Source organism: Bradyrhizobium algeriense (assembly GCF_036924595.1).
Lineage (GTDB): Bacteria > Pseudomonadota > Alphaproteobacteria > Rhizobiales > Xanthobacteraceae > Bradyrhizobium > Bradyrhizobium algeriense.
The window spans coordinates 4,423,357-4,538,699 of the sequence record NZ_JAZHRV010000001.1 but is presented as its reverse complement, the minus strand read 5'-3'; the positions used below and the strand labels follow the sequence as shown (position 1 = coordinate 4,538,699).

Annotated in this window: 102 protein-coding genes (2 of these 102 only partly in view); 57 read left to right on the top strand and 45 right to left on the bottom strand. The window is 63.4% G+C overall.

Going from position 1 to position 115,343, the window contains the following annotated elements:
• Positions 1–685: the 3' portion of a MexW/MexI family multidrug efflux RND transporter permease subunit gene (locus V1286_RS22010; protein WP_334482546.1), read on the top strand. 2,411 nt of this gene lie to the left of the window's left edge; only the last 685 of its 3,096 coding nucleotides appear in the window; its start codon lies off the left edge, out of view; its stop codon occupies positions 683–685.
• 133 nt (positions 686–818) lie between these two features.
• Positions 819–1,562: a 2-amino-5-chloromuconate deaminase CnbZ gene (gene cnbZ / locus V1286_RS22005; RefSeq protein WP_334482543.1), complete on the top strand. Its 744-nt coding sequence runs from the start codon at positions 819–821 to the stop codon at positions 1,560–1,562.
• A gap of 128 nt (positions 1,563–1,690) precedes the next feature.
• Here cnbZ and V1286_RS22000 read toward each other — a convergent pair whose 3' ends face one another.
• The 13 genes from V1286_RS22000 to V1286_RS21940 all read right to left on the bottom strand — a co-directional run bounded on the left by V1286_RS22000 (position 1,691) and on the right by V1286_RS21940 (position 16,635).
• Positions 1,691–2,662, bottom strand: a complete 972-nt coding sequence (locus V1286_RS22000; protein WP_334482540.1) for a hypothetical protein — start codon at positions 2,660–2,662, stop codon at positions 1,691–1,693.
• A 98-nt stretch (positions 2,663–2,760) separates the two neighbouring features.
• On the bottom strand, positions 2,761–3,648 hold the full coding sequence (locus V1286_RS21995; RefSeq protein WP_334482538.1) for an ABC transporter permease: 888 nt from the start codon (positions 3,646–3,648) through the stop codon (positions 2,761–2,763).
• Between the two features lie 3 nt (positions 3,649–3,651).
• A complete protein-coding gene (locus tag V1286_RS21990) occupies positions 3,652–4,593 on the bottom strand; it encodes an ABC transporter permease (protein ID WP_334482536.1) in 942 nt (313 codons plus the stop codon).
• 25 nt (positions 4,594–4,618) lie between these two features.
• Entirely contained in the window at positions 4,619–6,130 is a 1,512-nt protein-coding gene (locus tag V1286_RS21985; protein WP_334482533.1) for an ABC transporter substrate-binding protein, read from the bottom strand.
• Between the two features lie 22 nt (positions 6,131–6,152).
• Entirely contained in the window at positions 6,153–7,259 is a 1,107-nt protein-coding gene (locus V1286_RS21980; RefSeq protein WP_334482531.1) for an ABC transporter ATP-binding protein, read from the bottom strand.
• A complete protein-coding gene (locus V1286_RS21975) occupies positions 7,256–8,245 on the bottom strand; it encodes an ABC transporter ATP-binding protein (protein WP_334482529.1) in 990 nt (329 codons plus the stop codon). Before V1286_RS21975 ends, V1286_RS21980 begins: the two co-directional genes overlap by 4 nt.
• A complete protein-coding gene (locus V1286_RS21970) occupies positions 8,242–8,952 on the bottom strand; it encodes a DUF1028 domain-containing protein (RefSeq protein WP_334482526.1) in 711 nt (236 codons plus the stop codon). The genes V1286_RS21975 and V1286_RS21970 overlap by 4 nt, the downstream gene beginning before the upstream one ends.
• A gap of 16 nt (positions 8,953–8,968) precedes the next feature.
• Complete coding sequence (locus V1286_RS21965; protein WP_334482523.1) at positions 8,969–10,774, bottom strand: gamma-glutamyltransferase family protein; 1,806 nt, start codon at positions 10,772–10,774, stop codon at positions 8,969–8,971.
• 103 nt (positions 10,775–10,877) lie between these two features.
• Positions 10,878–11,876, bottom strand: coding sequence for an ABC transporter ATP-binding protein (locus tag V1286_RS21960; RefSeq protein WP_334482521.1), 999 nt, complete (start codon positions 11,874–11,876; stop codon positions 10,878–10,880).
• Positions 11,873–12,871 (bottom strand): ABC transporter ATP-binding protein, encoded by a 999-nt coding sequence (locus V1286_RS21955; protein WP_334482519.1) that lies wholly within the window; start codon positions 12,869–12,871, stop codon positions 11,873–11,875. The genes V1286_RS21960 and V1286_RS21955 overlap by 4 nt, the downstream gene beginning before the upstream one ends.
• Complete coding sequence (locus tag V1286_RS21950) at positions 12,868–13,839, bottom strand: ABC transporter permease (protein ID WP_334482517.1); 972 nt, start codon at positions 13,837–13,839, stop codon at positions 12,868–12,870. The genes V1286_RS21955 and V1286_RS21950 overlap by 4 nt, the downstream gene beginning before the upstream one ends.
• Positions 13,840–13,852: 13 nt before the next feature.
• Positions 13,853–14,833 (bottom strand): ABC transporter permease, encoded by a 981-nt coding sequence (locus tag V1286_RS21945; protein WP_108521857.1) that lies wholly within the window; start codon positions 14,831–14,833, stop codon positions 13,853–13,855.
• 206 nt (positions 14,834–15,039) lie between these two features.
• Complete coding sequence (locus tag V1286_RS21940; RefSeq protein ID WP_334482513.1) at positions 15,040–16,635, bottom strand: ABC transporter substrate-binding protein; 1,596 nt, start codon at positions 16,633–16,635, stop codon at positions 15,040–15,042.
• A gap of 197 nt (positions 16,636–16,832) precedes the next feature.
• Between V1286_RS21940 and V1286_RS21935 the strand changes: the two genes are divergently transcribed.
• The 7 genes from V1286_RS21935 (at position 16,833) to V1286_RS21905 (ending at position 26,169) form a co-directional block, all read left to right on the top strand.
• The gene (locus V1286_RS21935; protein WP_334482511.1) at positions 16,833–18,086 is read left to right on the top strand and encodes an NAD(P)/FAD-dependent oxidoreductase; all 1,254 of its coding nucleotides are present in this window, start codon (positions 16,833–16,835) and stop codon (positions 18,084–18,086) included.
• A 98-nt stretch (positions 18,087–18,184) separates the two neighbouring features.
• Positions 18,185–18,436 (top strand): DUF6489 family protein, encoded by a 252-nt coding sequence (locus V1286_RS21930; protein ID WP_108521853.1) that lies wholly within the window; start codon positions 18,185–18,187, stop codon positions 18,434–18,436.
• A gap of 68 nt (positions 18,437–18,504) precedes the next feature.
• A complete protein-coding gene (locus tag V1286_RS21925; protein WP_334489822.1) occupies positions 18,505–19,239 on the top strand; it encodes an esterase/lipase family protein in 735 nt (244 codons plus the stop codon).
• Positions 19,240–19,394: 155 nt separating this feature from the next.
• Positions 19,395–20,942: a WS/DGAT/MGAT family O-acyltransferase gene (locus V1286_RS21920; RefSeq protein ID WP_334482507.1), complete on the top strand. Its 1,548-nt coding sequence runs from the start codon at positions 19,395–19,397 to the stop codon at positions 20,940–20,942.
• A 9-nt stretch (positions 20,943–20,951) separates the two neighbouring features.
• Complete coding sequence (locus V1286_RS21915) at positions 20,952–21,947, top strand: alpha/beta fold hydrolase (RefSeq protein WP_334482504.1); 996 nt, start codon at positions 20,952–20,954, stop codon at positions 21,945–21,947.
• Between the two features lie 169 nt (positions 21,948–22,116).
• Complete coding sequence (locus tag V1286_RS21910; RefSeq protein ID WP_334482501.1) at positions 22,117–25,353, top strand: bifunctional cytochrome P450/NADPH--P450 reductase; 3,237 nt, start codon at positions 22,117–22,119, stop codon at positions 25,351–25,353.
• 141 nt (positions 25,354–25,494) lie between these two features.
• Positions 25,495–26,169 (top strand): spermidine synthase, encoded by a 675-nt coding sequence (locus V1286_RS21905; RefSeq protein WP_334482498.1) that lies wholly within the window; start codon positions 25,495–25,497, stop codon positions 26,167–26,169.
• A 122-nt stretch (positions 26,170–26,291) separates the two neighbouring features.
• Here the strand turns inward: V1286_RS21905 and V1286_RS21900 are convergent, their stop codons facing one another.
• Positions 26,292–27,206 carry an alpha/beta fold hydrolase gene (locus V1286_RS21900; protein ID WP_334482496.1) on the bottom strand — a complete coding sequence of 305 codons (915 nt, stop codon included), beginning with the start codon at positions 27,204–27,206 and terminating at the stop codon, positions 26,292–26,294.
• 182 nt (positions 27,207–27,388) lie between these two features.
• On the opposite strand from V1286_RS21900, the gene V1286_RS21895 reads away from it, so the two are divergent.
• From V1286_RS21895 to V1286_RS21820, 16 genes are all read left to right on the top strand, one after another.
• Positions 27,389–27,769, top strand: coding sequence for a hypothetical protein (locus tag V1286_RS21895; RefSeq protein ID WP_334482493.1), 381 nt, complete (start codon positions 27,389–27,391; stop codon positions 27,767–27,769).
• On the top strand, positions 27,766–28,848 hold the full coding sequence (locus V1286_RS21890) for an alpha/beta fold hydrolase (protein ID WP_334482490.1): 1,083 nt from the start codon (positions 27,766–27,768) through the stop codon (positions 28,846–28,848). Before V1286_RS21895 ends, V1286_RS21890 begins: the two co-directional genes overlap by 4 nt.
• Complete coding sequence (locus V1286_RS21885; RefSeq protein WP_334482487.1) at positions 28,845–29,438, top strand: GNAT family N-acetyltransferase; 594 nt, start codon at positions 28,845–28,847, stop codon at positions 29,436–29,438. Before V1286_RS21890 ends, V1286_RS21885 begins: the two co-directional genes overlap by 4 nt.
• A 263-nt stretch (positions 29,439–29,701) precedes the next feature.
• Positions 29,702–30,178 (top strand): phasin, encoded by a 477-nt coding sequence (locus V1286_RS21880; protein ID WP_108521834.1) that lies wholly within the window; start codon positions 29,702–29,704, stop codon positions 30,176–30,178.
• A gap of 216 nt (positions 30,179–30,394) precedes the next feature.
• Positions 30,395–31,681, top strand: a complete 1,287-nt coding sequence (locus tag V1286_RS21875; RefSeq protein WP_334482482.1) for a DUF445 domain-containing protein — start codon at positions 30,395–30,397, stop codon at positions 31,679–31,681.
• A gap of 184 nt (positions 31,682–31,865) precedes the next feature.
• Positions 31,866–32,636 (top strand): esterase/lipase family protein, encoded by a 771-nt coding sequence (locus V1286_RS21870; RefSeq protein WP_334482480.1) that lies wholly within the window; start codon positions 31,866–31,868, stop codon positions 32,634–32,636.
• 212 nt (positions 32,637–32,848) lie between these two features.
• The gene (gene paaX / locus V1286_RS21865) at positions 32,849–33,718 is read left to right on the top strand and encodes a phenylacetic acid degradation operon negative regulatory protein PaaX (RefSeq protein ID WP_334482477.1); all 870 of its coding nucleotides are present in this window, start codon (positions 32,849–32,851) and stop codon (positions 33,716–33,718) included.
• A gap of 75 nt (positions 33,719–33,793) precedes the next feature.
• Entirely contained in the window at positions 33,794–34,786 is a 993-nt protein-coding gene (gene paaA, locus V1286_RS21860) for a 1,2-phenylacetyl-CoA epoxidase subunit PaaA (protein WP_334482475.1), read from the top strand.
• 11 nt (positions 34,787–34,797) lie between these two features.
• On the top strand, positions 34,798–35,085 hold the full coding sequence (gene paaB, locus V1286_RS21855; RefSeq protein ID WP_027539035.1) for a 1,2-phenylacetyl-CoA epoxidase subunit PaaB: 288 nt from the start codon (positions 34,798–34,800) through the stop codon (positions 35,083–35,085).
• 114 nt (positions 35,086–35,199) lie between these two features.
• Positions 35,200–35,976 carry a 1,2-phenylacetyl-CoA epoxidase subunit PaaC gene (gene paaC / locus V1286_RS21850; RefSeq protein ID WP_334482472.1) on the top strand — a complete coding sequence of 259 codons (777 nt, stop codon included), beginning with the start codon at positions 35,200–35,202 and terminating at the stop codon, positions 35,974–35,976.
• Positions 35,970–36,473, top strand: coding sequence for a 1,2-phenylacetyl-CoA epoxidase subunit PaaD (gene paaD / locus V1286_RS21845; protein ID WP_334482469.1), 504 nt, complete (start codon positions 35,970–35,972; stop codon positions 36,471–36,473). The genes paaC and paaD overlap by 7 nt, the downstream gene beginning before the upstream one ends.
• Before the next feature lie 2 nt (positions 36,474–36,475).
• Positions 36,476–37,555: a 1,2-phenylacetyl-CoA epoxidase subunit PaaE gene (gene paaE, locus V1286_RS21840; protein WP_334482466.1), complete on the top strand. Its 1,080-nt coding sequence runs from the start codon at positions 36,476–36,478 to the stop codon at positions 37,553–37,555.
• A 135-nt stretch (positions 37,556–37,690) separates the two neighbouring features.
• On the top strand, positions 37,691–38,149 hold the full coding sequence (gene paaI, locus V1286_RS21835) for a hydroxyphenylacetyl-CoA thioesterase PaaI (protein WP_334482464.1): 459 nt from the start codon (positions 37,691–37,693) through the stop codon (positions 38,147–38,149).
• A gap of 16 nt (positions 38,150–38,165) precedes the next feature.
• Complete coding sequence (gene paaK / locus V1286_RS21830; RefSeq protein ID WP_334482463.1) at positions 38,166–39,497, top strand: phenylacetate--CoA ligase PaaK; 1,332 nt, start codon at positions 38,166–38,168, stop codon at positions 39,495–39,497.
• A gap of 33 nt (positions 39,498–39,530) precedes the next feature.
• On the top strand, positions 39,531–40,550 hold the full coding sequence (locus V1286_RS21825; protein ID WP_334482461.1) for a quinone oxidoreductase family protein: 1,020 nt from the start codon (positions 39,531–39,533) through the stop codon (positions 40,548–40,550).
• Between the two features lie 207 nt (positions 40,551–40,757).
• Positions 40,758–41,816: a YeeE/YedE family protein gene (locus V1286_RS21820; RefSeq protein ID WP_417021171.1), complete on the top strand. Its 1,059-nt coding sequence runs from the start codon at positions 40,758–40,760 to the stop codon at positions 41,814–41,816.
• On the opposite strand, the gene V1286_RS21815 is transcribed toward V1286_RS21820, so the two are convergent.
• The 4 genes from V1286_RS21815 to V1286_RS21800 all read right to left on the bottom strand — a co-directional run bounded on the left by V1286_RS21815 (position 41,813) and on the right by V1286_RS21800 (position 46,643).
• A complete protein-coding gene (locus tag V1286_RS21815) occupies positions 41,813–43,033 on the bottom strand; it encodes a bifunctional alpha/beta hydrolase/OsmC family protein (RefSeq protein ID WP_334482457.1) in 1,221 nt (406 codons plus the stop codon). The two genes, V1286_RS21820 and V1286_RS21815, sit on opposite strands and share 4 nt — an antisense overlap.
• A 29-nt stretch (positions 43,034–43,062) precedes the next feature.
• Positions 43,063–43,728 carry a sulfite oxidase-like oxidoreductase gene (locus tag V1286_RS21810; protein WP_334489820.1) on the bottom strand — a complete coding sequence of 222 codons (666 nt, stop codon included), beginning with the start codon at positions 43,726–43,728 and terminating at the stop codon, positions 43,063–43,065.
• 11 nt (positions 43,729–43,739) lie between these two features.
• On the bottom strand, positions 43,740–45,062 hold the full coding sequence (locus V1286_RS21805; protein ID WP_334482456.1) for an MFS transporter: 1,323 nt from the start codon (positions 45,060–45,062) through the stop codon (positions 43,740–43,742).
• A gap of 159 nt (positions 45,063–45,221) precedes the next feature.
• Entirely contained in the window at positions 45,222–46,643 is a 1,422-nt protein-coding gene (locus V1286_RS21800) for an amidase (protein ID WP_334482454.1), read from the bottom strand.
• 106 nt (positions 46,644–46,749) lie between these two features.
• Between V1286_RS21800 and V1286_RS21795 the strand changes: the two genes are divergently transcribed.
• Positions 46,750–47,607, top strand: a complete 858-nt coding sequence (locus V1286_RS21795) for an alpha/beta hydrolase (protein ID WP_334482453.1) — start codon at positions 46,750–46,752, stop codon at positions 47,605–47,607.
• Between the two features lie 57 nt (positions 47,608–47,664).
• On the opposite strand, the gene V1286_RS21790 is transcribed toward V1286_RS21795, so the two are convergent.
• Together V1286_RS21790 and V1286_RS21785 are read right to left on the bottom strand one after the other, a co-directional pair.
• Positions 47,665–48,078, bottom strand: a complete 414-nt coding sequence (locus V1286_RS21790; protein WP_334482451.1) for a nuclear transport factor 2 family protein — start codon at positions 48,076–48,078, stop codon at positions 47,665–47,667.
• 149 nt (positions 48,079–48,227) lie between these two features.
• Positions 48,228–49,001: an SDR family oxidoreductase gene (locus V1286_RS21785; protein ID WP_334482449.1), complete on the bottom strand. Its 774-nt coding sequence runs from the start codon at positions 48,999–49,001 to the stop codon at positions 48,228–48,230.
• Positions 49,002–49,176: 175 nt separating this feature from the next.
• Between V1286_RS21785 and V1286_RS21780 the strand changes: the two genes are divergently transcribed.
• Complete coding sequence (locus V1286_RS21780; protein ID WP_334482448.1) at positions 49,177–50,253, top strand: tartrate dehydrogenase; 1,077 nt, start codon at positions 49,177–49,179, stop codon at positions 50,251–50,253.
• A gap of 217 nt (positions 50,254–50,470) precedes the next feature.
• Here V1286_RS21780 and V1286_RS21775 read toward each other — a convergent pair whose 3' ends face one another.
• The 4 genes from V1286_RS21775 to V1286_RS21760 form a co-directional block, all read right to left on the bottom strand.
• Positions 50,471–51,115, bottom strand: coding sequence for a suppressor of fused domain protein (locus V1286_RS21775; RefSeq protein ID WP_334482446.1), 645 nt, complete (start codon positions 51,113–51,115; stop codon positions 50,471–50,473).
• Positions 51,116–51,202: 87 nt separating this feature from the next.
• Positions 51,203–52,117, bottom strand: a complete 915-nt coding sequence (locus tag V1286_RS21770) for an NAD(P)-dependent oxidoreductase (RefSeq protein WP_334482444.1) — start codon at positions 52,115–52,117, stop codon at positions 51,203–51,205.
• Between the two features lie 37 nt (positions 52,118–52,154).
• Complete coding sequence (locus tag V1286_RS21765; protein WP_334482443.1) at positions 52,155–53,405, bottom strand: Zn-dependent hydrolase; 1,251 nt, start codon at positions 53,403–53,405, stop codon at positions 52,155–52,157.
• Between the two features lie 41 nt (positions 53,406–53,446).
• Positions 53,447–54,364 (bottom strand): LysR family transcriptional regulator, encoded by a 918-nt coding sequence (locus V1286_RS21760; RefSeq protein ID WP_334482441.1) that lies wholly within the window; start codon positions 54,362–54,364, stop codon positions 53,447–53,449.
• Between the two features lie 120 nt (positions 54,365–54,484).
• Here V1286_RS21760 and V1286_RS21755 point away from each other — a divergent pair, with 120 nt between their 5' ends.
• From V1286_RS21755 to V1286_RS21730, 6 genes are all read left to right on the top strand, one after another.
• Complete coding sequence (locus V1286_RS21755; protein ID WP_334482440.1) at positions 54,485–55,306, top strand: putative hydro-lyase; 822 nt, start codon at positions 54,485–54,487, stop codon at positions 55,304–55,306.
• Positions 55,307–55,388: 82 nt separating this feature from the next.
• Positions 55,389–56,633, top strand: coding sequence for an ABC transporter substrate-binding protein (locus tag V1286_RS21750; RefSeq protein WP_334482439.1), 1,245 nt, complete (start codon positions 55,389–55,391; stop codon positions 56,631–56,633).
• Between the two features lie 208 nt (positions 56,634–56,841).
• Complete coding sequence (locus V1286_RS21745; RefSeq protein ID WP_334482438.1) at positions 56,842–57,720, top strand: branched-chain amino acid ABC transporter permease; 879 nt, start codon at positions 56,842–56,844, stop codon at positions 57,718–57,720.
• Positions 57,720–58,700: a branched-chain amino acid ABC transporter permease gene (locus V1286_RS21740; protein WP_334482437.1), complete on the top strand. Its 981-nt coding sequence runs from the start codon at positions 57,720–57,722 to the stop codon at positions 58,698–58,700. The genes V1286_RS21745 and V1286_RS21740 overlap by 1 nt, the downstream gene beginning before the upstream one ends.
• Positions 58,697–59,431, top strand: coding sequence for an ABC transporter ATP-binding protein (locus V1286_RS21735; protein ID WP_334482435.1), 735 nt, complete (start codon positions 58,697–58,699; stop codon positions 59,429–59,431). Before V1286_RS21740 ends, V1286_RS21735 begins: the two co-directional genes overlap by 4 nt.
• On the top strand, positions 59,415–60,119 hold the full coding sequence (locus V1286_RS21730) for an ABC transporter ATP-binding protein (protein ID WP_334482433.1): 705 nt from the start codon (positions 59,415–59,417) through the stop codon (positions 60,117–60,119). Before V1286_RS21735 ends, V1286_RS21730 begins: the two co-directional genes overlap by 17 nt.
• A gap of 121 nt (positions 60,120–60,240) precedes the next feature.
• Here the strand turns inward: V1286_RS21730 and V1286_RS21725 are convergent, their stop codons facing one another.
• Both V1286_RS21725 and otnC read right to left on the bottom strand, forming a co-directional pair.
• Positions 60,241–60,528 carry a GIY-YIG nuclease family protein gene (locus tag V1286_RS21725; protein WP_334482432.1) on the bottom strand — a complete coding sequence of 96 codons (288 nt, stop codon included), beginning with the start codon at positions 60,526–60,528 and terminating at the stop codon, positions 60,241–60,243.
• A 117-nt stretch (positions 60,529–60,645) separates the two neighbouring features.
• On the bottom strand, positions 60,646–61,308 hold the full coding sequence (gene otnC, locus V1286_RS21720) for a 3-oxo-tetronate 4-phosphate decarboxylase (RefSeq protein WP_334482431.1): 663 nt from the start codon (positions 61,306–61,308) through the stop codon (positions 60,646–60,648).
• 118 nt (positions 61,309–61,426) lie between these two features.
• Between otnC and ltnD the strand changes: the two genes are divergently transcribed.
• The 8 genes from ltnD to V1286_RS21680 all read left to right on the top strand — a co-directional run bounded on the left by ltnD (position 61,427) and on the right by V1286_RS21680 (position 73,952).
• Positions 61,427–62,341 (top strand): L-threonate dehydrogenase, encoded by a 915-nt coding sequence (gene ltnD / locus V1286_RS21715; protein ID WP_334482430.1) that lies wholly within the window; start codon positions 61,427–61,429, stop codon positions 62,339–62,341.
• Positions 62,342–62,367: 26 nt separating this feature from the next.
• The gene (gene otnI / locus V1286_RS21710; RefSeq protein WP_334482428.1) at positions 62,368–63,150 is read left to right on the top strand and encodes a 2-oxo-tetronate isomerase; all 783 of its coding nucleotides are present in this window, start codon (positions 62,368–62,370) and stop codon (positions 63,148–63,150) included.
• Positions 63,147–64,424 (top strand): 3-oxo-tetronate kinase, encoded by a 1,278-nt coding sequence (gene otnK / locus V1286_RS21705; protein WP_334482426.1) that lies wholly within the window; start codon positions 63,147–63,149, stop codon positions 64,422–64,424. Before otnI ends, otnK begins: the two co-directional genes overlap by 4 nt.
• A gap of 188 nt (positions 64,425–64,612) precedes the next feature.
• Positions 64,613–66,304, top strand: coding sequence for a methyl-accepting chemotaxis protein (locus V1286_RS21700; protein ID WP_334482424.1), 1,692 nt, complete (start codon positions 64,613–64,615; stop codon positions 66,302–66,304).
• A 244-nt stretch (positions 66,305–66,548) separates the two neighbouring features.
• Entirely contained in the window at positions 66,549–68,576 is a 2,028-nt protein-coding gene (locus V1286_RS21695; RefSeq protein ID WP_417021272.1) for a methyl-accepting chemotaxis protein, read from the top strand.
• A gap of 261 nt (positions 68,577–68,837) precedes the next feature.
• Positions 68,838–70,538, top strand: a complete 1,701-nt coding sequence (locus V1286_RS21690; RefSeq protein ID WP_334482420.1) for a methyl-accepting chemotaxis protein — start codon at positions 68,838–68,840, stop codon at positions 70,536–70,538.
• 448 nt (positions 70,539–70,986) lie between these two features.
• Entirely contained in the window at positions 70,987–71,955 is a 969-nt protein-coding gene (locus V1286_RS21685) for a helix-turn-helix domain-containing protein (protein ID WP_334482418.1), read from the top strand.
• Between the two features lie 257 nt (positions 71,956–72,212).
• Positions 72,213–73,952 (top strand): methyl-accepting chemotaxis protein, encoded by a 1,740-nt coding sequence (locus V1286_RS21680; protein WP_334482417.1) that lies wholly within the window; start codon positions 72,213–72,215, stop codon positions 73,950–73,952.
• An 85-nt stretch (positions 73,953–74,037) separates the two neighbouring features.
• On the opposite strand, the gene V1286_RS21675 is transcribed toward V1286_RS21680, so the two are convergent.
• A complete protein-coding gene (locus V1286_RS21675; protein WP_334482416.1) occupies positions 74,038–75,552 on the bottom strand; it encodes an acetyl-CoA acetyltransferase in 1,515 nt (504 codons plus the stop codon).
• A gap of 136 nt (positions 75,553–75,688) precedes the next feature.
• A complete protein-coding gene (locus V1286_RS21670; RefSeq protein ID WP_334482415.1) occupies positions 75,689–76,822 on the bottom strand; it encodes a nitronate monooxygenase in 1,134 nt (377 codons plus the stop codon).
• Between the two features lie 232 nt (positions 76,823–77,054).
• On the opposite strand from V1286_RS21670, the gene V1286_RS21665 reads away from it, so the two are divergent.
• A complete protein-coding gene (locus V1286_RS21665) occupies positions 77,055–78,713 on the top strand; it encodes a flavin-containing monooxygenase (RefSeq protein WP_334482414.1) in 1,659 nt (552 codons plus the stop codon).
• A 199-nt stretch (positions 78,714–78,912) separates the two neighbouring features.
• On the opposite strand, the gene V1286_RS21660 is transcribed toward V1286_RS21665, so the two are convergent.
• Positions 78,913–80,064 carry an aminotransferase class V-fold PLP-dependent enzyme gene (locus tag V1286_RS21660; protein WP_334482412.1) on the bottom strand — a complete coding sequence of 384 codons (1,152 nt, stop codon included), beginning with the start codon at positions 80,062–80,064 and terminating at the stop codon, positions 78,913–78,915.
• A 251-nt stretch (positions 80,065–80,315) separates the two neighbouring features.
• Between V1286_RS21660 and yghU the strand changes: the two genes are divergently transcribed.
• A complete protein-coding gene (yghU, locus tag V1286_RS21655) occupies positions 80,316–81,209 on the top strand; it encodes a glutathione-dependent disulfide-bond oxidoreductase (protein WP_334482410.1) in 894 nt (297 codons plus the stop codon).
• 16 nt (positions 81,210–81,225) lie between these two features.
• A complete protein-coding gene (locus V1286_RS21650; protein ID WP_334482409.1) occupies positions 81,226–81,984 on the top strand; it encodes an alpha/beta fold hydrolase in 759 nt (252 codons plus the stop codon).
• Positions 81,985–82,100: 116 nt separating this feature from the next.
• On the opposite strand, the gene V1286_RS21645 is transcribed toward V1286_RS21650, so the two are convergent.
• The 4 genes from V1286_RS21645 to V1286_RS21630 all read right to left on the bottom strand — a co-directional run bounded on the left by V1286_RS21645 (position 82,101) and on the right by V1286_RS21630 (position 86,133).
• A complete protein-coding gene (locus tag V1286_RS21645) occupies positions 82,101–82,721 on the bottom strand; it encodes a flavin reductase family protein (RefSeq protein ID WP_334482407.1) in 621 nt (206 codons plus the stop codon).
• A gap of 197 nt (positions 82,722–82,918) precedes the next feature.
• A complete protein-coding gene (locus V1286_RS21640; protein ID WP_334482406.1) occupies positions 82,919–84,193 on the bottom strand; it encodes an acyl-CoA dehydrogenase family protein in 1,275 nt (424 codons plus the stop codon).
• A gap of 145 nt (positions 84,194–84,338) precedes the next feature.
• Positions 84,339–85,694: an amidohydrolase gene (locus tag V1286_RS21635; RefSeq protein ID WP_334482404.1), complete on the bottom strand. Its 1,356-nt coding sequence runs from the start codon at positions 85,692–85,694 to the stop codon at positions 84,339–84,341.
• A gap of 58 nt (positions 85,695–85,752) precedes the next feature.
• Positions 85,753–86,133 carry a VOC family protein gene (locus V1286_RS21630; RefSeq protein WP_334482403.1) on the bottom strand — a complete coding sequence of 127 codons (381 nt, stop codon included), beginning with the start codon at positions 86,131–86,133 and terminating at the stop codon, positions 85,753–85,755.
• Between the two features lie 322 nt (positions 86,134–86,455).
• On the opposite strand from V1286_RS21630, the gene htpX reads away from it, so the two are divergent.
• Complete coding sequence (htpX, locus tag V1286_RS21625) at positions 86,456–87,394, top strand: zinc metalloprotease HtpX (RefSeq protein ID WP_334482402.1); 939 nt, start codon at positions 86,456–86,458, stop codon at positions 87,392–87,394.
• 68 nt (positions 87,395–87,462) lie between these two features.
• On the opposite strand, the gene V1286_RS21620 is transcribed toward htpX, so the two are convergent.
• A complete protein-coding gene (locus V1286_RS21620; RefSeq protein WP_334482400.1) occupies positions 87,463–88,242 on the bottom strand; it encodes an SDR family NAD(P)-dependent oxidoreductase in 780 nt (259 codons plus the stop codon).
• A gap of 167 nt (positions 88,243–88,409) precedes the next feature.
• Between V1286_RS21620 and V1286_RS21615 the strand changes: the two genes are divergently transcribed.
• The 3 genes from V1286_RS21615 to V1286_RS21605 are packed head-to-tail and all read left to right on the top strand — an operon-like array spanning position 88,410 to position 90,555.
• Positions 88,410–89,195 carry an enoyl-CoA hydratase/isomerase gene (locus V1286_RS21615; protein ID WP_334482398.1) on the top strand — a complete coding sequence of 262 codons (786 nt, stop codon included), beginning with the start codon at positions 88,410–88,412 and terminating at the stop codon, positions 89,193–89,195.
• A complete protein-coding gene (locus V1286_RS21610) occupies positions 89,192–90,178 on the top strand; it encodes a phosphotransferase family protein (RefSeq protein WP_334482396.1) in 987 nt (328 codons plus the stop codon). The genes V1286_RS21615 and V1286_RS21610 overlap by 4 nt, the downstream gene beginning before the upstream one ends.
• Before the next feature lie 2 nt (positions 90,179–90,180).
• Positions 90,181–90,555, top strand: a complete 375-nt coding sequence (locus tag V1286_RS21605) for a DUF6285 domain-containing protein (RefSeq protein WP_334482394.1) — start codon at positions 90,181–90,183, stop codon at positions 90,553–90,555.
• 87 nt (positions 90,556–90,642) lie between these two features.
• Here the strand turns inward: V1286_RS21605 and V1286_RS21600 are convergent, their stop codons facing one another.
• Entirely contained in the window at positions 90,643–91,422 is a 780-nt protein-coding gene (locus V1286_RS21600) for an enoyl-CoA hydratase-related protein (protein ID WP_334482392.1), read from the bottom strand.
• Between the two features lie 224 nt (positions 91,423–91,646).
• Here V1286_RS21600 and V1286_RS21595 point away from each other — a divergent pair, with 224 nt between their 5' ends.
• Complete coding sequence (locus tag V1286_RS21595; RefSeq protein WP_334482391.1) at positions 91,647–92,921, top strand: acyl-CoA dehydrogenase family protein; 1,275 nt, start codon at positions 91,647–91,649, stop codon at positions 92,919–92,921.
• 121 nt (positions 92,922–93,042) lie between these two features.
• On the opposite strand, the gene V1286_RS21590 is transcribed toward V1286_RS21595, so the two are convergent.
• Entirely contained in the window at positions 93,043–94,623 is a 1,581-nt protein-coding gene (locus V1286_RS21590) for a fatty acid--CoA ligase (RefSeq protein ID WP_334482389.1), read from the bottom strand.
• A gap of 156 nt (positions 94,624–94,779) precedes the next feature.
• Entirely contained in the window at positions 94,780–95,652 is an 873-nt protein-coding gene (locus V1286_RS21585; RefSeq protein WP_334482387.1) for an SDR family oxidoreductase, read from the bottom strand.
• Between the two features lie 101 nt (positions 95,653–95,753).
• Here V1286_RS21585 and V1286_RS21580 point away from each other — a divergent pair, with 101 nt between their 5' ends.
• The 3 genes from V1286_RS21580 to ppc all read left to right on the top strand — a co-directional run bounded on the left by V1286_RS21580 (position 95,754) and on the right by ppc (position 101,285).
• Positions 95,754–96,569, top strand: a complete 816-nt coding sequence (locus V1286_RS21580) for a crotonase/enoyl-CoA hydratase family protein (RefSeq protein ID WP_334482385.1) — start codon at positions 95,754–95,756, stop codon at positions 96,567–96,569.
• Positions 96,570–96,741: 172 nt separating this feature from the next.
• On the top strand, positions 96,742–98,283 hold the full coding sequence (locus V1286_RS21575; protein ID WP_334482384.1) for an acyl-CoA synthetase: 1,542 nt from the start codon (positions 96,742–96,744) through the stop codon (positions 98,281–98,283).
• 209 nt (positions 98,284–98,492) lie between these two features.
• Positions 98,493–101,285 (top strand): phosphoenolpyruvate carboxylase, encoded by a 2,793-nt coding sequence (gene ppc, locus V1286_RS21570; protein WP_334489818.1) that lies wholly within the window; start codon positions 98,493–98,495, stop codon positions 101,283–101,285.
• A 126-nt stretch (positions 101,286–101,411) separates the two neighbouring features.
• Here the strand turns inward: ppc and V1286_RS21565 are convergent, their stop codons facing one another.
• The 4 genes from V1286_RS21565 to V1286_RS21550 all read right to left on the bottom strand — a co-directional run bounded on the left by V1286_RS21565 (position 101,412) and on the right by V1286_RS21550 (position 105,363).
• The gene (locus V1286_RS21565; protein WP_417021271.1) at positions 101,412–102,347 is read right to left on the bottom strand and encodes an SMP-30/gluconolactonase/LRE family protein; all 936 of its coding nucleotides are present in this window, start codon (positions 102,345–102,347) and stop codon (positions 101,412–101,414) included.
• Positions 102,348–102,708: 361 nt separating this feature from the next.
• Positions 102,709–103,623, bottom strand: a complete 915-nt coding sequence (locus tag V1286_RS21560; protein WP_334482380.1) for an SDR family oxidoreductase — start codon at positions 103,621–103,623, stop codon at positions 102,709–102,711.
• 181 nt (positions 103,624–103,804) lie between these two features.
• Positions 103,805–104,944, bottom strand: a complete 1,140-nt coding sequence (locus V1286_RS21555; RefSeq protein ID WP_334482379.1) for a thiolase C-terminal domain-containing protein — start codon at positions 104,942–104,944, stop codon at positions 103,805–103,807.
• Between the two features lie 5 nt (positions 104,945–104,949).
• The gene (locus V1286_RS21550; RefSeq protein ID WP_108519790.1) at positions 104,950–105,363 is read right to left on the bottom strand and encodes a Zn-ribbon domain-containing OB-fold protein; all 414 of its coding nucleotides are present in this window, start codon (positions 105,361–105,363) and stop codon (positions 104,950–104,952) included.
• 200 nt (positions 105,364–105,563) lie between these two features.
• Here V1286_RS21550 and V1286_RS21545 point away from each other — a divergent pair, with 200 nt between their 5' ends.
• The 5 genes from V1286_RS21545 to V1286_RS21525 all read left to right on the top strand — a co-directional run bounded on the left by V1286_RS21545 (position 105,564) and on the right by V1286_RS21525 (position 110,458).
• The gene (locus V1286_RS21545) at positions 105,564–106,913 is read left to right on the top strand and encodes an amidase (RefSeq protein ID WP_334482377.1); all 1,350 of its coding nucleotides are present in this window, start codon (positions 105,564–105,566) and stop codon (positions 106,911–106,913) included.
• On the top strand, positions 106,906–107,592 hold the full coding sequence (locus V1286_RS21540) for a DUF2848 domain-containing protein (protein WP_334482376.1): 687 nt from the start codon (positions 106,906–106,908) through the stop codon (positions 107,590–107,592). Before V1286_RS21545 ends, V1286_RS21540 begins: the two co-directional genes overlap by 8 nt.
• Before the next feature lie 134 nt (positions 107,593–107,726).
• Positions 107,727–108,467: a 2OG-Fe(II) oxygenase gene (locus tag V1286_RS21535; RefSeq protein ID WP_334482375.1), complete on the top strand. Its 741-nt coding sequence runs from the start codon at positions 107,727–107,729 to the stop codon at positions 108,465–108,467.
• 12 nt (positions 108,468–108,479) lie between these two features.
• A complete protein-coding gene (alkB, locus tag V1286_RS21530; RefSeq protein ID WP_334482374.1) occupies positions 108,480–109,133 on the top strand; it encodes a DNA oxidative demethylase AlkB in 654 nt (217 codons plus the stop codon).
• Between the two features lie 89 nt (positions 109,134–109,222).
• Complete coding sequence (locus tag V1286_RS21525; RefSeq protein ID WP_334482373.1) at positions 109,223–110,458, top strand: MFS transporter; 1,236 nt, start codon at positions 109,223–109,225, stop codon at positions 110,456–110,458.
• Here the strand turns inward: V1286_RS21525 and V1286_RS21520 are convergent.
• The 4 genes from V1286_RS21520 to hpaE all read right to left on the bottom strand — a co-directional run.
• Positions 110,455–112,083, bottom strand: coding sequence for a thiamine pyrophosphate-dependent enzyme (locus tag V1286_RS21520; protein WP_334482372.1), 1,629 nt, complete (start codon positions 112,081–112,083; stop codon positions 110,455–110,457). The two genes, V1286_RS21525 and V1286_RS21520, sit on opposite strands and share 4 nt — an antisense overlap.
• A gap of 29 nt (positions 112,084–112,112) precedes the next feature.
• A complete protein-coding gene (locus V1286_RS21515) occupies positions 112,113–112,982 on the bottom strand; it encodes a fumarylacetoacetate hydrolase family protein (RefSeq protein ID WP_334482371.1) in 870 nt (289 codons plus the stop codon).
• An 11-nt stretch (positions 112,983–112,993) separates the two neighbouring features.
• On the bottom strand, positions 112,994–113,977 hold the full coding sequence (gene hpaD / locus V1286_RS21510; RefSeq protein ID WP_334482370.1) for a 3,4-dihydroxyphenylacetate 2,3-dioxygenase: 984 nt from the start codon (positions 113,975–113,977) through the stop codon (positions 112,994–112,996).
• Between the two features lie 88 nt (positions 113,978–114,065).
• Positions 114,066–115,343: the 3' portion of a 5-carboxymethyl-2-hydroxymuconate semialdehyde dehydrogenase gene (gene hpaE, locus V1286_RS21505; RefSeq protein ID WP_334482369.1), read on the bottom strand. 258 nt of this gene lie beyond the right edge of the window; only the last 1,278 of its 1,536 coding nucleotides appear in the window; its start codon lies off the right edge, out of view; the stop codon is at positions 114,066–114,068.

Genomic DNA, 115,343 nt, shown 5'->3' with positions numbered 1-115,343 from the left:
GATGCCGGGCGTAACCGTCGGGCAGGCGGTAGACTTCCTGGAGAGTGAGGCGAAAAAGTTGCCCGCCGGTTTCGGCCACGATTATCTGGCCGATTCCCGCCAATATGTGCAGGAAGGCAACCAGCTAGCGATCACCTTCGGCTTCGCGCTGATCATCATCTTCCTGGTGCTGGCGGCGCAGTTCGAGAGCTTGTGGGATCCGCTGGTGATCATGATCAGCGTTCCCATGGCGATCGTCGGTGCGCTGATCCCGCTGTTCTTCGGCATGGCCACCATCAACATCTATACTCAGGTCGGGTTGTTGACGCTGGTCGGCCTCATCACCAAGCACGGCATCCTGATGGTCGAGTTCGCCAACGAGCTGCAGCTCAAGGAAGGCCTCGACAAGCGTTCGGCGATCGAGATGGCCGCCCGCATCCGGCTGCGTCCGATCCTGATGACGACGGCAGCGATGGTCACCGGTTTGATTCCGCTATTGACCGCGACCGGCGCAGGTGCGGCGAGCCGCTTCTCGATCGGTCTCGTCGTGGTCTCCGGCATGTCGATCGGTACGCTGTTCACGCTGTTCGTGCTTCCGGCGGTTTATGTCTGGCTCGCTACCGACCACCAGGCCAAGGCCGACTCGGAGCGGACCAAGGAGATTGCCGATTTCGATCTCGGGAAGACGGCGCTCAAGCCGACCTGAGCTCTCAGGCCCGCGAATAATCGCGAGCGGCGGCAGCGGAAATCGCTGCCGCCGCTTTTTTGTGCCGGCAGTCATGCGACCGGCGACGCCGCCGGCCCATGCATGCGAGGAAGAAAGAAACAGGGGAGCCAACATGACGAGCGACTTTGCAGCCGGCAACTACCGCTTCATTCCGGCCGTGTTTCAGTATTCCGGCGGGGTAGCGGCCAATCCCGGCTATGAAATCGAGCGGGTACGGTTCGACAAATGGGTGCCGCTGGCCGAGGGCTTTGCGCAGATCGCAAAATACATTCAGGCGGCGGGAAGGCCGCTGACATCGTTCTGTGCCTGCGAGCTGCGTTCACCGGCCGCCTTCACCGACGAAGGATTCCGCAATTTCAACCTGCACTACGTCAAGACGCTGGCGGAGTGGGGCGTCTATGACGGCAAGACCAATCCGGTAGCGCGCAGCAATGTCTGTCCGGAGATCGATCCGCCGGCCGAGCCGTCGTTTTATGCGTTTTCATTCACGCGGCCGAGCCAAAGCACGACGCCGAGCTTCGTCATCGCAGGCAGTGGCGAGTCGCAGGAAGGCAACGCGAGCTATGCGGAGCGCACGGTGCGTTACCGTGACATCAGCCCCGAGGGCATTGCGGAGAAGGTGCGTTACGTCGCCAGCGTGATGGAGCGGCGCATGGGCGAATTCGGGTTCGGCTGGAAAGATGCGACGGCGACGCAGACCTACACCATCCACGATTTTCACCATGTCTTTGCCGATGCGCTGGTTCGCCGTGGCGCCGCGCGTTCGGGGTTGACCTGGCACTTCGCACGGCCGCCGGTGATCGATCTTGAGTATGAGATGGATTGCCGAAGGGTGCTACGGGAAGTGGTGATCTAACCCCTCATTCTGAGGAGCACGTCTTCGCGCGTCTCGAAAGATGAGGCGACAGCAGGGCCGGATGGTTCGAGACGCGTTCAGCATGATGGGGGATTGGCGTCGGCTGTAGCAAGCGCGTCGGCCGACATTCAATCACGAACGAAAAGCTTCTGCTTTGTTGCATCAAAGGTCTTGCCCGCAAGCGCTGACGGGTTCTCGGCCGTGAACATGATCTCGACACCCCGAACCGTATCGATGACGTCGGGAGGGACCTCGGCTCTTCGATAGGCGCCAAGCATCCAGCCGGCGCCGCTGTTGGACCATTCCCTATCGCCGGGGCGCTTTGACTTCTGTTCCCGTGCCCAGCCTATCGTTGCGATGTGCTCGCCACCCGGCATACGACGGACATCCCGCATGAACGACTGCACCAGCGCCAAGGCAGCATCGCTCAGGCTGACCGAGCCCAGCGGCGGGGCAGCCTTGCGAAAATTCGCGTCGCGTTCGGCCGTGCGGGGTTGGTCCGGGACCGCCGCCAGCGCTTTCGCGAACAGGTCGGGATAGGCATCGAAGACGATCTTGCCCGCGAATGAGAGTTCGGCGGCTGCATCGATTGAGGGCTCCAGCGCTTTCATGGCGGCGCTCTTATCGGAAGATTGATCTGCCGCAACACTGCCAAGCTTGAATATGTTGTTCTGCAAGCGCGTGATCTCGTCGTCGAGCCGGTTGGCAGTTGTTCGTCCGATATCGCGCGGTGTTGCGTGGAGCACTTTTGGTGGGGACGACGACTGAGGCAAAGCGCCCGCGACGTCTGGATGAACTCGATAGATCGGGCGGATGATGTTTTCGTGGAGATAGCCGCGAATGGCGTCCGATCGCGAGCCGTCGTCGCCTGTATCGGCCAGGATTCGACAGGCCTTGTGAATGTGCTGGATGATATGGATCGCGCTGCGGCGGCTAACTCGAAGTGACGCGGCTCGTTTGCCGCCCGCCGTGGCGGTGGCTTCCACCCGGCACGGATCGCCGCGGACGATAGTCTTGCTGTTCGGAAGTTCTAGCTCGGCGGCATGGGCAAGTGTGACCGATCCCCCGATCAAGAAGATCGACGCAATGAAGAACCGCATGGAACGCCCCATAGAGACCGCAACCAGCCGATGCTGCGAACGTCGCTGCTTCACGTAAACAAACCGTGCATCCCAACGTTGCGATTTGACAGGTGCGCCTACCGCTCCCGCGGATCCAGCGCGTCGCGCAGGCCGTCGCCGACCAGGTTGAACGAGAGCACCACGAGGAAGATCGCAAGCCCCGGCCAGACCGCCATCCAGGGCGCGTTGGTGAGGAAGCGCTGCGCGGCGTTCAGCATGCTACCCCAGGACGGTGCCGGGGGCTGCTGGCCGAGGCCGAGGAAGGACAGCGCGGCCTCCGCAATGATGGCCGCGGCGATCGACAGTGTCGCCTGCACCAATAGCGCCGGCATGATGTTGGGAAGGATATGAAACAGCGCGATGCGCCACCGCGGATTACCCATGGCGCGCGCGGCCTCGACATAGTCCTCGACCTTGACGCTCATCACCTGCCCGCGCGTGAGCCGCACGAAGATCGGTGTCGCCGAGATGCCGATCGCGATCATGGCATTGCCGAGGCTCGGCCCCAGAAACGCCGCCAGCGCAATCGCGAGGATCAGGAACGGGCAGGCCAGCATCGCGTCCGTGATGCGGCTGATCAGGGCGTCGATGAAGCCGCCGCGATAACCCGACAACAGGCCGAGCGGCACGCCAATGGAAAGTGCGATCCCGACCGAGATTGCGCCGGCCAGCAGCGAAGCCCGCGCGCCGTAGATCACGCGCGCGAGAATGTCGCGGCCGAGTTCGTCGGTACCGAACCAGTGCAGCGCGGAGGGCGGCTTGCGCACCAGCGACCAGCTCGTCGCGATCGGCTCGTAAGGCGAGATCAGCGGCGCAAACAGCGCGAGCAGGACGAAGATTGCGATCACGACAAGGCCCGCCACCGCGCCCTTGCGCTTGAACAGGCGCCGCAGCGCGCGCCGCGCCGGGCTCTCCAGTTCGTCGGAAGCGGTCAGCTTGATCGCGCCGAGGGCAGCGTCGGTCATGGCCTAGGCCCTCAGCCGCGGATTGACGAGGACATAGGCGATGTCGGCTATGAGATTGAGCGTGATGTAGATCGTCGCCGTCGTCAACACGACGCCCTGCACGACCGCATAATCGCGGTTGAACACCGCGTCCACGATCAGCTTGCCAAAGCCCGGAATCGAGAAAATCTGCTCGGTCAGCACCGCGCCCGACAGCAGCGTGCCCAGTTCGAGCGCGCCCAGCGTAATGACGGGCGTCAGCGCGTTGCGCATGGCGTGCTTGAGAATGACCGAGCGTTCGGAAAGGCCCTTGGCGCGGGCGGTGCGGACGTAATCGCTTTCCAGCACCTGCAGCATGGCGCTGCGGGTATGCCGCATCAGGATGGCGGCGATCGCATTGCCCAGCACGAAGGCCGGCATGATGGTGGACGCGAGGCTGGCGCGCCAGTTCTCGGTCAGCGGCACATAGCCTGATGCCGGCAGCCAGCCGAGCTTGATGGAGAACAGGAAGATCAGCATGATGCCGAGCCAGAAGTTGGGCGTCGAGATTCCCCACAGCGCAAAGAAATTCGCGCCATAGTCCCAGGCCGTGCCCTTCTTGACGGCCGATATGATTCCCGCGGGGATGCCGACCAGGAAGGCAATGATGATCGCCATCGACGCCAGTTGCATCGTCACCGGCAGTTTCTGTGCGATCAGCTCGCGCACCGATACCTTGTTGCGCAGCGACTCGCCGAAATCGCCCGATAGCACGCCCTTGACCCAGTAGACATATTGCACCGGCACCGGCTGATCGAGCCGGTATTGCTGACGGATCTGCGCGATGACCTCAGGGTCGCGTTCCTCGCCCGCCATGACAAGCGCCGGATCGCCCGGCAGCAATTGCTGCAGCGAAAAAATCAGGATCGAGACGAAGAACAGCGTCGGGATCAGCTGGACAACGCGCCGTGCGAGAAAATTCAGCATGGCGCGTCCCCGGGCGCAGCAGCGTTCACTTCAGCTTCAGCCCGACCACACGCACCAGCCCGTCCGGCATCTGCTTGTAGCCCTCGAGCTTCGTCGTGTGCGCGATCAGGATGCGGCGGTGATAGATATAGAGCAGCGGCTTTTCCTCCAGCACCATCTTCGACAGTTTTTCATAGATCGCCTTGCGCTGCGCCTGGTCGGTGACAAGACGGCCGTCATCGAGCGCCTTGTCGGCCTCCTTGTTGGACCAGGCGCTGTAGTTCTGCGGCGCGTCGGTCTTCTGGAAGATGTAGGAGTTGCCGTCCGGATCGATCCGGCCGCTCCAGGCCAGCAGATAAGCCTGGTATTCTCCGGCTTCGGCCTGCTTCAACGAGGTGGCGAACTCAGTGACCCTGAGCTTCATGTCGAAACCGGCCTCCGCCGCCATCGACTGGATCACCTGCGATGCCGCTTCGGTTTCAGCGCCTTTCGACACCATGAAGTCGACGCTGACTGGCGGCGTGACGCCCGCTTCCTTCAACAGCGCCTTGGCCTTGGCGATGTCGCGCTTCGGCACCGGAAAGGCTTTCTGGTAATAGGGATGATCGGGGTTGACCCACTGGTTTCCGGGCTTGAACTCGCCGTTGGACACCACCTGGCTGATCGCGTCGCGGTCGAGCGACAGGTCGAGCGCCTGCCGCACCTTGGCGGACTGGCTGAGCGGTCCCTTGGCCTTGTCCTTGCCGACGTTTAACGTCACGCCCTGATAGCCGAGCTCGATCGCGGTGGACAATTTGAGTTTCGGATCGGTCTGCACCTCCTTGAGGTCCGTCGCGAGCACGCGTTCGATCAGGTCAAGGCCGCCGGATTTCAAATTGGCAAGCCGCACTGTCGCATCCACCAGCGGCAGGTAGACGATGCGGTCGATGTGGATACTGTCCTTGTTCCAGTAGTCTGCGAATTTCTCGAACACCATGCGGTCCTGCTGCACGCGCTCGACGAATTTGTAGGGACCGGCGCAAACCGGCCGCAGTCCGAACTTGTCGCCGGCCTCTTTTGCCGCCTTGGGCGATACCATCATTCCGGCGCGATCGGTGAGCTGTGCGACCAGCGGCGAGTAGGGGGCCTTCAATGTCAGCTTGATGGTGAGGGGATCGACGACATCGATACGATCGACGGCCGCCAGTTCCGGCTTTCGGAACGAGCCCGGAAATGTCAGATGCCGTTCCAGCGAAAACTTTGCGGCCTCCGCATTGAAGGCCTCGCCGTCGTGAAACTTGACGCCGGGCCTGAGCTTGATGGTGACTTCCTTGCCGTCGACCGAAGTCTCATGGCTCAGCGCGAGCTGAGGCACGATGTTGAGCTTCTCGTCGATGTCGAACAGCTTGTCGCAGAACGATGCGAACACGATGCGGCCGACATAGGTGCGGGCCATGGTCGGATCGAGGATATCAGGATCCTCGGCGAGCCCGATCCGCAACGTGGTCTGGGCCTGACCGATTGCCGGAAGCGACAGCAGCAGCGATGCCGCGGTGATTGCCAAACGAAAGATTTTCATGCTGCCATCCCCTTATCCACGATTACGCTGTTGGCCGTGTCCCTGATATACCAACCCCGGCGCGGCCTGTACCTTCCGTGCCGCCGCTGAAGGCGGCGACCAATTTTTCCAGCACCGGCGAAAAGCCGCCATCGGCGGGAACGATATTTTCGGGCGCCGGCAATTCTGTGGTGCGGTGACAGGCGGTGGCGTGTCCCGTGCCGTCGGCAAGCAGCGGCGGAATTTCAGTGCGGCAGCGCGCGATGACGTAGGGGCAGCGGGTATGGAAGCGGCAGCCGGCGGGCGGATTGAGCGCGCTCGGCATCTCGCCCTCCAGCACAATGCGGCTGCGTTTGGCCTGCGGCTTGGGCACTGGAATGGCTGACAACAGCGCGCGGCTATAAGGATGCCGGGGCGCTGCGAACAGCGCGTCGGCGGCCGCGGTCTCGACAATGCCGCCGAGATTCATCACGGCGACGCGGTCGGCGATGTGCTTCACGACCGCAAGATCATGTGAGACGAAGATGTAGGCGAGGCCGAGCCGGTCCTGCAGGTCGCGCAGCAAATTGAGGATCTGCGAACGGATCGAGACGTCGAGCGCGGATACCGGCTCGTCGCAGATGATGAGTTTCGGCTCCACCGCCAGCGCCCGCGCGATCGCGATACGCTGGCGCTGGCCGCCGGAAAACTCGTGCGGATAGCGGCGGGCGAAGCGCGGCTCCAGCCCGACCAGCCGCAGCAGCTCCTCGACCCGCTCGCGCCGGCGCGCAGCCGGCACCAGATCGTGCAGCGCCAGCGGCTCGGTGAGGATCTGGCTGACGGTCATGCGCGGGTTGAGCGACGCATAGGGGTCCTGGAAAATGATCTGCGCGTCGCGGCGGAAGGCGCGCAACGCGTTGGCGTCGAGCGCGCCGAGGTCGCGGCCTTCGAAGCGGACGGTTCCAGCATCCGGCTCGATCAGCCGCAGCACCAGCCGGCTCACGGTGGATTTGCCGCAACCGGATTCGCCGACCAGCGCCAGCGTTTTGCCGGCCTCGACGGTGAAGTTGACGCCGTCGACCGCTTTGACATAGGCGGTGGGTGTTCCGAACACAGAACGCGCGGCGACGAAATGCTTCACGAGGCCGTCGACTTCGAGAAGCGCGGTCATGACACCAGCCGCTCCAGCGGTGCACGGATGCAGCGCGAGGCGTGGCCCGTGCTCACGATGGCGAGCGGCGGCGGCGCGGTCACGCAGGTCTCGATAACAAAGGGGCAGCGTGCGGCGAAGCGGCAACCGGATGGCGGGTTCGCCATGTTCGGCACCATGCCCTCGATGGTCGCCAGATGCGCTGCGCGGCGGTCGAGCCGCGGGATCGAACCGAGCAGGCCGACGGTGTAGGGATGCTGGGGATTGGCAAAGAGTTCGTCGACCGGCGCGCGCTCGACGATTTCGCCGGCATACATTACCGCGACCTCGTCGCAGACCTCGGCGACCACGCCGAGATCATGGGTGATCAGGATGATCGCGGCGCCGCTGGCGGCTTTGAGTTCGCGCATCAGATCGAGGATTTGTGCCTGCAGGGTGACGTCGAGCGCGGTGGTCGGCTCGTCCGCGATCAAAAGGCGCGGGTCGCAGGCTAGCGCCATCGCGATCATCACGCGCTGGCGCATGCCGCCGGAGAGCTTGTGCGGATACTCGTCGATCCGCTTGTCGGGCGAGGGGATGTGAACGCGCCGCAGCAGCTCGATGGCGCGCTCGCGCGCCTGCCGCCGCGAGCCGCCACGGTGGCGCAGGATGGTTTCGATGATCTGGTCGCCGATGGTAAAACTCGGATTGAGCGAGGTCATCGGCTCCTGGAAGATCATCGCCAGCCGGTTGCCGCGCAGGTCGCGCAGGGTTTGGTCGGGCACTTCCAGCAGATCGAAGCCGTCGAAGCGGATCGAGCCGGAGACCTCGGCGGAATGCTTTGACAGCAGCCCCATGATGGCGAGCGAGGTTACGCTCTTGCCGCAGCCGGATTCACCGACCAGACCCAGCGTGGCGCCGTTGGCCACGCTGAGATCGACGCTGTCGACCGCGTGCGTGGTGCGGCCGTGGTCGCCGTGGAACACCACGCGCAGGCCCTCGATTTCGATCAGCGGACCTACCGTCATGTCTTGCCCGCCAACGCCGCTTCGATGGTGGCGTCAATCACGGCGCGGTCGGTGATCCCCGCAGGATTTCTCCGCGTCGGCAGGAACGGGCGGAAATGCACCCAGCGCTCGCGGCTGACCTGTTCCAGCCGCTCGAGTTCGGCAAGCGGATCGGTATGGTCGTCGACGCGCAGGTCGAGATCGGACCATTCCTCTTCGCCCTGGATCACCATCGCGGCCGATTGCTTGCCGCGCTTGTCGCCCCCGGCGGCTTCGCCGGCCTTCATGGCCACGATCAGCCGCTGCGCAAAGGGCAGGCTGGCATTGGCGATAAAGGCCTGCGCGGTATCGTCGAGCACGGCAGCGCCAGCCAGCATGTTGCCGGCAAGCGAAAAGCCGTCGCCCTGAATATGACCGCACCAGTCGACGCATTCGCTGCCGGTATGCGCGGCAATCCGGCCCTTGATATCCATGACATGAAGCTGCCGGGCCTCGCGGCCGTCGTCGCTGGCAATCAGCGTGTCCACCACCTCGCGGGGCTCGCGCCCTTCGCGCAGCAGTTTTACGCCGTCGATGCCGTAATAGGGGTTGACCAGCGCTTGCGTGGCGACGCCGCCGGTGCCGGGAGCGATATGCGGCACGCGCGCGCCTACCGCGAAAAATCTGGTCGCGACTGCAATGCCGATTTGGCCGGTGAGCGAATCGCGGGCGATGATCGACCAGGTCATCTTGTCTCTTCTCTAACTATCGTCCGGCCGCGTAGCCCTGCATGCCCCTGGGATTGGCGGCAGCGCGGCGGCGGCGGCCAACTTTGGAAGCTGCAGTGAGGCGACCTTCCGACCAGTCGGGGCCGATCTCGACGACGTGGCCGCGGCCCTTCAGCGTATCGACGGTCGCCTTCGGCACGCGGTTTTCGACCACGAGCACGCCGGGACGTGCGGTGCGCGGCCAGAACGAGATCGGGAAGTGTTCGGAGTGCCAGGCCGGCGCGTCGATCGCTTCCTGCAGGTTCAGTTTGGCGTGGACGTGCCGCAGGAAGAATTGCGTGGTCCATTGATCCTGCTGGTCGCCGCCCGGCGATCCCCAGGCCATGTACGGCTCGCCGTCGCGATAGCACATGGTCGGCGAGAGCGTGGTCCGTGGGCGCTTGCCGGGCGCGAGTGCGGCCGGGTGATCTTCCTCCAGCCAGAACATCTGAGCGCGGCTGCCGAGGCAGAAGCCAAGTTCCGGAATGATCGGCGAGGATTGCAGCCAGCCGCCGGACGGCGTTGCTGAAATCATGTTGCCGGCCTGGTCGATAATGTCGAAATGCACGGTATCGCCGCGCACCTCGCCGAAGCGGCCGACGGTCGGCTCGCCTGCGCCCATGGCGCCGACCGCTTCGCGGTCACCTTCGGCGCGGCGCAGCTTTACGACCGAGCCGAAACCTTCGACCGAGCCCGGGATGAAATCGAGCGAGGCCTTGTCCCTTGAGATCAGCTTGCGGCGTTCGTCGTTGTAGGCGTCCGACAGCAAGGTCGCGATCGGGATTTCGGTGAATTTCGGGTCGCCATAAAACTTCTCGCGGTCGGCGAAGGCGAGTTTTGCGCATTCGATCTGCAGATGAATGAACTCGGGGCCGGCGGGATCGAGCCCGTCGAGCTCAAAGCCCTTCAACAGCGCGAGCTGCTGCAGCATCACAGGGCCCTGGCTCCAGACGCCGGGCTTGCAGACGGTGTAGCGGCCATAGTCATACGTCAGCGGCGCCTCGACGGTCGGCTGCCAGCGCGCCATGTCGTCGGCCGAAAGCACGCCGCGATGCGGCGAGCCGCTGACATCCATCACTTCCTGGGTACGGCAGAACTTGTCGATCGCTTCCGCCACGAAGCCGTGCGACCAGGATTTTCGCGCGCGTTCGATCTGCGCAACGCGGTCGGAGCCGGCGCTTTCGGCCTCCTTCAGAATGCGGGCGTAGGTTTCCGAGAGTTTTTTGTTGGTGAATAGCGTGCCGGGCCGCGGCACCTCGTTGTTCGGCAGGTAGACGGCGGCCGACGTCGTCCAGTGATTGCGGAACAATTTCTCGACGACCTGGATAGTCGCGGATGCGCGCTCGACCAGCGGATAGCCGTCGCGCGCATAGGCGATCGCAGGCTCGAGCACGTCGCGCAGCCGCATCGTGCCGTAGTCGCGAAGCAGCAGCATCCAGGATTCGAACGTGCCGGGCACGCAGGCGGCGAGAAGCCCGGTGCCGGGCACCATCTCCAGGCCTTCGCTCTTGTAATGCGCAATTGTTGCCTTCGCAGGCGCGGGGCCCTGGCCGCAGATCACCTCGGTGCGGCCGCGCTTGGTGTCGTGCACGATGATCGGCACGTCGCCGCCGGGACCGTTCAGATGCGGCTCCACCACCTGCAGCGTGAAGGCGGTGGCCACACCGGCGTCGAAGGCGTTGCCGCCTTTTTCCAGGATGCCCATGCCGACCGCGGTCGCGATCCAGTGGGTCGAGGTGACCACGCCAAAAGTGCCTTCGATTTCCGGCCTTGTGGTGAACGGATCGGGATTGATGTTGCTCATGGAGGTCCGATGCGGTGCTGGTATCTTGATGCGGGCGCACTTGACCACAGGCGAGGCTGGATGCCAACCGCTGGGATGCCACGCATTGCACCCATCCCCGTGATCATACCAGGGCCGTGGTCTCAACCGGATGGTTGACGGCATGGCAGGCGACGCCGTCGATCAGGGCCGGCGCTTCCTTCCGGCAGAGATCGAACGCCAGCGGGCAGCGCGGGTTGAAAGCGCAGCCGGGCGGCGGATCGATCGGATTGGGGATTTCGCCCTTGACCGGGATCCGCTGGCGGCCGGACATCGCGAGATCCGGGACCGCCCCCAGCAGCATCTTGGTGTAGGGCATGCGGGGATTGGCGAACAGCTCGCGCCCTTCCGCAATCTCGACGATACGGCCGAGATACATCACGCCGATCCGGGTCGCCATATGGCGGACCACGGCGAGGTTGTGGCTGATGAAGAGATAGGTCAGGCCGAACTTGTCCTGCAGGTCGCGCATCAGGTTGAGGATCTGCGCCTGAACGGAAACATCCAGCGCCGAGGTCGGCTCGTCGCAGACGATGAATTCTGCCTCCGACGCCAGCGCGCGTGCGATCGCGATACGCTGGCGCTGGCCGCCGGAGAATTCATGCGGATATTTCAACCCGTCGTCGGGATGCAGGCCGACGACGCTCAACAATTCACCGACGCGCGTTCTGATATCGCGCTCGCCCTGGATCAGGTCGAAGGCGCGGATCGGTTCGGAGACGATGGCATCGACCCGAAAACGCGGATTGAGGCTCGCATAGGGGTCCTGGAAGATCATCTGGATGCGGCGGCGCAGCCGCTGACGCGCCTGTGCCTGCCGCGCATTTGTCATCGACACGCCGTCGATGATCACTTCACCCGAGCTCGGCGGCAGCAATCCCACCACCATCCGCGCCACAGTGGTCTTGCCCGAGCCGGACTCGCCGACGAGCGCAAAAGTTTCGCCCTTTTTGATATCGAAGGTCACGCCGTCGACGGCCTTCAAAAATTCCAGATGGCCGCCTTCCAGCACCCGGTTGAGCCACGGTTTTGAGACGTCGAACACGCGGCGTAAATTTCTGACATCGACAAAGGGCGGACTCATGCCGCGGTCTCCTTCGCGGTTTCGCCTGGCGCGGTATCGAAGAGATGGCAGGCCACCGCATGCGAGCCGTGCTTCAGCGGTTCCGGCCGTTCGACGCGGCAACGGTCGAACGCAAAGGCGCAGCGCGGATTGAACGAGCAGCCGGGCGGGATCGCCGACAGCCGCGGCATCGAGCCGGGAATTTGCACCAGTCGCTTGTCCTCGCCGGCCAGCGTCGGGATCGCGCCCATCAATCCCTTGGCGTAGGGGTGCAGCGGGTTCTGCACCACGTCCTGCACCGGGCCGATTTCGGCGATCCGCCCCGAATACATCACCGCGACGCGGTCAGAGGTCTCGGCGATCACGCCCATGTCGTGGGTCACCAGCATCACCGCCGTGCCGTGATCGCGCCCCAGCCGCTTGATTAGCGAAATGATCTGCGCCTGCACGGATACGTCGAGCGCGGTGGTCGGCTCGTCGGCGATGATCAGTTCGGGTTCGGCGCAGATCGCAAGCGCGATCACGACGCGCTGGCGCATGCCGCCAGAGAATTCGTGCGGATAGGCGTCGATGCGTTTCTCCGGCGCGGGGATACCGACTTCGGCCAACAGATCGATAGCGCGCTTGCGCGCCGCGGTCTCCGACAGATTCAGGTGGGTCCGGATCGTCTCGACGATCTGGTCGCCGATCCGGTACAGCGGATTGAGGCTGGTCAGCGGATCCTGGAAAATCATCCCGATCCGCTTGCCCCGGATGCGGCGGATTTCTTCCGGCGGCAGATGGTCGATCCGCATTCCCGACAGGTAGATCTCGCCGCCCGCGATGCGGCCGGGCGGATCGATCAGCCCGATCACGGCGAGGCCCGTGACCGATTTGCCGGCGCCGGACTCGCCGACCACGCCGAGCACTTCGCCCTTGGCGATGTCGAACGACACCCCGTTGATCGCGCGCAGTGTGCTGCGGCGGGTGAGGAATTCCACCTCGAGGTTACGCACGGAAAGGACAGGAACGGTCATCGGAGCTTTGGATTGAGCGCGTCGCGCAGCCAGTCGCCGAGCAGGTTGATGGAGAGGATCAGTCCCGCCAGCGCTATGCCGGGGAAGGCGACGATCCACCATTCGCCGGCGAACAGATAGTTGTTGCCGATCCGGATCAGGGTGCCGAGCGAGGGCATGGTGTCGGGCATGCCGGCGCCCAGGAACGACAGCGTCGCCTCGGTGATGACGGCGAGCGCGAGGTTGATGGTGGCGATGACAAGGATGGGGCCCATCGTGTTGGGCAGCACATGCCGCAGCATGATCTTGGGCGCGGGCAGGCCGATCAGTTGGGCTGCCGCGACGTAATCCTTGCTCTTCTCGACCATGACCGAGCCGCGCACGGTGCGGGCATACTGGACCCAGAAACTTAAGCCGATCGCGACCACCAGCACCGCCAGCGTACTCATGGCGTCCAGCCGGTTGCCGAATACGGACTTGGCGACGCCGTTGACGAGTAGCGCGATCAGGATCGCGGGGAAGGTGAGCTGCACGTCGGCGATGCGCATGATCAAGCCGTCGACCGCGCCGCCGACATAGCCCGCGATCAGGCCAAGCGTGATGCCGAGCGTCCCGGCAAAGATGACGCCGAGCACGCCGACCACGAGCGAGATCCGCAACCCGTAGAGAATGGCTGAAAATACGTCGCGGCCCTGTTCGTCGGTGCCGAGCAGGAACGGGCTCTGGCCATCGGCGGTCCACAGCGGCGAGATGCGCGAATTCATCAATTGAAGCTGGGCCGGATCGAAGGGGTTCTGCACCGCGAGCTGCGATGCGAAGAGCGCCAGCAGAAAGAACAGGACGGTGACGGCGGCCGCCACCATGGTCATTCGCGAGCGGCGGAACGAATAGAAAATATCGCTGTCGAGCGCGCGCTTGATCCAGCCCGTGCCGGCGCGCGTCCGCTGCGCGCTCGGCTCTACTCGGTGGGGCACTACGGCATCGGACATCTTATGTCTCGCTTTAGGCCGGACGGCTGATGGTCGAGCGCAGGCGCGGATCGACGATGGTGTAGAGGATGTCGACCACCAGATTGATAGTGACGAAGATCAGCGACACCATCAGCAGATAAGCGGCCATAATCGGGATATCGACGTTTTGCACGGCCTGCACGAACAACAATCCCATACCCGGCCACTGGAAGACGGTTTCGGTGATGATGGCAAATGCAATTACCGAGCCAAACTGCAGCCCTGCCACGGTGATGACGGGAACCAGCGTGTTCTTCAGCGCGTGGCCGAAATGGATGGCGCGTGTCGTCAGGCCGCGGGCGCGGGCGAAGCGGATGTAATCGGTGCGGAGCACCTCGAGCATTTCGGCGCGCACCAGCCGCATGATCAGGGTCATCTGGAACAGCCCCAGCGTAACCGATGGCATGATCAGCGCCTTGAGGCCGGAAAAGGTCAGCAGGCCTGTCGTCCACCAGCCGATCCGCACCACGTCGCCGCGCCCGAACGAGGGCAGCCAGCCCAGCGTCACCGAGAACAGATAGATCAGGAGAATGCCGATCAGGAAGGTCGGCAGCGAGATTCCGATCAGCGACACCGCCTGGAAAAATTTTGTGAGAATGGTGTCACGCCGCAGCGCCGAATAGACCCCCATCAGGATCCCGAACACCATGGCGAAAACGGTGGCGCAGGCGGCCAGTTCCAGCGTCGCCGGCATCCGCTCCATCAGCAGGTTCGAAACCGGCTGGCGGAATTGGTAGGAGACGCCGAACTTGAATTGCGCGGCATTGGCGAAGTAGCGGGCGAACTGCACCGGCACGGGATCGTCGAGGCCGAGCGACTTGCGCACCGCCTCGCGCTCAGCCGCCGGCGTATCCAATGAGACGATCTGGTTGACCGGGTCGCCGGCAAAGCGGAACATCGAGAACGCGATGACGCCGACCGCGATCATGACGCCGATGGCCTGGATAGCACGGCGAAGAGTGAAAGCGAGCATGGATTCCTTTCACTGCTCTCTAACGCATGCTTCAACTGAGTTGAATCATGCTCGTCGATCATCTTATTGTCTGAGCATGATCTTTTCGGAAAACCGGTACCCACTTTTCCGGATCATGCTCTAGATGCGGCGGCGGACGTCGCGGTCGCCTCGAAAAGAAAGTCCCGGAAGCCGCCAAGCCGCCGGGACCTGTTGTTGACGCCTGGCTAGTCCTGTTTGGTCGCCCAGTAGAGCAGGACCTGGTTGTCGGCGCGCTGGCTCAGCTTCACTTTCTTCGATACGCCCCACGCCAGCGCCTGCTGGTGCAGCGGGATATATCCAAAGTCCTTGGCGCCGATTTCGTACGCTTGCTTGATCAGGAGATCGCGTTTGGTCATGTCGGACTCCTGGAGCACCTTGTCGGTGAGTTCGTCGAGCTTCTTGTTGCAGTAGCCGCCGAGGTTGGCCTCGCCGCGGCTGGATTTCGGATCGTCACGGCAGCCCATGATGTCGAACAAGACGTTGTGTGAGTCGAGCGTGCCGGGTGTCCAGCCGAGCAGGTAGAACGAGGTCTGGTAGCCGCCGGGCTTCAGCACCTTGGCGAAATACTGCGCCTTGGGCTGTGCCAGCAGAGTTACCTTGACGCCGATGCGGGCCAGCATGCCGACGACCGCCTGACAGATCGCGGCGTCGTTGACGTAGCGGTCATTCGGGCAGTCCATCGTGACTTCGAAGCCATCGGGATAACCAGCTTCGGTCAGAAGCTTCTTGGCGCCGTCGGGATCAAGTTTCGGTCGCGTGAAGTCACCGGACAGCTTGAACAATTGCGGCGCGATCATCAGCGCCGAGGGTGTCGACAGGCCGCGCATGACGCGGGTCTTGATCAGTTCGATATCGACGGCCTTGAAGAAGGCCTCACGCACCTTGACGTCCTTGAACGGGTTCTTGCCCTTGACGTTGGAATAGAGCAGCTCGTCGCGCGTCTGATCCATGCCGAGGAAGATGGTGCGAAGTTCCGGTCCCTTCAGCACCTGGGCGTTGGCGCTGGAATCGACGCGCGTGATATCCTGGATCGGAACCGGCTCGATGACATCGACTTCGCCCGAGAGCAGAGCGGCGACGCGCGTGGCGTCCGAGCCGATCGGGGTGAAGATGATTTCCTTGAGGTTATGTTCGGGCTTGCGCCACCAGTTCGGATTGGCCTTGTACACGGTCTTGACGCCGGGCTGATGGCTCTCGACGGTGAAGGCGCCGGTGCCGTTGGCGTTGAGCGAGGCAAAGCTCGGCGTCGTTGCCGCGGCCGGCGTCGGGTCGACCGAATTGTTCGCCTCGGCCCATTTCTTGCTCATGATGTACCAGGTATCCCATTGCGAGTTGAGAATGGGATTTGGCGAGGTCAGGACGAAGTCCACCGTGTAGTCGTCGACCTTGACGACCTTGGCGTCGGTGGGAATGCGGGTCTGCAGGTTCGAGCCCTTTTTGCGGACGCGATCCGCCGAGAAAACCACATCATCGGCGGTGAAGGGATCGCCGTTCTGGAATTTTACGCCCTTGCGCAAATGGAACCGCCAGCGGGTCGGCTCCGGCGTTTCCCAGCTCTCCGCCAAAGCGGGGATGATTTTCAAATCCCTGTCGCGAGCCACCAGGCCTTCGAACACGTGTCCGAGATGGGCGTGGGTCGTGCTCTCGTTCAGCGTGTAGGGGTCGAGCGATTTGAGGTCGCCCTGGTTGGCGTAGCGCAGGGTCTGGGCCGATGCCGGCGCCATTGTGAGCGCGATGATTGAAGCCGTGGCCGCTGCAAACAAACTCCGACGTACCGACATCTGTTCGATTTCCCCGCTTTGATCAGCCATTTCCGCGACTGGCGGCGGATATTGCCGAGCCATGTTGCCAGAGTCCAGCCACCGCGCAAGCATCATTATCCCGCACCGCGTGCCGGTTTGCGCGGCGGTGCAGTATTGACTAGTTTCACCATAAGCCGTGCGCGCAAGCACGTTACATTGAACTTTCGGAGTGCCTGATGGCGGAACTGAAGGCCGACGTACTCGTCCTGGGTGCGGGCATGGTCGGCGTGAGCGCCGCCTTGCACCTGCAGAAGCGCGGCCGGAACGTGGTTCTGATCGACCGGCACGAGGTTGCCGGCGAGGAAACAAGTCACGGCAATGGCGGATTGATCGAATGCGCCTCGGTCTTTCCTTACATGTTTCCGCGTGATCTCGGCCAGATCCTGCGCTACGCATTCCTGCGTGCGCCGCAGGTGCGGTACCACTTCAGGGATTTGCCGGCTTTCCTGCCGTGGCTGACACGGTATTTCCTCGCCTCATCACCGGAGCGTGCACTGCACAGTGCGATGGCCGAGCTGCCGCTGATCCAGCGCAGCCTGATCGAGCATGAAGCGCTGATCGCGGAAGCCAATGTGCCGGAGCTATTGCGGCGGACCGGCTGGATCAAGCTGTTTCGCTCCGAGGCGACGCTTGCGGGCGCGGTGGGGGATCTGGAGCGTGCCAGGCAGTATGGGGTCGAGGGCGAGATCCTGGACACGGCGGCGATTATGGCGCGCGAGCCGCATCTGACCGGCGATTTCAGCGGCGCAATCCATTTTCCGGCGCCGGGCTTCGTGCCGGATCCCGGCGGCCTGGCCAAAGCCTATTCGGCGCTGTTCGGCCGCAAGGGCGGGCGATACCTTGTCGGCGACGCGCGAACGCTCGAACAATCCGGCGGACGGTGGCGGGTGGCGACGCTGGAAGGCACGATCACCGCGCGCGACGTCGTCGTGGCGATGGGGCCGTGGTCCGATCAGATTTTTGCGCCGCTTGGCTATTCGATCCCGCTTCAGGTCAAGCGTGGTTACCATTTGCACCTCAAGCCGCGCGGCAATGCGGTTTTGAACCACCCCGTGCTGGACACCGATCTCGGCTATCTGCTGGCACCGATGAACCGCGGCATTCGCCTGACCACCGGTGCCGAGTTTGCCCACCGCGATGCGCCGCCTACGCCGGTCCAGGTCGAGCGGGCCCTGCCGCGGGCGCACGGGCTATTCCCGCTGGGAGAGCCGGTTGACGCCGCGCCGTGGAAGGGCGCACGCCCCTGTTTGCCCGATATGTTGCCGGTGATCGGCAAGGCCCCCCGCCATGGCGGGCTATGGTTCGACTTCGGCCATCAGCACCACGGCCTGACGCTCGGACCCGCAACCGGCCGCCTGCTGGCCGAAATGATGACCGGCGAGACCCCGTTTGCCGACGCCCGGCCTTTTGCCGTCGAACGTTTTGGTTGACCATACCGGACGATTGACGGGGGTGGAGGCGAGGTCTTGTCCTTGCGCGACGCGGGCCATCGTGGCGATACTGTCACAAGCCAGCAAAAGGAGCGGTCATGAAAGTTAACGTCGAAATCGATTGCACACCGCTGGAGGCCAGGCAGTTCTTCGGGTTGCCCGACGTCTCGCCGATGCAGAACGCCGTGATGGACAAGATGCAGCAGCAGGTGATGGCCAATATCGAAAAGGTTTCGCCGGAATCGCTGATCCAGAGCTGGTTCACGTTCGATCCCAAAATCGCCGAGCGGTTCCAGGATATGTTCGTGACCATGGCCGGCCTCGGCGGCATGGGCAAGAAGGACAAGTAATAGTGGCCATCGCGGAAGGCGGCGCAGCGACGGGCGAGCAACGGCTACAGCCGCCGAGCCTCTTTCTGATGCTGGCCGAGGTGAGGGGCCTGTTCGAATTGAATTCGAGCCTCTTGCTGTCGCCGTTATTGTTGCGCGCGCCGAAGGGCGACGGGCATCCGGTGCTGGCGCTGCCGGGCTTTCTCGCCAGCGATCTGTCGATGGCGCCGATGCGGCGCTACCTGAAAGAACTCGGCTACGACACCCATGCGTGGAACATGGGCCGCAATCTCGGCGGCGTCGCTTCCAAGCGCGTTGCGTTGCGCGATCTTCTGCGGCGCATTCACGACCAGACCGGCCGCAAGGTCAGCGTGATCGGCTGGAGTCTCGGCGGCGTCTATGCGCGCGATCTCGCCCTGCAGATGCCGGACATGGTGCGCGCCGTGATCACGCTCGGCAGTCCGTTTGCCAATGACATCAGGGCGACCAATGCCACGCGGCTCTACGAGGCGCTGTCGGGGGAGGCCGTCGACGATAATCTGGAAATCCGCCAGGCGATCGCCGGTGACCTGCCGGTGCCGGCGACCTCGATCTATTCCCGTACCGACGGCATCGTGAACTGGCACACCAGCCTGCTGCGTCCTTCTGAGACCGCCGAAAACATCGAGGTGTACTTCGCCAGCCATATCGGGCTCGGCGTCAACCCCGCAGCATTATGGGCGGTGGCCGACCGTCTGGCGCAGTCCGAGGGGGAGTTTAAGCATTTTGACCGATCAGGGCCATTTGCCATTGCCTACGGCCCACCTGAAAATGCACAATCCTGAGCCAACGCCCTGAGCCAAGGGCATGATCCCGAAAGGTCCCGCCCGGCAATTGATGCAGGATGGTGAGAGGTTTTCGGATATGCTCCAATAACAAAGACATTCGAGACGCCAGAAGCGCCACCAAGGCGCCGCGTTTTCTACTGCGGGAGGAAAATATGGCGGACGCCAAGAAACTGTCTTCGATGGACGCGTCGTTTCTGTATCTGGAAACGCCCGAGATGCCGATGCATGTCGGTAGCATGGCGATCTTCCGCCTGCCGGAGAACTACAACGGCAACTTCTTCGAGGACTTCAAGGCGATGATCGCCTCGCGGCTGCACATCGCGCCGATCCTCAAAGCCCGTCTGGAAAAGGCCCCGCTCGACATCGATCATCCGTCATGGGTCGAGGACGACCAGTTCGACATCGACCGTCACATCTTCCGCGGCAGCCTGCCGGCGCCGTATGACCGCGCGACGCTCGAGCGCATCGTCGGCTGGATGCATGCCAAGCTGCTCAACCGCGCCCGGCCGCTCTGGGAGTTCTATGTCTTCGAGGGCATGAAGGACAACGAGATCGGGCTTTATTCCAAGATGCATCACGCCTGCATCGACGGCGGCGCGGGCGCGGCGCTGACCAACATGATCTACGACGTCACCCCGGTGCCGCGCGTGGTCGAGCAACCGATCCCGCAGGCCAAGGGCGGCAACGAGCCGCGCGACATCGCCGCCAACCTGATCGATTCCTACCAGCAACTCTGGCGCCAGCCCTTCGACGGCTCATCGACGCCGAAGACCCTCGACCTGCCGCGCTCGGGCAAGAGCGATCTCGGATCGATCCTGTTCGACAACGCCATGTTCCAGATCGAGAGCGCGGTGAAATTCGCCGGCAGCATTCCGGCGATGCTCAAGAGCGTCTCCGACGTGGTCGGCAAGATCTCCGATCCGAAGTCGCGCGACAGCATCGCCAGCATGGTTTCGCCGTCGACTATTTTGAACAAGGCGATTTCGTCGGAGCGCAGTTTTGCCGGCACCTCGATCTCGCTGTCGCGGGCCAAGGCGGTCGCCAAGCAATCCGGCGGCAAGCTCAACGATGTGGTGCTGGCGCTGTCTTCGGGTGTGGTCCGCCGCTATCTGTTGGAGCGGGGCGCCTTGCCGGCCAAGTCGATGACCGCAGCTGTGCCGATCTCGCTGCGCGAGGAGGGCAACACCGAGGCCAATAATCAGGTGTTCGGCATGATCTGCTCGATCGCCACCAATATCGAGGACCCGAAGGAACGGCTGGAGGCGATCATCGCGCAATCCACCAAGTCCAAGGAGATGTCGCATCCGTTGCGGGCCTTCATGCCGCAAGTCTCCAACGTCTCGATGCTTGGTGCGCCGATCCTGGTGCAGATTATGGCGCTGCTCTACAGCCGCTCGGACCTGTCGAACGTGTTGCCGCCATCGGCCAACATCACCGTTTCCAACGTACCGGGGCCGCGGCAGACGCTTTATGCAGCGGGCGCGGAATTGCTGCACATCTTCCCGGTATCGATCGCGACGCACGGGATCGCGCTCAACATCACCGTGCAGAGCTACCGCGACCAACTCGATTTCGGCTTCATCGCCGGCGCCAACATCATTCCCCATGTCCAGGTCATGTGCGACATGCTGCCGGTCGAATTTGAAGCGCTGGAGGAGGCGTTCGCACCGCCGCCGAGCATGACCCGCGCGGCTGAATAGGGTCTGGCGATGATTGAAATGCCGCCGCTGCAGTTCGCCCAGGTGAACGGTATTCGCATGGGCTATTACGAGGCGGGACCGAAGTCCGACACGCCGCCGCTCATCCTCTGCCACGGCTGGCCGGAAATCGCGTTCTCGTGGCGTCACCAGATCAAGGCCCTGAGCGAGGCCGGCATCCGCGTGATTGCGCCGGACCAGCGCGGCTACGGCGCGACCGACCGGCCCGAGCCGGTCGAAGACTACGACATAGAGCACCTGACCGACGATCTTGTCGGGCTGCTCGACCATCTCGAGATCCGCAACGCGATCTTCGTCGGTCACGACTGGGGCGGCTTCATCGTCTGGCAGATGCCGCTGAGGCATCTCGATCGCACCGCGGGCGTCGTCGGCGTCAATACCCCTCACATGGACCGCGCGCCGGCGGATCCCATCGAACTGTTCCGCATGCGCTTCGGCGACCAGATGTATATCGTGCAGTTTCAGGACCAGGCGCGCGAACCCGATCGAATATTCGGCAGCCGGGTCGAGCAGACCTTTGATGCCTTCATGCGCAAGCCGGTGCCACGCAGCGACACCGCGCCCGCAGACCAGCCGGTCGCCGGTGTTGGCGCCTCGCCCAGGCTCAACCTGGCGTTTCCGCAAATGATCGCCGGCTACGACGCCAAACATGATCCGCGCGCGCCGATCCTGAGCCCGGAGGAAAAGAAGGTATTCGTCGATACCTTCACTAAAACCGGGTTCACCGGCGGCATCAATTGGTACCGCAATATGTCGCGCAACTGGCAGCGTTCGGAGTGGCTTGACCACACCGTGCGGGTACCGTCGCTGATGATCATGGCCGAAAACGATCACGTGCTGCCGCCATCGGCCGCCGACGGCATGGAGAAGCTCATTCCCGATCTGGAAAAATATCTCGTGCGCGACAGCGGCCATTGGACGCAGCAGGAAAAGCCGGACGAGGTCAGCGCCAAGCTGATCGAATGGCGTAGGAAGCGATTTGGGTGAGCGTAAAAAGAAGCAACTCGCCGTCACTGCGAGGATAGCGCAGCAACTTGCGCCGTCATTCCGGGATGGTCCGAAGGACCAGACCCGGAATCTCGAGATTCCGGGTTCGATGCTTCGCATCGCCCCGTAATGACAGCGTGGATGAGGTCAGGCAGGAGACACTTCGACAATGGCGGCCAGCAACAAACTAAGTCCGATACCGCATCCGCCGAGAAAGCCTGTCGTCGGCAACATGCTGTCGCTGGACCCCAACGCGCCGGTGCAGCATCTGGTGCGGCTCACCAAGGAGCTGGGGCCGATCTTCTGGCTGGACATGATGGGCGCGCCGCTCGTCATTGTCGGCGGCCACGATCTGATCGACGAGCTCTCGGATGAGAAGCGCTTCGACAAGGCGGTGCGCGGTTCGTTGCGCCGGGTCCGCGCTGTCGGCGGCGACGGGTTGTTTACCGCCGACACCAGTGAGCCGAACTGGAGCAAGGCGCACAACATCCTGCTGCAGCCGTTCGGCAACCGCGCGATGACGTCCTATCATCCGAGCATGGTCGATATCGCCGAGCAGCTCGTGAAGAAATGGGAGCGGCTCAACGGCGACGAGGAGATCGACGTCGTCCACGACATGACGGCGCTGACGCTCGATACGATCGGGCTGTGCGGCTTCGACTACCGCTTCAATTCGTTCTACCGCCGCGACTATCACCCGTTCGTGGAATCGCTGGTGCGATCGCTCGAGACCATCATGATGACCCGCGGCCTGCCGCTGGAAGGCCTGTGGCTGCAGAAGCGGCGCAAGACGCTCGCCCAGGACGTCCTCTTCATGAACAAGATGGTCGACGAGATCATTGCCGAGCGCCGCGGCAATGCGGAAGCCACTGATGCCAAGAAGGACATGCTTGGCGCCATGATGACCGGCGTCGACCGTGTCACCGGCGAGCAGCTCGACGACGTCAACATCCGTTACCAGATCAACACATTCCTGATCGCGGGCCACGAGACTACCAGCGGACTTCTGTCGTGCACGATCTATGCGCTGCTCAAGCACCCGGAAGTGCTCAAGAAGGCTTACGAGGAAGTCGACCGGGTGCTCGGTCCGGATATCGATGCGAAGCCGACCTATCAGCAGGTCACGCAGCTCACCTACATCACGCAGATCTTGAAGGAAGCACTGCGGCTGTGGCCGCCGGCGCCGGCCTATGGCATCGCGCCGCTGAACGATGAAACCATCGGCGGCAAATACAAACTGAGGAAGAACACCTTCGTCACCGTCCTGGTGATGGCGCTGCACCGCGATCCCAGCGTCTGGGGTCCGAACCCGGACGCGTTCGATCCCGAAAATTTCAGCCGCGAGGCTGAGGCCAAGCGCCCGGTCAATGCCTGGAAGCCGTTCGGCAACGGCCAGCGTGCCTGCATCGGCCGCGGCTTTGCGATGCATGAGGCGGCGCTCGCCATCGGCATGATCCTGCAGCGCTTCAAGCTGATCGACACCCACCGGTACCAGATGCACCTGAAGGAAACGCTGACGATCAAGCCCGACGGCTTCAAGATCAAGGTGCGGCCGCGCGCCGACAAGGATCGCGGCGCCTTCGCCGGCCGCGCGGCGGTAGCCGCGGCCGCCTCGAACGCAGCGGCGCCGCAGGCACGCGCTCGTCCCGGACACAACACGCCGCTATTGGTGCTCTACGGCTCCAACCTCGGCACCGCGGAAGAACTGGCGACGCGAGTGGCTGACCTCGCCGAGGTCAACGGCTTTGCGACCAAGCTCGGCGCGCTCGACGATTATGTCGGCAAGCTGCCGGAAGAGGGCGGACTGCTGATCTTCTGCGCTTCCTACAACGGCGCAGCGCCTGATAACGCCACGCAGTTCGTCAAGTGGCTGGACAGCGGCCTGCCGAAGGATGCGCTCGCCAAGGTGCGTTACGCCGTGTTCGGTTGCGGCAACAGCGACTGGGCGGCGACCTATCAATCCGTGCCGCGGATGATCGACGAGCAGTTGGCGGCGCATGGCGCCCGCAGCCTCTTTGCTCGCGGCGAAGGCGACGCCCGCAGCGACCTCGACGGCCAGTTCGAGAAATGGTTCGCGAAAGCCGCGCCCGCGGCGATGAAGGAGTTGGGCGTCGATTCCAGTTTCGCCCGCAGCGCCGACGACGCGCCGCTTTATTCGATCGAGCCGGTGGCGCCGTCCGCCGTCAATGTGCTCGTGTCGCAGGGCGGCGTTGCGCCGATGAAGGTGTCGGTCAATTCCGAACTACAGAACAAAAGCGGCGCCAATCCTTCCGACCGCTCGACGCGGCATATCGAGGTGCAATTGCCGCCCGGCATCACCTATCGCGTCGGCGACCATCTCAGCGTCGTGCCGCGCAACGATCCCGCGCTGGTCGATTCCGTCGCGCGCCGCTTCGGCTTCCTGCCCGCCGATCAGATCCGGCTGCAGGTCGCCGAAGGCCGCCGCGCGCAATTGCCGGTCGGCGATGCCGTGTCGGTCGGGCGGTTGCTGACCGAGTTCGTCGAGCTGCAGCAGATCGCGACCCGCAAGCAGATCCAGATCATGACGGAACACACGCGGTGTCCCGTCACCAAGCCAAAACTGCTCGCCTATGTCGGCGACGATGACGCGTCTGCAGAGCGCTACCGCTCGGACGTGCTGGCCCGGCGCAAATCGGTGTTCGATCTGCTGGAGGAACATCCGGCCTGCGAATTGCCGTTCCACGCCTATCTGGAAATGCTGTCGCTGCTGGCGCCGCGCTATTATTCGATCTCGTCGTCGCCCTCGGTCGACCCGGCGCGCTGCAGTGTCACCGTCGGCGTCGTGGAAGCGCCCGCCAGTTCGGGGCGCGGCGTCTACAAGGGCGTCTGCTCGAACTATCTCTCCGGCCGCCGCGTCGGCGACAGCGTGCATGCCACGTTGCGCGAGACCAAGGCTGGCTTCCGCTTACCCGATGATCCGGCTCAACCCGTGATCATGATCGGCCCCGGCACTGGGCTGGCGCCATTCCGCGGCTTCCTGCAGGAGCGCGTGCACCGCAAGGCGCAAGGTGCAAAACTGGGCCCCGCGATGCTGTTCTTCGGCTGCCGGCATCCCGATCAGGATTTTCTCTACGCCGATGAATTGAAAGCCTTTGCCGCCGACGGCATTGCCGAGCTGCACACCGCGTTCTCGCGCGCCGACGGGCCGAAGACCTATGTGCAGCATCAGGTGGCGGCGCAGAAGGAACGCGTCTGGAGCCTGATCGAGCAGGGCGCGATCGTCTATGTCTGCGGCGACGGAAGCAAGATGGAGCCGGACGTCAAGGCCGCGCTGGTTGCGATCTACCGCGAAAAGTCCGGCGACGACGCCGAAGCCGGCCTGCGCTGGATCGACGATCTCGGCACCAAGAACCGTTACGTGCTGGATGTGTGGGCCGGCGGGTAGCTTCTTCATGGGGTGGGCAAGGCGCAGCGTGCCCACCATCTCTCCGAAATCGCCGGCGTCAATGGTGGGCACGCTTCGCTTTGCCCACCCTACGGTTCATCGCTGGCCGCGACATCGTGCAATCATGCTACAAGCTCCAGCATGATTCCCTGGGAAAAGATAGACACCGCGCGCATCCCCGGCACCGACGACGAACTCCGCCTGAAGCGGCGCGGCAAGGAGTTCTCCATCATGCTCGGCACCAACGAGCTGATGAACAGTCGACTCTCGGGCTCGGAGGCGGCGCTGGCGACGCTCGCGGCGAAGAAGATCGAAAAGATTGCAAAGCCGCATGTGCTCATCGGCGGCCTCGGCATGGGCTTCACCCTGCGCGCGGCGCTCGCCGTGCTCGGAAACAAAGCGCAGATCGTGGTGGCCGAACTGGTGCCCGCGGTCGTCGCCTGGGCGCGAGGTCCGATGGCGGAAATTTTTGGCGACAGCCTGAATGATCCGCGCGTGAGCATTCGGGAATCCGACGTCACCGAAATCATCCGCGCGCATCGTTCGAAATTTGATGCCATTCTGCTCGACGTCGACAACGGCCCGGAGGGGCTGACCCGCAAGGCCAATGACGGGCTCTATAGTCCGTCCGGGTTGGATGCGGCGCGCGCGGCGTTGCGGCCGGGCGGCGTGCTGGCGGTCTGGTCGTCCGGGCCCAATCCGGCATTCGCAAAGCGCCTTCGTGGTGCAGGCTTCGACGTCAACGAAGTCAATATCCGCGCCACTGGCAGAGGCGGCGGCGCGCGCCACGTCATCTGGATTGCCAATAAAGCGTAGCCCGAATGGAGCCAACGGGTCGCGCGAATGCGCGCCCGATGACAGGCTTCGCGTAATCCGGGCCAGGCGCGAGCTGATAGGGTTTCCCGGATTGCGCTGCGCTCCATCCGGGCTGCGCAGAGCTACGCCGCCTTCACTGCCGCGCGACGCGCGTGCTCGTCGATCGCACCGATGATCTGCGGCCACATCGGGATCGGCAAGGCGTGACCCATGCCTTCGATCATCAGCAGCGTTGCGCCCGGGATCGACGCCGCCGTGTCCTTGCCGCCCTCGGGACGGACCAGCGGATCGACGGTGCCGTGGATGACCAGCGTCGGCACCTTCACCTGACCCAGCCGTTCCTTGCGGCTGCCGGAGGCCAGCACGGCCCGCAATTGGCGTCCGACGCCGGCCGGATTGAGGCCGCGCTCATAGGTGCGCGCGGCGCGTGAGGGGTCGAGCGCTTCATCTTCCGGGAACGAGCCGACGCGCAGCACTTTCCAGGTTTTGGCGAACCGCGCGAAATATTCCTCCTTTGATGTCGGTGGCGGCGCCATCAGCACGGCGGCGGCCTCGCGCGTCGGCGGCGGCACTTTCGGGTTGCCGGTGGTCGACATGATCGAGGTCAGCGAACGCACCCGCTGCGGAAACGACAGCGCGACTTCCTGGGCGATCATGCCGCCCATCGATGCTCCGACGAGGTGTGCCGATTGGATGCCGAGTGCATCGATCAGGCCGACCGTGTCCTTCGCCATGTCGATCAATTTGTAGGTCGAGGCGACCGGGATCTTCAGGAACCGTAGCTTGAGCAGCTCGAACGGGGTCAGGCGCTTGCCGCCGGAAAGGTGCGAGGATTTGCCGATGTCGCGATTGTCGAAGCGGATGACGCGAAAGCCGCGCGCGGCGAGCTGGCGGCAGAAATCGTCGTCCCAATGGATCATCTGGGCGCCGAGCCCCATGATCAGCAACAGCGGTTCCGCGGCCGGATCGCCAAAAATTTCGTAGCAGATATCGATGCCGTTGGCGCGAGCGATCTGTGGCGGCTGATGAGCGAGCATCGCTGTGTCTTTCCCTCGGGTGGTACCTTGACGGGCAAACTGTATGGCACGGTTTCCCGCACCGCAGAAGACCTGTCGCGGGCGCCCATCGTCCGGTTGACCGGCCCGCCGCAACGGTGTGGTATGGGGTCAATGAAGCGAAGCGTGGCAAGCGCTCGTAACCTTTTAGGGAGAGGGCGTCTATGGCCGACAAAGGCAACGATCCTGCCGCGATCTGGCAGGCCATGCTCGGGGAGATGGAGAAGGGGTTCAACTCCTTCGCCAACCAGGCGATGGCCTCGCCTGAGTTCTCCAAGGCGATGAACCAGGTCGGCGGCGTGTCGGCGGGCGCGCAGAAGCAGCTCGGCGAGCTGATGGAGAAATACCTGCTGGCGATGAACCTGCCGAGCCGGGCGCAGATGGTCGGCATGGCCGAACGGCTGCAGTCGATCGAAGGCCAGCTCAACGAGATCAAGGCGATGCTGCATCAGGTGCATCATAACTCGCTGGCGCAGGACGGCGGCCTTGGCACGCCGCGGCCGCCGCGCACCAAGCGTCCGCCATCGGAGGGAGAGCAGAAATGAACGCTCCGGCGGCTCTCGATCTGGCGTCGATCTCGGAGCGAGTCCAGTCCGAGGTGCAGCGCGCGATCCAGCGCAGCATCAAGGGCGTCGAATATTTTTCCTCGTCCGGTCCATCGCTCGGCTCGACGCCAAAGGACATTCTCGCCGTCCGCGGCACCATGAACCTCTATCACTATCGGCCGGTCGCGGACGAAATCTACCGCATTCCGATCCTGATCGTGATGGCGACCACCAACCGCGGCTACATCCTCGACCTGGTGCCAGGCCAGAGCTTTATCGAGTTTCTGTTGAAGCGCGGCTACGACGTCTACATGCTGGACTGGACCGCGCCGAAGCCGGAGGAAAAATCCCTGCGGATGGAGGACTACGTCCTCGACTTCATCCCGGATTGCGTCCGCCGCGTGCAGCAGGATTCCGGCGAGCATGATGTCAACGTGATCGGCTATTGCTTCGGTGGCGTACTGTCTCTGTTGTACGGCTCGATCTTCAACGACGGGCCGATGAAGAACCTGATCTGCTTCACCACGCCGATCGATTTCCGCGAGATGAAGCTGTTCCAGAATTTTTCTGATCGACGCTATTTCGATGTCGACAAGCTGGTCGACAGCGTCGGCAACGTGCCGCCGGAAATGATCCTGTCCTCGTTCGAAATGCTGCGGCCGGCCTCGCGCACCGTCAGCCAGGTGCAATTGTGGGAGAACATCTGGAACGACGAATACGTCAAAGCCTACCGGATGATGGATCGCTGGGGCACGGACACCTTGCCGCTGGCCGGTGAGTACTTTCGCGCAATCACCAAAGACCTGATGTGGGACAACAAGCTCTACAACGACACCATGACGGTCGGCGGACGCGCGGCGGATATTTCAAAGATCAAGGTGCCGATCCTGCATGCGGTCGCCGAACACGATCACATCGTGCCCTATGACGCGGCAAAACACCTGATCACCAAGGTCGGCTCCACGGACAAGGAAGAGGTGATGCTGAAGGGCGGTCATGTCAGCCTCGTCGCCGGCGCCAACGCGATCAAGCGGCTGTGGCCGAAACTGGACTCCTGGCTAGGTAAGAGATCAACATGAGCGAAACACGTTCCTATCCGCGCCACGTCAAGACCGACGCCGGCGACATTGAATTCCGCATGATGGCGCGCAGCGACGAAGCCGCCGTGCTGGCGTTTGCGCAAAAGCTCCCGACGCACGATCTGCTGTTCCTGCCGCGCAATATCAGTCAGCCCAAAGTGCTGTCGGCCTGGGTCAACGAGATCGAGCGCGGCGCCATCGTCAGCCTGCTGGCGGTGAAAAACGGCACGGTGGTCGGCTGCGGCACGCTGGTGCGCGACCCACATTCCTGGTCGCCCCATGTCGGCGAGATCCGGATGGTGGTGTCGCTGGATGTCCGCGGGCAGGGGGTCGGCCGGGCGCTGTCGCAGGAGACTTTTGCCATTGCCCTGGGCGCCGGCCTGGAAAAGCTGTCGGTGCAGATGACGGTCGACCAGCAGGCGGCGATCGCGCTGTTCGAAAGCCTTGGCTTCAAGGCCGAGGCCCTGCTGCGGGACCACGTCCGGGACGTCGACGGCAAGAAGCACGACATCGTCGTGCTCGGACATAATGTGGCGCAGGTGCGCGCCCAGATGGAAGCTTATGGGCTGCCGGGGGCGGTTCAGCACTGACCGGCCGGACACCGCCCGGACACAAAACTCGCAAAACAACCCCATGCAAAGTAGAGCGTGGCGGCTCCGGCATTAGACTAAAGTCATACTTTTGCCGGTTCAGCGGGCAAGGCGCCCATCTATCAGGCTTTTCACGAATTCGTGATATCGCGCTGCAACATTGATGTTGCGCCGCACCATTAACTATGGCACAACACTCCTGCCCCGGGCCAATCCGGACGGGGTGAGCCCATAGCTCAAACCTGAGGATGGAGAGACCCCCAATGACCACCGAAACCAATTCCGTGCTGAACACCGTCAAGGAAGCCTTCGCGCCCGTCACCGAGGCGTTCACCAAGCTTCAGAACCTGGAAGTTCCGGAAGCCGCCCGTGAATTCGTGAAGAAGCAGGCCGAGACCGCCAAGGAGCGCGCTGCCGACTTTTACGCAGGTTCGGAGAAGGCGACCGCTGCGATCGAGACCGCCGTTGCCGGTTCGGTTTCCGAGGCCGCCAAGATCAGCCGCAACATCCAGCAGGCGTTCTATCAGGACGCGGAAGCGTTCTTCGCCGGCATCGACAAGCTCGCGTCGGCCAAGTCGCTGAGCGAAGCCGCCCAGATCCAGTCGGACCTGGTCCGTGCGCGTGGCGAAGTGCTCGTCTCGCGGGCGAAGGCCAGCACCGAATATCTCGGCAAGCTCGTCACCGAGGGTGCCAAGAACGCGCAGGACAACTTCGCCAAGGTCTATTCCAAGACCGCCTGATCGCGATCCGCCTGACAACTGCATTTTCGAAGGCCCGCTTTTGGCGGGCCTTCTTTTTGTCCTCTCCACGTCATGCCCGGGCAGAAGCGCGAAGCGCGTCTTCGCGCTAGATTGACCCGGGCATCCACGTCTTTCTTGCTTGGGTTGATCAAGACGTGGATGGCCGGGACAAGCCCGGCCATGACGGCAGTGGGGCATCGCGGTAGACTCCAAATCATGACGCTTCCCGCCACCTTCGGCATCGACACTCCCGGCGACGCCGTCCGCGCCGCCGAGTTGCGGCGTGTGAAGTTGCTGGCGACGGGGGTGCTGGCGGCGACGTTTGCGATTTTCCTCGGCGCGAAGGCGTTGCTGCCGGTGCATCCGGTGTTCGGCTTTATCGCGGCCTTTGCCGAGGCCGCCACCATCGGCGGCCTCGCCGACTGGTACGCCGTGGTGGCGCTGTTCAAAAGGCCGCTGGGGCTGCCGATCCCACACACCGCGATCATCCAGAGCAACCAGCAGCGCATCGCCGACAAGCTCGGTGAATTCATCGAGGTGCATTTTCTCGAATCTGCCCCGGTCGAAGCCAAGCTGCGACAGATCGATTTCGGCTCGTTCATCGCCGACTGGCTGCGCGACCGCAAGCGCAGCGAGGATCTCGCACGCTTCGCGCTGCGGCTGTTGCCCGAGGCGGTGGCGGCGACGGAGAATTCCGGGCTGATGACTTTCGTCAGCCGCCGCATCACCGCGCAACTGATGGCGATCGATCTCGCGCCGCTTGCTGCTGGTACGCTGCGCGCATTCGTGAAGGAGGGGCGGCATCAGGGTCTGCTCGACGATCTCCTTCGCGGCGTGCATCAGATGATGACGCAGGCCGAGACCATGGCGATGATCCGCGAGAAGATCCGCGCCGAATTGCCGACGCTTTTAAAACTCTATCGCGCCGACAAGTTTCTGGTGAACAAGATCGTAGCCTCGGCGACCGCGTTCTTCGAGGAAGTCCGCAACGATCCCCAACATCCGTTTCGCGGCGAGTTCGACCGTATGGTGCTGACCTTCGTCGACCGCCTCGGTACCGATCCGGCTTACGCCGAACGCATCGCCGGCCTGAAGCGCGATCTCTTGGCGCGGCCCGAACTGACCAGCCTGGCGCGTCATATCTGGGAGAATGTGCGCACCTTCTTTGAACGCAGCGCGTCGGGCGAGACGCAGGTGCTGGAGCAATATCTGGTGCGCATGTTCGTGAAAGCGGGCGAGGCGCTGGCCGGCGACGCCGAGTTGCGCACCGAAATCAATCAGGGGCTCGTTGCGGTGATGCGCACCGTCGTCGCTGAACAGAAGAGCGGCGTTTCGACCTTTATCTCGGATCAGGTGAAATCCTGGGACATGGGGCAGTTGATCTCGCTGATCGAAATCAACATCGGCCGCGACCTGCAATACATCCGTTTCAACGGCTCGCTGATCGGCGGGCTTGCAGGGCTGGCGCTCTACACCCTCGAATACCTGCTGCGGCTGCTGTGACTAATTGATCACGTCAACGCTTTTAGTTGTCCCGACTGTGATCTGCCCCGCTTGCAACGGCAAAACCGGTTCCTTAGCTTTTTATGGAACAATGTTGCGTTGCGAACGATTCTACTGCGTTGCGTCTAACTGAACCAGTGGCGTGGCTGCCGAGACGTAAGGGGCCCGCCCGAGAGGAGACATAATGTCCGTTGCTACACAGACGCTTTCGCCGCCGTCCAGAACGCTGATGTTTCTGGAGGGGCGAGCCATTTCCGAACTGGGCGCTTTTCTCGGCGCGCTGCCGCTGCTCAGCCTCGCCCCACGAGGCGATGGTCATCCGGTGCTGGTTTTGCCCGGGCTTGTTGCATCAGACACTTCCACGCGTCCGCTGCGCAGCTTCCTGAAGAGCCGCGGCTACGCGGTCAGCGGCTGGCGCCAGGGCCGCAATCTCGGGCTGCGCCACGGCGTGCAGAACGCGATGGTCGATCTGGTGCACGAGTTGAACGACACCCATGGCCGCAAGGTCTCGCTGGTCGGCTGGAGCCTCGGCGGTCTCTACGCACGCCAGCTCGCCAAGATGATGCCGGAGCGCGTGCGCTCCGTGATCACGCTCGGCAGCCCGTTTGCCGCGGGACCGAAGGCGACCAACGCCTGGCGCGTTTATGAGATGGCAAGCGGCCGACGCGCCGACGAAGAAGACGCCCGTTTCGGCGGTGCGCTGTCCGGCACGCCGCCGGTGCCGACCACCGCGATCTTCAGCCGCACCGATGGCATCTGCGCCTGGCAGGGCTGCATGGAAAAGACGTCAGCGACATCAGAGAGCATCGAGGTCGAGAGCAGCCATTGCGGCATGGGCCATCACCCCGCCGTCGTCTATGCGGTGGCCGATCGCCTGGCGCAGGCGGAAGGTGAATGGTCGCCGTTCGATCGAAGCGGCTGGCGCAGCGTGGTTTATCCGGATCCGCATCGCTGACTGGCGCGGTTATCTTACCTCGCCCCGCTCTTGCGGGGAGAGGTCGGATCGCATCGTCAGATCGATCCGGGTGAGGGGCGCTCTCCGCGTACTCACGTCTATCGAATTTGCGGAGGCAGCCCCTCACCCCAACCCTCTCCCCGTGAAGAACGGGGAGAGGGAGAGGCAGCCACCGTTGTCGCAAATCCAAAAAACGCGGTATGCCTTGACGCATGCCGCCACCGCTTGCCCGCATCATCCAGCAATTGAAGCGAGAACCGTCGCGCACCGGTTCGATCGTCATCACCGTCTTCGGCGATGCCATCGTGCCGCGCGGCGGCTCGGTCTGGCTCGGCACGTTGCTCGAATTCTTCGAACAGCTCGACATCGACGCCAGCGTCGTGCGCACCGCGATGTCCAGGCTGACCGCCGACGGCTGGTTCGAACGCAATAAAGTCGGCCGCAACAGCTTCTACCGTCTGGTGCAGAGTGGGCGGCAAACTTTTGATATCGCAACGAAACACATCTACGGCCCGCCGGCTTCTGACTGGACCGGGCGCTTTGAACTGCTGCTGATCGGCAATGGCGAAGACCGCGACGCCTCGCGCGAGGCGCTGAAGAATGCGGGTTTCGGCAGTCCGCTGCCAGGCGTGTGGGTTGCGCCTTCGGGCGTGCCGGTGCCGGAGGAAGCCTCGGGCGCCATCCGCCTCGAAGTCTCCGCCGAAGACGACAGCGGGCGGCGCTTGCTCAGCGAAAGCTGGCCGCTGCATCGCACCGCCGACGCCTATCAGAAGTTCATGAAAACCTTCGAGCCGCTGCACGGCTGGATCGTCAGCGGCGAGCGGCTGACGAAGGCCGACGCCTTCACCGCGCGGATTCTCCTGATCCACCATTACCGCCGCGTCGTGCTGCGCGATCCCTTGCTGCCGATGGCGTTGCTGCCGGCGGACTGGCCGGGCAGGGCGGCCCGCGCGCTCTGCGGCGAAATCTATCGCGCGCTACTTCCCGCGTCGGAACAATGGCTTGACCGCCATGCGACCAACGAAAATGGGCCTTTGCCAAAGCCCGTCGCGGAACTTTCGAGGCGTTTCGGCGATCCGTAAATATGTTACAGAAATATATTGCGCATCTAAATTTATGTTATATATTTCCTCCCAACGATATCAGGGAGGTCCGCCATGTATACGCAGGCGCTCAATTCGTCCGAGGGCGAAGACCGCCACATTGAGGACGCCGCGCGGGCCGCGCAGTTTCAGGCGCGTATCGATAGCGACGAACGCATCGAGCCCAACGACTGGATGCCGGCGGCCTACCGCAAGACGCTGACGCGGCAGATTTCCCAGCACGCGCATTCCGAAATCGTCGGCATGCTGCCCGAAGGCAACTGGATCACCCGTGCGCCGTCGCTGCGCCGCAAGGCCGCATTGCTCGCCAAGGTGCAGGACGAATGCGGCCACGGGCTCTATCTCTACGCCGCCGCCGAAACGCTCGGCACTTCACGCGAAGAACTGGTCGACCTGATGCTGGCCGGCAAAGCAAAGTATTCCTCGATATTCAACTATCCGACGCTGACCTGGGCCGACATCGGCACGATCGGCTGGCTGGTCGACGGCGCGGCGATCATGAACCAGATCCCGCTGTGCCGCTGCTCCTATGGTCCCTATGCGCGCGCGATGATCCGCGTCTGCAAGGAGGAGTCCTTCCATCAGCGCCAGGGCTTTGAGATCATGCTGATGCTGTGCCGCGGCACCGACGAACAGAAAGCGATGGCGCAGGACGCGCTGAACCGCTGGTGGTGGCCGGTGCTGATGATGTTCGGTCCGCCCGACCAGGCCAGCCAGCACTCGGACACCTCGACCAAGTGGAAGATCAAGCGCTTCTCCAACGACGAGCTGCGCCAGAAATTCGTCGATGCGACCGTGCCGCAGGCGCAGTTCCTGGGACTTACGATTCCAGATCCCGGCATGAAACAGAACGAAGCGGGCAACTGGGAATACAGCGCGATCGATTGGGAAGAGTTCAAGCAGGTGCTGGCCGGCAACGGTCCCTGCAACCGCGATCGCCTCGCGGCGCGGCGGAAGGCGCATGAGGATGGTGCCTGGGTGCGCGAGGCGGCGATGGCCTATGCCGAGAAGCGCCGGCAGCGCGCCGCCTTGCAGGCTGCAGAGTAGGGAGACCCGCGATGGCAACGCCGAACATTCCGCTCTGGGAGGTCTTCATCCGCAGCCGCAACGGGCTGGCGCACAAGCATGTCGGATCGCTGCACGCGACCGACGCGACCCTGGCGCTGCAGGCCGCGCGCGACATCTATACCCGCCGCGGCGAGGGCCTCTCGATCTGGGTGGTGCCCTCGAATGCGATCACTGCGTCCGATCCGTCCGAGAAGGGCATGATGTTCGAACCGGCGGAATCGAAAATCTATCGGCACCCGACGTTTTACGACGTGCCGGATGAAGTGGGACATATGTAGGTTTTTCCGTCATTGCGAGCGCAGCGAAGCAATCCATCGCGCCGCAAAGAAAGTCTGGATTGCTTCGTCGCTTCGCTCCTCGCAATGACGACGACTGCTAACAGGTGATTGAAAATGATCGTCGCCAACATCTCTGTCTCCGAGACCCCGCTGGTGCTCTACACCTTGCGCCGCGCCGACGATGCGCTGATCCTCGGGCACCGGCTGTCGGAATGGTGCGGTCATGCGCCGATGCTGGAAGAGGACATGGCGCTCGCCAATATGGGCCTCGATCTGCTTGGCCAGGCGCGCGAGCTCTATTCCTATGCGGCCAAGGTCGAGGGCAAGGATAACGACGAGGACAAGTTCGCCTATCTCCGCGACGTCAGGCAGTACCGCAATTTGCTGTTGCTGGAACAGCCCAATGGCGATTTCGCGCGTACCATGGTGCGGCAATTCTTCTACGCCACCTTCGCCGATCTCTATTGGCGGGCAATGATGTGCTCCGGCGATCCGACGCTGGCGGCGATCGCGGCGAAGTCGGAAAAGGAAAGCGCCTATCACGTCAGGCACTGTTCGGAATGGATCGTCCGCCTCGGCGACGGCACCGAGGAAAGCCACCGCCGCGCTCAATCTGCGATCGACGAGCTCTGGGCCTTTACCGGTGAGATGTTCGCCGTCGACGACAGCGAGCGCGCGCTGATCGATGCCGGCATCGCGATCGATCCCGCGCCGTTGCGTTCGCAATGGTTGAAGACGATCACGGGCGTCGTTAGCGAGGCGACGCTTGCGTTGCCGAAGAACGACTGGATGCAGCAGGGCGGCCGCAGCGGCCGGCACAGCGAGCATCTCGGCCATCTCCTCAGCGAGCTGCAGTCGATGCAGCGGACCTTTCCGGGGGCGACATGGTAACGGCCATTCTCAACGATAGCGATCTGCGCCGTCGCGCCTGGGAAGCGGCTGCGCAAGTGGTCGATCCCGAGATTCCCGTGCTCACCATCGCCGATCTCGGCGTGCTGCGCGAGGTCGAGGTCCATGACGGCCGCGTTGAGGTCGCGATCACGCCGACCTATTCCGGCTGTCCCGCCATGAACATGATCGCTCTGGAGATCGAGCTCGCGCTGGCGCGCGCCGGCATTGCGCGGCCGACCGTCCGCACGGTGCTGTCGCCGGCCTGGACCACGGACTGGATGAGCGAGGACGGCCGCAGCAAGCTGCGGCAATACGGTATCGCTCCGCCGCAGGCCTCAACTTCACGCCGCGCGCTGTTCGGCGAGCAGCAGGTGGCCTGTCCGCAATGCGGCTCGCAGAATACCGAATTGCTTTCCGAATTCGGCTCGACCTCCTGCAAGGCGCTGTGGCGCTGCAAGAGCTGCCGTGAACCGTTCGATTATTTCAAGTGTCATTAATCATGTCCCACGCACCGCGCTTTCACCGTCTCGCCGTCAACGACATCCGCCGCGAAGCGGCCGACGCAGTGTCGATGACGTTTGCGATCCCGAAAGAGCTGGAAAGCGACTACAGCTTTATGCCAGGGCAATACCTCACCTTGCGCACGACGATGGACGGCGAAGAAGTACGCCGCTCCTATTCGATTTGTTCCGGCCCTGACGATGGCGAATTGCGCATCGCCGTGAAGAAAGTCGACGGCGGCGCGTTCTCCAATTGGGCCGCGGAAGAGTTGAAGAGCGGCGACGAACTCGATGTGATGACGCCGACCGGTCGCTTCGGCATCGCCCATGCGCCGGAAGAGGCGCGGATCTATGTCGGCTTTGCCGCGGGAAGCGGGATCACGCCGATCCTGTCGATCGTCAAGGGCGTGCTGGCGCGCGAACCCGATAGCCGCTTCTTCCTGTTCTATGGCAACCGCACAACATCGAGCATGCTGTTCCTCGAAAAGTTGGAGGAATTGAAGGACCGCTTCATGCAGCAGCTTTCGCTCTTCCACGTCATTTCGGGCGAAGAGCAGGATATTCCGATCCTGCACGGCCGGCTCGACGGCGAGAAGGTGCGCGTGCTGCTGCGCTCGCTGGTGCCGGCTTCAAGCGTCGATCACGTCTTCATCTGCGGCCCGATGGGCATGAGCGAGGACATCGAGGCGACCTGCCGCGACATCGGCATCGCCGAGGATCGCATTCATGTGGAGCGCTTCGTCTCCGAGTTCGGCGGCAAGCCGCGTCCGAAGAAGATGATCGAAGCGTCCGCGCCGCCCAGGGCGATGGCGTCCTTGATCATCGATGGAAAACGACGCGAGGTGCCGGTCGCTGAAGGTGAGGCCATCCTCGACGCGGCGTTGCGCGCCGGCATGGATCTGCCGTTCGCCTGCAAGGGCGGCATGTGCTCGACCTGCCGCGCCAAGCTGGTCGAGGGCGATGCGCAGATGGAGGTCAATTATTCGCTGGAGCCGTGGGAGCTGAAGGCGGGATACATCCTGACCTGCCAAGCGCGGCCCTGTTCGGACAAGGTGGTCGTGGACTACGACCACGTTTAGAAAATCGCGGGATCGTTGACACCTCGGGTGCTTCGTCCCAACACTAAGAGACTACGTAAAGAGGCCCGTGCAAACAGGCCCGTACGCACAGGGAGAGAACGTCGTGGAACCGTCTCGCAGAGCGGGCAACCCGCTATGAACGTCGCGCTTTCGCCCGACGAGATCGCCCGCGCCTGCGCGGATGCGATGTGGAAGGAAGACGACGCCAGCAAGGGCCTCGGCATGAAACTTGTCGAGGTGAAGCCCGGGCAGGCGACGCTGATGATGACGGTGCAGCCGCACATGGTCAACGGCCAGCGCATCGCCCATGGCGGCTTCATCTTCCTGCTGGCGGATTCCACCTTCGCCTTTGCCTGCAACTCCCGTAACGAACGCGCCGTCGCCGCGCAATGCGACATCGCCTTCATCAGGCCGGGCAAGCTCGGCGACGTGCTGGTCGCGACCGCGCGGGAAGTTTCGCGCAACGGACGGTCCGGGATTTACGACGTTCGCGTCACCGCTGGCGATGTCGTGATCGCCGAATTCCGCGGCCATTCCCGCACCATCGCCGGAACGTGGCTGCCGGTTGCGGACAACGGAGCCACACAAAATTAGCGAGAAGGGAAACGCCATGGCCATGGCAAGATTGAAATCCAGCGGAAGCGGTTACGGCGCTGAATTGGACGAGGCCGAGCGCGCCTCGCGCGACGAGATCATGGCGCTGCAGACCAGGCGTCTCGCCTGGTCGCTCAAGCACGCCTACGACAACGTCGGGCATTACCGGAAGGCCTTCGATGCGGCCGGCATGCATCCGTCCGATTTCAGGCAGCTCTCCGATCTCGCCAGATTCCCGTTCACGGTGAAGACCGACCTCCGCGACAATTACCCCTTTGGCATGTTCGCGGTGCCGCGCGAAAAGCTGGTCCGCGTCCATGCGTCCTCGGGCACGACAGGCAAGCCGATCGTGGTCGGCTATACGCAAGGAGACATCGACATCTGGTCTGATGTGATGGCGCGCTCGATCCGCGCCGCAGGCGGCCGTACCGGCATGCTGATGCACAACGCCTATGGCTACGGCCTGTTCACCGGCGGCCTCGGTGCGCACTACGGCGCCGAAAGGCTCGGCTGCACGGTGGTGCCGGTTTCCGGCGGCATGACCGAGCGGCAGGTGCAACTGATCAACGACTTCAAGCCCGACATCATCACGGTGACGCCGAGCTACATGCTGGCGATCTCGGATGAGTTCAAGAAGCAGGGGCTCGATCCGCGCAAATCGTCGCTGAAGTTCGGCATCTTCGGCGCCGAGCCCTGGACCAACGCAATGCGCGCCGAGATCGAGCAGACCTTTGACATGGATGCGACGGATATTTACGGCCTTTCGGAAGTGATCGGGCCGGGCGTGGCGCAGGAATGCGTGGAGACCAAGGACGGTCTGCATATCTGGGAGGATCATTTCTATCCCGAGGTGATCGATCCCGAGACCGGCGCCGTGCTGCCTGACGGCGAGAAGGGCGAGTTGGTCTTCACCTCGCTGACCAAGCAGGGCTTTCCGATCATCCGCTACCGTACCCGCGACCTGACGCGGCTGTTGCCCGGCACCGCACGGCCGGGCATGCGGCGCATGGAGAAGGTGACGGGCCGTTCCGACGACATGATCATCCTGCGCGGCGTCAACGTATTCCCGACCCAGATCGAGGAAGCGCTGCTGGCGACCGATTGGTGCGGCGGGCACTTCATCATCGAGCTGACGCGCGAGGGTCGCATGGACGAGATGACCGTGCTCGCCGAAGCCCGCCCCGAAAGCTGGGACGGCAGCGGGCTGCCCGCGCATGCCGAAAAGGTCGCGGTCTTCATCAAGAACACCATCGGCATCACCGCACGCATCAAGGCTGTGGCCCCGGACACGCTGGAACGTTCACTCGGCAAGGCGAAACGTGTTTACGACAAGCGGCCGAAAGGGTAACTCCTGCTGCTTAGAAGCCAGCAGGAATGCCTGATGTCATTTGCCGAGAAGCCCGATCTTCGATCTGCCACGGTCCAGGCGCGCTGTGTTCGCCTGCCGGCAAAGGCCGCTGATGCCGCTTCGCTCGCGCCAGTCGTCGAGACGCAGGCTTTGTCGTGCGGCGAGAATGATCTGCTGATCGAGGTCAAGGCCGCCGCTGTCAACCCATCGGACGTGAAGGCCGCAACCGGGCTGATGCCTTACGCCGTATTTCCGCGCACGCCGGGCCGCGACTATGCGGGCGTCGTGATCGACGGTCCGCAGGGCTGGATCGGGCGCGAGGTGTTCGGCTCGTCCGGCGACCTCGGCATCCGCCGCGACGGCACCCATGCCACGCATCTGGTGGTCGAGGCGGAAGCGTCCGTTGAGAAGCCGAACAGCCTTTCCTGGGAGGAGGCCGCCGGCATCGGCGTGCCCTTTGTCACCGCGATGGAAGGCCTGCGCCGCGCCGGCATTCCCAAGGCGGGCGAGACCGTGCTGGTGATGGGCGTCAACGGCAAGGTCGGGCAGGCGGCGACACAGATCGCGAGTTGGCACGGCGCGCGGGTGATCGGCGTCGTCCGCAGGAGCGAGCCCTATGAAGGCCACGCCAATTCTCCCGTCGATGTCGTCGATGCCTCCGCGACCGACGTTGCGGCGCGCGTGCGCGAACTCACTAATGGCAAGGGCGCCGACATCGTGTTCAACACGGTCGGCGATCCCTATTTCGAGGCCGCGCACAAATCGCTTGGCTTGCGCGGGCGGCAGATCCTGATCGCCGCGGTGGACCGCATCGTGCAGTTCAACATCCTGGAGTTCTATCGCGGCCAGCACACTTACGTGGGCATCGATACGCTCGGCCTGTCGTCGGTCGCGACCGGCGCGGTGCTGAGGGAACTCGGCCCCGGCTTCGCGGGCGGGCATCTCAAGCCGTTCCCGATCAAGCCGAACGCGATCTATCCGCTGGATCAGGCCAAGGCGGCATTTATCGCCGTGGCCGGTTCGTCGCGCGATCGCGTGATCCTGCGACCCTAGGCCTAGGCCTCGCGGAAATTAATCTCTCCCGCCATGGTCGGCGACAACGGTTTTATTCCCCGATTGCTGGGCTGCGCGAGAGATTAATTCTCTGCATCGGCAGGCCGTGGACGGCCCCATGCTTCCAACGTAATAGCAGCACGGAAATTGCTTCCTATTTAAGCGATGACGGCCGGACGGCCGCGCGAGAAGACTGGGGAAATGCCGGTGCTGGACAGTGCCAATATTGTCGTCATCAGCGGACTGCTGATCGGTCTCGTTTATGGATCGGTCGGATTGTTGAGCGGGTTTTGCCTGCTCAGCAGTCTGCGGGGCTTTTGGGCGGAAGGCGATGGCCGGCTGGTGCGCACCTATGCACTGGCGATCGGCGTAGCCGTCGCAGGGACGCAGTTGCTGACGGCGGCAGGCCTCGCCGATATCGGCAAATCGATCTATCTGCAGTCATCTTTCTCCGCGCCGGTGATGTTCTTCGGCGGCCTCTTGTTCGGCTACGGCATGGTGCTCTCGAACGGCTGCGGTTCACGCGCGCTGGTGCTGCTCGGGCGCGGCAATCTCCGTTCTTTCGTGGTGGTGGTCGTGCTGGCGATCTTCGCCCAGATGACGCTGAAGGGCCTGATCGCGCCGGCGCGCATCGCGATGGTCGGCGCATCGCAGACCACCGCCACGGCAAACTCGGTGCCCGCGCTGCTTGCGGCGGCAGGCTTGAGCGCAACGGCCGCGCGGATGCTGGCGGCCTCGATCATCTCGGCGGCGCTGATCATCTTCGCCTTTGCGCATCCTGCGTTCCGGCGCTCGCCGGGCCAGCTCGCCGCGGGTCTCGCGGTCGGCCTGCTGGTGGCGGCCGGCTGGTTCGCGACCGGCTATCTCGGCGCCGACGATTTCAATCCGACGCCGGTGACCTCGCTTACCTTCATCGCGCCGATCGCGGACGCACTACAGTATGTCATGCTGTCGACGGGATCGACGCTGAATTTCGGCATCGTCACGGTGTTCGGTGTGCTTGCCGGCAGCCTCGTCACGGCGCTGCTGACCGGTCGCTTTCAGCTTGAGGGCTTTCAATCGCCGCGCCACATGCTGCGATCCGGCGGCGGCGCGGCATTGATGGGCGCGGGCGGTGTGATGGCGTTCGGTTGCTCGATCGGGCAGGGGCTGACGGGATTTTCCACGCTGGCGCTGGCGTCGCTGATTGCCTTCGCCGGTATTTTGGTCGGCGCCGCCGCAGGGCTGCGCGGCGCGCTCCGCGTCCGCCCGCTGGCGGCGGCCTAATCCGCCGCCTTCGTCACGATGCGGATTTCCGAGGTGAGCGTCCGGTGCACCGGACACTTGTCGGCAATCTCCATCAATCGCTTGCGCTGATCGGCGTCGAGCGTGCCCTCGATCGAGATCACGCGGTCGATCTGGTCCAGCATGCCCTCCCGCGTTTCGCATTCCTCGCAGTCTATTGCGTGAACCTTGCTGTGCTTCAGCGTCACGGTGACGCGATCGAGCGGCAGCGATTTGCGGTCGGCATACATCCGCATCGTCATCGAGGTGCAGGCGCCCAGGCCCGCCAGCACGAAATCATAAGGCCCGGGTCCGCTGTCCTGGCCGCCGGCGGCAACCGGTTCATCCGCCAGCATCTGATGCGGGCCTGTTGTCACGGTCTGCTGGAACTTGCTGTTGCGGGTCTCGCGCACCACGACGTTGCGGGGCGCCTCGCTCGCGGCGGCGGGCTGCACGGCGGCGGGCTCGATATAGTGCTCAGCCCATGCGGCGATGACGTCGGCGACATAGGCGGCATCGCGCTTGCCGCTCAAAAGATGGTCGGCGCCCGCCAGCGAAACAAAGCTCTTGGGATGTTTGGCCGCGACGAAGATCTTCGTTGCATTGTCGATCCCGACGGTGTCGTCGGTCGGCGACTGCATGATCAGCAGCGCCTTGTGAAGCTTCGCGACATGCGCCATCAGGCCATGTTCGGCGATATCGTCGAGGAATTCGCGCTTGATGTGGAACGGCCGGCCGGCGAGCTGGACCTCCACCTTGCCGTGCTTGCGGATGTCCTCGATGCGATCTCCAAAGAGATGGGTGACGTGTGCGGGATCGGCGGGCGCGGCGATCGTCACGACCGCTTTCGCATCCGGAATCTTTTCTGCGGCGGCAAGGATCGCGGCGCCGCCGAGGCTGTGTCCAATCAGAATCGCAGGCGTTCCGCGCGTTTCACGCAGATGGTCGGCGGCGCGGACAAGATCGGCGACGTTGGAAGTGAAGGTCGAATTTGCAAATTCGCCCTCGCTGGAGCCGAGCCCGGTAAAGTCGAAACGCAATACCGCAATCCCTTTGGCGGCCAGCGCGGTCGCGATGCGTTTCGCGGCCAGCACGTCCTTGCCGCAGGTGAAGCAATGCGCGAACAGCGCGTAGGCCTGCACCGGACCATCCGGTGTGTCCAGCGCAGCGGCAAGCTGATGGCCGCCTTCACCGGTGAATTGGAAGCGTTCAGTCGGCACGGGCGTTCTCCCCAATCAAATGTTGCGGCTTAGTCTCCGGAATATCTCTGCTCAGCCCAGGGGTCACCGCGGTTGTGATAGCCGCGCACTTCCCAATAGCCCGGCGCATCCTCAGCCAGAAACTCGATGCTCTGCAGCCACTTCGCACTTTTCCAGAAATAGAGATGCGGCACCACCAGCCGCACCGGGCCGCCATGCTCCTGCTCGAGCGGCGCGCCCGACCAGCTATGGACGAGGATGGCGTCCGCGGCGGCGAAATCCTCCAGCGTCAGATTGGTGGTGTAGCCGTCATGCGAATGCAGCACCACGAACCGCGCCTCCTCGCGCGGCCGGCAGGCATCGAGGAGATCGCGGGTTGCCAACCCCTCCCAGTGATTGTCGTAGCGCGACCAGGTGGTGACGCAGTGAATGTCGGATATGAACTTGCTCTGCGGCTGCGCGGAAAACTGCGCGAAATCCCAGAAGATCGGCTTCTCGACCGCGCCGTAAACATCGAGCCGCCAGCGCTCGCGTGAAATGTTCGGGGTCAGTCCGAGATCGAGCGTCGGCCAATCCTTCGTCAGGTGCTGGCCCGGCGGCAGGCGCGCTTCTTCGGGCCGCGAAATCTTGCCGGTGAGGAATTTTCCCTCGCGCGCCCAGCGAGCCTTGCTGCGCGTCAGCTTGCTTTCCGGCGGCGGCTCGTTCTCGTCGACCATATCGGAACCGGTCACTCGTGGCGATGCATTGCGGAGGCATGCTTGGTGTCGCGCATCGTCGCATAGATGATGAGCGAGAGGAAGATCATGCCGCTAAGATAATAATAGAACCAGTCCTCATGCCCCAGCGTCTTGAAATAGAGCGCGACCGCCGGCGCCGTGCCGCCGAACAGCGATACCGTGATGGCGTAGGGCAGGCCGACGCCGAGCGCGCGGACATTGGTCGGGAATAATTCGGCCTTCACGACGGCGTTGATCGAGGTGTAGCCGGCAACGAAGATCCAGGCGGCGCAGATCAGCAGAAAGGCCGTGAACGGCGACCTGGCCTCCTTCAGCGTGGTCAGGATCGGGACCGTCGCCAGCGTGCCGGCGAGCCCGAAGAAAATCAGCAGTGGCTTGCGGCCGATGCGGTCGGAGAGGCCGCCATAGATCGGCTGCAACAGGGTTGCAAAGATCAGCGAGCCGAAGATCACGAACGTGGTCTGGTCCTCGGTGAGTCCGACGGACAGCTTGACGAAGGTCTGCATGTAGGTGGTGAAGGTATAGAACGCCGCGGTACCTCCCGCGGTGAGGCCAACCACCAGCAGCAATTCGCGCGGATACTTCAACAGGCCGCGGATCGATCCCGAGGGCTTGCTGACTTTCTTGGCTTCCTCGAACGCTTCCGTTTCATGCAGATTGCGCCGCATGACGGCGGCGAAGATCGCGAGCAGGGCGCCGATCACGAAGGGGATTCGCCAGCCCCACTCCTTCAGTTCTTCCGGGGTGAGAAACACCTTCTGCAGCAGGAGCAACACCATGATCGCGGTGAGCTGGCCGCCGATCAGGGTGACATACTGAAAGCTTGAATAGAATCCGCGGTGCCTGGGGTCGGCGACTTCGGTCAGGTAGGTCGCGCTGGCGCCGTATTCGCCGCCGAGGCTCAAGCCCTCGATGATGCGCGCCAGCGCCAGGATGGCGGGAGCGGCAATCCCGATCGTGGCATAGGTCGGCGTCACCGCGATGATCAACGAACCGAAGCACATGCAGATCACCGAGAGCGTCAGCGACAATCGCCTCCCATAGCGGTCGGCGATGAAACCGAACAGCCAGCCGCCGAGCGGACGCATCAGGAAAGTTGCAGCGAACAACACTGCGGCGTCGAGCTGCTGCACCACCGGATCGCTGTTCGGAAAGAACGCCGGCGCGAAATACAGCGCGAACGCGGTGTACGCGTAGAAATCATACCATTCGACGAGATTGCCGATCGAGCCGATGAAGATCGCCTTGATCCGCCGTTTCACGTCCTTGATGTCTAAATGATCGTCGGCGGAGTTGATGGCTTGATCCGTCATGGCCGACCTCCAGGGCGATTGCGATCCCTTTATTCCGGATCAGTTCGCCTCTTTGACCAGCACTGCTAACGGCCGCAAGACGCGCCCGGTTCCCTTCAATGGACACCGAGGGGTTGGATGCATACGCGAGACCGGGATCACGGACCCTTCAAATTATCTTTATTTCGGCGCCCGTGGATCGATTGGTGTCGCGCCGCGCATGCCGAGAATATCCTCAAGCACCTTGGCCCCCGCCAGCAACTGCGCCTCACCGCGCGGTGGCGCCACCACCTGCAGCCCGACCGGCAGGCCGGAGGCGGTAAATCCGCACGGCAGCGACAGCGCAGGACAACACACCAGCGTGATCGCATAGACGATGCCGAGCCATTCGACGTAATTGTCGAACTTCTTGCCGGCGCATTCGGCGACGTAGCGGTTCTCGACCGGGAAGGGCGGTACGATCGTGGCGGGCGCGAGCAATAGATCGTATTTGTCGAAAAATTCCAGCGTGCGCGCGGTCATGGCGACGCGCTGTGCTTCGGCGCGTTCGAGCTGCTCGACCGTCAGCTTCAGGCCTTCCTCGATGTTCCAGATCACCTCGGGCTTGAGCAGGTTGCGCTTCGAGCGTAACAGCGCCGCCTTTGACAGCGCAAAATCGAACGCGCGCAGCACGTGGAAACATTCATGGGCCTCGCGCAGGTCGGGATGGGCTTCCTCGACGATCGCGCCCGCTTCCGCAAAGCGCTGCGCGGCCTTGCGGGTGACGGCCGCGACTTCAGGATCGACCGGCGTGATGCCGAGATCGGGCGAATAGGCGACGCGCTGCGGCTTGCTGCCGGAACGCGCGGCGGACAGAAACGACGTCGGCAGCACGGGCAGCGACAGCGGATCGGCCGGATGTTCGCCGCTCATGGCATCGAGCAGCAGCGCGAGATCCTCGACATTGCGCGCCATCGGGCCCTGGACGCCGAGATTGCGATCGACCGCCGCGGCTATCGTGCGTGCGATGCGGCCGATGCTCGGCCGCATGCCGACGATGCCGCAGAAGCTCGCCGGGCTGCGCAAGCTGCCGCCCATGTCGGAGCCGTGCGCCAGCCATGCCGTGCCGGTGGCGAGCGCCACCGCCGCACCGCCCGAGGAGCCGGCTGCGGAGCGTGACGTGTCCCAGGGATTGCGGGTCGGGCCGAACACTTCGTTGAAGGTGTTGGCGCCGGCGCCGAATTCCGGCGTGTTCGACTTGGCGTAGACCACCCCGCCATTGTTTTCGAGATGCTCGACCAGGATATCCGACTTCGCCGGGATATTATCCTTGTAGATCGGCGAACCCTGCGTGGTCAGGACGCCGGCGACACTGGTCAGGTCCTTGATCGGGATCGGAAGGCCGGCGAGCAGCCCGCGTTCGCTGGCCGGCTTCTTCATCAGCGCGGCGGCGTGCTTGCGGGCACGATCGAAGCACAGCGTCGGCAGCGCGTTGACTTTGTCGTCGACTTCGGCGATGCGTTTTTCCAGCACGTCGAGCAGGTCGAGTGGGGTAACTTCGCCCGATTTCAGTTTGCCGACGATGGCACACGCCGTCTCACGCACCAGCCCCTGATCCGCCACTTCGCACTCTCCGTTCGTTTCCGTTTCTTGATTGCAGGTGGTGCTGTAGAACATTTTTTGGCAAAGTGGAAACGCACCAGAGTCGTAGCCGACTGGAGATATCTGCATGACGACATTGTTTTCCGCGCTGGACTGGCGCGCGATGAGCCAGGAGGCGCGTGACCTCGGCCTTAATAATGCCGTCGCCGCGCCCGGCAGCTTGGAGATGGTCGCCGGCTGGGAGCAGCGCTCTGCCGCGATGCGCAAGCGTTTCCCCGGGCATCTCGACCTGCGCTATGGCCCGCGCGAGCGCAACCGGATCGATTTCCTGAAGGCCGCCGACAACGCGCCGACGCTGCTGTTCATTCACGGCGGCTACTGGCAGGCGCGGGCCAAGGAAGTCTTCACCGTCGTTACCGAAGGTCCGATGGCGCATGGCATCAATGTCGCGCTGATCGGCTATACGCTGGCGCCGGAGGCTGCGCTGGACGAAATCGTCGCCGAAATCCACGCCGGCATTGATTTCCTCTCCGGGCAATTGCCTGCGCTGGGTGCCGCGGCCGGAGGCATCGTGGTTTCCGGCTGGTCCGCCGGCGGGCATCTTACCTCGATGGTGCTGTCGCATCCGAAGGTGAGGGCAGGCATGGCCATATCAGGCATCTACGACCTTGAGCCGATCCGCCACAGCTACCTCAACGAAAAGCTGAGGGCCGATGAGGCAACCTCTCACCGCAACTCGCCGATGATGCAGGAAGGTGGTCCGCCAAAACCGCTGTCGCTGGTGGTCGGCAGCGCCGAGCTGCCGCTATTGCGCAAGCAGACCGCAGACTTCGCCGGCCACCGTGCCAGACATGGCTTGCCGGTGACGTATGAGGAAATTCCGGGTGCGAACCATTTCACCATCATGCACGAAATGATGTCGCCGAGGGGACGGATCACGACGCTGATCCGGCAATTGTTCGAGCGAACGACCGGCCAGAATTAGCCGCACTGACGCCTGTCCGACCCTCATGGCAAGGAATTGCATACTGACAAGGATGGATCAGACAGGACGCTTCACCGTCCAACGCTCCTGGGCAGTGGCATCCGTCCATGCGGTGCCTGGTGGGAGTAGCGTAATCCAGGTCTCGGCGAGCTTGCCGCCCTCGATCCGGTAGCTTTGCATCCCCGCCCGGCTGCGGCGCTCGCCAGTTGTGGGATCAGGCCACACGAACGAGAAGCGAAACCACGCACGGTCATCTGTGAATGAGTGATCGTACACGACGACGCGGGTGCCCGGTCGCTCCTTGTGGATAGCTGCGAGTTCCGCCGCGTAGGCCTCCCGCGTCACCGTCCGGTCGTCCTTTTCGTCATGCCGGATGTAGTGCGATCCGACGCAACTCGGGATCAGATCGTATTGGCCCTCATGCCAAACTCGCTCCCACCGGTCGAATAGGCCGCGTACAGCCTCAGACATTGACGAAGCTCCTTCCTGTTACGCTGTACTCAAAGCAAGACTCACGCCGCTTACTCCTTGCTCTTGTTTTCGTCCGCTTGTGGCCCATCCTCGAGACGCCGCGCAATTGCGCGGCTCCTCGGCATGAGTCGAGTATGTGGCCCCGCGGGTTACCACCCCGCCGTATACCCACCATCCACCGTGTAGATCACCCCCGACGTGTACCCCGATCGATCCGACGCCAGGAACGCCATGAGGTCGCCGATCTCGCGCGCATGCGCAGGGCGGCCGAGCGGCATGCCTTTCTGGAATTCCTTGTAGCGGTTCTCGTCGCCGAACTGGTTCTTGGCCCGGGTCTTCAGGAGCGTGACGTGACGGTCGGTGCCGACAGGGCCGGGATTGATGCCGACCACACGGATATTGTCGGCGAGGCTCTTGCCGCCGAGCGCGCGGGTGAAGGCCATCAGGGCCGCGTTGCCGGCGCTGCCGCAGATGTAGTTGGCGTCGAACTTTTCGCCGGCCGCACCAATGTCGTTGACGATGACGCCGTGCCCACGCGCCTTCATCTGCGCATAGATCGCGCGGGTGAGGTTGATATAGCCGAACACCTTCAGCTCCCAGGCATGGCGCCAGGTCGCCTCGTCGATCTTGTCGATCGAGCCGCCCGGGATATCGCCGGCATTGTTGACGAGGATGTCGATGTCGGCCGCGTCCTTGACGAGCTTGGCGATGTCGTCGGGCTTGCGCAGGTCCGCGACATGGGCGGTCGCGCCGATCTGGTGCGCCGAACGCAGCCGCTCCGCGAGGGCCTTCAACTGCTCGCCGTTGCGGGCGGCCAGCATGACGTCGCAGCCTTCTTCGGCAAAGGCTTCGGCCGCGGCCGCGCCAATGCCCTTGGAGGCGCCGGTAATCAGGACACGCTTGCCGCGCAGGTGCAGATCCATGGGATTTCTCGCTTCGGTGAGGGAGGCAGGAAGAGGGGGCCGCAAATTGTTAGACTTGCGGCGACATGGCGGTCAACATTGCAGTGCAGCGTTGCGCAGGCGGCAGGTTTGGTCCATTGCAAGGCAATCAAATAACCGGCATTAGCCGCCTGACAAGACAACAAGGAAACTCTCGATGAGCGCCAAAAAGCAATATCGGATCGCGGTCATTCCCGGTGACGGTATCGGCAAGGAAGTGGTCCCGGAAGGCCTGCGCGTGCTGGAGGCGGCGGCGAAAAAGCACGGTGTGTCCGTTCATTTCGATCATTTCGACTTCGCGTCCTGGGACTATTACGAAAAGCACGGCGAGATGATGCCGGAGGACTGGAAGGCGAAGATCGGCAAGCACGACGCGATTTATTTCGGCGCGGTCGGCTGGCCCGCCAAAATTCCGGATCACATTTCCCTGTGGGGCTCGCTCATAAAATTCCGGCGTGAATTCGATCAATATGTCAATCTGCGTCCGGTGCGGCTGATGCCCGGCGTGCCGTCGCCGCTCGCCAACCGCAAGCCCGGCGATATCGATTTCTGGGTGGTGCGCGAAAATACCGAGGGCGAGTATTCTTCCGTCGGCGGCCGCATGTTCCCGGACACCGACCGTGAATTCGTGACGCAGCAGACCGTGATGACGCGCGTTGGCGTCGACCGCATCTTGAAATTTGCTTTTGATCTGGCGCAGTCACGCCCGAAGAAGCATCTGACCTCGGCGACCAAGTCCAACGGTATCTCGATCACGATGCCCTATTGGGATGAGCGCGTGGAGGCGATGGCGAAGAACTATCCCAAGGTGAAGTGGGACAAGTACCACATCGACATCCTCACCGCGAACTTCGTGCTGCATCCGGATTGGTTCGACGTCGTGGTCGGCTCCAATTTGTTCGGCGACATCCTCTCGGACCTTGGCCCCGCCTGCACCGGCACTATCGGCATCGCGCCGTCGGGCAATATCAACCCGGAAGGCAATTTCCCGTCGGTGTTCGAGCCGGTGCACGGCTCGGCGCCCGACATCGCAGGCCAGGGCATCGCCAACCCGATCGGCATGATCTGGTCCGGCGCGATGATGCTGGAGCATCTCGGCGAGAAGCAGGCTGCTGCCTCGATCGTCGGTGCGATCGAACGCACGCTGGGCGAACGCACGTTGCGGACGCGGGATCTCGGCGGCAATGCCGACACGGCGGCGTGTGGCAAGGCAGTGGCGGAGATGGTGGACTGAGTTCTTCCTTCTCCCCTTGTGGGAGAAGGTGGCATAGGCGGCCGTTGGCCGCCGTACTAAAATAGGACGCCGATGCTTTGCATCGGCTATGGACGCGCAGCGGCAGCGAGACGGATGAGGGGTCTGTCTCCGCGGAGAGAACCCCTCATTCGCCTGCGCTTCGCTTCGGCACCTTCTCCCACAAGGGGAGAAGGGACAGCGATCGTCTACGTCAAAATTACACGTACGATTTCCGCGACGGATCGAAAATCGGCGGGTAATCATTCTCGTCGAGAAGATCGAGAAACGCGCCGATACCCTCGTTCTTGATCAGCCCGTACTCGCGGTCGGAGATCAGGTTCACGGTCAGTATCTCTATCGCGTCTCCCGCGATCGAAAGCTGCTCCGCGATACGCTGGTCCGGGGTAATGACCGGCGTGAGGAACAGGAATGTCTTGAAGTCCGTGTCCGGCATAGGCGGCTCCGGCATCGGCACCCTGTGTCCGAACCCGAACCAGGTGCTATCGAGGAGCGGCACCGTGGCGAGCCAGCGCAGCGTAGCGCTGACTTCCGGTGTGGCTTCGCGGACGTACCACATCAGCTCGGCGCGAACCTTCGCCTCTGCCTGATCCGGTACGGCCATGCGATGTTCGCTCATGCCATTGGTCAGAAGAACGTAGCCTTCATCCGAACCCTCTTCGCAATCCGGCACGAAATCGCGGCCAAAGGCGTGCACGTCGATGCGGCGATCGCTGGCGTCGCTGAACGTATATTCGCGTTCGCCAAGCTCCTGTTCGTAGATGGCGAGCCGTTGCAGGTGGGAACCAGTGGGGTCTGCAGGCTTGCCGCGATTGAATAACGGTTTCTTGAGCAGTGACAGCATGTGAACCTCATGGGCGGCCGCGGGCCGCGACGCTGTCTGTTGTCGCGAGGCGGCGCCGGTCGGTTCAAACGCGTATCCTCGGTGCTGCTATTTTCCCTTCACGATCCGCCGGCAGTGCTCCCACGCCGCGCGCATCAAATTCTCGCTCGCCTCCGGCGTGCGGAACGCCGAATGCGCCGACAGCGTCACGTTCTCCAGTTTCGTGAGCGGATGATCCGCCGGGAGCGGCTCGATGTTGAAGACATCCAGACCGGCATGGCGGATCTGGCCAGACTTCAACGCATCGATCATCGCCTTTTCATCAACGATTGCGCCGCGCGCGGTATTGACCAGGATGACGCCGGGCTTCATGGCCTCGATGCAGGCGGCCGAGATCAGTCCGCGCGTCTCGTCGTTCAACAGCAGATGGATCGAAACGACGTCGCTCTCGGTCAGTAATTCGTCGAGATCGACGAACTCGACCTTCGGATGCTTCTTCGGCGAACGATTCCAGGCGACGACACGCATGCCTGAGCCGATCGCGATGCGGGCGACCTCGGCGGCGATACCGCCGAAGCCGATCAGGCCCAGCGTCTTGCCCGTCAGCTGCATGCCGTCGTCACGCAGCCAGTTGCCGGCGCGGATCCCGCGGTCCATCTTGGCGAGCCCGCGCGCGCCCTCCCACATCAGCGCGACAGCGCATTCCGCCACGGCGGTATCGCCATAGCCCTTGATCAGATGTACTTCGATCCCGAGCCCGGCGAGCTCTTCCGGGTTCATGTAGCTGCGTGCGCCGGTGCCGAGAAACACGACGTGCTTCAAGCCCGTGCACTTCTTCGCGACATCCGTTGGCAGTGCGGTGTGATCGACGATCGCGATCTCGGCGCCGTCGAGTATCGCAGGATACTGATCCGAGGTGATGTCGGGGTTCCGGTGGATTACGACCTTGGGATCGCCTGATTTCTCCAGCCGCTCGAAGATCACGGCCAGCGATTCATTGGCGTCAACGAAAACTCCACGCATGGCATTTCCCCAAGTTCTATTTATCAGGCTCTATTTATCAGGATGCGACGCCGGCCAGCGCCAGCACGGTATGCATCAGCACATTGGCGCCCGCCGCGCAATCGGCCTGGGTAGCGTCTTCCAGTTCGTTGTGGCTGATGCCGTCCTTGCAGGGCACGAACACCATCGCCGCCGGCATCACGGTGTTGAGGTTGCAGGCATCGTGGCCGGCGCCGGAGGTGATGCGGCGATGGGAAAGCCCCAGCATCTTCGCGGCGTTCTCCACCGCGTCCACCAGTTTGGGATCGAAATGCGTCGGCGGCTTGCGCCAGATCAGATCGAACTGGACCTCGACCTTGCGCCGCGATGCGATTTCGGCAATAGCAGCGCGCAAATCCTTATCCAGCACGTCCATGATGGCGGCATCCGCGCTGCGGCAGTCGACCGTGAAGGCGATCTCGCCGGGAATGACGTTGCGCGAGGGGTTGGCAATCACCGCCTCGCCGACGGTGCCGACGGCCTTGGGGCCGTGCTTCCTGGCAATCGCTTCCATCGCCAGCACGATTTCCGACAGCGTCGCCAGCGCGTCGCGCCGCAGCGGCATCGGCGTTGAGCCGGCATGGCTTTCGAAACCGGTGATCTTGCCGTCATACCAGAGCACGCCCTGGCCGGAATCGACCACGCCGATGGTCTTGTTTTCCGCCTCGAGAATCGGCCCCTGTTCGATGTGCAGTTCGACGAAGCCTGAGAATTTCTGCGTCCCCACCGGGGTCGCGCCGCGGTAACCGATGCTGTCGAGCGCCTGCGCCACCGTGACGCCCTCGGCATCCTTACGCGACAAAATGTCGTCGGTGGTGAAATCGCCGACGTAAGCCGCCGACGCCATCATCGCTGGCGCAAACCGCGAGCCTTCCTCATTGGTCCAGTTGCAGATGCAGATCGGCGTCTCGGTTTCGATCCCGGCATCGTTGAGCGTACGGACCACCTCCAGCGCGGCCAACGTGCCGAGCACGCCGTCATATTTGCCGCCGGTCGGCTGCGTGTCGAGGTGGGAGCCGAGGCCGATCGGAGCCTTCGACATGTCGCGGCCCTTGCGCAGGCCGAACATCGAACCCAGTGCATCGACATGGACTTCCAGCCCCGCGGCCTCGCAACGCGCGCGGAACCAGTCGCGCACCTGCTTGTCCTCAGGCCCCAGCGTCAGCCGCCGCACGCCGCCTTTCGGGGTGGCGCCGAATTTGGCGGTTTCGTGAATCGTGTCCCAAAGGCGGGCGGAATCGATTTGCAGGTTGGAGGCGATTTTTGTCATTGACCGTTCCGAAGTTCAGACGATACGCGAGGCGCGCTTTGTCAATGACGCGCCTCGCGCGGCGCGTCAACAATGACGCCGCCGCGCGCAAGGCTGGCGGCGAGTTCGACCACGCGCTCCACCGCGACCGTGTCGGGGGAGGCGAGCCAGCTTGCCGAGAATGTCAGCGGGGCCAGCTGCAGATTGGTCGACAACAATTGCAACCGCCCGTCCGCCATGTCGCTCTCGACAATCGCGGTAGGTATCAGGGCGATGCCGAGGCCTTCGATCGCCATGTGGATGACGGTTGCGAGCGAGGCGCTGGCATGCAGGCGTATCGGCGGCAGATCAGGGCGGTTGAACAGGGAGCGCACGATCTCGTAGGGCTGGGTCCGGCGCGAAAAGGTGATGATCGGAAATTTCGCCAGATCGTGCAGGGTCAACGCCTGCTTGCCGAGGCCGAGCGACGGGCTCGCCAGAAAGCCCACGGAATAATCGCACAGCGGCCGGTTGTTGACCATCGGAGCCGTCAGCGGTCCGAGCACGAAAGCGAGTTCGATTTCCTGTGCGAGGAGCCGGGTGCGCAGGTTCGAGGTAATGTCGACCTCGATCTCGAGCGAGAGGTTCGGATAGGCGTGATTGACGCTCTTGATCAGCTGCGGCAGCCAGGTATGCACGATGGTCTCGGCGACGCCGAGCCGCAGCACGCCGCGCATCGCCGAGCGGTCGCCGACCACGGCCAGCATTTCCGAGCGCAGCCCGATCAGCTTCTCGGCATAGACCATCAACTGCCGTCCGCTCGGCGTCGGCAGCACCATGCGGCGGTCGCGCTGCAGGAGTTTTACACCCACCTCGCGCTCGAGCTGGGCGATCCGCTGCGAGATCGCGGGCTGGGTGGTGTTGAGCTTCTGCGCCGCGCCGCGGAAGCTGCCGAGCGTGACCACCCACATGAAGGTCTCAATTGCCTTGAAATCAGTCATGCACCCTCTGGTCGCAGGTTGATAATTTTTATTTATCGAACTTGATTAAAAAAGACGATTAGACATTATCATAGCCATATGCGGGAGTAGATGTCGACAAGAATGGAAGCGGGGACAACGATGACCAGCTTGGCGAGGACGGAAACACGCGGTCACGATACGGCGGATTTATCGCCGAGCGTGGCGGCCCGGCATGCCTGCCGCAACGGCATGGCCCATCACACCGCGGGCGTCGCCAACGGCTTCGTCCAGGGCAACCTCGCCATCCTGCCGGAAAAATTCGCGGGCGCTTTTCATCGCTTCTGCCAGCTCAATCCCAAACCGTGCCCGATCATCGGCATGTCCGAGGTCGGTGACCCCCGCATTCCCGCGCTCGGCATCGACCTCGACATCCGCACCGACCTGCCGCGCTATCGCGTGTGGCGCGACGGCGAAATCGTGGAGGAGCCGACCGACATCATGGCGCACTGGCGCGACGATCTCGTCGCCTTCGTGCTCGGCTGCTCGTTCTCCTTCGAGGAGGCGCTGCTGGAGGAAGGTCTGCCGATCCGTCATATCGAGCGCGATGTGCGCGTGCCGATGTTCCGCACCAACATCGCCTGCAGCCCCGCGGGCCCGTTTGCCGGTCCGATGGTGGTGACGATGCGGCCGTTCAAGCCGGCGGACGCGATCCGCGCGGTGCAGATCACTTCGCGCTTCCCCTCGGTGCACGGTGCGCCGGTTCATATCGGTCTTCCCGAGTCGATCGGCATCGCTGACCTCGCCAAGCCCGACTACGGCGATCCGGTGCCGGTCGAGGCGGACGAAATTCCGGTGTTCTGGGCCTGCGGCGTGACCCCGCAATCTGTCATCCAGGCCGCGAAGGTGCCGTTTGCGATTACGCATGCGCCCGGATTGATGCTGGTGACCGATCTCAGGAACAAAGCGCTTGCCGTGCTTTGATGCAGTTCCTGCTGATCATTGAGGCTTTACCGTAACCTTCGCCCGTTTCATCGATAGTCGCCATCCAACAAAGGATATCGCCATGAATATCACGCGCCGAAACGTACTGCTTGGAGCCACTGCTGCCGCAGCGCTCGGCCCGATCGCCGCCCATGCCCAAACTTCCGAAGTGGTGATCGGCGTGATCTATCCGTTCTCCGGCGCCAGCGCCCAGATGGGTGTCGATGCCCAGAAGTCGTATGAGACCGCGCTCGACATCATCAACAAGAATCACGATTTCGATCTGCCGCTGGCGAAAGGCGAAGGCTTGCCCGGCCTCGGCGGCGCCAAGATCCGCCTCGTATTCGCCGACCACCAGGCCGATCCGCAGAAGGGCCGTGCCGAGACCGAGCGCCTGATCACGCAGGAGAAGGTCTGCGCCGTCATCGGCACCTATCAGAGTTCGGTCGCGGTGACCGTCAGCCAGGTCTGCGAGCGCTACCAGATCCCGTTCATCTCGGCCGACAATTCCTCGCCGAGCCTGCACAAGCGCGGTCTCAAGTTCTATTTCCGCGCAGCGCCGCATGACGAAATGTTCTCGGCGGCGATGTTCAATTTCTTCGACGCCATGAAGAAGAAGGGCACCAAGATCGACACGCTGTCGCTGTTCCACGAAGACACCATCTTCGGCACCGATTCCGCCAACACCCAGATCAAGCTGGCTGGCGATCGCGGCTACAAGATCGTCACGGACATCAAGTATCGCTCCAATTCTCCCTCATTGTCGGCGGAAGTGCAGCAGCTCAAGACGGCGAACGCCGACGTGCTGATGCCCTCGAGCTACACCACCGACGGCATCCTGCTGGTCAAGACCATGGCCGAGCTCGGCTACAAGCCGAACGCGATCGTCGCCCAGAACGCCGGCTTCTCCGAGAAGGCGCTGTATGATGCGGTCGGCGACAAGCTCGAAGGCGTGATCTCGCGCGGCAGCTTCTCGCTCGACCTCGCGGCCAAACGGCCGATGGTCGGCAAGATCAACGCCATGTTCAAGGAAAAGTCGGGCAAGGATTTCAACGACCTGACGTCGCGGCAGTTCATGGGCCTCCTGGTGATGGCGGAAGCCATCAATCGCGCCAAATCGACCGACGGCGAGAAGATCCGCGAGGCGCTGGTCGCGACCGACATCCCGGGCGAACAGACCATCATGCCGTGGAAGCGCGTCAAGTTCGACGAGCTGGGTCAGAACAACGACGCCGATCCGGTGCTGCTGCAATATATCGGCGGCAAGTTCGTCACCATCTTCCCGCCGCAGGCCGCGATCGCCGAAGCCGTCTGGCCGATGAAGTAGGCCGTCGCTTTTTGGCGAGACATCACAAACGCAGTGTCGTCCCTGCCTAGTGCGCATTGCGCACGGGCGCAGGGACCCATACGCCGAGGAGCATCGGTTTCATCGTGGCCTCACGTCCTTCGTTCAAATGCGACTCCAGTGGTTATGGGTCCCTGCGCCCGTGCGCAATGCGCACTAGGCAGGGACGACGTGCGATGGGGGTATCCCGGTGACCGCCGAAACCATCATCCAAAGCCTGGCGAGCGGCCTCCTCATGGGACTGCTCTACGGTCTCATCGCCGTCGGCCTCGCGCTCATCTTCGGCCTGATGGACGTCGTGAACTTCGCCCATGGCGAATTCCTGATGATCGCGATGTACGCGACGTTCTTCCTGTTCGCATTCTTCGCGATCGACCCGTTGCTGTCGGTGCCGCTGGTCGCGGCGGCATTGTTCGTGTTCGGGGCCGTCGTCTATCTGCTGATCGTGCGCTTTGCCGTGCGCGCCAAGGCCAACGCGGGCATGGTGCAGATCTTCTCCACCTTCGGCCTCGCCATCGTCATGCGCGGCCTGGCGCAGTACTTTTTCACGCCGGACTATCGCAGCGTTACGCATTCCTGGCTCGGCGGCAAGACCGTCTCGGTCGCCGGCATCTTCCTGCCGGTGCCGCAACTGGTCGGCGCCCTGGTCGCGATCACAGCATTCGGCGCGCTCTATCTCTTCATCAACCGCACTGACTTTGGCCGCGCGCTCGAAGCGACCCGGGAGGACGCCGGCGCCGTAGCGCTGGTCGGCATCGACAAGAACAAGGTGTTCGCGCTGGGTTGGGGCCTGGGGGCGGCGCTGGTGGGGCTATCAGGCGCGATCATGGCGATCTTCTTCTACATCTATCCGGATGTCGGCGCTTCATTCGCGCTGATCGCCTATGTGACGGTGGCGCTCGGCGGTTTCGGCAGCGTGTTCGGCGCCTTCGCCGGCGGCATCATCGTCGGCCTCGTCGAGGCCACGACTGCGTTGCTGCTGCCGCCTTCGCTCAAGGCGGTCGGCATCTATGCGGTCTATCTCCTTGTCGTCTTCATCCGGCCGCGCGGCCTGTTCGGATCGATGTGATGGATACCGCTTTCGCAGAACGCCGCCGCCGCGACCTCGTCGTCGCATGTGTTCTCGCCGCGATCGCAGCCGTCGTGCCGCTGTTCGTCAAGGACGTGTACGTCCAGAACATGATGGTGCTGACGCTGATGTGGGGCGCGCTGTCGCAGAGCTGGAACATTCTTTCCGGCTATTGCGGACAGATCTCGCTCGGCCACGCGCTCTATTTCGGGCTTGGCGCCTACACCACCGCGCTGCTGTTTACCAAATTCGGCGTGCTGCCGTGGTTCGGCATGCTCGGCGGCGGCGTGATCTCCGCGCTGATTGCGATGGCGCTTGGCTACCCCTGTTTCCGGCTGCGCGGACATTACTTCGTCATCGCCACCATTGTCATCGCCGAGATCGGGCTATTGCTGTTTCACAACTGGGATTGGGCTGGTGCTGCGATGGGCATCGAGATTCCCGTGCGCGGCGACAGCTGGCTGAAATTCCAGTTCCCACGCAGCAAGCTGCCATACTTCTACTTCGCGCTGGCGTTGGCTTGCGTCGCCTGGTTCGTTACCTGGTGGCTGGAAAATTCCAAATGGGGTTTTTGGTGGCGCGCAGTAAAGGACAATCCGGAGGCGGCTGAAAGCCTCGGCGTGGTCGTGTTCAATTCCAAGATGGGTGCGGCGGCGGTCTCGGCGTTCCTGGTTGCGGTCGGCGGCAGCTTCTATGCGCAGTTCGTCTCCTATATCGATCCCGAGAGCATCATGGGCTTTCAGCTCTCGCTGCTGATGGCCTTGCCCGCCGTGCTAGGGGGTATCGGTACGCTGTGGGGTCCGATGCTGGGCGCGGTCATCCTGATCCCGCTCACGGAGTTGACGCGTTCCTACATGGGCGGCTCCGGCCGTGGTGTCGACCTGATCGTCTATGGCGGCCTGATCATCGCGATTTCGCTGGCGCGGCCGCAGGGGCTGATCGGCCTGTTCTCGTTCAAACGTAAGGAGGCGGCCCGATGACGACGCCTCTTCTGGAAACCCGCGGCGTCTGGCAGCGTTTTGGCGGCCTGATTGCCAACAGCGACGTCTCGATTTCGGTCGGGCGCGGCGAAATCGTCGGCCTGATCGGCCCGAACGGCGCCGGCAAGTCGACGCTGTTCAACCTGATCGCGGGCGTGCTGCCGCCCACCCAAGGCTCGATTATCTTCGACGGCCAGGACGTCACCGCGTTGCCGGCGGCGGAACGCTGCCAGCGCGGAATCGGCCGCACGTTTCAGGTCGTGAAGAGTTTCGAGACCATGACTGTCATCGACAACGTCATCGTCGGCGCGCTGGTCCGCACCACCGTGATGCGCGATGCCCGCCGCAAGGCGCATGAGGTGCTGGAATTTTGCGGCCTCGGCCCGCGCGCCAATGTGCTGGCCAGCGATCTGGTCCCGTCTGAAAAGCGCCGGCTCGAGGTAGCGCGGGCGCTGGCGACGGAACCGAAACTGTTGCTGCTGGACGAAGTGCTCACCGGGCTGACGCCGGTCGAAGCCAAGACCGGCGTCGAGCTGGTACGCAAGGTGCGCGACACCGGCGTCACCGTCTTGATGGTCGAGCACGTCATGGAAATCGTGATGCCGCTGGTTGACCGCGCCATCGTGCTCGATCTCGGCAAGGTGCTGGTCGAGGGCAAGCCCACCGATGTGGTCCGCGATCCGAAAGTCATTACCGCCTATCTGGGAGACCGTCATGCTGTCGGTGCATGAAGTCACCACCGCCTATCAAGGCCTGGTCGCGATCTCGGCAGTCAGCATCCAAGTGGCAAAAGGCGAAATCGTCTGCGTCGCCGGCGCCAACGGGGCCGGCAAGTCGACGCTGTTGAAATCGATCGCCGGCGCGGAACGCCCGCGCTCCGGCACCGTGTCGTTCGACGGCACCCGGATCGACGGCATGGCGCAGCATATCATCACCTCGCGCGGCATCGCCTACGTGCCGGAAAACCGCCGGCTGTTTCCGCGGCTCTCAGTGCGGGACAATCTAAGGCTCGGCAGCTACCTCTATCGCGGTGAAGCCGATCGCGAGGCGCCGCTCGATCTGGTGTTCAAGCTGTTTCCGCGCCTGCAGGAGCGGCTGGAGCAGCGCGCCGAAACGCTAAGCGGCGGCGAGCAGCAGATGCTGGCCATCGGCCGCGCGCTGATGACGCGGCCGCGGCTGTTGATGCTCGACGAGCCGTCGCAGGGCATCATGCCAAAGCTGGTCGACGAAATCTTTCAGGCGGTGAAGCGGATCCGCGACGCGGGGATGACCGTGCTGATTGTCGAGCAGCGCATGTCGGAATGCCTGGAGATTGCCGACCGCGCCTACATCCTGCAGACGGGGCGCGTGCTGATGCAGGGAAGTGCGGCGGAAATCAGCGTCAATCCGGATGTGAGGAAGGCGTATCTGGGGCTGTAGCTGCTGCCGTGAAGGGCGAGCTCTCTCCACGTCATTGCGAGCGAAGCGAAGCAATCCAGAAATTTCACGGCAGAGACGGTCTGGATGGCGTCGTAGCTTATTGCTCCGCGAAATGACGAACTCAAATGAGATCGCCGTAAAGATCCTTCCAACTGGGGTTATGACTCTCAATCAACGCCAGCTTCTTCGCGCGGCTGCCTGCCTTGATTTGTTTTTCGCGGGTAATGGCCTCGATCATGCTGCCGTGAAGTTCGTACCAAACCAGAAGCTTGCACGCGTGCTTCCTTGAAAACCCCGCGACCAGCCCTTCGCGATGTTCGAAAGCTCGTTTTGGGAGGTTACTCGTCACGCCGGTATAGAGTGTTCCGTTGCGGCGGCTCGCCATGATGTAGACGCAGGGCTGTTTCATCCGATCTCTCCGTCGGCGTTGTGGGGAGCGTTAGCTCTGAAGCAATCAGTTTTTCTGTGGCCCCTGGATTGCTTCGCTTCGCTCGCAATGACGTGGAGAGAGTTCGGCACACAAGCGCTATGAATGCTTCCCATGCTCCGGCAATGTCAGCCCGAACGTCTTCGTCAAATCCTCTACCTGCGCCGGCGACAGATACCGTGGGTTCAGTCCGCGCAGCAGCAAATACAATCTCGCCGTTTCTTCCAGTTCCTCGATCGCGAACACCGCAGCTTCCAGCGTGTCCCCAGATACCACCGGCCCGTGATTGGCGAGGAGCACGGAGGAGTATTTTCCGGCCAGCCCCTTGATCGCGTCGGCGACAGCCGGATCGCCGGGACGATAATACGGCACCAGCGCGGTGTGGCCGCATTTCATCAGGTAGTAGGGCGTCATCGGCGGCAGCGCGGCGCGGGGGTCGATCTCCGGCAGCATCGACAATGCCACTGAGTGGGTCGAATGCAGGTGCACGACCGCGCGCGCAGCGCCGCGAGTCTGGTAGAGCGCGGTGTGCAGCGGCACTTCCTTGGTCGGCGCGTCGCCGGATATCAGCCGTCCGTCGGGGCCGAGCCGCGACATCCGCGCCGGGTCGAGCGAGCCCAGCGAGGCATTGGTCGGCGTCACCAGCCAGCCACCGTTGTCGAGTTTCACGCTGATGTTGCCCGAGGAGCCCGGCGTCAGCCCGCGCTCGAACAGCGAGCGACCGAGGCGGCAGATTTCCTCCCGGATTTTTGTTTCGCTCATGAACCGACCCCGTTTGACGCCTTTTCCCACGCTTTGGCAGCGCGGCCAAGCCGTGATACCCAGAGGCAAAGCCGTCAGGTCTGATGGCGGCCAAAATGAACCATTGAGGGATCGCCGCATGCCAGAATCCGCCAAACCGCGTGTCGCCGTCATCGGACTGGGCTCGATGGGGTTCGGCATGGCGACCTCGCTGCGCCGCGCCGGCCTCGAAGTCACCGGCTGCGACGTCTCGGCGGACTCCGTGGCGCGGTTCGTGGCTGACGGCGGGAAGGGGGCCGGGACGCCGGCGGAAGCCGCCAAGGCGGCTGACATCGTCGTCAGCGTGGTCGTCAACGCGGCCCAGACCGAGACCATCCTGTTCGGTGCCAATGGCGTCGCCGAAACCCTGGGCAAGGGCGCGGTATTCGTCTCCTCCGCCACCATGGACCCCGACGTCGCGCGGCGGCTCGCCAAACAGTTGGAAGCCACCGGGCGGCACTACCTCGACGCGCCGATATCAGGCGGTGCGCAGCGGGCGGCGCAGGGTGAACTCACCGTTTTGGCCTCAGGCAGCCCGGCCGCCTTTGCCAAAGCCCGACCGGCACTCGATGCGATGGCCGCAAAACTTTACGAACTCGGCGATGATGCCGGCCAGGGCGCCGCGTTCAAGATGATCAACCAGTTGCTCGCCGGCGTCCACATCGCCGCCGCCTCGGAAGCCATCGCATTCGCTGCCAAGCAGGGCCTCGACATAAGAAAGGTCTACGAGGTGATCACGGCATCCGCCGGCAATTCCTGGATGTTCGAGAACCGCATGCCGCATGTGCTCGACGGCGATTATACGCCGCGCAGTGCGGTCGAAATTTTCGTGAAAGACCTCGGCATCATCCAGGACATGGCGCGCTCGCAAAAGTTCCCGGTGCCGGTGGCCGCTGCTGCGCTGCAGATGTTTTTGATGACGGCCGCATCGGGCATGGGCCGCGACGACGACGCCTCGGTGGCGCGGATGTATGCCCGCGTCACCGGCACGCATCTGCCCGGCGAACCGAAATAGCCGCAAGATCAAGAAGGGGACGCTCGATGCCGCATTTTGCCGCCAATCTCTCCATGATGTTCACCGACGTGCCGTTCCTCGACCGCTTCGAGGCGGCGGCGAAAGCGGGCTTCACCGCCGTCGAATTCCTGTTCCCTTACGACCATCCGGCCGAAGCCGTCGGCGACGGCCTGAAGCGCAACGGCCTGACGCAGGCGCTGTTCAATCTGCCGCCGGGCAATTGGGACGCCGGCGAAAAGGGCTTTGCGGCGCTGCCGGAGCGTTTTGACGATCTGAAGCGCGGCCTTGAGACGGCGCTTCCTTACGCGCAGGCGACCGGCGTCAAGCGGCTGCATCTGATGGCCGGCATCGCCAATCGCAGCGAACCGAAAGCCGTCGAGCAGTTTTATAAATCGGTGACGTGGGCCGCGGAGTTCTTCGCAGCCTATGGCCTCGACGTCGTGATAGAGCCGATCAATGCCCGCAACGTGCCGGGCTACTTTCTCAACGATTTTGGCTTCGCGCGCGACCTGATCACCGAACTGAAGATTCCAAATCTAAAACTGCAGTTCGATATCTATCACTGCCAGATCATTCATGGCGACGTCACCATGCGGCTGCGCGAGATGATGCCGATCACAGGCCACGTCCAGATCGCCAGCATTCCCTCGCGCAACGAACCCGACGGCGAGGAACTGAACTATCCTTTCCTGTTCACTGAACTCGACCGGCTCGGCTATGGCGGCTTCGTCGGCTGCGAATACAATCCGCGCGGCAAGACCACCGACGGCCTCGCCTGGTTCAAGCCCTATGCCGGAGTAAAGCCGTGAAATTGTCTCTGGGCTGCATCGCCGACGACTACACCGGCGCCTCCGATCTCGCCAACACGCTGACCCGTCAGGGCCTGCGCACGGTGCAGACCATCGGCGTACCGTCGGACGACCTCGCGCTGCCTGAGGTCGACGCAGTCGTGGTGTCGCTCAAGAGCCGCTCGATCGAGGCTGACGTTGCGGTTGATCGTTCCCGCGCCGCCGAAAAATGGCTGCGCGGCCGCGGCGCCGGCCACGTGCTGTTCAAGATCTGCTCGACCTTCGATTCCACCGACGCCGGCAACATCGGCCCGGTGATGGACGCGCTACGCGCCGATTCCGGCGACGCCATCGTTCTGGTGACGCCGGCCTTTCCGGAAACCGGCCGCACCGTCTATCAGGGCAACCTGTTCGTCGGTTCCGTGCCGCTGAACGAAAGTCCGCTGAAGGACCATCCGCTCAACCCGATGCACGATTCCAATCTGGTGCGCGTGCTGGCGCGCCAGAGCCAAACCAAAGTCGGGCTGGTCAATCTCGCCACGCTTTCGCGCGGCGCGGACGCCGTTCGCGAACGTCTCGCCGATCTGGCGGCGAAGGGCATCGGCGCAGCCATCATCGACGCCGTGTTCGACCGCGATCTGGAAACCATCGGCGACGTCGCGCTGGATCATCGCCTGTCGGTTGGCGCATCCGGCATCGGCCTCGGCCTGGCCCGGGCGCTGGTCGCTTCCGGTAAGGTCAAATCGGCTTCGGCTGGCGCGGCGTCCGGCGCGCCGGTCGGCGGGCCGGCGGCGTGCCTGGCCGGGAGTTGCTCGCAGGCGACGCTGGCCCAGATCGCCAATGCCGAAAAGACCATGGCCGTGCTGCATCTCGATCCCGAACAGATCATCGCCGGACCCGGCGAGGTGCGTCGCGCGCTGGCCTGGGCTGCCGACCGAATCACCGACGGTCCGATCCTGATCGCCAGCAGCTCGACGCCGGACCAAGTTGCAGCTCTGCAATCCCGGCATGGCCGCGATGCAGCCGGACATGCCATCGAGCAGGCGATGGCGGACATCGCGGAAGGTTTGGTGCGCTCAGGCGTGCGCCGGCTGGTGGTCGCCGGTGGTGAAACTTCGGGCGCCGTCGTCGATCGCCTGGGCATTCCCGGATTCCTCGTAGGCGAGGAAATCGCTGCAGGAGTGCCGGTTCTGCGCGCCGTCGGCGCCGATAAGGGCGAAATGCTACTTGCACTGAAATCGGGCAATTTCGGCGGTGCGGAATTTTTCTCCGATGCGCTGAAGCTGATGCGCTGATCGCTGCGCCGGCCTTCACGGGGCCGGTGCGGTCTGGCACCTAAGTATTTTTACCCCGACGTCGTTAACTCAACCTGAGGACGTGCCGGGTTTTATTTCTGTAACGGCATCCTTTTGATTCCCCCAACTTTCTCCGCCTCGTCACGTTTGGCGTGTCCCGTCGCGCCCAAAACCAAGAGATTCCCGCCATGCTCGCCAAATACTCCATCCGCACCAAGATCATCACCGTCGTTGCCTTCCTGCTCGTCGCGATGGCGGGCATGGGTCTGCTGGCGGTCAGGAACATGCGGGCCATTAATGCCAACACGGTAGACATCTCGACGAGCTGGCTGCCCAGCGTCCGCGTGCTGGGCGACCTGCGAGCCGGCGTCATCACCTACCGCAACGTGATCCGCGAGCACATGCTGTCTGAGACGCTGGAAGAAAAGCTGGCGATGGAGAAGACGCTGGCGACTGTTATCGAGTCCAACACCAAGATCCGTGCGGCCTATGAGCCGATGATTACGTCGCCGGAAGAGCGCGCGCTTTACAACGAATGGGCCAGGTTGTGGGAGCGCTACAAGAAGGGCACCGAGGAGGTCATGGCGCTGTCGCGCAAGGCCGCCGGCCAGATGCCGACGGAAGCGCACGACCTGAACACGACCACCGTGAACAAGATCGGGCTCGAGGCCGACGCAGTCCTTAAGAAGGATATCGACCTCAACAACGCGGGCGGCGACAAAGCGGCGCAGGAGGCTGCCGACAATTATGCATTCGCTTTCATGATGCTCGCGACCATCCTGGGTGTGGCCGTCGTCGCCGGCATCGCCGTCAGCTACTATCTGGTCCGCGACGTTTCCAGCGGCATTGCCTCGATCGTCACGCCGATGCAGGCGCTGGGCAAAGGCGATCTGAGCGCGGACGTGCCGCATGAGGGCGAAAAGACCGAAATCGGCGTCATGGCGGACACCTTGCAGGTATTCAAGCAGGCGCTGATTGCCAAGAAGGCCGCCGACGAAGCCGCGGCGGTCGACGCCGAAACCAAGATCGAGCGCGGCCGCCGCGTCGACGGCATCACCCGCAATTTTGAAAACGTGATCGGCGAAATCGTGCAGACGGTGTCGTCGGCTTCGACGCAACTCGAGGCCTCCGCCGGCACGCTGTCGGCGACGGCCGAACGGTCGCAGACGCTCACGTCGACGGTGGCGTCGGCTTCCGGGGAAGCGTCTGCCAACGTGCAGTCGGTGGCATCGGCGACCGAAGAGCTTTCCTCCTCGGTCACCGAGATTGGCCGTCAGGTGCAGGAGTCGGCGCGGATGGCAACCGATGCGGTTGGCCAGGCCCGCGTCACAAACGACCGGGTCAGCCAATTGTCCAAGGCGGCGAGCCGTATCGGCGACGTCGTCGAGCTCATCAACACCATCGCCGGCCAGACCAATTTGCTGGCGCTCAACGCCACCATCGAGGCGGCGCGCGCCGGCGACGCCGGCCGCGGGTTTGCCGTCGTGGCGTCGGAAGTGAAGGCGCTTGCGGAACAGACGGCAAAAGCCACCGGCGAGATCAGCCAGCAGATTGCCGGCATTCAGGGCGCGACCCAGGAGTCGGTCAATGCGATCAAGGATATCAGCGGCACCATTGAACGGCTGGCAGAAATCTCCTCGGCCATCGCGGCTGCCGTGGAAGAGCAGGGCGCGGCGACGCAGGAAATTTCGCGCAACGTGCAGCAGGCCGCCCGCGGAACCCAGCAGGTTTCCTCCAACATCTCCGACGTGCAGCGCGGTGCCAGCGAGACCGGTGCCGCCTCCTCGCAGGTGCTCTCGGCGGCGCAGTCGCTGTCGGGCGACAGCCATCGCCTCAAGCTCGAGGTCGGCAGGTTTCTGGATTCGGTCCGGGCGGCCTGACGGCCGCCGCGCGGCCGGCCACGAGGCCGGCTTCCGGCGGGGAGCCGGGGCTTGATTCGCGCGATGCGCGAATTTGGTCGATCTGCAACCAAAACCAAATTCCGTAAATTCACGCAAGCGGAAATTAACCGGTCCCGGCTACGCTGCCGGTACTTTTGGGGCCGCGCGCGCAGGGTGGTCCCGTCGCGGCGCAACTTCCGCTTCCCGGAAAATGTGCTTCAGAAAATTTGGGGTCGTCGACATGATCAAGCTCAACCGTATCGGAAACAAACTGGGCTTGGCCGGGGCGATCGGCGTCTTGCTGGCGATCGGCATGGTGGCCAACCAGATGGTCACCGAATCGAGAATCGAGGAAGGCAGCGATCGCGCAGCGCGATCGCAGCAGGTGGCGAATAATGCACTCGCCGCGCATATCGACCTGCGCAAGATTCAGCTTGCCGCCGACGATGTCCGCCTGGCGAGAAGTCCCACTGAAGTCGAGAAGGCCCTTTCCGATCTGCAGCACCACAAGGCGAGCGCGGCAAAGGAGCTGGAGGCGGCGCTGGCAATAGCCCAGCGGCCGGAAGCCAAGGAACAACTCCAGAAGACCAAGGCGTTGATGGAAGGCTTTGCTGCGGCAGTGGAAGATCTCGCGAAGGCGCAGACGACGCTGCTGGCGCAGATCGAGAAGCGCTCGGTCATTTCCGAGGAATGGAACAAGTCGGTCGATACCCAGATGAAGTTGCCGGCCATGCAAAAGCTGGACAACCGCCTCGAGATCGAGCGTTTGTTGTTTCAGGCCGATGGCAAGGTGAACGCGCTGCGGGCGAATGCCTGGAAGCTCGGCGCTACCGGCGATGCCAAGCTGGTCACGGAGATGGCCAAGACCGAGGCCTCACTCAAGGACGTTTTCAACAAGCTGCGTGGCGAAGCCGATGACCGGGATTTGCTGGTCGTGGTCAGCAACCTTTCCTCGATCGTCAAGCGCTTCCTGGCCGCCAATGAGGAGGCCGTCAGGACCGAGCAGTCGAAGAGCGAAATCATCGCCAGCCGGACCGTCAAGGCCGCCGCTGACGTCGCCCACCTGATGGAAGCTACCGTCGCTGGCGCGCAAAAGGATGCGAAGGTCTCCAAGGACGAGGTCATGGCCGATACCGAGCGTGCCAACCAGATCAACCTGATCATGGCGATCGTCGTCGTCGTGTCCCTGATCGCCTCGGTGGTGTTTTCCTTCCTCGGCGTCGCACGTCCGATGACGCGCCTGAACGGTGCATTGGGCAAGATGGCGGGCGGCAATCTCGATGTCGAGATTCCCGGCGCCGCCCGCGGCGACGAAATCGGCGACCTCGCCAAGACGGTGACCGTCATCCGCGAGAACGCCGAGCAGAAGGCGCGTGAGGAAGCCGAGGCCAAGATCAAGCAGGACCTGGTCGCGGCGCAGCGGCGCAAGCAAGAAATGATCAAGCTCGCCGATGATTTCGAAGGCGCGGTCGGCAAGATCGTGGAGACGGTGTCGGCGGCTTCGACCGAACTCGAAACCTCCGCGGGCACGCTGACGGCGACCGCCGAACGCGCCCAGGAACTGACCACGATGGTGGCCGCGGCTTCCGAGGAAGCCTCAACCAATGTGCAGTCGGTGGCCTCCTCCACCGAGGAGATGGCCTCGTCCATCACCGAGATCGGCCGTCAGGTCCAGGAATCGGCGCGGATGGCCAATGAGGCCGTCGATCAGGCCCGCACTACCAATGACCGGGTAAGCGAATTGTCGAAGGCGGCCGCCCGCATCGGCGCGGTGGTCGAGCTCATCAACACCATTGCCGAACAGACCAATTTGCTGGCGCTCAACGCCACCATCGAGGCGGCCCGCGCCGGCGACGCCGGCCGCGGTTTTGCCGTCGTGGCGTCCGAGGTGAAGGCGCTGGCGGAACAAACCTCGAAGGCGACCGGCGAGATCGGCCAGCAGATCACCGGCATCCAGGCCGCCACTCAGGAATCGGTCGGGGCGATCCAGGCGATCAGCACCACGATCGAGAAGCTGTCCGAGATATCCTCGACCATTGCGGCCGCCGTGGAAGAGCAGGGTGCCGCCACCCAGGAAATCTCCCGCAACGTGCAGCAGGCAGCCCGTGGCACCCAGCAGGTCTCCGCCAACATCACCGACGTACAGCGCGGCGCCGGCGAAACCGGCACGGCCTCGACGCAGGTGCTATCCTCGGCCCAGTCGCTGTCGCAGGACTCCAACCGCCTCAAGGCCGAAGTCGGCAAGTTCCTCGGCTCGGTGCGTGCGGCGTAATCAGCCGATAGACCGCAAACCAAACAGCCCGCCCCTGGGGGCGGGTTTTTGATGTTCGGAACCCGTGGCAAAGCCGGCTCCTACGTCGTCAGTTCGCATCCTCCCCCTGAATCACCGCCAAACTTCTTGGCGCCGGCCTGAGGCAACAGTTAATGGAAACTCAGTATATCTACTGAGTAGAAATTAACGGGAATAGAGCGCCTGACCTATACGATTCCGTGCAGAAGGGCGGACGACCCCGTCGTCGCGTGGAGATCAGACATGTTTGGAATGATACGTCGGGCCAGGATGACGGTTGGCCGAAAGATCTATGCGCTCATCTGCCTCAGCTTCATCGGGCTCCTGGGCGTGACCTTTCTCGAATCGCGCGAACTGGCATCGAGCCTCGACCAGCAGAAACAGATCGAGCTGCGGCACCTCGGCGACCTCGCGCTCGGCATCATCAAGGAAGAGCATGCCGTGGCGCAGAAGGGCGGCGTTTCGGACGCCGACGCCCAGAAGCGCGCGATGGCGCGGATCGCCGCGCTCCGCTACGGCAACAACGACTATTTCTGGATCAACGACATGCATCCGAAGATGGTGATGCATCCGATCAAGCCGGAAATGAACGGCAACGACCTGTCGGCCTACAAGGATCCGAACGGCAAGCTGTTGTTCGTCGATTTCGTCGATACGGTCAAAAAGAGCGGCTCAGGCTTCGTTCCCTATGAGTGGCCCAAGCCGGGCTTCGACAAGCCGCAGCCGAAATTGTCCTACGTGGTCGGCTTCGCGCCGTGGAACTGGCTCGTCGGCACCGGCGTCTACATCGACGACCTGAAGGCGCAGGCCTGGGCTTCGACCCAGCGGTCCCTGATCGTTGCCGGCGTGATCCTGCTGTTTGTGCTCGTGGTGTCGATCTTCGTGGCGCGTAGCGTCACCGGTCCGCTGCAACGGATGACGGTCGCAATGAACGATCTCGCTGGCGGCAACCTTGCCGTCGAGGTGCCCGGCGTCGGACGCGGCGACGAGGTCGGCGAGATGGCCAAGGCAGTCGAGATCTTCAAGAGCAATGCCGTCGCGCGTCAGTCGCTGGAGGCCGAGCAACGCGCGGCCGAGACCCGCGCCGTCGGGAGCCGCAAGGCAGACATGAACAAGATGGCCGACGATTTCGAGACTGCGGTCGGTCGGATCGTCGAGACCGTTTCGTCGGCATCGAGCCAGCTCGAAGTATCCGCGGGCACGCTGACCGCGACCGCGGAGCGCGCGCAGGAACTCACGAGCGCAGTCGCTGCGGCCTCCGAGGAAGCTTCCACCAACGTGCAATCGGTGGCCTCCGCCACCGAGGAGATGGCCTCGTCCGTCACCGAGATCAGCCGCCAGGTGCAGGAATCGGCGCGGATGGCCAATGACGCCGTCGATCAGGCGCGCGTCACCAACGACCGCGTCAGCGAACTGTCGAAGGCGGCAACCCGCATCGGCGATGTCGTCGAACTGATCAATACCATCGCGGGCCAGACCAACCTGCTCGCGCTCAACGCCACCATCGAGGCGGCGCGCGCCGGCGAGGCCGGCCGCGGTTTTGCCGTCGTGGCCTCGGAAGTGAAGGCGCTTGCGGAACAGACCGCGAAAGCCACCGGCGAGATCGGACAACAGATATCAAGCATCCAGGCCGCGACCCAGGAGTCCGTGAACGCGATCCAGGCCATCAGCGGCACGATTGAAAAACTGTCGGAGATTTCGTCGACCATCGCAGCCGCCGTGGAAGAGCAGGGCGCCGCGACGCAGGAAATCTCCCGCAACGTGCAACAGGCGGCGGCGGGTACCCAGCAGGTATCCTCCAATATTGGCGACGTGCAGCGCGGCGCCAGCGAAACCGGATCGGCATCCTCGCAGGTGCTTGCGGCGGCGCAATCGCTGTCGGGCGACAGCAACCGCCTCAAGCTCGAGGTCGGCAGGTTCCTCGACTCGGTGCGGGCGGCCTGATCGCGCTGACTATTCAGTCCGAAGCCGGCGTCTCATGCCGGCTTTGCGATCGCTGACAACGCGAATCAGAAGCGTGAGCCGTCGCAAGCGGAGCTCTTCGGCTGCACGAGGAGCGGTAGACATCCCTAGATCGCAAAATTGCGATTGCGGCATGGGTCGACCAATCGCCCTGGGCGAAACTGATGCCGAATGTGGCGAACGGATTTCCGAAATCGGGAAAAACTGGTAATACACAAAGGCATCGTGAAGGTCTGATGCCAGAAGATCCGATGCCAAGTGTTCTGCGTCAATGAAGACGCGCCAGGACTCAAGACGCTTCATCCGGCGGTAGGGCGCGTCGAGGCGCCCATTCGCCATGGTCAAGTTGCGCACTCGATCCCTCTCAATACCGGCTAGCGCTTTTTTCGTTGTTGCGACGATCGCTACCGACGGCTCGGATGACCGCCGCGTGTCGTTGCTTGATGAACTAGTTGAGTCTGACTTCGTGAAGATCAGCCGGTCTCCGGATTTCGATCATTTCCGGAGCATCGAAGGATTGGGCGAGGCAAACAGCATTCCGCTCGATTACCGGAACTTCGCCGCATCGTTCGCCTCGCTGCGACTGAAGACCTGCACGATCTATCTGCAGCGGACATTTCCGCGAATCCTTCAGATCCAGTATTCCACGACCGGGGCGATTATCGGTCTGCTGATGGACGATGCGGCTTCGCTGACCCTGAACGGCGTGGAGGGCCGCGCGCCGGCATTGCTGCTGGTCAAGGGCAGCGCGCGATGTGAAATCGTCGAGCAGCAGGCCAATCTGGTCGCCCTCGTGAATTTCGATTCCGTCGACGATCGCGGCTGGCCGGGTGAACTCGACCGCGCACAGTTGATCACAACGGAACCTGCCAAATTCGATGCGCTTCGGGTAACCTTGCGCGACGTCCTCATGCTCGCATCGCATTCGCCCGATACCCTGGTTCAGCCTGGTGTGATCGAGAACATCGAGGAATCGATATTGCAGGCGGCCGATCTGGCGATGGCTGCGGCGACGCCTTCGTCCGAAGCCAAGCGCCTGAGCCTGAGCCACTATTTGGCACTGGTCCGGAAATTCGACGAGTTCGTCGCCGTCAACGCCGGCAAGACGCTCTACAGCGCCGACGTGGCCCGACAGCTTGGGGTCTCGGTCCGGACGCTGCATAACGCCGTGGTTGCGATTCGCGGCATGAGCATGCATCGTTATATGCGGCTGCGGCGGCTGTGGAGCGTGCGTCAGCAATTGCTGCGGAGTGCGTCACCGCAATCGATCAAGGCGGTCGCACTCGTGAACGGCTTCTGGCACATGGGTGAGTTCACAGCACTCTATCGCGAGTTGTTTGGCGAAACGCCGCAGCAGACGTTATCGGCGGCGCGGAAGCAGACGGGTGAACCGTCTTGATGCCGGCGTTGTGCGCCGCCGTTCCGTAATTCTACCAATTCTTCGACCGTGCTGCCTTAGATGTCGGTTAACCATCGTGTGGAACGCTGGTGCGCATGAGTGCCGCTCTGTGGCCAAGCCGCCGCAGGAGCCCTTCGTCCGCAACGAACCGGCTCGTCCGATTATCCGGCCCGGCGCTTTTTCAACCGTGATCCCGCCGTGCGGGAAAAACCGGCATCGCTGCGATTTCGCTGACGCTTTTTTCAAGGACGCTACCCATGTCTCGTCTCATTCTGAATCTGTCGATCGGTGTCAAGCTCGGCATCGCCTCGGGCCTCGGTGTCCTGCTCGTCGTCGTGATGGTGGTCAGCCAGATGCGGGCCAACGCGGCGACGCGCGACGCGGATGTGCGCAAGTCGGCGCAGCAGACGATCGCGCGAGATGCGGTGGACGCGAAGGCGTCGATTCGCGGCATGCAGACCGGCGTCCGTGATCTCCGTCTCGCAAACAGTGCGGCAGATCTGCAGAAGGCCAATGATTATCTGGCGGCGCGGCTCAAATCGGTGAACCGTTTTGCCGACGAGATGCTGCAATTGTCTGGCCCCGGAGAAACCCGCGCACGCACCGAGAGGCTCAAGGCCAGGGCAGCAGACTATGCGAAAGCAGCCCAACAGATCGCATCGGTTCGCGGTGAAGCCGTAGCTGCGGCGCGCGGGTCCGACGCCGCTACGCGGACGACCAAACTGAATGAAGAAGCGATCCGGATTGCCCGCGAAGTGACGCTGCCGATTGCGGCCGAACTGGAATCTCTCGCCGACCAGATCGCCGAGTCGGCCAAGCAGGGTGTGGATCAGGAAGCGGCCCGGGCCACTCGGGAAATGGCCGCCGCCGAACGGGAGTCCATGGCAGTCGGTCTCTGCACGATCCTCCTCTTGATCGGCACTTCCGTGTTCTCCTTCTTCACCATCGCCCGTCCGATGCGCGCGCTGAGCGTGTCGATGGACGAGCTCGCCGGCGGCAATTTCGCCGTCGTGCTGCCGGGCCTCGGCCGCAAGGACGAACTCGGCGCGGTCGCCGGCGCCGTCGAGAAGTTCAAGGTCGTCTCGGAACAGAAGGCGCGCGACGAGGCCGAAGCCAAGATGAGGCAGGACCAGATCGCGGCGCAGCAGCGCAGGGCCGATATGGTCAGGCTGGCGGATTCCTTTGAGACCGCGGTCGGCGAGATCGTCGAAACCGTGTCGTCGGCGTCTACCGAGCTCGAGGCGTCCGCCGGCACGCTGACGTCGACCGCCGAGCGCGCGCAGCAAGTGACGACCATGGTGGCCGCGGCTTCGGAAGAAGCATCCACCAACGTGCAGTCGGTGGCATCGGCGACGGAGGAGCTGTCCTCCTCGGTTAACGAGATCAGCCGCCAGGTCCAGGAATCGGCGCGGATGGCCGGCGAGGCCGTGGACCAGGCCCGTCACACCAATGACCGCGTCAGCGAATTGTCGAAGGCGGCCGCCCGCATCGGCGACGTTGTCGAACTCATCAACACCATCGCCGGCCAGACCAATCTCCTGGCGCTCAATGCCACCATCGAGGCCGCGCGCGCCGGTGAGGCCGGCCGCGGTTTTGCCGTCGTAGCCTCCGAAGTGAAGGCGCTCGCCGAACAAACCGCAAAGGCCACCGGCGAGATCGGCCAGCAGATTACCAGCATCCAGGGCGCGACCCAGGAGTCGGTGAACGCGATCCAGGCAATCAGCGGGACCATCGAAAGGCTGTCGGAGATCGCATCGACGATAGCGGCGGCGGTGGAGGAGCAGGGCGCGGCGACGCAGGAAATCTCCCGCAACGTGCAGCAGGCCGCTCTGGGCACCCAGCAGGTCTCCTCCAACATCACCGACGTGCAGCGCGGCGCCAGCGAGACCGGCTCCGCGTCCGCGCAGGTGCTCTCCGCGGCGCAGTCGCTGTCGTCAGACTCCAACCGCCTCAAGCTCGAAGTCGGCAAGTTCCTGGATTCCGTGCGGGCGGCTTGACTCGTTCGTCATGGCCGGGCATAGCCGTCCAAAGGACGGCGTCGCTTCCGCTCGCCTATGTCCCGGCCATGACGGAGCAAGGTTCTTACCCTGCCCGCCACTCCAGCACACCATCGTCTGCCGTAACGATATCGCCGACCGATCCCACCGGCGTCCGATCCATGTTCAGCAAATGCTTCAGCGTCGCCGTATCATTCGCGGGAATGCGGGCCAGCGCCCGTTGATCAGTTTCCGTGCGCAGCATCACCACGCCGTGCTCGACTTCGCCCTTGCCTTTGTAGATGACGGTGAAGCTTTCGACCTTGCCCTTGCCTGAAGCTTCGGTGACGAAGTCCGGCACCTTGCGGCGGTTGCGATCGGCCTCGGCCTGTACGCTGGTGTCCTGCTGGAGGGCTTGCTTCGGCGCTTCGCGCGACAGCACCAGCCCGTGATGCTTGGTAACGAATCCGCCCTGGCCATAGAGCAGGCCGAGCTTGCCGCGCTCACGCAAGCTTCGCACCATCGCGACGGCCGCATGTGTCATATAGGTGTTGAGCGGGGCGCCGAAAAAGGTGAGTCCGCCGGTCACCGTCGGCTGCACGTCGGGGCCAAGGCCGAGCGTCCGCCGCGCCATCTTGGGCACGCAGGGGAAGCAGCTATACAACTCGATGGCGTCGAATTTTTTGCCGTCGCCCTCGACGAGGTCCATCACGGCCTTCAGCACCGCGTTCTGCGGGTGGCTCTCGAAGAACTGGTCGCGCACGAGGTAATCGCGCGGCTCTTCCGCCGACGCGCCGCCGATCGGATAGACCAGGCGGTCTTCGGGTACGGCGGCCGCGCGCGCTTTCGCCAGCGACGTCAGCAGCACCGCGCCGCCCATGTTCACGGTCGGATTGGCCACCATCAGCTTGGTATAGGGCCAGGCGATCAGGCGGTTTTCCGGCGTCGGTGTGGTGATCTCGTCAGGTGTAAAGCGCTTCTTCAGCCATGAATTTTCATTCTCGGAAGCGACGCGCGCATAGGTCGACCACAGCGCGCCGGATTCGGCGAGCGCCTCGCGCGGGGTCTGGCCCCAATGCGCCGAGGTTGCGGATTCATACAGCGGATAGACCGTGATCGGCCGGAACACGCCGAGCTTCACCGCCATCGCCTTCTGGAACGCCGCGCCGCGCTTCGGCTCCTCGACGTCATGGGCGAACGGCGTCCAGGGCAGCGCGATGCCGCCGCGCTCGGCCTTGGTCGCGGTGGATTGCGCTTCCGCGCCGCAGACCACGGCCACGCTGCACTCACCGCGCGCGATGCGCTTGGCCGCTTCGTGGATGTAGCGGATCGGGCTCTCGCCGCCGACCGGGCCATAATAGCAATGCGCCGGATTGGCGCCGAGCCGCGCCGCAAGCTGCTTTTCGGGATCGCGGTAGCGCCAGCTCAGGAAATTGACGACGTCGAGCGACCCGAGTTCGCCGAGCAGTTTTGCCCCGCTGTCCGCTTCCGCGCGCCGCACCGCCTCCTGGAGTAGCGCCAGCGGCTCGAGGCCGGCGGCGATGTCCTTGGGCCGGTCGACGATCTCGCCGACGCCGACGATGACCGGAATGCGGTCTTCGGGGAGGGAGGTGATTGGCATCTTTTCTTGCTTCACTTTCTGGAAATTCAGACTCGTAGGGTGGGCAAAGGCGCGCCAGCGCCGTGCCCACCATTTAACGCCTTGCTCGGAAATGGTGGGCACGCTTCGCTTTGCCCACCCTACGAGATTTTCGCAATCACTCCTCCATCAGCATATTCATATGCTCCACCGCATCGGCAAAATCCTCCTTGAATTCCTGCACCACGGCGCCGGCTGATTTCACGCTGTCGATCAGGCCGACGCCCTGGCCGACAAAATACGTCACGAGGTCGCGCGCCTGCGCGTTCCCTGCCGCCGCGGCGCGGTCGATCGAGTTGAAGGCGTCGCGGCTGATGATGCTTTGCAGCGGCATCGGCAGCGCGCCGGGGCTGTCAGGACCGCGGTCCCACGCATCGGTCCACACCGAGCGCAATTGCCGCGCCGGCTTTCCGGTGCGGCCCTTGGAGCGTACCGCGTCGCGCGAGGAAGCCGCGATCATCTTCTCGCGGAAGATTTCGGTCGTCTCCGATTCCACCGTCGCCAGCCACACCGAGCCGGTCCAGGCGCCCGCGGCGCCCATCGCCATACAGGCCGCCATCTGCCGCCCGGTCATGATGCCGCCGGCGGCCAGCACCGGCACATCGCGGATCGGCTTGATCGCCTTGATCACCTCAGGCACCAGCACCATGGTCGAGACTTCGCCGCAATGGCCGCCGGCCTCGGTGCCCTGCGCCACCAGAATATCGACACCGGCCGCGACCTGTCGCAGCGCGTGCTCCTTGGAGCCGACGAGCGCCGCGACCGGCACGCCATGCGTGCGGCCCATGTCGATCATCTGCTTCGGCGGTACGCCGAGCGCGTTCGCAATCAGCTTGATCGGGTGGCGGAAAGAGACGTCGAGCACGTCAAGCGCGCGTTGCGCGTCGAACGGCTGCGGCTGGTTGTCGGCGACGTTGGTGGTCGTCAGCTCGACGCCGTATTTCTTCAGGAGGTTGCGGGTGAAGTCGCGATGCTGCGGCGAGATCCGCGCCTCCAGGCTTTTCCAGGTGACGTCCTTTTCCCCCGCGGTCGAAATGTTTTCGGGGATCAGCACGTCGAGCCCGTATGGCTTGCCGTCGGTGTGATCGTCGATCCACTTCAGTTCCTGCTCGATCGTCTCCGGCGAATGCGCGGTGGCGCCCAGAACGCCAAAGCCACCGGCGCGGCTGACGGCGGCGACCACGTCGCGGCAATGGCTGAAGGCGAGCAGCGGAAATTCAATTCCCAGCATGTCGCAGATCGGCGATTTCATGGTTGTTGCTCCCTGTGGCGGTCGCGGGCCGGCCGCTCATTGCTGGTTTGTGTGCTGACCGAACGCTAGCCCATCGGGGCTATGCATGCCAAGCGGGACGGCCCTCCCGAGGAGCGCACATTCCACCTCGCAAAATATGCAAGGCCAGCCAGCCGAATTGCGTCTTGCGCTTTGGCGCTACGGAAGGAATGCTGCTTGCCAAATCAAAGAGAATATCAGGGAGCCCGTATTCATGTCCGCCATGCCATCCGCCGCCGCCAAATCCACCGAGGCCTACGACGTCGTCGTGGTCGGCGCGGGTTTTGCCGGCATGTACATGCTGCACCGGCTGCGCGGGCAGGGGATGACGGCGCGAGTCTACGAGCAGGGCAGCGGCGTCGGCGGCACCTGGTATTGGAACCGCTATCCCGGCGCGCGCTGCGACGTCGAGAGCATGCAATATTCCTATTCATTCTCGGAAGAGCTGCAGCAGGAATGGGACTGGAGCGAGTGCTACGCGCCGCAGCCGGAGATTTTGAAATACGCCAACCACGTCGCCGACCGTTTTAACCTGCGGCCTGACATCCAGTTTAACACCCGCGTCGACAGCGCTGTGTTCGACGAGGCGATTTCGCTGTGGTCGGTCACGACCTCCGACGGCAAGGCCGTCACCGCAAAATTCATCGTTCTCGCCACCGGCTGCCTGTCGAACGCGAGGATGCCTGACATCAAGGGCCTCGATCGCTTCAAGGGCAAGGTCTATCACACCGGCCACTGGCCGCATGAAGAGGTCGATTTCACCGGCCAGCGCGTCGCCGTCATCGGCACCGGATCGTCAGGAATTCAGTCAGTGCCGGTCATCGCCGAGCAGGCGAGCCAGCTCACGGTGTTTCAGCGCACCGCGAACTTCTCGATCCCTGCGCGAAATGCGCCGCTGAGCGAAGCGGAGCGGCAAAAATTTCGCGACAATTATCCCGAGATCAGGCGCTTTGCGCGCGAGGTGGCGAAGAACGGCATCTATACCGAGATGCCCGACCGCGGCGCGCTCGACGACGGCGACAACGAACGCCGCGCGAAGTACGAGGCGCGCTGGAGCCGCGGCGGGCTCACCTTCATGTCGGTCTACAACAATCTCGGGCTCGACAAGGCGGCCAACGACACCGCCGCGAATTTCGTCCGCGAAAAGATCGCGGAGATTGTGAACGACCCGCAGACCGCAAAACTGCTGCAGCCGAATAACCATCCGATCGGGTCAAAACGCATCTGCATCGACACCGATTATTTCGCGACCTTCAACCGCCCCAACGTGACGCTGGTCGACATCAAGTCCAGCCCGATCGAAGAGATCACGGAGAATGCCGTGCGCGTGGGCGCCAAGGACTACGAGGTCGATGCGCTGGTGCTGGCGACCGGTTTTGACGCTATGACGGGGTCGGTCGCGAAGATCGATATCAGAGGACGTAACGGCCAGACGCTGAACCAGAAATGGTCGGCGGGCCCGCGCACCTATCTCGGCCTGATGAGCGCCGGCTTCCCCAATCTCTTCGTCATCACCGGTCCCGGCAGCCCGTCGGTGCTGTCGAACATGATCGTCTCGATCGAGCAGCATGTCGACTGGATCACCGACTGCATGGCCTATATGCGCGACGGTGGCCTCGACACCATGGAGGCGGCCGTCGACGCCGAAGACAAATGGGTCGCCCACGTCAACGAGGTCGCCCACGCCACGCTCTATCCGCAAGCCAATTCCTGGTACATGGGCGCCAATGTCCCCGGCAAGCCGCGCATCTTCATGCCTTATATCGGCGGCGTCGGGCCCTACCGGCAGATCTGCAATGACGTCGCAGCCAAGGGCTATGAAGGGTTTGTGATGGAGAGGGCCGAGCAACCGCGGAAGGTGGCGGTGTCGTAACTGTCATTGCGAGCGAAGCGAAGCAATCCACATCTCACGGCATAAAGAATGGATTGCTTCGTCGCTACGCTCCTCGCAATGACGGGGAGCAATCCAGCGATCTCGTAGGGTGGGCAAAGCGTAGCGTGCCCACCATTCGGCTTAACGATCGGGATAGGTGGTGGGCACGGCGCAAGTGCGCCTTTGCCCACCCTACGTGTCAGCCCCGGAGTCGCCTGCCCAAAACTTCCACGAACCGGTCGACATCAGCCTCGTCATTGTAAACGTGCGGCGACACACGCATGCGTCCCAGGCGCGGTGCGACATAGACCCCTTCGCTTGCCAGTCCCTCGACGAGGCCCGCCGGCATTCCGCCTTTGAAAGCAAGGCTCAATACATGCGGCGCCCGCAGATGCGGCTCCGGCACGTGGACGCCGATGTCGCGCACGCCCGCCGCGATCCGCTCCGTCAGCATCGTGAGACGTTGCACAATGGCCGGTGTGCCCCAGTCAGCCATCATTTCCATGCCGATCGAAGCCATCTCCATCGAGATGAAATGATCGCGCTCGCCCATGTCAAAGCGCCGCGCGTCGGGAACGTAACTGAGATCTGTGAAATAGACTGCGTTCTCGGCGCGCACGTTGCGGCGGCCGGACGCGGTCTGCTCGAGCGGGATACCGCCTTGATGGCGTTTTGCAACATAGAGAAAGGCGCGGCCGTAAGGGCCGAGCAACCATTTGTAGGTCGGGAAGACCAAAAAATCCGGGTCGAGATGCTTCACGTCGGTCGCGAGGACGCCCGTGCTGTGCGTGGCGTCGACAAGGAAGGCGGCGTCCCGCTGCCGCAGCGTCGCGCCGACCTTGTCGACATCGATCAACCCGCCGTCCGACCAGTGCACCGAGGAGATCGAGGCCAGGCTGACCGGCGGGGCGCCGGATCGCTCGATGCTTTCGAGAACCGCCGATGTCCAGTCACCGTCGTCAGGTTGCCGAACCGTCTCGACGGTGAACCCTTCCGCCTCGGCCCGCGTCTGCCATTCGAGCACCGGCGAGGAATGATCGTTCTCCAGCACGATCACGCGTGTGCCGCGGGCGATCGGCAGCATCTTCGCGGCGGTCGCAGCGCCGTAGCTGATCGAGGAAATCAGCGCGATATCCGAAGCCTCGGCATTGATCAGCCGGGCGGCAGCAAGGCGCGCGCGTTCATGCTGCTGGTTGGCGAAGGAGGCCTCGAGCGTCCACGGCGTACCCTTGCGGAGCACCGCGGCACGGCCGGCCTCCAGCGTTCGAAGCGGCAGCGGGCTGTAAGAGGCGGCGTTCAGGTAGCAGATCTGGCGCGGTATCTCGAATAAAGCGCGCTGTGACGGGAGCATTTGGATGGTCTCGTTGTGGTGACCAATCCATTATGGCCGATCTCGACCACGCCAGCCACAGAAGCATTGCTCCGAGTACACCTGCCTCGTGCAATCAGGGCAAGGGCGCAGCATGGTGCATTCCTCCCCTGACTTTTGTACGCTATTTGTTTGGTTGCGGTGCTGATACGAAACCTTACATGGATTGCGCCGGCCGCTGCGCGACAGATCGTGCAACCGCGGGACGGCCGAAGAAGCTTGGAGCCGAACCAATGACCGACGCCCCCGTCACCGATCCCACAGCTTACGAGCCGCCAAAAGTCTGGACCTGGAACAAGGAGAGCGGTGGCCGCTTTGCCAGCATCAATCGCCCGATCGCAGGCCCCACGCATGAGGCCGAACTGCCGGTCGGCCGCCATCCGTTCCAGCTCTATTCGCTGGCAACGCCGAACGGCGTCAAGGTCACCGTCCTGTTCGAGGAGCTGTTGGCGGCCGGCCACAGCGGCGCGGAATACGACGCCTGGCTGATCAAGATCGACGGCAACCAGTTCGGCAGCGGCTTTGTCGCTGTCAATCCGAACTCGAAAATCCCGGCGCTGATGGACCGCAGCGGACCGACACCGATCCGGGTGTTCGAGTCCGGCGCGATCCTGATGCATCTGGCTGAAAAGTTCGGCGCGTTCCTGCCGAGCGGTGGCGCGGCGCGGGCGGAATGCCTGTCGTGGCTGTTCTGGCAGATGGGCAGCGCGCCGTTTCTCGGCGGCGGTTTTGGCCATTTCTACGCCTACGCGCCGACCAAGATCGAATACGCCATCGATCGCTACGCCATGGAGGTGAAGCGCCAGCTCGACGTGCTCGACCGGCGTCTGGCCGACAACGAATATCTCGCAGGCCACGAATACACGATCGCCGACATGGCGACCTGGCCGTGGTACGGCGCGCTGGCAAAGGGCCTGGTCTACGGCGCCGGCGAATTCCTGTCGGTGCACGAATACAAGAACGTGCAGCGCTGGACCGACGCGATCGCAAAACGCCCGGCGGTGAAGCGCGGCCGCATGGTCAACCGCATCTCGGGCGATCCGGCGAGCCAGTTGCACGAGCGGCATGAGGCCAGCGATTTCGATACCAAGACGCAGGACAAGATCGGCGAGCCGGCGAAAGCGTGATGCAAGGGTGAACGCGATGAGCTTTTTCGAAAAGGGCGTCGTCCGCATCCACTACCAAGAAGCCGGCTCCGGCTTCCCGCTGCTCCTGATCGCCGGCGGCGGATTGAACTCGAACATCTCAGGCATCACCGGCGACTATCCGCCCTTCAACGCCATCAAGGAGTTCGGCGACGAGTACCGCTGCATCGCCTACGACCTGCGCAACGCGCCGCCCGGGCAGTCTTCCGGCCCGCTCGAGATCGACCGTCCCTGGGATTCCCACACCGACGACCAGCTTGCGCTGATGGATCATCTGGGCTTCGACAAATTCATGGTGCTGGGCTTCTGCATCGGCGGCCCGCTGATCTGGAATCTCATCAAGCGCGCCCCGGACCGCGTCGTGGCGGGCGTGCTGGCGATGCCATCCGGGTCGCGCCCCGAAATGCGTAATCTGTTCTACGACAACAACATGAAGGGCTGGGCGCCGGAGCTAACAAAGCGCTGGCCCGACATCACGATGGAGCAGGCTGAAAAATTCCTGACTCGAATGTACCGGACCGACCCCGATTTCGTCTTCACTGTGACGCGTGATTTCGTGCGGAGCTGCCAGACGCCGGTGCTGATCCTGCCCGACGACATCCCCGCGCACCCTTACGCCGTCGCCATGGAAAGCGCGATGCTGGCGCCGAATGCGGAAGTGAGTTTATTTCCGTGGAAGGAGCCGAAAGAGCGCGTGCAGCTCGCGGTGCGCCAGATCCGGTCTTTCCTGCGCGCGCATCGGCCGGCGGCGAGTTAACCGCGACTGCGTAGGGTGGGCAAAGCGCAGCGTGCCCACCATCTAACGACGTTCACGGATGAAGATGGTGGGCACGGCGCAAGTGCGCCTTTGCCCACCCTACGAACCGCGTCCGCTTAGGCGCTGGTCTTCGCCCCCTCGGCGGGCGGAAACACTACCCTATCATCCGTCCGGCAATAGCGATCCGCGAACATGCGGCCGATCGGATGGTAGCGCTCCATATGGACGCGCATCGCGGCGTGGTCCCATAATTCGTCGCGGATGTGGAAGTGAATGCCTTCGCCCATCACCAGCAGCCGGTCGCCGTTGACGTCGATTTCCTTCCAGGTCCTGCATTCCATCGCAAACGGCGCATCCGCCAGCCGCGGTACGGCGATTTTCGTCGATGGCGCCAGGTTGAGATTCAAATAATCCGGCTCGCCGATCTCGGGCGGGAAGTCGCCGCTGCTCTCGTGCATCGCATGCGCCAGCGCCTCATCGGTCATGTTGACCACGAACTCGTTGGTCGCCCGGATGTTGATCACGGTATCCTTCACCCGGCCGTCGGGACGCAGATTGGCGGCGAACATGCAGAGCGGTGGATCCTCACAGAACACGTTGAAGAAACTGAACGGCGCCGCGTTGACCACGCCGGCAGGTCCCATCGACGTCACCCACGCGATCGGCCGCGGTAGCACGAAGGATGTAAGCACCTTGTAGCGCTCGCGGGGTTTCAGGTCGCTGGGGTCGTATTGCATGGGCATTCCCGTTTCGGCGGAGGTCCTTGCCTCGCCCTGCGTGCGGGGAGAGGTCGACGCGCTCGGCAGCGCTCTTGCGCGCCTGAGCGCGGCGGGTGAGGGGGACTCTCTGCGAACTCGCTGCTTATTGTATTCGCGGAAGCAGCCCCTCACCCCGACCCTCTCCCCGTGAAGAACGGGGAGAGGGAGATCAGTCACTACGGCATGCTCAATTCATGCCTTCCGACCACCATCCAGTGCACCTCATCCGGACCGTCCGCGAAGCGTAGGTGGCGGACGTCCTGGTACATTTCGCCGAGCGGGCTCCACTGCGATATACCAGTCGCGCCGTGCATCTGGATCGCCTGGTCGATGATCTTGCAGGTGCGTTCCGGCACCATGGCCTTGACCATGCTGACCCAGATCCGCGCCTCCTTGTTGCCGAGCACGTCCATCGCCTTTGCAGCCTTCAGCACCATCAACCGCATCGCCTCGATCTCGCAGCGCGCCTGGGCAATGATCTGCAGATTGCCGCCGAGATGGGCGATCTTCTTGCCGAAGGCTTCGCGGGTGAGCCCGCGCGACACCATCAGGTCGAGCGCCTTTTCGGCCTTGCCGATCGTGCGCATGCAGTGATGGATGCGGCCCGGTCCGAGGCGGACCTGCGAGATTTCAAAGCCGCGGCCTTCGCCGAGTAGCATGTTCTCCTTCGGCACCCGGCAATTGTTGAAGCGCAGGTGCATGTGGCCGCGCGGCGCGTGGTCGTGGCCGAACACGTGCATCGGGCCCAAAATCTCGACGCCGGGCGTGTCTGTTGGTACCAGGATCTGCGACTGCTGCTTGCTCGGCGGCGCATCGGGATTGGTCTTCACCATCACGATCATGATCTTGCAGCGCGGATCGCCAGCGCCGGAGATGTAGTATTTCTCGCCGTTGATCACCCATTCGTCGCCGACGAGCTTTGCCGTCGTCGAAATGTTCTTGGCATCCGACGAGGCGACATTCGGCTCGGTCATCGCATAGGCCGAGCGGATCTCGCCGGCCAGCAGCGGCTTCAGCCACTTCTCCTTCTGCGCCTTGGTGCCGACGCGCTCCAGCACTTCCATGTTGCCGGTGTCGGGTGCCGAGCAGTTCATGGTTTCCGAGGCCAGCGGATTCTTCGCGAGTTCGACTGCGATATAGGCATAGTCCAGGTTCTTCAGGCCCTGGCCGGTCTCGTCATCGGGCAGGAAGAAGTTCCACAAGCCTTCTTCCTTGGCCTTGTCCTTGGCCTTCTGCAGCACCGCAAGCTGTTCAGGCGTAAAGCTCCAGCGGTCGGTCTTTTTCTCGCCGAGCTTGATGAACTCGAGCGACATCGGGTCGACGGTTTCGCGGATGAACTTCTTGACGTGCTCGTAGAGCGGACGGACCTTGTCCGACATGCGCAGATCGTTGAGTTCTTCGCCCGGATTGAGGTTGTAGGTCGTCGTTCGCGGGATATAGGCGTGTTTCATGGATTATTTCCTCCCATTTGCGCAAGAACGTTCATCTTGCGGGCGCGCACTCGGCTCGTTGGCCGGCAATGTAGACGGCGGGGAGGGGCTTGTACAAGCAAGCCTGGGGAGATGCGATTTTCCGCCTCATGGCAAGCGAGACGAATTACCTTCCGGCTCCATTATTTGTGCCGGGCCTTCTGATCGAGGCGCTGAGAACAGCGAGCGTCATCGCGGTAATCCCGGTCTCGATGGTCGGCTTCGGCACCGGCGCGAACAAGGGCGAGTGGTTGGCCGGCAGCTGCGGACCTTCGCCCTCGCGGGCGGCAGCGACGCGCTCCGGCTCGTAGACGCCGATTCTGAAGAACATCGAGGGCACGCCGGCGTTGATGAACTCCGAATAATCTTCGCTGGGCGTGACGGGCGGTATTGGCCTGAGCTTGTCGCCGAACGCCGCTTTCAGCACTTTTTCTGCCGTGGCAACCACGCCGGGATCATTGATCACGGCCTTGGTGCCCTCGGTGATCGTGATCACCGGCTCCGGCGCATTCGACATGGCGGCGACCGCCTTCGCTGTCCGCTCGATACCAGCGAGCATCTTGGCGCGCACCTCCGGCTTGAAGCTGCGGATGGTGCCTGCCAGCACCACATCGTCGGGAATGATGTTTACTGCGGTGCCGCCGTGGATCGTACCGATGCTGACAACGCCAAATTCGGTCGGATCCTTTTCGCGGCTGACCACACTCTGAACATCGACGACAAAGCGCGCGGCCATCATCACGGGGTCAATGGTTGCCTGCGGCACCGCGCCGTGACCTCCACGGCCGCGGAATTTGATGTAGAGGCCGTCGGCAGTCGAGGAGCCGGCGCCCACGGTATAGAGCACGGTGCCATAGGCGAAGGCGCCGTTTGCGTGCAAAGCAAAGCCGAAATCGGGCTTCGGAAATCGCGTGAACAGGCCGTCCTCCAGCATCGCCTTGGCGCCCGCCACGATTTCTTCCGCCGGCTGGGCGATGAACATCAGCGTGCCCCGCCACTGGTCTTTCAGGCCCAGCAGCGTCTTCGCCGTTCCAACCCAGCTCGCCATGTGGATGTCATGGCCGCAGCTATGGGCGACGAACACTTCGCGCCCGTTCCAACTGGTCTTGTCGCGGCTCGCATAATCGAGGCCGGTCTTCTCTTCCATTGGCAGGCCGTCGAGTTCGGTGCGTACCATGATGGTCGGCCCGTCGCCGTTCTTGTAGATGGCGACCAGCCCGGTCTTGCCGACATTCTCGGTGACCTCGAAGCCGAGCGCGCGCATCTCGGCTGCGAGCCTGGCTGCGGTTTTCACTTCCTGAAACGCAAGTTCGGGATGGGCGTGGAGCTCCTTGTAGAGCGCGTCGAGCTTTGGATAGTCGCTCGCGATCGACGTCTCGATTGCCTTCTTGAGATTGATAACGTCGAGCTCTGCGTAGGCCGGTAGCAGGCTGGCTGCGAACAATGCGGCTGATACCGCCAGGGATCTGACACATGGATTCATGATGTGGGCCCCTTGATTGCGTCGGATGGGTATCGCTTCGCTCCACCCATCCTGCGATTTACGTCGCCATCCGATGCATCGCGCAAATCTTGTTGCCGTCGAGATCGCGCAAATAGGCGAGATAGAGTTTGCCCGCGCTGCCTTCGCGTACGCCCGGCGGATTTTCGCAACTGGTGCCGCCATTGGCGAGGCCCGCGGCGTGCCATGCATCGGCCTGCTCGGGAGACTCAGCCGCAAACCCAATGGTGCCGCCGTTCGCCGGCGTCGCCGCCTGGCCGTTGATCGGTTTCGACACCGAGAACACGCCGGTCTTGGTGAAGTAGAAAATGCGATGGCCGTCGACCTTGGCCGGCCGGACGCCAAGCGTGCCGAGCAGGGCGTCATAGAACGCCTTGGCCTTCTCCAGGTCGTTGGTGCCGATCATCACGTGCGAAAACATTTCTTCAATTCCTCCCCAGTTTTTTCAGGACGAACAGACGCCATTGTCCTGCGCCTTATGCGGGCCGCAAATAGTCCTGCGCGCTGCTCGTTGCCAGTCAATGTAGACGGCGGCGCCGGCGTTGTCCAAGCAGGCCCGCCCGTCCCGGCGGTAAGTCCCGCCAGACCCCAAATTACGGATCGTTAATCCCACTCGCGCGTTGGTTCCTCCGCTAACGCGGCGCGACGACGCACCCCGGCATATCTTGAAGGGCTGCCAGGGAAATCACTACCTCTGGGATGCCAGGCCCCGACCTTCGGCCGCGGGCGGCAAGGAGACGACAATGAGCTATTTCAAGACTGCCATTCTGTTGGCCGGTCTCACCGGCCTCTTCATGGGCGTCGGTTATCTGATCGGCGGCGCCACCGGTGCCCTGATCGCGCTCGTGATCGCGGCTGCGACCAATCTGTTCGCCTACTGGAATTCGGATCGCATGGTGCTGTCGATGTACGGCGCCCATGAGGTCGACCAGCGCACCGCGCCTGATCTTTTCAATCTCGTCGCCGAGCTGGCCGGGCGCGCCGGCCTGCCGATGCCGCGCGTGTTTCTGATGGACGAGCCGCAGCCCAACGCGTTTGCCACCGGCCGCAATCCGCAAAACGCGGCGGTCGCCGTCACCACCGGTCTGGTGCAGTCGGTCAGCCGCGAGGAGCTCGCTGGAGTGATCTCGCACGAGCTCGCGCATATCAGGAATCACGATACGTTGCTGATGACCATAACTGCGACGATTGCCGGCGCCATCTCGATGCTGGCGCAATTCGGCATGTTCTTCGGCGGCAACCGCGACAACAACGGCCCCGGCATCATCGGCTCGATCGCCATGATGATCCTGGCGCCGCTCGGCGCCATGCTGGTGCAGATGGCGATCAGCCGGACCCGCGAATACGCCGCCGACGATCTCGGCGCGCGCATCTGCGGCCAGCCGATGTGGCTGGCGTCGGCGCTGTCCAAGATCGCCAATGCCGCGCATGTGGTGCCGAACCCGGAAGCCGAGCGCAATCCGGCAACCGCGCACATGTTCATCATCAACCCGCTGTCGGGTCACGGCATGGACAATCTGTTCACGACGCACCCCTCGACCGAGAACCGCATCGCCGCGCTGCAGCAGCTCGCGGCGGAGATGGGCGCGCACGGCGGCACGCTTTCCGTCAACGCCCGCGGCAATTATCCGCGCCGCAGCCCGTGGGGCCGGACTTCCGCTTCGCGCGGTCCGTGGGGCTGAAGCGCCTCTCGTGGTGAGGCGCGCGGCATTGCCGCGCGTCTCGAACCATGAGGCCGGTATGTTTCCAGCTAGAACGCCGTATAGCCGCCGTCGATCACAAAACAATCCGCTGTATGATACGACGACGCCTTGCTCATGATGTACACCGCGATGCCGCCGAAATCCGTCGGCTCGCCGAAGCGGCGCACGGGAATCCGCGGCAGCACGTTGGCGACAAACTTGTCGTTGGCCATGATGCCGGCGGTCATGTCGCTCTTGATCCAGCCGGGCAGGATCGCGTTCGCGGTGACGCCGTGCCGCGCCAGTTCGACCGCAAGCGCGCGGCACAGCGCGTTCAGCGCCGCTTTGGTGCCGGCGTAATGCTCGTTGCGTGCGGTGCCGAACAACGACGCCAGGCTCGAGGTGGCGACCAGCCGGCCGAATCTGTCGCCGGCCTCGGCGCGTTCGGTCATGTGGCGGGCGGCGGCCTGAAACACATGGAAGACGCCGTCGAGATTGGTTGCGAACATTTTTCGCCATTCCTCCTCGGTGCGGTCGATGAAGGCGCGCCGTCCGCCGCCGCCAATACCGGCATTCGCAAAACAGCCGTCGACCCGGCCGAACGTATCGAGCGTGGCCTTCATCGCGGCTTTGACGGAAGCGGGATCGGAGACGTCGCAAATCTGGGTATCGACCTTGCCGGGACCGGCCGACATGGTTGCGGCTGCGCTTTTGTTCTTGTCGGCGTTGCGGCCCCAGATCGAGACGTTGCAGCCTTGCGCGTTCAGCGCCTGCGCGATGCCAAGGCCGATACCGCCATTGCCGCCCGTGATGACCGCCGTGCGGCCGGTAAGGTCGAAGATGCTCATTGGGTGTTCCCATTTTGTTTGGAGCAAGTTAGTCGTGCGCCCGGTGGCGGGCAGATGTTCTGCGGCAAGCATGGACAAGCGTGCTCGGAAAATCAAATATGGGTCGAGAACCCCTTCAGATCTTCCGCGCAGCGAAATAGCGCGTAAACACAAGTCATGAGGAAGCAATGCAGTTCAAGCACGTCACGCTCGATTTCGATGGCCCGGTCGCCATTCTCAAGCTCGACCATCAGGAGGTCATGAACGCGGTCTCGATGGACATGCTGGGCGGCCTCGGCGAGGCGCTCGACGCGATCGAGGACAAGCGGGAGGAGGTGCGCTGCCTCGTGCTGACCGGCGCCGGGCGCGCGTTCTGCACCGGCGCCAATCTGCAGGGCCGCAACAAGCCCGGCAAGAGCAACGCCGGCTCCTCGCTGGAAATCGGCTTCCATCCGTTCCTGCGGCGCTTGCGCCGGCTGCATTGCCCGATCGTGTCGGCGGTCAATGGTCCCGCCGCCGGCGCCGGGATGAGCTTCGCTTTGATGGGCGACATGATCGTATGCGCGCGCTCGTCCTATTTCCTGCAGGCGTTCCGCCGCATCGGCCTGGTGCCGGATTGCGGCTCGACCTGGCTGCTGCCGCGCATGATCGGCAAGGCGCGCTCGGTCGAATTGTCCTTGATGGGCGAGCGGCTGCCGGCCGAGAAGGCGCTGGAATGGGGCCTCATCAACCGCGTCCATGACGATGCTGTCTTGATGGAGGAGGCGATGAAGCTCGCGCATGAACTCGCCAATGGGCCGACGATCGCGCTGTCGCTGATCCGAAAGCTCTATTGGGACAGCCCGGAAAATTCCTTCGAGGATCAGCTTAACCTCGAATTCGAATCGCAACGCATCGCGGGCGCGGCAGAGGATTTCAAGGAAGGCGTCGCCGCGTTCCTGGAAAAGCGTCCCGCCAAGTTCAAAGGGAAATGATCGAGGAACAACTCGGACGCTGCGTCGCCTCCTGGTATCCGGGAGCGACCGGCGTGACTGGGGCCGCCAAACTCTCCGGCGGTGCCAGTCAGGAGACCTGGACGTTCGATATCGCGCACGCGGGCGGAACCACCGGCGCCATCCTGCGCCGGGCGCCGCCGGGCTATGGCGCGTCGCCGGGACGGGCCGCCGGCCTCGATGCCGAGGCTGTCTTGATGCAGCTCGCGCATGACGCCGGCCTGCCGTCGCCACGGGTGATGCATGTGCTGAAGCCCGAGGACGAACTCGGCACCGGCTTCATCATGCAGCGCATCGAGGGCGAGACCATCGCGCGCAAAATTCTTCGCGATGAGCAATTCGCCAAGGCGCGGCCGATTTTGGCGCGGCAGCTAGGCAAGGTCATAGCCGGCATTCACGGCTTGCCGTCATCCAAACTGCCGAAGCTGCGCGAGATGAGCGCGACAAAGGAGATTGCCGACCTCGAGCGGGAATACCGCAGTTTCGGCTGGCCACGTCCGGTGTTCGAATTGGCGCTGCGCTGGCTGCGCGAGCGCGATCCCGGGCCGTCGGAGGAGGTGACGCTGGTGCATGGCGACTTCCGCCATGGCAACCTCATCATCGGCCCCGACGGCGTGCGCGCGGTGCTGGACTGGGAGCTGGCGCATCTCGGCGACCCGATGGAGGATCTCGGTTGGATCTGCGTCAACTCATGGCGCTTCGGCGAGATCGACAGGCCGGTCGGCGGTTTTGGCTCGCGCGAAGAATTATTCGCGGGCTATGAGGAAGCCGGCCGCAAGGCCGACCCCGATCGCGTGATGTTCTGGGAAGTGATGGGCACGCTGCGCTGGGGCATCATGTGCTGCGGCATGATGCAGCGCTTTCGCTCCGGCCCCGATCACTCGATGGAGCGCGCCATGATCGGGCGGCGTTCGTCGGAGACGGAAATCGATTTGCTGAGATTGCTTGCTCCGAGAGGAGGGTAAAGATGCAGGACGAACCGACACCCACCGAACTGATCAAGGCGGTCGCGGACTTCCTCCGCAACGAGATCGCGCCCGTCATCAAGGGCCACAACGCCTTCAAGCTCCGCGTCGGCATCAACGCGCTGGACCTGGTCACGCGGCAACTAGCGCTGGAGCAGGAGAGCGACGCCGCGGAGGCCGTGCGGCTGAAGCAGTTGCTCGGCTCGGACGGTTCGCTGATCGAGTTGAACCGCGAGCTATCGGAAAAAATTGCAAAAGGCGAGGTCGATCTACAGACGCCCGGGCTCGCCGAGCATCTCTGGCAAACCACGATGGACAAGCTCGCCGTCGATCAGCCGAGCTACGCGTCGTACAAGAGGGAGCTGGGGAATAAGTAGGATGGGTAGAGCGCAGCGAAACCCATCATGAGCATCGGCGCACCAACGATGGATTTCGCTTCGCTCTACCCATCCTACAAGGTATCATCACTTCCCCAGCCATTTCGGCGGCCGCTTCTCCGCAAACGCTTTCGGCCCCTCGATGTAGTCCTGCGAGGCCGCCATCGCCTTCACGGCCGGGTACTCGCGCTGCTCGGCGATCGCCTGCTCCAGCGATCCGTCAAGCCCGCGCTGGATCGCCTGCTTGGAGGCGCGGATCGACATCGGCGAGTTCTTGCAGATCGTCTCCGCCCAGCGCTCGGCCGCCGCCAGCGCTTCGCCGGCCGGAACCACCTCATTTACAAAACCGAGATCGAGTCCCTCCTTGGCCGAGACGTGGCGGGCGGTGAGGATCATGCCCATGGCGCGCTTCAGCCCGATCTGCCGCGGCAGGCGGTGCACGCCGCCGGCGAGGGCCGCGAGGCCAACGCGCGGCTCGGGCAGCGCGAAGGTGGCATTCTCCGAGGCAATGATGAGGTCGCACGCCAACGCGATTTCAAAACCGCCGCCCAACGCGACGCCGTTGACGGCGGCAATGATCGGCTTGTCGCAGTCGAACCGCGAGGTGAGGCCGGCAAAACCGCCCTTGTCCCAGCCGCGCTTTCCTCCCGCCGCCTGCCACTTCAGATCGTTGCCGGCGCAAAAGGCCTTGTCGCCGGCGCCGGTGACGATCGCGACCCATTGCGCAGGGTCCGCGGAGAAATCGTCGAACACCTTGTTGAGTTCGAAATGCGCGTCGATATGCAACGCATTGTACACTTCGGGCCGCGACAACGTGATGATCGTGATCGGGCCCTTGCGCGTTACCTTGGAGAATTTCAGATCCATGTTTGCTCCCGTTTCGATTTTCTGCGGCGAAGAATATTGACCACAATCATAGCGCCGGCGCGGCGTCCGATACCATCCAATTACGCAACGCCGCCGCGCGTGCCAAGGTCCATTCCGTTGCTTGACTTGGGCGGGGTCTTCCAACCTAAATCGATCCGAGCAGGAGCGCTCGCGTAGCGCCTAAACGCAAATCAAAACAAACGACATTTCCGGGAGAGACCGCCTTGGATTTCAACCTGCCTGCCGACCTCACTGCCTATCTCGACGAACTCGACCGCTTCATCGCGCGCGAGATCAAGCCGCTGGAGGAGGCCGACGACAACATCCGCTTCTTCGATCATCGCCGCGAATGGGCGCGCACCGATTTCGAGAACGGCGGCCTGCCGCGGCATGAATGGGAAGCGCTGCTGCGCAAGGCCAAGAACCTTGCCGACGCCGCGGGCCATCTGCGCTTCGCGATTCCGAAGCGCTACGGCGGCAAGGACGGTTCCAACCTCTGGATGGCCGTGATCCGTGAGCATTTTGCCTCGAAAGGCCTCGGCCTGCACAATGATTTGCAGAACGAACATTCGATCGTCGGCAATTTGCCGATTGTAACCATGCTCGACCGCTACGGCACCGACGATCAGAAGGCGATGATCGACGGCTCGATCACAGGCAAGTATCGCATCACGTTTGGTCTCACCGAGCCCGAACACGGCTCCGACGCGACGCATATGGAAACCAGGGCCGTTCAGGCAACCCGTGACAACGTCAAGGGCTGGGTCATCAACGGCCAGAAGATGTGGACCACGGGCATGCATGTCGCGACCCATTGCGCGCTGTTTGCCCGCACGTCCGGCAATGACGGCGATGCGCGCGGCATTACCTGCCTGCTGGTGCCGGCCAAGAGCCCGGGCGTGAAGGTCGAGGAATACATGTGGACCTTCAACATGCCGACGGATCATCCGCGCGTCAGCTTCACCGATGTGTTCGTGCCTGAGGATGCGCTGTTCGGCGAAATCGGCCGCGGACTATCGCTGGCGCAATGTTTTGTGCACGAGAACCGCATCCGGCAGGCGGCAAGTTCGCTGGGCGCTGCGGTCTATTGCATCAACGAGAGCGTCAAATACGCGCGTGAGCGAAAACCGTTCGGCAAGGCGCTGGCTGAGAACCAGGCGATCCAGTGGCCGCTGGTCGAGCTTGCGACGCAGGCCGAGATGCTCAGGCTGTTGATCCGCAAGACCGCGTGGGAGATGGACCAGCTCACCCAAGCGCAGGTCGAGCACACGCTCTCCGACCGGGTGTCGATGTGTAATTTTTGGGCCAACCGCCTGTGCTGCGAAGCCGCCGACCGCGCCATGCAGGTCCACGGCGGCATGGGCTATTCACGCCACAAGCCGTTCGAACACATCTACCGCCACCACCGCCGCTACCGCATCACCGAGGGCAGCGAGGAAATCCAGAAGCGCAAGGTGGCAGGATTCCTGTTCGGCTACATGGGGGCGGGGAAGCATTGATCCACACACCGTCATGGCCGGGCGTGACCCGGCCATCCACGTCTTCGTACCGAAGCCAGAAAGCAAGGCGTGGATCACCGGGTCAAGCCCGGTGATGACGTGGAGAGAGCGTGCCGCGTCCTCAATTCACCTGACGATCCTTGCCCGCCCAATATGGTTCGCGCAAACTCCGCCGCAAAATCTTGCCCGACGGGTTGCGCGGCAGCGCTTCCAGAAAGTCGACCGATTTCGGCGTCTTGAATCCCGCGATGCGCTCGCGGGTGAAGTTGATGATGTCGGTGGCGATCGCCTGCTTGCCCGGCTTCATCACCACGATCGCCTTCACCGCTTCGCCCCATTTGTCGTCGGGGATGCCGATCACGGCGGCTTCGGCGACGTCAGGATGATCGCAGATCGCGCTCTCGACTTCGGCCGGGTAAATGTTCTCACCACCGGAGATGATCATGTCCTTGATGCGGTCGTGGATATAGAGGTAGCCGTCCTCGTCCATGTAGCCGGCATCGCCGGTGCGCAGCCAGCCGTCGCTGCCGAGCGTCCTCGCGGTCGCCTCGGGCAGGTTCCAGTAGCCGGCCATGTTGGAGCCGGAGCGGGTGGCGATTTCGCCGACCTGGCGCGGCGGCAATCGCTTGCCATCAGGGTCGAGGATCGCAAGCTCGATGCCGGGCAGGGCTTTGCCCGCGGAGCGCATCCGCTCCAGCCCCTCGACGTGGTCCTCGGGCGGAAGGGCTACGATGGTGCCTGTCGTCTCGGTCATGCCGTACAATTGCACGAAGCCGCACTTGAACACCTCGATGCACTCCTTCAAAAGCGCAGCAGGAATCGGCGAGGCGCCGTAGAGCATGTATTTCAGGCGGGAGAAATCGACCTGCCGCGCCCGCGGTTGCCGCACCACGAACTGCATCGCGGCCGGCACCATGAACAGTTTTGTAATTCCGGACTGTTCGAAGAAATCCAAAATCCTGGTCGGATCGAACTCGCGCGCGATCACGCCCTTGGCGCCGTGATAGAGGCCCATGACGCCCCAGCCGGAGCCGCCGATATGGAAGATCGGCATCGCCACCAGCGAGACGTCGTCGCTCGTCCATTTGTTCCACTCGGGCTTCTCGGCCTCGCTGCCGGCGTTCACCAGATTAAGAAAGTTGGCATGCGAAAGCATCGCGCCCTTCGGCTTGCCCGTGGTGCCCGACGTATAGAGCTGGATCGCGATGTCCTTCGGGCTGATCGCAACCCTCGGGTCATCGCCGCTGGCAGCATCGCGCCAAGCTGTAAAATCCGACCATTCCGGCGCGCCGCCTTCGGTGGTGACCACGTGACGCACATCTGGCAATTGCGCCTTGATGTTGCGGACCTGGGTGATGAACTCGGGGCCTACAAACAGCACCGGCGCCTTGCAGTCGGCGACGATGAAGGCGACCTCCGGTCCGGCGAGTCGCCAGTTGACCGGCGCCATCACCGCCTTGGCCTTCATCGCGCCCATCAAGAGCTCGAAATAGAAGTCGCTGTTCTTGCCGAGATAGGCGATCCGCTCGCCCGGCTTGACACCGAGCGCGATCAGCGCATTCGCAACGCGGTTGGTGTTGATGTCGAATTCGGCGAAACTTGTCTGGCGTCCCTCGAACTCATAGGCGATCGCGTCGCCGCGCGTTCTGGCGCGGTCGCGCACCATGTCGGCAAGGTTCGTCAATTGCTGCGAAGCGGACATGTCTCTCCCGTAGGTATTATTATTGTTTACCCGGGAGATGATATTGGCTCGGAGCGTTACACGCAATCGTCCGTCATTGCGAGCGAAGCGAAGCAATCCACGCTTCCTTCGCGGCGGTATGGATTGCTTCGCTTCGCTCGCAATGACGAGGAGAGATCACCCCCGCGCCGCGCGGTCCTTTTCGTTCTGCGCCTTGATCGAGTCGCGCGCCGTGTTCCAGTCGTCGTCGCTCCAGTCGCGCAACTGATAGAAATTACCCCCCATGGCGAGGGCCTGCGCGCCGTCCATGGCGATGGTTTCGCCGTTGATCCAGTCGCAGCCGCCGGAGATCAGGAACACGGCGAGGTTCTGCAATTCCTCCATGGTGCCGACCCGGCCCATCGGGTTCTGCGCCCGGGTGCGCGCGCCAGCCTCGTCGCCGGGCTTGATGCGCTTGCTCATGCCCTCGGTCGGGATTTCGCCGGGCGCAATGGTGTTGAGGCGGATGCCGTGCTTGCCCCATTCGACCGCCAGCGACATCGTCATGGCGTGGATCGCCGACTTGCTCATCGCCGACGGCACCACATAGGGCGAGCCGTTGCGCACCCAGGTCACGGTGATCGACACCACGTTGCCGGGCAGCTTGGCGGCGATCCAGCGCCGTCCGACCGCGTGCGTCACGTAGAAGGTGCCGTGCATCACGATGTTGGCGACGGCATCGAAGCCGCGCGGCGAGAGTTCTTCCGAGCGCGAGATGAAATTGCCGGCCGCGTTATTGATGAGATCGGTGAGGGGACCTTCGGTCCAGATCTGTTCGATCATTTCGTCGACGGCAAGCGCATTGCGGATGTCGACGCCGTGGCTGACCACGCGCCCGCCATGAAGGTCCATCAATTCGGTCGCGGTCTCGTCGCACACGATTTTGCGGCGGCCGCAGATGTGGACCTCGGCTCCCAGTTGGAGAAACCGCGCGGCCATGGACTTGCCGAGGCCGGTGCCGCCTCCGGTCACGAGAATGCGCCGCCCGGCGAGAAGCTGATCGTTGAACATCGTTTCCACCCACGGGAATTGTCTGTTAATTGGTCGATTGACTAAAACCGGCAACAGCCGTTCTGTAAAGCGCCAAGAAGGAAGTGTGGAGGAGAATTATCATGGAGCAACGCGTTTCGATCTCGATTTCGGACGGCATTGCCGATGTCCGGCTGGTGCGGGCCGACAAGATGAACGCGCTCGACGCCGCGATGTTCGAGGCGCTGGTGGCTGCGACCGAACGGCTTGCCCGTGAAAAGGCGGTTAGGGTGGTAGTATTGTCCGGGGAGGGGCTGGCGTTCTGCGCCGGTCTCGATATGGGACGTTTTGCGGCCATGAAAGAGAATGGCGGTAATGGGATCGCCGGTGGCGAGAAACGTGACCTCACTGCACGCACACATGGTGTGGCGAACTTTCCGCAAGCTGCGGTCTGGGGCTGGCGGCAGCTTCCCGTGCCTGTCATCGCCGCGATCCAGGGTGTGGCGTTCGGCGGCGGTTTCCAGCTCGCGCTCGGCGCCGACATGCGCTTCCTCACGCCGGACGCGCGGATGTCGATCATGGAAATCAAATGGGGGCTGGTGCCCGACATGGCCGGCACGCCGATCCTTGCGAGCCTGGTCCGTGACGACATCCTGCGCGACCTGACCTATACCGGGCGCATCTTCTCCGCCCAGGAAGCCATGAGCTACGGCCTCGCGACGCGGATCTGCGACGATCCGCTTGCTGCGGCCTTCGAGGTCGCGCGCGAAATCGCCGGCAAGAGTCCGGATGCGATCCGTGCCGCCAAACGCATGCTGAACAAGCTGTCTGTCGATCCCGCTCCGGCGCTAATGGCTGAATCCGTCGAACAGCAGAAGCTGCTCGGCAGCCCCAACCAGACCGAGGCGGTGCGCGCCAATATGGAAAAGCGCGCGCCGCGGTTCGCGGACGCGGGGTAGGTAGTTCCGTCACTCCGGGGCGGCGCGAAGCGACGAACTATGATGTGCAATTGCACATCAGAGAATCTCGAGATTCCCCTATGCGCAATTGTGCATCTGAGGTCTGTGCTTGCGCACCATCCCGGAATGACGGCCTTTCGTTCCAAACCCGGCAACAGATCGGAAAGCGACAATGTCCACCTCTCCCTTCCACGGCATTATCAGCGGCCCCCGCAAGCGCAGCCACGATGAGGTCGCCGAACGTGCCGACCGCATCGCGGGCGGATTGCAAAAACTCGGCGTCAAACAGGGCGACAGCGTCGCCATGCTGATGCGCAACGACATCGCCTTCATCGAGGCGGCCTATGCGGCGATGCGGCTCGGCGCCTATGGCGTGCCAGTGAATTGGCACTTCAAGCCGGAAGAGATCAATTATGTGCTGAAGGATTCCGGCACTTCGGTGCTGATCGCGCATGCCGACATGCTGCATCAGCTGCGCGAGGCGATACCGCAAGGCGTCACTTCGCTCAGCGTGCCGACGCCGCCGGAAATTCTCGGCAATTACAAGATCAATCCCGATCACCTCACCACGCCCGACTTTGCGATCGATTTCGAATCCTGGCTGAAGCAGCACCCGCGCTATGACGGGCCGGTGGTGCCGCAGCCGCAGAACATGATCTACACCTCGGGCACCACAGGCCATCCCAAGGGCGTGCGCCGCTTCGCGCCGACACCGGAGCAGACTGCCAACGCCGAACGCATGCGCAGCCTGATCTACGGCCTCAAGCCGGGCGCCCGTGCACTGCTGCCGGGGCCGCTCTATCATTCCGCGCCGAACTCGTTCGGCCTGCGCGCCGGCCGACTCGGCGGCGCACTGGCGATCATGCCGTGCTTCGATGCGGAAGAATTTTTGCGGGTGGTCGAGACCGAGAAGATCGACACCATCTTCATGGTACCGACCATGTTCATCCGCCTGATGAAGCTCCCGGTGGAAGTTCGCAGGAAATACGACATGTCGTCGCTGCGCCACATCATCCATGCCGCCGCGCCCTGTCCGGCCGACGTCAAGCGCGCGATGATCGACTGGTGGGGCCCGATCATCTATGAATTCTACGGCTCGACCGAGTCGGGCGCCGTCACCTTTGCCACTTCGGAGGACGCGCTGAAGAAGCCCGGCACCGTCGGCAAGATCGCCCCGGGAGCGGAACTGCGCTTCATCGGCGACGACGGAAGGGAATTGCGGCAGGGCGAGATCGGCGAAATCTATTCGCGCATCGCGGGCAACCCGGATTTCACCTATCACAACAAGCCCGACAAGCGTTCCGAGATCGATCGCGAGGGGTTCATTACCTCGGGCGACGTCGGCTACATCGACGCAGACGGCTATGTCTTCATCTGCGACCGCAAGCGCGACATGGTGATTTCGGGCGGCGTCAACATCTATCCGGCCGAGATCGAGGCCGCGCTGCATGCGATACCGGGCGTGCACGATTGCGCGGTGTTCGGCATTCCCGACACGGAATTCGGCGAGGCGCTGATGGCCGTGGTGGAGCCGCAGCCGGGAGTGACGCTCGACATTGCCTCCGTCCGCGCGCAGCTCAAGATATCGCTGGCCGACTACAAGGTGCCAAAACACATCGAGATCCAGTCCAACCTGCCGCGGGAAGATTCCGGCAAGATCTTCAAGCGCCGCCTGCGCGATCCCTACTGGGAGCGGGCGGGGCGGAGGATTTAGGTACGTTCAGCCGTCATGCCCGGCCTTGTGCCGGGCATCCACGTCCTTGCTTGCCGAGCGAAGAACGTGGATGGCCGGGTCAAGCCCGGCCATGACGGAGTAATCGCAATTCTGGCCGCCCCCATCTTTATCTTGCACTGCGGCAAAAAACTTGCACACTCGGAATTGCCAGGCAATTTCTGAGGTAGCCAGCCATGTCTTCCCAGATAGTGTCTTCCCAGACCGTGCCTTCCGAGACCGAGGCCCGGTCGAATCGCAGCGATGACGCGCTGGCGCTGGAGGAAGACGCGCGGCTGCGGACCGATATTCGCCTGCTCGGGCGTATTCTCGGCGATACCGTGCGCGACCAGGAGGGCGCCGACGTGTTCGACCTGGTCGAACGCATCCGGCAGACCTCGATCCGGTTCCACCGCGACGAGGACAAGCTGGCGCGGCGGGAACTCGAGACCATCCTCGACAGCATGTCGACCAGCGACACTCTGCGCATCGTTCGCGCCTTCAGCTATTTCTCGCATCTCGCCAACATCGCCGAGGACCAGAACAACATCCGCCAGATGCGCGGTCGTGGTCCCGGCGGGCCGCGGCCGAGCCTACTGACCCAGACGTTGTCACACGCAAAGGCGGCCGGATTCAGCGCCGCCGACCTGCGCCGCTTTTTTGGGGAGGCCCAGGTCAGCCCGGTGCTGACCGCGCATCCCACCGAAGTTCGCCGCAAGAGCACGATCGACCGCGAGATGGAAATCGCTGGATTGCTCGACCAGCGCGAACGCGTCCAGCTCACGGCGGAGGAAGCCGAAGCCAGCGCCGAACAACTGCGCCGCGCCGTGCTGACGCTGTGGCAGACCAATCTGCTGCGCAGGACCAAGCTGACCGTGCTCGATGAAGTCGCCAACGGTCTCTCGTTCTACGACTACACCTTCCTGCATGAGGTTCCGCGGCTGCATTGCGCGCTGGAAGACCGGCTGAACCAGGAGGAAGGTGGCACGCCCGGCGAACTGGCATCGTTCCTGACCATGGGAAGCTGGATCGGCGGCGATCGCGACGGCAACCCGTTCGTGACGGCCGACGTGATGCGCGGCACGCTGCGCCTGCAGTCGAGCCGGGTGATGAACTTCTATCTGGAGGAGTTGCACGTCCTCGGTTCGGAACTGTCGCTGGCGGCGCATCTTGCCGACGTCTCCGACGAATTGCGCGCGCTGGCCGGACGCTCGCCGGATACCTCGCCGCATCGAAGCGGCGAACCGTATCGGCTGGCGGTGTCCGGCATCTATGCCCGGCTGACGGCGACCGCAGTGAGGCTGGAGGTCGAAACCACGCGCCGGCCGGTGGGCGAGGCCGCGCCTTATGCGAGCGTGAAGGAGTTCAAGGCCGATCTCGACGTGCTCGATCGTTCATTGATTGCGAACAATTCCGGCGTGATCGCGCGCGGGCGGCTGCGGTCGTTGCGCCGGGCCGTGGATTGTTTCGGCTTCCATCTCGCCCGGCTCGACATCAGGCAGAATTCGGCGGTGCATGAACGCACGGTGGCGGAACTGTTCGACGCGGCGATCCCCGGGATGTCCTATCTGGACCTCAACGAAGAAGCTCGCGTCAATCTGCTGCTGAGTGAGTTGCGCAGCGCGAGGCCGCTCAGCTCGGCCTTCGTCAAGTACAGCGAGGAGACGCTGGGCGAACTCGCGGTGTTCCGCGCGGCTGCCGAAGCGCATGCCAGGTTTGGCAACGACGTGATCCACCAATGCATCATCTCCATGTGCAAGGGGATGTCGGATATGCTGGAGGTGGCGGTGCTGCTGAAGGAGGTCGGTCTCATCAATCCTTCCGGCCGCAGCGCCATCAACATCGTGCCGCTGTTCGAGACCATCGAGGATTTGCAGGCGTCCTCCGGCATCATGGACCGGATGCTGTCGCTGCATGATTACCGCCGGCTGGTGGACAGCCGCGGCGGCGTTCAGGAAGTGATGCTCGGCTATTCCGACAGCAACAAGGATGGCGGCTTCGTCACCTCGGGCTGGGAGCTCTACAAGGCCGAAATCGAACTGGTCGAGGTGTTCGAACGCCACCATGTGCGGTTGCGGCTATTCCATGGCCGCGGCGGTTCGGTCGGCCGCGGCGGTGGTCCGAGCTATGACGCCATCATTGCGCAGCCCGGCGGCGCGGTGAATGGCCAGATTCGCATCACCGAGCAGGGCGAGATTATCTCGAGCAAGTATTCCAACCCGGAAGTCGGCCGCAGCAATCTGGAAATCCTCGCTGCCGCGACGCTGGAGGCGAGCCTGCTGCATCCGCGGCAGAGCGCGCCGCGCAAGGAATATCTGACCGCAATGGAGCAACTTTCCGCGCTGGCCTTCAAGGCGTATCGCGGACTGGTCTACGAGACTGAGGGCTTCGCCGATTATTTCTGGGGCTCCACCGTCATCACCGAAATCTCGACGCTCAACATCGGCAGCCGCCCGGCGTCGCGCAAGAAGACCCGCGAGATCGAGGATCTGCGCGCTATCCCATGGGTGTTCAGCTGGGCGCAATGCCGGCTGATGCTGCCGGGCTGGTACGGCTTCGGCTCGGCGGTCGAGACCTGGATCGCGGAGCATCCGGAGCAGGGCATGCCGTTCCTGCAGGAGCTCTACCGCGAATGGCCGTTCTTCCGCACGCTGCTATCTAACATGGACATGGTGCTGGCCAAGAGCTCGATCGCGATCGCCTCGCGCTATGCCGAACTGGTGCCTGATGTGAAATTGCGCGAGAGCATTTTTGGGCGCATCCGACGCGAATGGCATTCCTCAATCGAGACGCTGCTCGACATCATGGGGCACGAGCGCCTCTTGCAGGGCAACCCGCTGCTGGAACGATCGATCCGCAACCGCTTTCCCTATCTCGATCCACTCAACCATGTGCAGGTGGAATTGCTGAAGGAGCATCGCGCGCAGAACCCGGACGAGCAGGTGCTGCGCGGGATTCAGCTGACGATCAACGGCATTTCGGCGGGGTTGCGGAATAGCGGGTGACGCTGAGCCGCGGCCTCACCGCCTTCATTGCGAGCGCAGCGAAGCAATCCATCTCTCCGCATGCGCGGATGCATGGATTGCTTCGTCGCTCCGCTCCTCGCAATGACGGCGAGGCTTTTCAGCCCGTCACGGCTTCATCGCGCCCTGCGCACTGGTGTAGACCGCATACAGCGATGACGAGCCGCAGATATAAAGTCTATTTCGCTGCTGGCCGCCGAAGCACAAATTGGCGACGGTCTCCGGTATGTGGATCTTGCCGAGGAGATCGCCGTCCGCCGTGTAGCAGCGCACGCCGTCCTCATTCGGATCGCCCCAACCGACCGAGCACCAAAGACGCCCGGCGGTGTCGCAGCGCAGCCCGTCGGTAATGCTGGGCTTGGGCATGTCCGCAAAGACCTTGCTGTTCGAAAGCTTTCCGGCCCCGAGATCCACGTCGAACACGCGGATATGCGACGGATTGTCCGGCCCGTCGGTGAAGCCGGTATCGCAGATATAGAGCTTCTTCTCGTCAGGCGAGAAGCAAAGGCCGTTCGGCTCCACGAAGTCATCGACCACCATCTTGATATCGCCGGATTTCGGATCCACCCGGTAGACGTTTTTCTTGTCCTGCTCGGGCTCGGCCTTGATGCCTTCGTAATAGCCGCCGATACCGTAGGCTGGGTCGCAGAACCAGATCGAACCGTCGGCCGCGACGACCGCGTCGTTCGGCGAGTTCAGCTTCTTGCCATTGTACTTGTCGGCGATGATGGTGATCGAGCCGTCGAGTTCGGTCCGGGTGACGCGTCGGCCGCTATGCTCGCAGGTGATCAGGCGTCCTTCGCGGTCGATGGTATTGCCGTTCGAGTTCATCGACGGCTGACGGTAGACGCTGAGGTGTCCGTCATCTTCCGAGAAGCGCATGATGCGGTTGTTGGGAATGTCGCTAAACAGAACATATCGCCCAGCCGGAAAGTAGACCGGGCCTTCGGCCCAGCGGAATCCGGTTGCGACGCGCTCGACCGCCATGGTGCCGGCGAAGGCCGGAAAGCCTGTCGGCCCGAACGAAACCTTCGGCTTCTTCATCGACTCCAGGCGAGCGTCCGGATAGCGGGCGCCGGGAAGCGGACCGAGCGGCAGGGGCGGCGATGCCGTTGTTGGCGCGCCGGTCTGGCCGAGCGGGGCGACGGAAGCCGCAGAGGCCGTCTTCATCGTTACTGCCGAGGCGGCGAGTGCTGCCGCACCGGTCAATATCTTGCGACGGTCAAAACCGCCGCCGTGTTGTTGGGAATCGGGAAAGGTCAGTGAGCTTGTCATGATTTCCTCCCATGTTTTTTATTGGAAGGAAATCATCAGCCCGCATTCCGGCATAAAGCGGGCGGGTACACTTGAGCAATCGAAGATAGTCGTCCCGGCAACCAGCCGGGACGATCATTTTCATAGAGCGTCAGATCGGATCCCAGGGGAAGATGTCGGCGGAACGATCGAGCTTGTAGAACGATCCCTTGAGCGCCGGCATGCCGTGCTCGGCAATGGTCTGCGGCGTCCAGCCTTCGCTCCGCTGCACCGAGCGCAGCGGCCGATTCTGGCTGAACAGGAATATCTCGTTCATGCGCACCCCGAAAATCTGCCCGGTCACGTCCTTGGCGGCGTCGCTGAGCAAATAGGCACAGATCGGCGCGATCTTCTCCGGCCCCATCTGCTGGATTTTCGCCACGCGCGCCTTCTCGGCCTCGGTCTCGGTCGGAATGGTACCGATCATGCGGGTCCAGGCGAAGGGCGAGACGCAGTTCGAGCGCACGTTGAAGCGGCCCATGTCGAGCGCGATCGACTTCGACAGGCCGACGATGCCGAGCTTGGCGGCGGCGTAGTTGGCCTGGCCGAAATTGCCGATCAGTCCGGAGGTCGAGGTGAAGTGCACGAAGGAGCCGCTCTCCTGTTCGCGGTACAGGCGCGCCGCGGCGTGGCTGACATAGAACGAGCCCATCAGGTGCACCTTGATGACGGCCTCGAACGCTTCCACGCTCATTTTGTGGAAGATCATGTCGCGCAAAATGCCGGCGTTGTTGACCACGCCGTCGAGCCGGCCGAAATGATCGGTCGCCGTCTTCACGATCTTGCTGGCGGGGATCGCCTCCGCCACCGACTCGAAATTGGCGACCGCAGTCCCGCCGCGCTTCTTGATCTCCTCGACCACTTCCTCGGCGGGTGCCGCGCTCGATCCGGCGCCATCAGCGGCGACGCCGGGATCGTTGACCACGACCTTGGCGCCTTCGGCCGCGCAGAGCAGCGCAATCTCGCGCCCGATGCCACGGCCTGCGCCGGTGACGATGATGACCTTGTCTTGCAGTGATTTTGTCATTTGAGTTCTCCCGATAGATCTGCGCGTTCTTACCTCGCCCCGCTTGCGGGGAGAGGTCGGATCGCATCGCAGATGCGATCCGGGTGAGGGGGACTCTCCGCGAGTCCGATTGTGTGGAAGCAGCCCCTCACCCCAACCCTCTCCCCGTAAGAACGGGGAGAGGGAGAGGCGGGCAGCTCGCTCATTTCTCGTTCGTAAAGACGATCGTGCCTGATGCCGCGAACATGCCGCCGACGCCGTGACAGACCGAGATTTTCGCGTCCTTGACCTGCGCCGGTGCGATGCCGCGCATCTGGCGCACGCTCTCCTGCAGCGCGTACATGCCGTACATGCCGGAATGCATATAGCTCAATCCGCCGCCATTGGTGTTGAGCGGCAGCTTGCCGCCGGGGCGGGTGTTGCCGTCGGCAATGAACTTGCCGGTCTCCTCATGCGGCATGAAGCCGAGATCGCCGAGGCCGAAAAGTGGCAGATGCGCAAAGGCGTCGTAGATCATCAGATGATCGACGTCCTTGTGGGTGATGCCGGCTTCCCGGAACGCGGTCGGGCCTGCCACCTTGAAGGCGCGCGAGGAGTTGAACGTCTCCATCTGGCTGACCATCGGCGTTTCGACGCTCTCGCCGGTGCCGAGGATGTAGACCGGCTTGTTCGGAAAGTCCTTGGCGCGATCGGCCGAGGTAAGGATCAGCGCGCCGCCGCCGTCGGTGACGAGGCAGCATTGCAGGATGCGAAATGGATAGGCGATCATCTTCGAGTTCAGCACGTCCTCGACCGTGATCGGCGCCTTCATGGTCGCACGCGGATTCTTTGCGGCCCACTCGCGCTGCACTACGGCGACCATGGCGATCTGCTCATGGGTGATGCCGTAGGTCTTCATGTAGCGCAGCACGGGAATCGGGAACATGCTGGGCGGGCCGTAGACGCCGAACGGCGCCTCGAACTGGCCGTTCAAACTGTCGGGCGGCGTTGAGCGCGGCAGCTTGCCGATCATCGACTTGCCGCTTTCGGCGTGCGTGATTAGCACGGTCTTGCAGAGGCCGGCCTCGATCGCGGCCGCGGCATGCCGCACATGCAGCATGAACGAGCAACCGCCGACGGAAGTGCCGTCGACCCAGGTCGGCGTGATGCCGAGGTAATGGGCGATCTGCTGCGGGGTTTCCACCGCGGTGGCGATGCCGTCGATATCTGACAGTTTCAGCCCGGCATCGGCGATGGCGTTGAGCGCCGCATCGGCGTGGAGCTGGATCTGCGACATGTTGGGGATGACGCCGAGTTCGGTGGTCTCGGCTGCGCCGACGACGGCGACTGCATTCTTGCGCATGGTGCTTAGCCCTTCGCCGGACGAAACAGGGGAAGGGTGATCTTGTCGTCGAGCTTCTCGAACGCGACTTCGAGCTTCATGTCTAGCTCGAGCGCCTCCGGCGTCTGCGGGCAATCGATGATGTTGCTCATCATGCGCGGGCCTTCGTCGAGCTCGACGACCGCGATCGCGTAAGGCGGGGTGAAGCCGGGCGCTGCCGGACGGTGGTTGATGACGTAGCTGTAGAGCGTGCCCTTGCCGCTCGCCTTGAATACGCTGACCTTGCGCGAGGCGCAGGAGGGGCAGAACGGACGCGGCGGGAAATAGACATTGGCGCAGGCGTCGCAGCGCTGCAGGCGCAATTCGCCGGCCTGCGTTCCATCCCAGAAATGTTGCGTTTCAGGCGTGGGTTTTGGTTTTGCGCGCGCAGGCTCCGCCATATCGGCTAATCTCCTTGGAATACGGGCGTCGACCCGCTTGTTGCGGTCTTGATGCGACATTGACCGATCTCCGTCAACGGCCCCAGCAGCGGTGCTGTCGCATGGCCGCATTCCCTGCGCGTGAGAGCGCTTGTATGCCAGCCCGTCATCGGAGATAGTCCGCGCCACGGTAAATCGTACAGGAAGTAATCAAGAACACCATGCCGAACCATCCGACACTCGCCGGCCTCGCCGCCGATCTCGACACTGGGCGTATCACCGCGCGCAAACTGGTCGAGGAATGTCTTGCAAGGATTGCCGATCCCGCCGGCGAAGGCGCGCGCACCTTCGTTCACGTCGACAAGGATGCGGCGATTGCAGCGGCAGATGCGATGGATCATCTGCGTAAAGCCAACGCCGTGCCGTCGCCCTATGCCGGCATTCCCGTCTCGATCAAGGATCTCTACGACATCAAGGGGCAGGTGACCCGCGCCGGCTCCCGCGCGCTGGAGGATTCTGCGCCGGCGGAGGCCGATGCGCCGGTGGTGGCGCGGCTGCGCCGGGCCGGCTTCATCGTGATCGGCCGCACCAACATGACCGAATTCGCCTATTCCGGCATCGGCATCAACCCGCATTACGGCACGCCGAAAAGCGTGTGGAATCGCAGCGTCGGCCACGTGCCCGGCGGCTCGTCCTCAGGCGCCGCGGTCTCGATCGCCGATCGCATGGCCCACGGCGCGCTCGGCACCGATACCGGCGGCTCCTGCCGGATTCCGGCCGCCTATAATGGCATCGTCGGCTACAAGCCGACGCAGGCCCGCGTGCCGCTTGACGGTGGCGTGCCGCTGTCGTTCTCGCTCGACAGCTTTGGGCCGCTGGCGCGCAGTGTCGATTGCTGCGCGGTGCTTGATGCCGTGCTTGCGGATGAAGCCGTGCATCCATTGCAGCCGCGCCCGATCAAGGGCATGCGGCTGGCGGTGCCGACCACGATCGCGCTGGACGATCTCGACGACGAGGTCGCGAAGACATTCGAGCGTGCGCTGACGACGTTGTCGCGGCAGGGCGCGTTGATCGAGCGGATCGAGGTGCCGGAATTTCACGATGTCGGTGTCATGAACAGCAAGGGAGGGTTTGCCGCCGCTGAGAGCTACGCCTGGCACCGCTATCTGCTCACCAGCAAAGGCGACGTCTACGACCCCCGCGTGCGCGTCCGCATCCTGCGCGGCGAAGGCATCAGCGCGGCGGACTATATCGACATCCTCAAGGCGCGCCGTTCGTTCATTGCGCGAACGGAACAGCGCATCGCGCCCTATGACGCGCTGGTGCTGCCGACGACAGCGAATACGCCGCCTGTCATTGCCGATCTCGCCGACGACCAGGCCTTCGCCACGCAGAATTTGCGCTCGTTGCGCAATTGCACGCTGATCAACATGCTCGACGGCTGCGCGATCTCGCTGCCGGCGCATCGCGAAGGCGAGGTTCCGGTCGGGCTGATGCTCGCCGCCGCAGGCGGATCGGATCGCCGCATCTTCGAATTGGCCGCCGGAATGGAGAATATCATCCGTGTTTGATCTGACCTTCAACGTCGACGACAAGGGTATGTTGACGCCGCTAACGCTTGCGATCGATCAGGCCGTCATCGCCGGCTGGACCGGCCGCGATCCGGTGGCGCGCGACAAGCACATCGCCGAACTCGAAGCGATCGGCATCGCGCGGCCGGCGTCGACGCCGATCTACTACCGCTGCTCGGCGCGACGGATCACCCTGGAGGATCGAATCGAGGTCTCCGGCGAAAATTCCAGCGGCGAGGTCGAGTTCGTGCTGATCGGCTGGCAGGGCCGCACCTTCGTCGGCTGCGGCTCCGACCATACCGACCGCAAGGTGGAAGCCTACAGCGTCACGGTCTCAAAACAGATGTGCGATAAGCCGGTTGCCTCGGTACTGTGGGAGCTTGAGGAGGTCATCGCGCACTGGGACCAGATGATCCTGCGCTCCTGGGCCATCATCGACGGCGCGCGGGTGCTGTACCAGGAAGGTACACTCGATGCGATGCTGCCAGTAAAAGATCTCATCGACCGTGGCTTCGGGGCTAAGGGCCTGCCCGACGGCTGCGCCATGTTCGGCGGCACGTTTGCTGCCAAGGGCGGCATCCGTCCGGCCGATCGCTTCGAGTTCGAACTGGAGGATCCCGTGCTGAAGCGGAAGATCAGCCACGGGTATGATGTGGTCACGATGCCGGTGTTGGGCTGACGCTGCGCTCCAGCCACCGTCATTGCGAGCCAACGGGTTGGGCGAATGCCCGCCCCGTTGGCTCGCAATGACGGGGATGGAACTCGTCGGAAATCGGGTGGTTTCGCCGTGGCCTGAGTGCGAGATTTACCGCCATGAGAGCAACCGCAAGAAATATTGACCATCCGCCAACCATCGCCGCCCGCGTCGATGCCATCCACTGGGTGCAGGCGACCGCCGATCTCGACGCACAGGGCTGCGCAGTACTGAAGGGATTGCTGACGCCGGAAGAATGCGACGCGCTGGCCGCACTCTATCCGGATGACGCAAACTTCCGCAGCAAGATCGTGATGGGACGCCATGGCTTCGGCCGTGGCGAATACAAGTATTTCGCCTATCCGCTGCCCGACCTGATTGCGGAATTGCGGCCCACGCTCTATGCGCGGCTCCACCCCGTCGCCAATCGCTGGAATGAGACGATGGGGATCGACATCCGCTATCCCGATCGCCACGAGGCGTTCCTGAAACGCTGCCATGACGCCGGGCAGACCCGGCCGACGCCGCTGCTGCTGCAATATGGCGAGGGCGACTATAATTGCCTGCATCAGGATCTCTACGGCGAGCACGTGTTTCCGCTGCAGGTCGCGATCCTGCTGTCGGAACCGGGGCGCGATTTCGAAGGTGGCGAGTTCGTGCTGACCGAGCAGCGGCCGCGGATGCAGTCGCGGCCCGAGGTGGTTCCGCTCAGGCAGGGCGATGCGGTCGCCTTTGCTGTGCATCACCGACCAGTGCAGGGGACGCGCGGGTTCTACCGCGTTAATCTGCGCCATGGCGTCAGCCGGATCCGTTCTGGCCACCGCCACACCGTCGGTGTGATCTTTCACGATGCCAAATGAGTGCGGGCTGCGTTGACTGCGGATTTGTTCGAGGCCATCCCGGATGTGCGCCCGTCGCGTGAAGCGATGGCGGAGGGCGCGGTGTTGCTGCGCGGATTTGCACGGGCGTTCGAAGCCGAGTTGCTTCCGGCACTTCGCGAGATTGTCAAACAGGCGCCGTTCCGGCATCTGATCACGCCGGGCGGCCACCGCATGTCGGTCGCGATGACCAATTGCGGTAGTGTCGGCTGGGTGTCGGACAGTACTGGTTATCGCTATGACGCCATCGACCCCGAGTCCAGCCAGCCATGGCCGGCGATGCCGACTGTGCTGCGCAGACTAGCGGCCGACGCTGCGTCGGACGCCGGGTTCAACGGCTTCGAGCCGGAGGCCTGCCTCATCAATCGCTATGTGCCCGGCGCGAAGCTGTCGCTGCATCAGGACAAGGACGAACTGGACTTCGCCGCGCCGATCGTCTCGGTATCGCTGGGCCTGCCGGCGATCTTCCTGTTCGGCGGGCTGAAGCGCGCCGACAAGCCGCACCGTTACCGGCTGGAGCACGGCGACGTCGTGGTCTGGGGCGGCCCGTCGCGGCTATTCTTTCACGGCGTGGCGCCCCTCGCTGACGGTGAGCACGCGCTGATGGGCCGCCAGCGCATCAACCTGACCTTTCGCAAGGCGCGGTGATCTGCCACCTTCTCCTACAAGGCGAGAAGGGAAGAGGGCGTTCCATCCGTGGTTCCTGTGGTCTATGCTTGATAAGCCGGGGGGCCGACATGACCACGTCAGAGGCAACGTCCGAGACCAATACCAGCGCCAACCGCACCGGCGTCTATCTCGCCGTGCTGCAGCTCGTCTTCACGCTGGGCTGGACCACCTACGTCATCTATCTGCCAAAGCTGTGCGCCGAGGTCGGCATCGCGCCACCAGCCGTGATCCTGATCCTGATGCTGGATCAGGCGATCTTCACCATCACCGACACCGCGATGGGAATTGCCGCCGACAGGATAGCGCCGTTTGTCGGCAAGCTCGGCGTGTTCGTCGGCGTCCTGACCGCGATCTCCTGTGCGGCCTTTGTCGCGCTGCCGTTCGTGGCGGGCACCGGGCCGGGGGCGCAGGTCTGGTTCATCGGACTGATCCTGATCTGGGTCGTGACGTCATCGGCCCTGCGCGCACCGCCGCTGACGCTACTAGGCAAATACGCCGCACGGCCCGCGATCCCGTTTCTGTCGGCGCTGGCAATGCTCGGCTACGGACTGGCGGGCGCGGTATCGCCTTATCTCGGTGTGGCCCTGCGCAATCACGATCCGCGGCTCCCCTTCGTGATCTCGGGCGTGGTGCTGCTGATCACGACGCTTGCCTTGTCGAAGGTCGAACGCGATCTGGCGCAGGCATCATCGGTCACGAAACAACGGGCTGCGCCCGCAAAATCGCTCGGCCAGGTGCCGATGTTCTTCATCGCCTCGATGGTCATCCTGTCGCTCGGCTACCAACTGCATTTCTCCATCAACAGCACGCCGTTCTTCCTGCGCTTCGCCAAGCCGGATGAGCTGCCATGGCTGATGCCGGTGTTCTGGATCGGCTTCAACATTGCGATGTTTCCGGCGAGCGTCGTGGTCAAGCACCGCGGCGGGCTGATCGTGATGGGCGCCGCCGGTCTCCTGGGCGGGCTGGCGGTGCTGGGCGCGGAAATGGCCGGCAATCTCAACATGCTGATCGCCGCGCAGTTCATCGCCGGTGCTGCGTGGGGCTGCATGCTGATGGCCGCGGTCTCGGCCGCGCTGGCGATCGGGGAGACCGGCGCCGAGGGCAAGGTCGTCGGACTGGTGTTTTCCGCGCTGGCGCTCGCGACCTTTGCACGCATGGCGGCGGTTGCCGGCGGACTGCAAAAACTGCCGGAATATGCACCGCTGCTGCAATGGGCGCCGGTGGCGTGCTGGTCGGTGGCCGGCGCGGGCCTGCTGGTGATTGCGGCCTCGCGGATGCAGCGAAGCATGGCGAGGCAGGTTTAGATATTCTTCGCTGGATGAATGAACGCCCACGGGCTCACTTCCGAATCCGTCGGCACTTCCACCGAAATCACGTAAGGCCCGCCGTCGGCCAGCGCCTTTTCCAGCGCGGGGCGGAAATGATCCGGCGAGGTGACGCGCGCCGCGCCAACGCCGAAGGATTCCGCAAGCTTGACGAAATCAGGATTGACCAGGTCTGACGCCACCACGCGTCCGTCAAAGTGCTGGCGCTGGTCGCGGCGCACATTGCCATAGGCGTTGTTGTTGAACACCAGCGTCACCACGCCGATCTTGAACTGCGCGGCGGTCGATAATTCCTGCACGCCGAACATGAAGCCGCCGTCGCCCGTGATCGCGACCACCGGCCGGTCCGGGTTGGCGACCTTGGCGCCGAGCGCAGTGGGGAAGCCCGAGCCGAGCGTGCCCTGATAGCCCGAGGTAATGAAGGTGCGCGGCTCGTAGATCGGAAAGCCGTACCAGGAGGCGAAGCCGACCTGTGACAGCTCGTCGGTGACGATCGCATTTGCCGGCAGCACCTCGCGCAGGATGTTCAGATACGCCATTTGCGGCTGAACCTTCTGGATCTCCTGCTGCGCGGCGGCGGTCGCCTCGCGGATCTCGGCGCGCCGGACGCTGCTCTTGCTGTAGCCGGCCTTTTTCACCGCCGCCGCCAGATCGGCGGTGCCGGCCTTGGCATCCGCGATCACGGCCGCGTCGGGCACGTAGCGCCGCATCTCCACGGGATCGATATCGATGCGAACCGATTTCAGGCCGTCGGGGCGATAGGGCCAGCGCGACATCGTCGGCAATTCCAGCCGGGTGCCGATCCCGATCATCAGATCGGTGGTCGGCCACAGCCTGTAGGCCGCCGCCATGGTCAGCCCGAGCTCGTGCGCATTGGAGACGATGCCGCGGCCGCTGCGGAACGCCACCACGGGCGCGTCGATCATTTCAGCCAGTTCGAGAATTTCCTCGCGCGCATGGATCGCGCCGCTGCCGACAAAGATCATCGGCCGCTTGCTGTCCTTGATCAGTGCCGCCGCGGCCTTGATGCGATCAGGGTCGGGCTGCGGTGCGGGCAGGGTATCGAACACTTTGGCGGGTCCGACTTCGGCGCGCTGCGTAAACACGTCCCACGGCATTTCCAGCGAAACCGGCCCACGGCGCCCCGACATCATCTCCTGAAACGCACGCGAAACCATCGCGGGCGCGACATCAGGATATTCGATGCGGTCGGCCCATTTTACAAACGTGCGCAGCGTCGCGAGTTGATCCGGCATTTCATGCAAATGGCCGCGGCCCTTGCCGAGAAATGCCGTCGGCACCTGGCCGGTGAGGCACAGCACCGGCTCGTTCGAGCCGAACGCGGTGAGCAGCGCCGCACCGGCATTGAGCACGCCGGGGCCGGGCACCACGCTGAACACGCCGGGCCGGCCGCTCGAGCGCGCATAGCCAAAGGCCATGTAGCCGCAGGCCTGCTCATGCCGCGCGCCGATCACCTTCAATTGCGCCTGATGGAAGGCGTCGAACAGCCCGTAGATCTGCGCGCCGGGCAGGCCGAATACGGTATCGACGCCATGCGCGACGAGGCCATTGACGATCGCTTCGCCGCCGGAGGTTGAGGTCATTGCACTATCCACTCGCTTCTCAGGATTGATCAGGCTTCGTCGACGACGCCGTTTTTCAGCACGCCGACACCCTCGGCTTCGACCTCGATGATGTCGCCGGGCTTGAGGTAGCGCGGCGGGTCGAAGCGCGCACCGGCGCCGGTTGGCGTTCCCGTCACGATGACGTCGCCGGGCACCAGCGTTGTAAAGGTCGAGAGGTAGTTGATCAAATAGCGGAAGCCGAAGATCAGTCGCCCCGTGCGGTCGTCCTGCCGGGTCTCGCCATTGACCCGCGTGGTGAGACGGATGTCGGCGATCTGGCTTTCGTTGGTGTAGGGCACGATCCACGGCCCAAGGCTGCCGGTGGAATCGAAATTCTTGCCCTGCGTGACGTTGAACTTGGCGTGCCGCACCCAATCGCGGATGGTGCCCTCGTTGCAGAGTGTGACGGCGGCGATGTGGTCCAGCGCGTCGCTCTCCTTGATGTGCCGCCCGGCCTTGCCGATGACCAGCACCAGCTCACCCTCGTAATCGAGCTGGGCTGAGGCACGCGGCCGCACCAGCGGCGCGTTGTGACCGACAAAGGAGCGCGGCGTCCGCATGAACATGCTCGGATATTTCGGCGCGTCCTGGCCGTCCTTGTATTCGGCGTTGCGGTCCGGGTAGTTGACGCCGATGCAGATGATCTTTTCCGGCGAGGGGATCGGCGGCTGCCAGGTGATCGCATCGAGCGCATGGTCCGGCGCGCGCTTCGCGGCGTCTTCGGCGAGTTTCATCAGTGCGCCATCAGCAATGGCTTCGCGCAGCGTCGGAAATTCCGTTCCGAAATGCGCGGAGAGATCGACGATGCCGGAATCGGTCACGGCGCCGTATTTCTGCGAGCCGTTGACAGTGAAAGTCGCGAGGCGGGGAGAGGCCATTTTCTGTTCCGTCAATCCGCAATCGTGACGTCGGCGATAAAGGCGGGTTCGCGCACTGCCTGTCCGGCAAAGGGCGTGCCCTCCTCGAACCAGGAGCGTGGCGCGGGTGCGCCCCACAGTGTCTGACGGCGCGGGTCCTTCAGCGACCAACGGAGCGGCTCGTGGTCGTGGTCGCCGGTGAAGTAATCGCTGGTGTAGAGTTCGAGGCGATGGCCGTCCGGGTCCCGGACATAGAGGAAGAACGCGTTCGAGATGCCGTGGCGGCCCGGGCCGCGCTCGATGTTCTTCAGATAGCCGCTGGAAGCCATCACGTCGCAGAGATGCAGGATGTTCATCGCGGTCGGCGTCCAATAGGCCATGTGATGCAGGCGAGGGCCCTTGCCATTGGTGATGGCGAGGTCATGGACATTGCCCTTGCGGTGCATCCAGGCCGCCGCGATGCGCCCGTTCGGCCCGTCCTCCTCGCCATATTCGGTCAGCCGGAAGCCGAGCCGGGCGTAGAAATCGACGGTGTTTTGCACTTCAGGCGCGAAGACGTTGAAATGGTCGAGCCGCTGCGGATGGCAGCCCTTGTAGAGATCGTAGCGCCTGAGCAGATGCGGGCGCTTTTCCATCGACGCGTAAAGTTCGAGCTGGAAGCCGGCGGGATCGGTGAATTGCAGCGTGCGGCCCTGGAACGGCTGCTCGACGAAGCCGTAAGTAATGCCGTTCTCGGAAAAGAAGCTGGCCGCCTTGTCGAGATCGCTGTCATTGCCGACCTTGAAGCCGAGCCGGCTGCAGGCGGCGACTCGCGCCTTCCGCAGCACCAGCGAATGATGCTGATGCTCCTCGCTGCCGCGCAGGTACACCGCCATGGCGTCGCTGTCCTCGACATGGAGGCCGACGGTGTTCTCATAGAAGGCGCGGCTCTTGTTGAGGTCAACGACGTCGAGCACGGCATGGCTGCAGCGGATGATGTTGAACGGCGGATCGAAGATATGCGTCGGCACGGGCATGGCGTTTCCTCGGATTCTCTGTCATTCCGGGGCGGTCCTCGAGGTTCCGGGTCTGGTCCTTCGGACCATCCCGGAACGACGGTGGCGGTTACACTCCCAGTCTCTGAATCTTGTGCGTGCCTCGCGCCAGCGAGACGTGCTTGGTCTCCATGTAGAAGTCGAACGAGTAGTCGCCGCCATCGCGGCCGATGCCTGATGATTTCATGCCGCCGAACGGCGTCGGCAGATGGCGGACGTTTTCGGAATTGAGCCAGATCATGCCGGCTTCCAAGGCATCCGCGACACGCAGCGCGCGGCCCATGTCGCCGGTCCAGACGTAGCCGGTAAGGCCGTATTGGACGCCGTTGGCGATCTCGATCGCGTCCTTCTCATCCTTGAACGGGATCACGGTCAGGAACGGGCCGAACACTTCCTCCTGCGCCACCCGCATTTTCGAATGCGCGCCAGTGACCAGCGTCGGCTGCACGTAATGCCCGCCGCCGGGCCCGTCATGCGGCTTGCCGCCGACCGCGATGGTGGCGCCGTCCTTCTTCGCGACCTCGAAATAGCTGCAGACTTTGGCGAGGTGCCGCTCATGGATCAGCGGCCCGATTTCGGTGGCGGGGTCGAGCGGATGACCGACCTTCAGCGCCTTCACCCGCGCGGTCAGCTTCTCGATGAATTTTCCGGCGATGCCCTCCTGGACCAGCAGCCGGCTCGACGAGGTGCAGCGCTCGCCATTAAGGGAGTAGATCATGAACACGACCGCATCGAGCGCCCGGTCGAGGTCGGCATCGTCGAACACGATCACCGGGTTCTTGCCGCCGAGCTCGAAATGGACGCGCTTCAGGGTAGGGGCGCCCTGCGCCATGATCGCGGAGCCGGTCGAACTTTCGCCGACAAAGCCGATCGCCTTGATGGCGGGGTGCTCGGTCAGCGCCTTGCCGGCTTCCTCGCCCATGCCGTGCACGGTGTTGAGCACGCCGTCGGGCAGGCCGGCCTGTTTCGCCAGCTTCGCCAGCAGGTCCGCCGTTACCGGCGACCATTCCGCCGGCTTGTGCACCACCGTGCAGCCCGCGGCCAGGGCGGGGGCGATCTTCCAGGTCGACAGCATGAACGGCGTGTTCCACGGCGTGATGACGCCGACCGGGCCGATCGGCACCCGGGTCGAGATGTTCCAATGCTCCTCGCTCGGCGTGTTGAGGCCGTCGCGGGCCTCGGCGCATTTGTTGGCGAAGAAGCGGAAGTTTTCCGCCGCCCGGATCGCGGCCTTGGCCATGAAGCGATGCGCCTGGCCGGTGTCGATGCATTCCAGCACCGCGATGTCGTCGGCGTGGTCCTCGATCGCATCAGCCACCCGATGCAGCAATTTCTTCCGTGCCGCCGC

Coding starts and splice junctions, on each gene's coding strand:
- V1286_RS21770 (WP_334482444.1), bottom strand. CDS start 52,117: ATGCGTGGAGTTTTCGTTGACGCCAATGAATCGCTGGCCGTGATCTTC.
- V1286_RS21780 (WP_334482448.1), top strand. CDS start 49,177: ATGAGCGCCAAAAAGCAATATCGGATCGCGGTCATTCCCGGTGACGGT.
- V1286_RS21660 (WP_334482412.1), bottom strand. CDS start 80,064: ATGCTCCCGTCACAGCGCGCTTTATTCGAGATACCGCGCCAGATCTGC.
- V1286_RS21675 (WP_334482416.1), bottom strand. CDS start 75,552: ATGCCAATCACCTCCCTCCCCGAAGACCGCATTCCGGTCATCGTCGGC.
- V1286_RS21885 (WP_334482487.1), top strand. CDS start 28,845: ATGAGCGAAACACGTTCCTATCCGCGCCACGTCAAGACCGACGCCGGC.
- V1286_RS21810 (WP_334489820.1), bottom strand. CDS start 43,728: ATGGTCGACGAGAACGAGCCGCCGCCGGAAAGCAAGCTGACGCGCAGC.
- V1286_RS21785 (WP_334482449.1), bottom strand. CDS start 49,001: ATGGATCTGCACCTGCGCGGCAAGCGTGTCCTGATTACCGGCGCCTCC.
- V1286_RS21910 (WP_334482501.1), top strand. CDS start 22,117: ATGGCGGCCAGCAACAAACTAAGTCCGATACCGCATCCGCCGAGAAAG.
- V1286_RS21790 (WP_334482451.1), bottom strand. CDS start 48,078: ATGTCTGAGGCTGTACGCGGCCTATTCGACCGGTGGGAGCGAGTTTGG.
- V1286_RS21880 (WP_108521834.1), top strand. CDS start 29,702: ATGACCACCGAAACCAATTCCGTGCTGAACACCGTCAAGGAAGCCTTC.
- V1286_RS21760 (WP_334482441.1), bottom strand. CDS start 54,364: ATGACTGATTTCAAGGCAATTGAGACCTTCATGTGGGTGGTCACGCTC.
- V1286_RS21635 (WP_334482404.1), bottom strand. CDS start 85,694: ATGAATCCATGTGTCAGATCCCTGGCGGTATCAGCCGCATTGTTCGCA.
- V1286_RS21970 (WP_334482526.1), bottom strand. CDS start 8,952: ATGACCTGGTCGATCATCGCCCGCGATTCGCTCACCGGCCAAATCGGC.
- V1286_RS21665 (WP_334482414.1), top strand. CDS start 77,055: ATGTCCGCCATGCCATCCGCCGCCGCCAAATCCACCGAGGCCTACGAC.
- V1286_RS21630 (WP_334482403.1), bottom strand. CDS start 86,133: ATGTTTTCGCACGTGATGATCGGCACCAACGACCTGGAGAAGGCCAAG.
- V1286_RS21805 (WP_334482456.1), bottom strand. CDS start 45,062: ATGACGGATCAAGCCATCAACTCCGCCGACGATCATTTAGACATCAAG.
- V1286_RS21725 (WP_334482432.1), bottom strand. CDS start 60,528: ATGAAACAGCCCTGCGTCTACATCATGGCGAGCCGCCGCAACGGAACA.
- V1286_RS21580 (WP_334482385.1), top strand. CDS start 95,754: ATGGAGCAACGCGTTTCGATCTCGATTTCGGACGGCATTGCCGATGTC.
- V1286_RS21940 (WP_334482513.1), bottom strand. CDS start 16,635: ATGTCGGTACGTCGGAGTTTGTTTGCAGCGGCCACGGCTTCAATCATC.
- paaX (WP_334482477.1), top strand. CDS start 32,849: ATGCCGCCACCGCTTGCCCGCATCATCCAGCAATTGAAGCGAGAACCG.
- yghU (WP_334482410.1), top strand. CDS start 80,316: ATGACCGACGCCCCCGTCACCGATCCCACAGCTTACGAGCCGCCAAAA.
- V1286_RS21645 (WP_334482407.1), bottom strand. CDS start 82,721: ATGCAATACGACCCCAGCGACCTGAAACCCCGCGAGCGCTACAAGGTG.
- V1286_RS21525 (WP_334482373.1), top strand. CDS start 109,223: ATGACCACGTCAGAGGCAACGTCCGAGACCAATACCAGCGCCAACCGC.
- V1286_RS21950 (WP_334482517.1), bottom strand. CDS start 13,839: ATGTCCGATGCCGTAGTGCCCCACCGAGTAGAGCCGAGCGCGCAGCGG.
- V1286_RS21650 (WP_334482409.1), top strand. CDS start 81,226: ATGAGCTTTTTCGAAAAGGGCGTCGTCCGCATCCACTACCAAGAAGCC.
- V1286_RS21985 (WP_334482533.1), bottom strand. CDS start 6,130: ATGAAAATCTTTCGTTTGGCAATCACCGCGGCATCGCTGCTGCTGTCG.
- paaA (WP_334482475.1), top strand. CDS start 33,794: ATGTATACGCAGGCGCTCAATTCGTCCGAGGGCGAAGACCGCCACATT.
- V1286_RS21980 (WP_334482531.1), bottom strand. CDS start 7,259: ATGACCGCGCTTCTCGAAGTCGACGGCCTCGTGAAGCATTTCGTCGCC.
- V1286_RS21995 (WP_334482538.1), bottom strand. CDS start 3,648: ATGACCGACGCTGCCCTCGGCGCGATCAAGCTGACCGCTTCCGACGAA.
- V1286_RS21590 (WP_334482389.1), bottom strand. CDS start 94,623: ATGTCCGCTTCGCAGCAATTGACGAACCTTGCCGACATGGTGCGCGAC.
- paaB (WP_027539035.1), top strand. CDS start 34,798: ATGGCAACGCCGAACATTCCGCTCTGGGAGGTCTTCATCCGCAGCCGC.
- V1286_RS21620 (WP_334482400.1), bottom strand. CDS start 88,242: ATGAGCATCTTCGACCTTACCGGCCGCACGGCGGTCATCACGGGCGGC.
- V1286_RS21775 (WP_334482446.1), bottom strand. CDS start 51,115: ATGCTGTCACTGCTCAAGAAACCGTTATTCAATCGCGGCAAGCCTGCA.
- V1286_RS21905 (WP_334482498.1), top strand. CDS start 25,495: ATGATTCCCTGGGAAAAGATAGACACCGCGCGCATCCCCGGCACCGAC.
- V1286_RS21550 (WP_108519790.1), bottom strand. CDS start 105,363: ATGGCGGAGCCTGCGCGCGCAAAACCAAAACCCACGCCTGAAACGCAA.
- V1286_RS21795 (WP_334482453.1), top strand. CDS start 46,750: ATGACGACATTGTTTTCCGCGCTGGACTGGCGCGCGATGAGCCAGGAG.
- V1286_RS21565 (WP_417021271.1), bottom strand. CDS start 102,347: ATGAAGAAGCCGAAGGTTTCGTTCGGGCCGACAGGCTTTCCGGCCTTC.
- hpaD (WP_334482370.1), bottom strand. CDS start 113,977: ATGCCCGTGCCGACGCATATCTTCGATCCGCCGTTCAACATCATCCGC.
- V1286_RS21535 (WP_334482375.1), top strand. CDS start 107,727: ATGAGAGCAACCGCAAGAAATATTGACCATCCGCCAACCATCGCCGCC.
- V1286_RS21875 (WP_334482482.1), top strand. CDS start 30,395: ATGACGCTTCCCGCCACCTTCGGCATCGACACTCCCGGCGACGCCGTC.
- htpX (WP_334482402.1), top strand. CDS start 86,456: ATGAGCTATTTCAAGACTGCCATTCTGTTGGCCGGTCTCACCGGCCTC.
- V1286_RS21585 (WP_334482387.1), bottom strand. CDS start 95,652: ATGTTCAACGATCAGCTTCTCGCCGGGCGGCGCATTCTCGTGACCGGA.
- V1286_RS21945 (WP_108521857.1), bottom strand. CDS start 14,833: ATGCTCGCTTTCACTCTTCGCCGTGCTATCCAGGCCATCGGCGTCATG.
- V1286_RS21990 (WP_334482536.1), bottom strand. CDS start 4,593: ATGCTGAATTTTCTCGCACGGCGCGTTGTCCAGCTGATCCCGACGCTG.
- V1286_RS21520 (WP_334482372.1), bottom strand. CDS start 112,083: ATGACCTCAACCTCCGGCGGCGAAGCGATCGTCAATGGCCTCGTCGCG.
- V1286_RS21640 (WP_334482406.1), bottom strand. CDS start 84,193: ATGAAACACGCCTATATCCCGCGAACGACGACCTACAACCTCAATCCG.
- cnbZ (WP_334482543.1), top strand. CDS start 819: ATGACGAGCGACTTTGCAGCCGGCAACTACCGCTTCATTCCGGCCGTG.
- V1286_RS21750 (WP_334482439.1), top strand. CDS start 55,389: ATGAATATCACGCGCCGAAACGTACTGCTTGGAGCCACTGCTGCCGCA.
- V1286_RS21765 (WP_334482443.1), bottom strand. CDS start 53,405: ATGACAAAAATCGCCTCCAACCTGCAAATCGATTCCGCCCGCCTTTGG.
- V1286_RS21600 (WP_334482392.1), bottom strand. CDS start 91,422: ATGGATCTGAAATTCTCCAAGGTAACGCGCAAGGGCCCGATCACGATC.
- V1286_RS21975 (WP_334482529.1), bottom strand. CDS start 8,245: ATGACGGTAGGTCCGCTGATCGAAATCGAGGGCCTGCGCGTGGTGTTC.
- V1286_RS22000 (WP_334482540.1), bottom strand. CDS start 2,662: ATGCGGTTCTTCATTGCGTCGATCTTCTTGATCGGGGGATCGGTCACA.
- V1286_RS21955 (WP_334482519.1), bottom strand. CDS start 12,871: ATGACCGTTCCTGTCCTTTCCGTGCGTAACCTCGAGGTGGAATTCCTC.
- V1286_RS21735 (WP_334482435.1), top strand. CDS start 58,697: ATGACGACGCCTCTTCTGGAAACCCGCGGCGTCTGGCAGCGTTTTGGC.
- V1286_RS21895 (WP_334482493.1), top strand. CDS start 27,389: ATGGCCGACAAAGGCAACGATCCTGCCGCGATCTGGCAGGCCATGCTC.
- paaK (WP_334482463.1), top strand. CDS start 38,166: ATGGCCATGGCAAGATTGAAATCCAGCGGAAGCGGTTACGGCGCTGAA.
- V1286_RS21965 (WP_334482523.1), bottom strand. CDS start 10,774: ATGAGCAACATCAATCCCGATCCGTTCACCACAAGGCCGGAAATCGAA.
- V1286_RS21560 (WP_334482380.1), bottom strand. CDS start 103,623: ATGACAAAATCACTGCAAGACAAGGTCATCATCGTCACCGGCGCAGGC.
- V1286_RS21920 (WP_334482507.1), top strand. CDS start 19,395: ATGGCGGACGCCAAGAAACTGTCTTCGATGGACGCGTCGTTTCTGTAT.
- ltnD (WP_334482430.1), top strand. CDS start 61,427: ATGCCAGAATCCGCCAAACCGCGTGTCGCCGTCATCGGACTGGGCTCG.
- V1286_RS21615 (WP_334482398.1), top strand. CDS start 88,410: ATGCAGTTCAAGCACGTCACGCTCGATTTCGATGGCCCGGTCGCCATT.
- V1286_RS21700 (WP_334482424.1), top strand. CDS start 64,613: ATGCTCGCCAAATACTCCATCCGCACCAAGATCATCACCGTCGTTGCC.
- V1286_RS21900 (WP_334482496.1), bottom strand. CDS start 27,206: ATGCTCGCTCATCAGCCGCCACAGATCGCTCGCGCCAACGGCATCGAT.
- V1286_RS21925 (WP_334489822.1), top strand. CDS start 18,505: ATGCTGGCCGAGGTGAGGGGCCTGTTCGAATTGAATTCGAGCCTCTTG.
- paaI (WP_334482464.1), top strand. CDS start 37,691: ATGAACGTCGCGCTTTCGCCCGACGAGATCGCCCGCGCCTGCGCGGAT.
- V1286_RS21890 (WP_334482490.1), top strand. CDS start 27,766: ATGAACGCTCCGGCGGCTCTCGATCTGGCGTCGATCTCGGAGCGAGTC.
- V1286_RS21825 (WP_334482461.1), top strand. CDS start 39,531: ATGTCATTTGCCGAGAAGCCCGATCTTCGATCTGCCACGGTCCAGGCG.
- paaC (WP_334482472.1), top strand. CDS start 35,200: ATGATCGTCGCCAACATCTCTGTCTCCGAGACCCCGCTGGTGCTCTAC.
- V1286_RS21740 (WP_334482437.1), top strand. CDS start 57,720: ATGGATACCGCTTTCGCAGAACGCCGCCGCCGCGACCTCGTCGTCGCA.
- V1286_RS21555 (WP_334482379.1), bottom strand. CDS start 104,944: ATGCGCAAGAATGCAGTCGCCGTCGTCGGCGCAGCCGAGACCACCGAA.
- V1286_RS21960 (WP_334482521.1), bottom strand. CDS start 11,876: ATGAGTCCGCCCTTTGTCGATGTCAGAAATTTACGCCGCGTGTTCGAC.
- V1286_RS21730 (WP_334482433.1), top strand. CDS start 59,415: ATGCTGTCGGTGCATGAAGTCACCACCGCCTATCAAGGCCTGGTCGCG.
- paaD (WP_334482469.1), top strand. CDS start 35,970: ATGGTAACGGCCATTCTCAACGATAGCGATCTGCGCCGTCGCGCCTGG.
- V1286_RS21935 (WP_334482511.1), top strand. CDS start 16,833: ATGGCGGAACTGAAGGCCGACGTACTCGTCCTGGGTGCGGGCATGGTC.
- paaE (WP_334482466.1), top strand. CDS start 36,476: ATGTCCCACGCACCGCGCTTTCACCGTCTCGCCGTCAACGACATCCGC.
- V1286_RS21605 (WP_334482394.1), top strand. CDS start 90,181: ATGCAGGACGAACCGACACCCACCGAACTGATCAAGGCGGTCGCGGAC.
- otnC (WP_334482431.1), bottom strand. CDS start 61,308: ATGAGCGAAACAAAAATCCGGGAGGAAATCTGCCGCCTCGGTCGCTCG.
- V1286_RS21515 (WP_334482371.1), bottom strand. CDS start 112,982: ATGGCCTCTCCCCGCCTCGCGACTTTCACTGTCAACGGCTCGCAGAAA.
- V1286_RS21870 (WP_334482480.1), top strand. CDS start 31,866: ATGTCCGTTGCTACACAGACGCTTTCGCCGCCGTCCAGAACGCTGATG.
- V1286_RS21670 (WP_334482415.1), bottom strand. CDS start 76,822: ATGAAATCGCCGATCTGCGACATGCTGGGAATTGAATTTCCGCTGCTC.
- V1286_RS21690 (WP_334482420.1), top strand. CDS start 68,838: ATGTTTGGAATGATACGTCGGGCCAGGATGACGGTTGGCCGAAAGATC.
- V1286_RS21575 (WP_334482384.1), top strand. CDS start 96,742: ATGTCCACCTCTCCCTTCCACGGCATTATCAGCGGCCCCCGCAAGCGC.
- V1286_RS21915 (WP_334482504.1), top strand. CDS start 20,952: ATGATTGAAATGCCGCCGCTGCAGTTCGCCCAGGTGAACGGTATTCGC.
- V1286_RS21545 (WP_334482377.1), top strand. CDS start 105,564: ATGCCGAACCATCCGACACTCGCCGGCCTCGCCGCCGATCTCGACACT.
- V1286_RS21755 (WP_334482440.1), top strand. CDS start 54,485: ATGACCAGCTTGGCGAGGACGGAAACACGCGGTCACGATACGGCGGAT.
- V1286_RS21680 (WP_334482417.1), top strand. CDS start 72,213: ATGTCTCGTCTCATTCTGAATCTGTCGATCGGTGTCAAGCTCGGCATC.
- V1286_RS21930 (WP_108521853.1), top strand. CDS start 18,185: ATGAAAGTTAACGTCGAAATCGATTGCACACCGCTGGAGGCCAGGCAG.
- otnI (WP_334482428.1), top strand. CDS start 62,368: ATGCCGCATTTTGCCGCCAATCTCTCCATGATGTTCACCGACGTGCCG.
- V1286_RS21610 (WP_334482396.1), top strand. CDS start 89,192: ATGATCGAGGAACAACTCGGACGCTGCGTCGCCTCCTGGTATCCGGGA.